The sequence below is a fragment of the Paenibacillus sp. FSL R7-0026 genome (assembly GCF_038004485.1).
Classification (GTDB): Bacteria; Bacillota; Bacilli; order Paenibacillales; family Paenibacillaceae; genus Paenibacillus; species Paenibacillus xylanexedens_A.
In genome coordinates, this window is record NZ_JBBORG010000001.1 from 1786132 (window position 1) to 1901474 (window position 115343).

Genomic DNA, 115343 nt, shown 5'->3' on the forward strand with positions numbered 1-115343 from the left:
GTATATTTGGATTATGGATATTCAATCATTGACACAACGATGATTGAGCATGAAGGAAAAGTGTATCGCTTTACGAAGGATGAGCAAAACAACGGAGATTCTGCTCCATTTGGCAAGATGATCTTCCAAGAGGTGGGTGACTCGATCTTAGATCCAACCTTCAAGATGATTAATCAAAGCGTTGGTAACATCAAATGGGTTGAGGGTCCAACGATCTTCAAATCGAATACAGATGAAAAATGGTATTTATTCGTAGATGAGTTTGGTGGAAGAGGGTATGTTCCATTCGAGACAACAAATCTTGCATCAGGTGTCTGGACATTAGCTTCTAACTACAACTTACCCGCTAGTCCGCGGCACGGAACGGTAATTCCAATTACACAAAGTGAGTATGATGCACTCAATGGGAAGAACGTACCCGTTAGCGGAATTAGCTTGGACAAAACAACGTTGTCAATCGTAGAAGGTAAATCAGGGCAATTGACAGCTACGGTAACACCAGCTAATGCAACGAAAAAAGCAGTAACATGGAGCTCAAGCAATACAGCTGTTGCCACTGTAAGTGCGACAGGTCAAGTAACAGCGGTGGCACCAGGAACAGCAAGGATTACAGTAACTACAGTGGATGGTGGTTTATCATCTAGCGCTACGGTAACGGTAACACCATTGGTTGATGGAACACCACAAGCACCAGGCAGTGGTAATGGAAATGGTGGCGGTGACGGTAACATCCCTGCACCTACAGCACCACCAGCTCCAGGTGGAAGTGATCAAGTGGTCATGGACAACGGCCAAATACACATTAAGCCGGTCGTAAATGAGAGCGGTGCTTCTAAAGTGAAGTTAAGTGCGGATACGGTGAAGCGTGCGCTTGATCAAACGACAGGCGGTAAGCTACACATGCAAGTTGAAGCTGATGCAAGCTTGAACGGGCTAACGATTGAGCTCGCAGTAGATGCGCGCTTAACAAATGGAGCTTCTATGGTAGATCGCATCGAGATCAACACAGGCTCTGCAGTCGTAACCGTGGCAACCGAACTGCTTGGAACAGGAACAAGTGCAGGGAAAACGTTAGGATTGTCGATTAAGAAAATCGCAGCTAATCAACTGCCAGCTGGCGCACAAGCACAGCTGAACGGTGAGGTCGTATACGATATCGAGCTAACGATTGATGGTAAGAAACTTACAGAGTTTGATGGCAGAGATGATCTCGTAATTGAATTGCCATACACACTAAAGGCTAACGAAAATCCAAACAACGTCGTTGTATACGATGTGAAGGACAACGGAGAGCTAAGAGTGGTGACGAATGGTAAATACAATGCAGCGACAGGAAAAGTAGAGTTCAAGCCAACGTATCTAAGCAAGTATACGGTAGCGTATGTTTCAACGAGCTTTAAGGATGTGACCCAAGATTGGGCGAAGGATGCGATCTCAGTATTGGGAGCAAGAGGCATTGTGAAGGGTGTAGGCGACGGCGAGTTTAATCCGAATGGTCAAGTGACAAGAGCAGAATTCATCACCATGCTGATGAAGTTGTTTGAGCTATCGGATGAGAGGGCAACGACAAGTTTTAGTGATGTGAAGCAAGGAGAATGGTACCATGGAAATATCGCAACCGCGCAGAAGCTGGGGATTGTGAATGGGAAACCAGATGGACGATTCGGAGTTCATGAGAACATTACGCGAGAAGATATGGCGGTTATGGTATACAAGGCGATCCAGATTAAGCAACTAGCGTTAGCAAGTGGTGAAGCTGCAGCCTTCAAGGATGAAGCAAACATCGCAAGTTATGCGAAGCAAGCGGTAAAGGCAATACAGGGAGCAGGCATAATAAACGGTGTTGGTAACGATGAGTTTGCACCGAAGAAGAATGCTAGCCGTGCAGAAGCAGCAGTGATGATCTATAATTTGTTGGGTTTGATGTAGACACGTTAAGTATAGGGCACCTACATGAGTGATGAGGAGGCAATATAGCTCCTGGGTTCCATTACGAAGGACAATGCTGACCCGAAAGGGTTGGCTTTTTTTTGCCTTAGCCAATTGGGTTTGTGAAACGCGCAAACAAAAAACTATTTGCTATGCAGGTAGAGGGATTGAGGGTTTGAGCACCAAGACTATTCCAATAAAATTCAGAAGATCAGGCTTAACGAAAGAAATTTTCTTAGATGGCAAACAAGAGCTTTAGCTAGATCACACAAATACCACATGCTATTCATCCCGAAATATAGAAGGAAAGAAATTTATAATCAAGTGAGAAGAAATCTGATCGAAATTAAATGCTGAAGTTCATCGCTGTTAATTTAAAAGTGTTAGAATAAGATAAAAAAATATTAATAAAAGGAGGACAGAGTATGATTTTGTTCAATACGAATCATGTGAAGGTTTATAATTATATTATTAATCATTTTCTGAAAATCGAGATATATAATGATGATAGTGACGGAGATATTGGGGATAAACTTGAGATTATTTTACCTAAGTATTTGTTCAGAGAACAATATCAAAAATGCAAAGTCATCTTTGAGGAATTGTTAATATGGACAGAAGATAATTTTTATCATAATATGAGTGCTTTTCACGAGTTAGCATTGTATGCATTTCTTGAATATCTATCAGATATGAGGGGGGGAAATGAACAATTTTGATAATATATTTTTTGATGATAAATCCCACTCATTAATTAACGATGCTAGTTTGTTAGATTTTAATGAAATCAAGGAATATGATGATTTTAAAGATATAACATTAGAAGTTTGTAGGGATGTTTACTATGATATTTTTAGATATTCTGATCATTTATTTGAAGATACAGATTTTTTGTTGATTGATAAATTATATAATAATCGTAAGCTTGGTAACATTAATCTTGAAGAAAATTTAGGTATTAATATTGACTATTATTTTGATATATTACCGTTAGATATTCAAAAGCAATATACAACAAGCCATATTACGCTGTCAGGTGAAGTTTATGAAATGCTAAATTATATTGCACATAGATTGAATTACGGAAATTTATATAAGTTATTTTGGGAAGATGATACTCCCGTAAAAGAAGAGCGCATACAATTAATTCTAGAAAATATCATGGATGCTTATTTTTATAATCAAGAAATTGATATTACTAGAGAAGCCTTATTAGGAAATGGCAAAGTAGATTTTAAATTGTATAAAAATAAAAAAGAAGATGAGAAAGTATTAATCGAGATAAAAAGAGCTAGTAGTTCATATTTAAAAAAAGGATATGAAAGGCAATTAACAGATTATATGTTGTCTACTAGTTATAAAAATGCATTTTATCTAGTTGCATGTTTTACTGATAGTGAAATGGAGAAAGCTGAGCAATTTATAAGGAATCATGTCTATACCGATACAATACAACTGTATATTAATATTTCCATATTAGATTTACGTAAGCGCAGGACTGCTTCTGTTTCATAAACTGCTGGTTTAAATGAAGTTCTAATGATGTTACGAATCTACGATCTAATTTAAAGTGTCATAGTTGACAAGTGAAGCAGAGTAATCAATAAAGAATCGGGGGAGTTCAGCTGAACTAAAAAAAATATGTTTGTTATTACAAAGAGGAGGGTTAACGATGAGAAGTGCTAAAGAAACTGAAAATTTCCCGTATAGTATGAAGACAGTTTGTTATTTTGAGGTGGATGAACAGGGGAACTTATCAAAAGTTTATCACAAAAATAAATCAGACTTACAGAAACTTTTGGAGGTCTATCATAGGGTTAACAATAACAAAACCAAATTGTATGCGGTGTGGCCAGGTAGTTGGAGTAGTGACTTGTTTATTATTGATGACCTTGATGCTTTTGCACAGGCATTTAACTTGGTTAATCTATAAGACATTTGTCCACACCCTCCCATTAGACTCAACAACTAGTAACTTGTAGACAAAAGGAAGTTCGGATGCTTGAAGGGTTTCTAGTTGTGAAATAGCTTGGTTTTGTGGATATGTTCACAACATATGGTGTCAGTTAAGAGAATGAAAAAATTTCAATTATACATACGGAGGTCATACAGTTTGAGTACTCACTACTATTTCAGTTGGTTTAATGATTTTTTTCCAGAGAAGCTGGTCGAACGGTTGCAAGGGATATTACAGATAGAAAATCGCTTGTTATGATTAGCGCTCAGCCGTCTGATTACGAAGGAGAGCAAGTGAACTTTGAGGATATTTCAGAATGGACTTGGTTAACTCAGGCCAACCTTATTTTTGATAAATATCATTTTATTGATTATCGCGTGCAGAAGGAAAAGGCTCGGCAATTGATTCGGAACGCTTCTGTCATTTTTTTATGTGGTGGAGATCCTGTTCAGCAACACGAGTTTCTGGAGGAATATGAAATATCCGTAGTTATCAAGAGCAGCAATGCCGTTATCATCGGTGCAAGTGCGGGTGCATTAAATATGTCTGCAAAATGGTTATCTTCGAATAACAAGATCCCTGAGGTTGAATCAAGCACGATTTATGAGGGGTTAAGCTTTAATCCTTTTTCCTATGAATCTCATGCTAGACGCGACTACGATACGTTTGTTGAAGGATACCTGTTCTCCTTATCTGAAGAAATTGAAGTTTATGCAGCAGAACAGGAGAGCGCAATACGTGTAAAGGACGGCAAAATAGATATCATGGGTCCTGTGTATTTAATCTCCGAATCCAAGATTCAGAAACTAATTGAGACACTCTGATTACAATATGTTTTGTGAACAGCTGCAGAGAATGAACATTTTTAGACCGCTCTCAATGGCGGTTTTTCTATGCTTGGCTGATTTCGGCTACTCGAATTTTATAAGTTGAATTATTGATCGAGACACACTTGTAAAAGTAATTGCCGAAGGCACTTACTCAGCAGACTACAAATTGATTAAAGAACATGAAATGCCGTCGAAATAAGCGCTAAAAAAGACACTGATGATGCTCTGTGCATCATTAAATAACAAAGCCCAAACGTTACCATTTATTGTGATAGCTTTTTTGACCTTAATGTAACCATCAACGTATTCAAAACTATTCCTATATATAGATAGCGTCAACAATCTCATTACTTTAGCTTGAGATCGAATGGATTCTTCCCCTAAGATTATCGGTATAGGCCAGATTTCCATCCGTCGTAATTACGGCAGCTTCGATATCCTTCATATTATTTACTTTATGAATAATGGAGACAGCGTCGCACCCAAACAATTCTGTAGTATATATATCACAGTCGAGCGATCGCTCCGCAATAATCGTTAACGAAGCGATATTACTTTCGATTGGGTAACCTGTTCTGCTGTTAAATATATGATGGTACTGACTCCCTTCCTTTTCTAAAACTCTCTCGTATATTCCTGATGTAACAACGGATTGCTCGCGTATACTAACGAGTGCTGCTGCATTTCCTCTAGGTAAAAAGGGATTTTGGATTCCAACTTTCCAATGACTGGACCCAGTGGGAGAATCGCCATGAACCAGAACATTGCCGCCCATATCGACCATAGCTGATGCAGCTCCGTTTTTCTTGAAGAATGACATAACTTGATCAGCAAAATAACCTTTAGCAATCGCTCCAAGGTCGATCTCCATGCCTTTTTTGAATAAATGAACCGTATGCTGCTCATCGTCAAGCTGTATATGCTCCGGATTCAAGAGCTCCAGCACCGCTTTAATCTCTGTATCCTCCGGCACATGTGCCTCGCGGAAACCAATTTTCCACAATTTGATCAAAGGCCCTATTGCAATATTTAAAAATGAATCTTTATTCAGGCTGTGTTCTTTGCCTATCTTAATAAGATCATACAGTTCCTTGTCTACTTTAAGCGGATGTGATGCGGCTTCTTTTTTTAGCATGGCAAGCTGCGAGTACTCACTGTTGGCACTAAACACTTGTTCATAACGGACGAGCATATTCACGGCTTCATCGGCAAGCTCTTCAGCATCTCCCCCCTCGATATAGAGGGATATGTTTGTTCCCATGAGCGGTATCGTTCTCGTAAAAGATTTCATGATAGCCTCCTATATTGCACATTGTTGTCCGTGATTGAGAAAAGTATGGATGAGGTCATGATCCACGCTATTCAGCTTTTTTTCTCCATGATGGGCTATAAAATAATCCAGACTCATCTTCTCTATAGGGATAGGATAGATGTTGTATTCCGAAGGGCACTCCTTGATATGAATACTTTCAGGCACAAAGGTCAGACCTAAATTATGCTTTGCCAGCTTCAGTACCGTATAGATTTCTTTGCTCTCCATCACGATATTAGGCTGTATCTTGTAAACACTGAGCAATTGATCAATCTGTTTTCGGATTGCCGAACCCTTGGACGTTAGAATAAGCTTTTGATTCAAAATGGTGCTGATCTCAATCGTGCCCTCCGGAATGATTGCAACATTCTCTTGATATAATTCGCAGCAACGCGGAATAATGGCCTGGTAACTGTGCTTGCCCCAGTTAAACGAGTTCAAGTTAGGGGAGATACTGCTTGAATTTTGCCCAATCCAGAAGTCCAGTTCATTATTTTGGAGACGTTTCTCATTTTTTTCAGGTAAATCCTCGACAAGATTAATTTTATAAGCAGGATGAAGTTCCAGAAAATCTGGTAAAAAAAGGGGCGTTAAGTACGCACCAAGGCTCGGAAGAATGCCGATCCGTAACACTTTATTGCCCATATCCGATACATAAGAGATTTCCCTTATAAGCTTGGCGTAGCTATGTTCGAGTGACGTTAGGTATTGATAGTATATTTTCCCCTGCTCGGTTAATCGGTACGGAAGTTTGTTGCGAGTGATTAGCTCACAGCCCAACTCACTTTCGATTTTCTTGATAACCTTTGTGAGGTAGGGCTGAGATATGTAAAGGGACTGGGCAGCCCTGCTATAGTTACTGTATTTCAATAGGCTGTCAATGTAACACAAGATATCTTGAGATTCTAACTTAGACATGTCCCTCACCCTTTGTGAAAAAAGTAACAAACTTTGAATTTGAGGTGATTATAACAAATTAGTTATCAAACTGCAATGAATAACTATTAGATCATTTGAGCTTTGAATGTTAGAGTTATGCCGAAAGAACGAGTCTGACATTTACGAACATCATCTCGAATGACAGAAGGGGGATTACGATGAATTATTTAGCTATCGTGGGCACGAATTCGGATGTATCTACAAACCGGACGCTACTTCAATTTATGCAAAAGTATTTTGCTAGTGAAGCCCAGATTGACTTGTTTGAAATTAAGGATTTGCCTGCTTTTATTGAAAAAGATGAATTAGAGGATGCTGAAGTTGATATTCCTGTGAAGGTACAAGACTTATTGGATCAAATCTCTAAAGCGGAAGGTGTCATTATGGCTACTCCTGAGTATGACCATGCGATTCCTGCCGTTCTGAAAAGTGCACTGGAATGGATCAGTTATACCACTCAAACCTTGAAAGACAAGCCGGTTCTGATTGTGGGTGCTTCACATGGTGCACTCGGTTCTTCCAGGGCACAAGCGCACCTTAGACAAATCCTGGATTCGCCTGAGCTTGGTGCGAGAATGATGCCTAGCAGCGAGTTTCTTTTGGGAAAATCACAGAGTGCATTTGATAGTAGTGGTAATCTCATTGACGCTGACAAAGTAGCGGAGCTTGACGAAATCTTCAGGGAGTTTGTTTTGTTTACGGAGATCACTACGGAACTGCTGTCAAAACGAACGTTGAAGAAAAAAACGAAAAAATTTTCCTGGCAAGAGTAGGGGGCTAATCACAATGAAAATCATAGCGATCGTAGGCACAAATGCAAAGAAATCGTATAATCGCAAGCTGCTTCAATTCATACAAAAGCATTTTGAGTCCAGAGCAGCCATTGAAATCCTCGATATTACAGATGTTCCGATGTTTAATCAGTCCGATAACCAAACAAACAGTGCAATTTTACAATCGTTTAATGAAAAAATTATGGCAAGTGATGGTGTCATTATTGCGACTCCAGAATATAACCATTCCATCCCTTCATCCCTTAAAAGCCTGCTTGAATGGTTGAGCTTTGAAATCCATCCGCTGGCTGGTAAACCCGTGATGATCATTGGTGCGTCACAGGGAACACAAGGTTCCTCGCGTGCACAGCTACATCTTCGTCAAATCCTGGATGCACCGGGTGTCGAAGCTAATGTGATGCCAGGGTATGAGTTTTTGCTTGGAAGTGCACATAAAGCATTTGACGAATCAGGTAACCTGAACAATGAAGGAACGATCGATTTCCTGGAAACATGTTTCCTGCGGTTCCTTCGGTTTGCCAAAATTTCAAATCAGCTCAACGAAGAAGAGGAGTTTACCTATAGACCCGGTGTGTATGAGATCAATGCCATAGGTCACAGTGGCAATCTGCCGATGAAGGTATCCTTTAGTGAAAATAGAATTGAAAGCATCGATATCGATTCGAAGGGTGAAACGGAAGGGATCGCCGATGTTGTTTTTGTAAGAATTCCGAATAAAATCATTGAGGGACAGACGCTGAATGTAGATGCTCTCTCCGGTGCTTCTGAAACCAGTAATGCTGTCATCAATGGTGTAGCCAAAGCGGTTAAGCTTGCCGGAGTTAACCCGGATATTCTGAAAAGACGTCCAAAACCTGCTAGCAGCCAGATGAAAGATGACGAAGAATACACTTGCGATGTGGTCGTTGTAGGTGGAGGTGGCGCAGGACTCAGTGCTGCTGCTACAGCTTTACAACAAGGAGCAAGTGCGATTGTACTTGAGAAATATCCTGCTGTTGGGGGAAATACGATCCGCTCAGGTGGTCCTGTCAATGCTGCAGATCCTGTATGGCAACAACAGTTTAGCGAGAATCCAGGGGAAAGACAGACGATTGAGAATTTATTAAATACCGATGAGAGCTTGATCCATCCAGAATATGTAGATGATTTCCATGCACTCAAAGAAGAGTTTACTGCGTATCAGGAACAGTTCGGCACAGAAAAGGCTTATTTATTCGACTCCCCACTTCTTCACAGAATGCAAACGTATTTTGGGGGCAAACGTACAGACCTGAATGGGAGCATGATCTATGGACAGTACGATCTGGTTAAAGTACTTACAGACCATGCCTTGGAAAGTGTGCAATGGCTTGAGGATATCGGGGTTGAATACGATAAAAGTATCGTATTTGCTCCAGTGGGTGCCCTTTGGCGTCGTGGCCATAAACCTGTCAAAAGTTATGGCTCTGCATTTATCATTGCACTTAGCAAATATGTAGAAGAGCATGCAGGAAAAATTATTACAGATAGCCCGGTCAAACAATTGATCATCGAAGATGGAAAAATAACAGGTGTTATCGCAACAGGTGTCAATGGTCAGAAAATCACCATTCATGCCAAAGCAGTTGTGCTTGCCAGTGGCGGTTTTGGTGCAAATACACAGATGCTCAAGGAATATAACACGTACTGGAGCCATATTGACGATGATATCAAAACAACAAATTCCTATGCGATGACGGGTGATGGAATATCGCTTGGTAAGAGTGCAGGAGCAGCGCTGACAGGCATGGGCTTCACTCAAATGATGCCGGTAGCCGATCCGGATACGGGCGAACTCTTCAGTGGACTGCAAGTACCGCCTGAAAACTTTGTCATTGTTAATAAAAAGGGAGAACGATTTGTTAATGAATTCTCTGGACGAGATGTCTTAACGAAAGCAGCTATCGAGCAGGGAAGTTTATTTTACCTGATTGCGGATGACGAGATCAAAAAAACGGCAGCAAACACAAGCCAGGAAAAGATAGACCGTCAAGTCGAAGCAGGTACCTTGTTCAGAGCCGATACCATAGAAGAACTGGCAGTGAAAATCAATATGGAACCTGAAGTTCTTAGAAATACGATTGATAAGTATAACTCATATGTGGATGCGGGCTTTGATCCCGAGTTCCATAAGGATACGTTTAGCTTAAAAGTCGAGAAGTCTCCATTCTATGCCACACCTAGAAAACCGGCAGTTCACCATACCATGGGCGGAATTAAGATCGACACCCAAACCCGCGTATTGGATGAAAACGGTCAGCCGATTGCACATCTGTATGCGGCTGGAGAAGTTGCAGGAGGTATACATGCAGGCAACCGTTTAGGCGGTAATGCCTTGACGGACATCTTTACTTTTGGACGAATCGCAGGTAAGACGGCTGTGGAAGAAATGAACAAATGAAAAAAAATGTATTTAATATAGCTTCCTCCAAGTATAATATGCTCTCATATTTTAGTAAAACCCGCTTAACACAAGGATTTTCGAGTGTACAGCGGGTTTTTTCGATGTGAAAATGGTTTGGTTTTGTGGTCGTGGTCACACGAATGTTCTCAGACCCCAAACCAAGCCCGGTGAAGGGCGGATACGCCTTCTGTAATATCCTCAATACTCAATCCACCAAAACCAATCTGAACCATGGATTGCTCCGCTTGAGCTGGTTGCGCCCAAAAGGGGGATACCGGGTAGACCTGGACACCTTCCTTCTCAGCAGTAGCAATCAGCTTGTGTTCATCCATACCGTTATGTACACGCAATAAAATATGAAGTCCTGCATCCTCACCAATGATGGTAACTTGAGCACCCATCATCTTCTGAATCATTGAAATGAGTGTGAATTGCTTCTGTCGATATACCTTCCTCATCTTACGAATATGGGATTCCCAATGTCCATTACTCATAAACAGTTCTAAGGTGTTCTGCTGAAAATGAGAGACTGTTTGATCATATAATCGGTAGTCTTGTTTACGGTGTAGCTCTAACATGGTCTGTGGTAAAACCATATACGCAATTCGTAATGAAGGAAGAAGGCACTTTGAAAATGTCCCTAGGTAAACGGTTCGCTGTTGAGTATCTAGGCTTTGCAGGGAAGGTATCGGTTTGCCGACATATCTGAACTCACTATCATAATCGTCCTCAATAATGATCCCATTCTGATCTGTTGCCCATTTCAGTAATTGCATTCTCTTGGCCAGCGGCATGACCATTCCATAGGGGAACTGATGTGACGGTGTAATGTAGACGATGCGGGATTTGCTTTCATATAACTTATGGATATGAAGTCCATCTGCTTCCAGCGGAATCGGGTGAATGTTTAGACCTTTATGTTGAAAAACCGTCCGAACACCGTCATATCCAGGGTCTTCCATCGCGATACCATGACTAACATCACTTAGTAATCCAGATAACACACCGAGCAGGTATTGAACACCAGCTCCAATTATAATTTGATCAGGTGAACAATTTACTCCCCTAGAGCTGTGCAGGTAATTTGCAATTTCAGATCGAAGTCCCGGTTCTCCAAGAGGATCGCCATAAGAGAACAACTTCATTTGGTTCTGGAGCAAGCTCTGATTGGATAACTTGCGCCAAGTGGCAAATGGAAAATGCTCAGCATCTACGTCACCATAACGAAAATTGTATCGAATCTCTGGGCTATCCTGAATACTATTTTCCAACCACTCCTTACTCACTACATGGGACAAGGGCAATGTTTCCAGCTTCAAATCCATTATGTATAAGCCACTTCTAGGTCTGCTCTGGACATAACCTTCGGCTAATAACTGTTGATACGCCATATCCACTGTATTACGGCTAATGTGGAGGTGGCTGGATAGTGAGCGAATAGAGGGAAGTCGAGAATCGGCTGGTAACTTTCCGTTCAAAATATCTTTTTTAATATAGTTATAAAGCTGAGCGTATAACGGATCTCCAGACTCTCTGTTCAACAATAATGTCAAATCAATCATGTTAATCCTCCTCGTTGCCAAAACTGACCCTGTTATTTTGTTGAGAGTTGTCACTACTTATGGGGTCAATCGATGGTTACAATTATATCAGTTCCGGTCGAATTGAAAAGATATCAGTACACTGGATTACCATTGTTTTAGGAGGAGAAGGAATGAACAAACCTATAGATGTTATGGAACGAATAGAAAATCCGTCAACACAAGCGGTGGAAAACTTCAATCAACACCCTGGTTTCCGCCGTATGTTTGCGCCAGACCAATTAACAATAGGGCTGTTTTTACCACTTAAATTTTATAAAGGACACATGGATGTTCTAAAAGGTCAAGCTGACCTCGTGGAAAGCATTGATCAACGCAATTTTGCAGCCGTATGGGTGCGAGATGTCCCTTTATTTGATCCCGGCTTTGGAGATGCTGGACAAGTATTTGACCCATTTGTCTATCTAGCCTATCTTGCTGCAAGAACCAAAAACGTCTCCCTAGTAACAGGAAGCGCGATCTTCACGCTTCGCCATCCGATTGATTTAGCCAAGGCAGCTGCATCCATTGATGTACTCTCGGGCGGACGACTTGTGTTAGGGATTGCTTCTGGCGACCGACCTGCTGAGTTTCCGGCATATGGGATAGATGGGGAGCATCGTGATGTGCGATTCCGGGAGACGGTGGAGTTTTTTCGTGAGCTTATACAGGATAGAACTGGCGCAATTCAATCTTCTCTTGGTCAATTGAAAGGGCTTGAATTGCTCCCGAAACCAGCAGCTGGTGGTATTCCGCTCGTTGTGACAGGCTCAAGCAGGCAGTCTTTAGATTGGATTGCGAAGAACAGTGACGGCTGGCTCACGTATCCCGAAGCAACGGCAAACGAATCCGGTCCTCAGATGCTTGGCCATAAGATTAGTGCTTGGCGTGAAAAAATACCTAATGGCATGTTTAAGCCACATATGACCAACGAATGGATTGATCTGGTGGAAGATGTCAATTATCCTCGAACACCGCTTCGTGGCGGGTACATATTACGTACAGGTCGGGCAGGTTTGATTCAGCTTTTGGAGGAATGGCGATCAGTCGGCGTTAATCATGCTGCACTAGGCATTCATTTTTCGAGTCGGCCTCCTGCTGAGGTGATTCAGGAGTTGGCAGAGGAAGTATTGCCGCTCTTTCCCACCCATGTGGGTCCGAAGCCGTTGTTTACAGGGTGGTAGAGCATAAAATTATTGCCTGATGACACAGATGGCTTTTCTCCGCATTTCTGTTAACGATCAGAAGAGGATCGATCCGCTGACAGCGGTAAGGTCAGGGGTTTGATCCCCTAGGTACCATAACGAAAAAGACGTCATTACGAAATATATTATGGCGTTTTTTTCGTTATGGATTGTTCAGGTAGCGAATGCGTAGCTTAGTCCGCGTGCGTGCATGAAGCTGTAAATCGACTCGATACAGCAGATCAGGGATGATGCCAAAGGTATGACATACTTTTATGTAAACGCTTTAATTAAATATAGACAACGGATGCCGACGGTGATAATATTGTTTCTATAAGAAACTATATTGTTCTTATCAAATATAATTATAAGGACTTTATTCTTAAGTACACGAATAACGCCATGTACTAAAGAATTTTAATTGTTTGGTGCTTGAGCGTAACGAGAGGGATGGGAAATATTATGAGTATAATTGAAACAACAATCGAATCTTTTGACGGTACTCGGCTATATTCTAGTAAAAATTTAGTTAGTGATGCGAAGGCAGCCGTAGTCATTGTTCATGGACTATGTGAGCATGCAGGTCGCTACGATTATGTGACGGAACAACTAAATAAACGTGGTTTTAATGTATATCGCTTTGACCATCGTGGTCATGCCAGATCCGAGGGACAGCGTACGTTTTATAAAGAGTTTGATCATCTTATTGAAGATGTTCATGTCATTGTCGAGGCGGCACTGCAAGAGAGCGGTGATCTTCCGCTGTTTGTCATCGGACATAGTATGGGCGGTTTTGCAACCTCGTCCTTTGGAACGAAATATCCAGGCAAGGTCAAAGGCATCGTACTATCCGGAGCGCTCACTCGTTACAATACAAAAGTTGCTGGAGAACTGCCGATGGAACTTCCTACAGGCACGTATTTCCCTAATGAGCTGGGCAGCGGCGTATGTAGTGATCCCGCAGTTGTATCCGCTTACGCGAATGACCCACTGGTTGAAAAACAGATCTCTGTAGATTTATTTAACAGCTTGGGAAATGGCATAACATGGCTGAAGGAGAACGCCAAGCAGTTTACAGATCCCGTACTTGTTCTGCATGGAGCTAACGATGGACTGGTCAGCGAAAAGGATTCCCGTGACTTTTACGGCGATATCGCTTCAACGGATAAAACACTCAAAATTTATGCTCATCTGATGCATGAGATCTTTAATGAACCGACTCGTGATGATGTGATTGAAGAAGCAATTACATGGATTGAAAAACGGATTTGATTTCAGTAGAGTAAGAGAGAGAATCTGAATATGAAAGGGATTACGCATGAAATTAGATTGGATGGGCAACCATCGGGAACTGATTGAGAAAATTATCAAATACGGTAATGCGTACTCAAACACTTACAAGTTGCAGCGAAGCTATGGTACAGACATGATGTTCTCGGCTTCACAGATTCAGACGCTGGAATACATTCTGGAAGCCGAGGACAAGGAAGAGAAGATGTCGGAGATGGCCGCACGCCTGGGCGTAAGCCGCAGTACATTTTCCAAGAACGTGAAGAATCTGACGGAAAAAGGGCTGCTCGAAAAATTTCATTTAAGCGGTAACCGCAAAGACATATACGTCAAACCTTCGGAGAAAGGTCGCGAGGTATATGTGAAGTATACCGAATTTGTAAGGGAACTTTGTTTTGATGAGATTTTCAAGTATGCAGATCAGATTTCAGAAGCGGATAAGCAGAACTTTGTTCGCATCATGGATCTGTTTGCCGACGTGCTTGTCTGGTATGGTGAAAAAGAACAGGAAGCGCGCAAGTTGATCAGAATTGATTCCTCTGAAACGTGAACCTTGAAATTAAGGGCACCAGCCCATTCCCTCCGCGAATGTCCGTCATACAGTATAAAGTGCTTGATGTAGCAGAGGCTGTAGGACAATTATTCAGCAGGGAGTGGGACGTGTGAAATCATCAACAAAGCTTACCGGACGGGTTATTTACAAAGGTGATCCAGGATATGAAGCGGCGCGTAAGAACTGGGACCCGCATACGGACAGATTTCCCAAAGTTTTTGTTTTTGCCCAACGGACGAAGGATGTATCCAACGCTATCCGATGGGCTCGTGAGAATAATGTTCCGATTCGTCCGCGGAGTGGCAGACACGCGCTGGAAGTGAATCTTTCCCAAGTGAATGGCGGTATCGTGATTGATGTGAGTGATCTGAATTCCATCAAACTTGATAAAAAAAATGGAACGGTTGTTGTTGGAACAGGAAACCGAGTGGGAAGAATTGCGAATACCCTTGCCAAGCAAGGTTTCATAGCTCCTTTTGGTGACAGCCCTACTGTAGGGATCGGTGGAATTACATTAGGTGGGGGAATTGGGCCTCTCCAGCGTACGATCGGTCTCATCAGTGATAACCTGCTTGAGGTAGAGATGGTGGACGCCAAAGGAAAAGTGATTCGGGCCAATAAAAATCGTAATTCAGATCTCTTTTGGGCCTCGCGGGGAGGAGGCGGTGGTAACTTCGGAGTATACACCCGCTACAAATTCAAAGTGCGCCGTGCTCCAGCGAAGGCTACTGTATTTAAAATCACCTGGCCATGGTCTCAATTCGAAGAGGTACTTAAAGTATGGCAGAGGTGGGCTCCCTCAGTTGATACGAGACTGGGCAGCGAGTTGTCCATCGGACCGAAAAAGGGTGGCAACGTCCTTATGGAAGGGCTGTTCTTAGGCTCTAAAACAGAAGCTCTCCGTTTATTACAGCCAATTACGAGTGTTGGCAAACCGACGAGCTCCGTTGTTCGTTTGTTACCTTACACGGAAGTTGTAAAGTTTTTATTGCTTCCTGATCCGATCGAAACTCAAAGGTACAGTAACCAGTTCTCGTCCGGTTTTGGACGAAAACCATTCCCCGACAAAGCCATCAAATCGATGCGATCATTTTTGGAGAACTTGGAAGAGGGACCAGGCGGATTCTATTTCCTCAACTGGGGCGGAGCAGTAAGTCGCAAATCACCTAGATCAACCGCCTTCTTCTGGCGTAAAGAGAAGTTCTATGTGGAATGGACCAGTACGTGGCTCAAACCATCCCATGCCGCCAAAAATATCGCACTCGCTCGTAATACTCGCAAGAAATTGCAACCATACATTGTGGGTTCCTATATCAACGTTCCAGACCAAGGGATCAAGAATTCCGGTCCAGTGTACTATGGAGCCAACTATGCCAGACTGCGGAGAGTCAAAGCTAAGTATGACCCGAAAAATGTGTTTAACAATCCGCAAAGTATCACTCCGGCTCGGATAGTGTAGTCCATGTTCACTTGTTCAATGCCTCTTCAATGAAGTGAAGAAAACACGCCTTAATTGGCGTGTTTTTTTGTTGAAGTTAACTTATTTTCAAAAGGAAACTAAAAAGCTGCCCTCGGTCATATGACCAAGAGCAGCTTTTTCACATGCAAAATACGCATGGCAGTTAATGAGCTATTAAGCTTTAACTTGTTCTCCAGCAAATACTTCAACGTTCATTGGAGCGGCCATGAATGCTGCTGCTTGTTGAACAAAAGCTTGGAAATGTGCGCTTGTGTTGTGGGATGCTGTAGCAGCTTCATCTTTCCACAGTTCGATCATCGTGTATTGTTGTTCGCGTTCTGTGCTTTTTGCCAAATCGTAGCTGATGTTACCTTCTTCTTGACGTGTAGCAGCAATCAGTTCTTTAGCTGCAGCCAGAAAAGCTTGTTCTTGAGCCGCTTGAATTTGCAGATGTGCGTGAATGATAATCATAATAGTTAACCTCCATAGTGTGTTTGAAATTTGTTAGTAATATAAACCTATTGGAACAATATAATCATGACTTACAGGGATACACTCACTGTTATTACGCCCAAGTTGTGATGGTTTCTACTGGCAAGCGATAGGAAGGATGACCTTCTTTGGCCGATTTACCGATCGAGATCAACATAACTGGTTGATAACGCTCTTTGTCCATGCCGAACGCTTCTGCGATTTGATCTTTCTCATAACCACCAATTGGGTTGGTGTCATAACCATGAGCACGTGCAGCAAGCATCAATTGCATGGAAGCAAGACCAGCATCGATCAGGTTAACGTCGCGAAGATCGGAAGCAGCCATCTTTTCGTAATAAGGCATTACGGTTTTGAGCTGCATATCCTTAATGTCTTGTGGCATGTAACCAAGTTCTACAGCTTTACCAAAAATCTCATCCATGTATTCAACGTTGTTCATGTCAATGAATACGCCAATAACTGCGGAGGAAGTCAACACTTGATTTTGATTAAATCTTGCAAGTGGTGCAAGCTTTTCTTTACCTTCAGCCGTATCAACAACCAGAAAACGCCAAGGCTGCAAATTGATTGAAGATGGTGCACGGGAAGCTTCTGACAGAATTTCAGTCATTTCTTCACGGCTGATTTTCACTTCAGGATCGTAAAGTTTAACAGAACGGCGACCGTAGGTAATTTCGTTAAAATCATTGGTTTTTTGGAATTTGCTTTGAATTGTACTCATGAATGGATCTCTCCTCTATATATGGGTTTAGAAATTGTTTTGCATACGTTCCAGGAAATCGGCGAGTGACTGAACTTCGTCTTCACTGAAATCCTGTAAAATCTGGTTGATAAAATTGGTCTTCTCTGCTTTGTAACCTTCAATCTGCTTCCGACCGTGGTCCGTCAGACGAACAAAAGTGACCCGATTATCATCGGGATTCTTACGTCTTGTAACCATCAGGTCCGCCTCAAGCTGTTTCAAGTGGCGTGTAATCGCAGCACTATCAATGTTAATGATTTTCTGCAGCATGGATTGGTTAATCTCATCGACCTGATCCAGCTCATGCAGAATTTCAAAGCGAGAGGAACTGATACCTGTACAGCGTTCGAACTTGGGACTGAGTTTGTTACCCAACACGTTCAACAGATTGATGATTTGTTCTTCTTTGGAAACAATACGTGTCATGACTAGACCTCCCGGGTGAATCTGAATCATGAACAACGGCGTATGTTAACCAATGATTAATGTTGCAGTATACAATGCCATTGCCTAATGATTATTTGGATGCTCTCGAATCATTGATGTATCAATATTTGATGCGTCAATCATTGATGGCTCAATTAATATATCATGCCTTTTATGATTTTGCAACAGGTTAGAAAATGTTGCTGATGCTGGCGTTATTATCCCGCTACGTATACATTGCAGTCCGTATATGTTGTCCAAATGGATAAGTTAATATAGATTGTGCATGTTATTGAGAATTGTTATCAATTAATTTATAATAAAATGAAATGTACATAATGAGCGAAAATTACAGGCTCTTCATAAAGAGCAGCAAGAAGGTATGTCGATGTAATATGGCGGGAGGGAAAGTGCAGCGGATATGAATTTGAATGATCACATCAGGTTGTGGAATCATGTTTTTGTCAAAATACTGGATGTACGCCAAAACGCTTTGCATCCTGGGGAGAAGTTGAAGAATTATCAACTACCAGCAAGTACCTATCTATATATCACCGACGGAAGTGCACGGATACGAATGGATCAACACAGATACATCGTGGAGGGATTCCACATCATTCATGGAGGCAAGCAGGCGTATTTAAACATGGAGACGGATTCGGGCGTGGCGTATTATATGATTTTGTACAAAGCCATTCTAGCCTTGCCCTGTGGGATGGAAATTCAGTATCTGATGGACCATGAACGTCCGTTTCAGGACCAATATGCACTTGTACCAACCCGTCCGCTACACATGTATCAGTGTATGGAGGAATTGAAGCAGGAGTGGGAGCAGTCTACTAAGCTTGCAAAGTTACATGCCAAAACCTTATTTCATCAATGGGTATATCTTTTATTGACAGACTTACACGAACAATCCATTCAGCCACATAAACCGGATACGGTCACACAGGCTATTGAATATATGAATACTCATCTCCATGAGCCCATAGCTCTTGACGTAATGGCAGAAGCAATGGAATGCAGTGTGGGGCACTTGTCGAGGCTGTTCAAACAAAAGTTAAACATCAGTCCCATCCAGTATCTTGGACAGATTCGAATGGAGAGGGCCGCACATCTTCTGGTGCATACCAGTGCTACGCTGCAACAGATTGCAGAACAGATCGGCTATCCGGATGCGCATTCGCTGAGTCGTACTTTCAAAAAGATCAAAGGACTCTCTCCAATTCGCTACAAAAAAGGAGTAAGCCAACGGTTAAACAAGTCGAAACACCCATTGGTATTGAACAACAAGCAAGATTTGCCCAGTGTAATGCAAGAAAATGCCCTTCATTCGTTACATTCCCATCTATATAATGATATTGATTATCAATATCAAAAGAATGTTGGAGGGGAATTAATAATGCAAGGAAAATTCAAAATGACAGCACTAAGCATGATGTTGTGTTTCACGTTATTGCTCACGGCCTGTTCCAGTTCAGCACCGTCTGCAAGTGGTACGCAAACTGAGACCAATACGGCTACTACACAATCGGGTAACCAGGCAACGGAGGCAGGGAAATCGACTGCACAGCCGGAGACGCGGACCGTCTCTACAATGAGGGGAGATGTGGTAATCCCGGCCAATCCGCAGCGTGTTGCTTCAGATCAATATATGGGGTACCTGCTGAAACTGGGCATTGTACCGGTTGGTGTAAGAACATTTATGCTGAACGAAGGATGGATTGAAAAGTCTGGCATTGCTGCTGATGTTATAGCGGGTATTGAGGATTTGGGAGGAGAGTTCCCAATGAATCTGGAGAAGTTAGTGTCACTTGAGCCGGATCTCATCATCGGTTCCATTGATAAAAATATTGAGGATTACGAAAAAATTGCAACGACCGTCTTTTTACCTTATTGGGAAGGCGATAAAACTTCTGGTCCACTGGAAAAGCTGCGCCGGATTGCTGGTGTTTTTGGAAAAGAGAAGGAAGCAGAGCAATGGATCACGACATATGAAGAGAATATCGAAGAGACTAAGAAGCAGATTGATGGTGTAATTAAAGAAGGCGAGACCGTATCCATCATACAAATAGGGTACAAAGCGTTGTATGTACTTGGTGCAGAAGGCGGGAACTATGGTAGTTCCACGATCTATGAGATGCTGAAACTGCCTCCAACTCAGCAAGCACTCGAAATGAAGGATGGATTCGAGACGATCTCCCTTGAAGTACTGCCTGAGTATATGGGAGATCATATCTTCTTATATGGTTCGGGTAGTGAGGACGCCAAAGAGATCCTGAACAGCGAGGTTTGGAAACGTCTGCCTGCTGTGCAGAAAGGACAAGTCTACGCCTATGGTTCCTTGGATGGTACAGAGGATGAGTTCGTCATGGAAGATCCCTATTCACTGGAGTTGCAGTTGGATAGTATAAAGAATCTACTATTGGGAGCTGAAAAATAGAGTGTAATCAGTTCACATAGAATCGGATCAGAACAGGGAGGGAACGTGAGCATGGAGGAAAATGATTGGATCAAACAACTGGAGCGACTACATTTCTCTGCTGTCCACGTCTGCCATTACTCTAGCAATCCGGGGGCTGTTCATCATCGGATCTGGAAAAGGTTCGCCATTTGCAGGGTCATCGCTGGCAAGGGATCTTTGTCTATGGATAACATTGTACATACGATATCTCAAGACGAGTGGTTTTTGTTGAAGCCAGGAATGCATGTGGAGTTTCAGACGGATATGGAAGCACCTGTCCGATATCAGATCATTTTATTTTCCTGTGTTATACTTACCCGGCGTAAGAATGCTTGGGATACCGAGGCATTGGATCTCCCTGTGACGGGCAAACTTAATGTTCCTTCCAATACACGTGATATTCAGGAGATGATGGATACCCTGATGAGTGGAAAACACTCGTTTACGAGTCTGGAAAAGACGCGTATGAAACATCTTTTGCATCAGTTGTTGATTAAGTTAATGATGCACGTGAATGAAGCAACACCCCCTGTAGCGGGGATGGATTTGGCACTTGATTATATGACGCATCAGTATATGGAAGACATTCGAATTGATCAGATGGCCCGCATGGCAGGGCTTAGTGTGAATCATTTTATAAGAACATTCAAACGACAATTAAATATGACCCCGATTGAATATATCCTGAAACTACGTATGGCAAAGGCCAAGCAGCTGTTATTTTCTTCAGATAAAATCAAGGAAATTGCGGAGCAAGTGGGTTATAAGGACGAGCACTATTTCAGCAGAGTCTTCAAGAAGAACGAAGGAATCGCCCCAACATTATATATGAAAAATAAAGTGAATCGCATTGCCACCTTATATTACGGGTTGGACGATTATGTGATAACGCTCGGTTTGAGGCCAGTATCCGCTTTATCCTATGGTCAGAGGGTAGCTCGTCATGTTGCCATACCTGCGCTTCAAGCACACAGTCATCAGGGACTTATTCTAGATAGCTTCAATCAGAACTATGATGATTTGAGGCGAGTCCAACCGGACCTGATCATTACAAGTGATCGTTTGGAGCCAAATGACTCCCTGCATCGTATCGCGCCTACCACCACGCTGGAGTACACCAACCATTTTGGCGAGAGGCTTCTGTACATGGCGGACATTATGGGCCGCACCGAACAGGCTGTACAGTGGATAGAACAACATGCTGAACTGAGCCGGGTTCTTCGAGGGCGCATTCAATCGAGGTGGGGGAAACAGAGTGCCATGTTCATCCGGGTGACTTCTCATTTCTACCGAATGTATGGATTGAATAACCAGACAGGGGCCCTGTTGTATGATGATCTGGGATTTTATTTGCCTCGTGATTTTCCGGAACAACAGTGGGCTGTAGAGAGCAAAGTTTGCGATTTGCAGTTATACGACGCGGATCATGTGTTTGTAATGGTCGATCCCACAGAAGAGGCACGTGCTCAACTGAGGCAATTGCAGCAATCCAGTGCATGGTTGGCATTAAAGGCTGTTCAAGTAGGCCATGTATATAATGCAGGAGATATTTTCTTCAAAACGCTGGGTCCCACCGGACGCATGTGGGCCATGCGATATGTGGCAGAGCAACTTGGGGTTACCTTACGGTGATATTGTGCAAGAGAAGAGAGTGGAATAATCCATGGTAAGCCTGTATGCTTTTCCCTACTATAGTGATAATGATTATTATTATTAAATAGTAGAGGGGATTTACTACAAATGGTAAGACAGAGAGCAACAACGATGATACTGTTGGCCCTGCTTGTGCTCGTTCTGACGGCATGTAGCAAGGCATCAGAAGTAACAGAAGCAACGCCTCCGCAACAGGATACACCTGTGGAAGAGAGTGGTACACAAAAGATTGAGCATCTTAAAGGAACAGCGGTTGTACCGCAAAAAATAGAGCGTATGGTGGTATTATCTGCTGCTTACATCGATCACATGTTGACGATTGGTGAGAAACCAGCAGGCGTTAATGTAGAAGTTCGTTACGGAGGAGATTATTTGCCTTACTTTGCAGATCAGCTTGCCGGCATTCCAACGGTAGGGTCCGCAGACAGTCCTAACCTGGAGGCTATCCTTCAGATTGATCCGGATGTCATCGTTATTGAGAGTCGAACTGCGGAGAGTACGTATGATCAGTTGGAGAAAATCGCTCCGACGATTGTACTTGGTACTGAATGGCTGGATTATGTTGATGATACAACATATTGGACACAGGATCTGTTGACCATTGCCGGGATGTACAACAAAGTGGATCTGGCAAAAGAAAAGATAGCCGAGGTAGAGCAGCAGGCGAAGCAATTAAAAGCGAAGATCGAAAAACTGGATCAAAAAAAGTTGGCTTATCTGCGTGTAAGAGAGAAGACCTTGCAAATATACGCGGCAAAAGGACATCCAACCAACACACTTTTGTATCATGATCTTGGATTTGTGCCAACGACTTTAACACCTGCCGAACAACGTGAGGACCTGTCCATGGAGAAAATTGCAGATGTGGATGCTGATTTCGTAGTTCTGGAGATTGACCCGAATGCCGATGAGTATGTAAACAACATCAACGCAAGCTCACTCTGGAAGGCAGTACCGGCTGTTGGTGCAGACCAGGTCTATACGACAGATTCGTTCTGGTTGTTTAAGGGCTGGGGAGCAATTGGGCGAAGCGAGATTATCAACGAAGTTGAAGAGATGATTCAATAGATGAGACATTATCCAAGACATGATTATTCAGAGATGTCGGAAGTGTTACAGCAATTTTTTGTGACGACGATCCAAGTGGACTGCGATGATTCCAAGTATCCTTTCCGTGTGAAGGATCTGCTGAATGAAGAGAAACGAAACTTGATATTGCGTGAACAGGCTATGCAGCAAGGGCTTCAATTGGGCGGAAGAGGAAGTGCGGCCGTCGGTACACTTTTTGCCAAACGTTACTCCGTATTCGTGATGTCCGTAATTTCAGCATTCAGTCTATACGATACTATACTTAGCATTGCAGACGATGATGTGCGGTTTGAATTGAATGGTGCAGGTGGCATGCGATATGAGACTCTGCTGGAGAGAACCTTTCTGGAGGGTGGAGATCCTGTTCAGCGCAGGTCAGAGAGTGGCTTGCTCAAGAAGAGAATGCTGTTACATCTGGAACCTGTCCTGCGAGCAGTGGCCGTCGCTACAGGAGCGAGCGATAAGGTCATGTGGTCTCTGGTTGCGCATAATGTTCAACAACTATATGCACGTATAATCAATGATCAGAGCATATGGAAGACAGATGAACGGCTTGCAAAGATTCAAGCAGATCAAAGCCTCTGGCTGGATCGGCAAAACGATAATGCATGTACATTTGCCAATGAGCTACAGCGCTTCGAACATTCCGGGTGGCAGGGACCTCCGTTCCTGATACGCCGATATTGTTGTTTGGCTTATCAGGTTGGAAACGGAAGTCATACACATGGGTATTGTAATAGTTGTCCGAAGCTGGATTCGGAATCCCGATTGCGCAAACTTCTCCAGCAGTGAACGGACACTCTTGTACCGCATGGTGCGAATCTGTTTCAGACAATCCATGTTCTCTTCGGTTTCCAGTGGATAGAATCTATGATTGACAAGCTACACAACCTGCAGCGGCTTGAGCCAGCGTCTGCGGGTTTGTTGGCTTTGTACAAGTTCACGATACCTTTGCATTGAGGGATAGTATTCGTTATACTTCAAGCTATTGATCAATTAATTACTAACTATTGGAGGGCGGATTATCATGGCAAAGGATAAAGCAGCGTCGGTTAACCGGCGAAATGATATTATCTCTGCAGCAATTGACGTCTTCGCGGAAATTGGCTATTATCGTGCGACTACAGCCCAGGTGGCTGAACGGGCACAGATCTCACAGCCGTATATATTTCGTTTTTTCAAAACAAAAGAAGCTTTATTATTAACTGCAATTGAGGTCTCATGGACACGGGTGATTGATTCGTTTCGAATTGTGGTGGAGACGGCGACACCAGATCAGTTAGAGAATGATCTCATTGAAGCCTATGATAAGATTCTGGAATCGCACAAGAGTGAAATCTTGCTTCAGATGCAGGCGCAAACGATCCGGGAGGAAGCCATTCGTCAGGCCATGCAAAAAGGCATTAGTGATGTACGAAGCATGGTACTGGAAGCTTTCACCGTTGCAGGAATTGGTGAACCGTTAAAAAGAACCATGATTTTTCTGGCAATCGGGATGTTGTGTAATGTATCTAATGCACTGGATATGCCGGAGCTGAAGGAACGATAGAGAGGGAGGTAAAGTCCCTTTTTATATTTTAGTTATTGATCAATCACTAATTCTGGTTTATATTGTTTTCAGGTAAGTAATTGATCAATAACTAAATGGATGAAAGAGGTCGATCTACGATGAATAGAGCTATTGTTATTGGAGCGACAGGTGGAACAGGTGCAGCGATTACGGAGGAATTGATTAAACGAGGAATTTCTACGATTGCATTTGGGCGTTCCCGTCAAAAACTGGAGCAACTTGCGGTAAAGTTGGGATCTCCAGATCACCTGCAAATCGCAGTGGGAGATGCATTTCGGTCGGATGATATTATCGTTGCTTCCCAGGAAGCGGATGTCATGTTTCATTGTGCGAACGTCCCGTATAACGAGATGGGGAGTAGGCTTATTCCGCTTGGCGAATCCGTGATGGCGGCGGCAGAACACTTGGGGCTGAACGTGATTGTAATAGATGGAATCTATCCCTATGGCAGAAGACAAATGAACGAGGTAACGGAAGAACATCCGAAGCAGCCACATACCCGCAAAGGCAAGACACGAGTTGCCTATGAACAGATGTTATTCAGCACGAGATGGAGCAGAGCTCAGGTGATGATCGTTCGTTTGCCAGATTATTATGGCCCATCGGCTAATCAGGCTTCTTATCTGGGTTCAACACTTGAAGCGATAGCAAAAGGAAAGATGGCTTTTTTTATCGGGAATATGAAGGTGCCGAGAGAGTATATTTATTTGCCGGATGCTGCGGTCATGGTAGTGGAGCTGGCAAGCAGAGATACGACGTATGGACAGAACTGGAACATTCCTGGATCGGGGATCATCTCGGGTCATGAGATTGTGCGTATGGCACAGAAGGCTGCGGGGAGAAGAAAACCTGTGATGGCATTAGGAAAAGTGGGATTGTCGGTGATTGGACTAGGTGTACCCGTTATGAAAGAAATTGTAGAAATGTTATATCTGACCGAGGAACCCCTGATCTTGAGTAGACAGAAGTATGAGGAACGGATTGGCCCGATTGTGGCAACATCTTTTGAAGAAGGAATTGCGTTGACGATTAAGGAGTTGGAGTTGCAGGGGGAGTAGAGGGGAATATATTTTTCGGAGAAAAGTAATTGATTGATCACTAACCGTGAAGGTTTTATAGGTATATTGAACAGGGGGCGCACAAAGCTAGTCCAGGGCATAGAGTGTACTATTGTAAAATGCGGGGATTTGACGTGGTGTACAAGGAGGGGGGATTCTCTTGTGAGCGGTATATCCAAAAGGAAACGCAAAATTTCCTCAATCAGTACAGGTAAACGGAAAGCAAAAAAATCAAAAAAGCACTCTATCCCAAAGAAGAAGAGTAAGTCTTGTAAGAAAAGCAGACGTAAATGCAAAAAAAAGAAAAGTCACAGGATTCCTTTCCTTCGCGGCCCACGGGGTTATCAAGGAATGAGAGGATTCACAGGAGCAACAGGTGCTACTGGGTTAACCGGAGACCCTGGGTATCCCAGCATATGGGGAGCAACCATTTTAACAGGACGGACCGGAGTAACTGGAACCACGGGAAGTACCGGAATAACTGGAGTCACAGGAGCAACAGGAGCTACCGGACTGACGGGCACCACAGGTGTGACTGGAACTACAGGATTTACAGGTCCGACCGGTCCAACGGGTGAGGAGGGAGCAACTGGATCTACAGGAAGCACAGGAGTGACAGGTGCGACTGGCACTGGATCAACTGGAGTCACAGGAACAACCGGCGCAACTGGAATTACCGGATTTGGTGTTACAGGCGTGACCGGTGCTACAGGAGATACCGGTATAACCGGCTTTACAGGTCCAACTGGAGTTGCAGGATTAGCTGGGGCTACCGGGTTCACTGGAGCAACTGGTCCAACTGGGATGGGTGTGATGGGACTAACGGGATCTACTGGTGAAACAGGATTCACGGGAGTGACTGGAGCGACTGGACCAACCGGAGCGATGGGTCTAATAGGTATTACAGGTGCGACTGGATTAACGGGAAGTACTGGCGAAATTGGAATCACAGGCCCGTCCGGAGCAACTGGTATTACTGGAACCACAGGCGTCAGTGGCGTAACTGGAACGACAGGTACTACGGGCGCGACCGGCCCAACCGGTGAGACAGGTATCACCGGAGTTACAGGCGCTACAGGATTTACTGGAGCAATAGGAACAACGGGAAGTACGGGTCCAACTGGAAATACTGGCATAACCGGCACGACAGGGATAACAGGTGCGATCGGCGCAACTGGTGCCACTGGGGGGATCGGGTCTACGGGAGTTACTGGTGTTACGGGTGTAACCGGATCTACTGGAAGTACTGGTGAGACGGGGCTAACAGGAGTCACAGGTCCAACTGGTGTCACTGGCACGACTGGCTTAACTGGCGTTACGGGTACAGCAGGTACGACTGGACTAACTGGTGCGACCGGAGCGACTGGCGTCACTGGAGAGACGGGTCTAACAGGTATTACGGGTGAGACTGGAGTTACAGGAAGCACTGGTACTTCTGGAACAACAGGTACTACGGGGGCAACTGGATTAACGGGTGTGACGGGAGCAACCGGCGAAACAGGCACGACAGGCATCACTGGCGTTACTGGAAATACTGGTGCTTCAGGGATTACTGGATTTACGGGTAGTACAGGTGCGACCGGCACGACTGGTTTGACAGGATTCACCGGAGCGACAGGAAGTACTGGTGAGGCGGGGCTGACAGGAGTTACAGGTACGACCGGATTAACTGGCGTTACGGGTACCACGGGTGTAACCGGTTCTACTGGAATTACAGGCCTCACGGGAATTACTGGAGCAACTGGTGCTATTGGCACTACCGGTATCACAGGTACGACTGGTGTGACAGGACTCACTGGGGCCACTGGTATAAGTGGTGTCACTGGTGAAACAGGACCAACAGGCACAACCGGATTAACTGGCGTTACTGGAATTGCGGGCACAACAGGAACGACTGGAGTGACCGGTGCAACAGGTATTACTGGATTTACAGGTAGCACAGGTGCGATCGGAGCAACTGGTGCCACTGGCACAACCGGAGTCACAGGTACGACTGGTGTGTCAGGACCCACTGGGGATACAGGAGAAACGGGTACCAACGGAGCTACAGGTGCTACAGGACCTACTGGGGCGATAGGGGCAACGGGAAGTACAGGTACAACCGGCGTTACTGGCATAACAGGTACGACCGGTACTACGGGAGTTACAGGTATAACCGGCAATACTGGTGTAACAGGAGCCACAGGAATTACTGGAGCAACTGGAACTACTGGAGATACAGGTCAAACAGGGGTCACAGGAACGACAGGTGTGACGGGATCAACTGGCGCAACGGGAGAAACGGGGATTTCAGGTGCAACCGGAGTTAGTGGCACAACAGGAATTACCGGAGCGACCGGACTGACTGGTGTCACTGGGGAGACGGGTCTAACAGGAGGTACAGGTGCAACTGGTATTACAGGTCCTACGGGTGCGACTGGACCAACTGGTATTACCGGAAACACGGGTACAGCTGGTGTAACTGGCCCAACAGGAGAGACAGGACTAACAGGTATAACTGGAGCTACTGGAAGTACGGGTGCGACAGGAACAACTGGTGTTACAGGTGCAACCGGAGTTAGTGGCACAACAGGAATTGCTGGTGTAACTGGCGTGACAGGACTCACCGGGGTTACTGGTTCAACTGGTAATACCGGAGCTACTGGCATAACCGGGGTCACCGGCGAAACAGGGCCAACCGGCACAACTGGCTTAACTGGCGTTACGGGTACAATTGGTGTGACCGGAGCAACAGGCGTCACTGGAGAGACCGGAGCTACAGGCCTGACGGGAAATACAGGACCAACGGGTGACACCGGATTTACGGGTCCAACAGGTGAAACAGGAATCACTGGAGTTACAGGCCCTACTGGAGCAACCGGCTCAATCGGAACTACTGGAGATACAGGTTCAACAGGGGTCACAGGTACGACTGGTGTGACGGGACCGACCGGTGCAACTGGGGCAACGGGAATTACAGGTGCGGCTGGACTAACTGGTATTACCGGAACCACGGGTGTCACAGGAGGTACCGGAGCTACAGGGATTGCGGGAACGACCGGGGCCACTGGTGTTACTGGGGAGACCGGTCTAACAGGAGTCACTGGTGTCACCGGGGAAACGGGTATAACTGGGGCCACAGGTGTAACGGGCCCTACCGGTTCGACTGGCCCTACAGGAGAGACGGGGTTAACCGGGGTCACAGGTCCGACTGGTGTGACGGGACTGAACGGTGCAACTGGAGAAACTGGAATTACAGGTACAACTGGCATTACTGGAACCACGGGTATCACAGGCGTGACCGGAGCTACCGGACTGACTGGTGTCACTGGGGAAACGGGTCTAACAGGATTCACAGGCGTGACGGGACCTACGGGATCGACTGGGGCGACAGGAGCAACCGGAATTACAGGTATCTCGGGAGTGACTGGCGTAACCGGAACGACAGGTGTTACTGGAGAAACAGGGTTCACAGGACTGACGGGAGCGACCGGGGCCCCTGGTGTTACTGGGGAGACCGGTCTAACAGGAAACACAGGTGTAACGGGCCCTACCGGTTCGATTGGCCCAACTGGTGAAACAGGACCAACAGGCACGACTGGTTTAACTGGCGTAACGGGAACAACTGGTATTACGGGGGTAACCGGAGCAACTGGTGTAACTGGAGCTACAGGTCCAACAGGGGTCACAGGTACGACTGGTGTGACGGGACCGACCGGTGCAACTGGAGAAACGGGAATTACAGGTTCGACTGGCCCAACTGGTGAAACAGGACCGACGGGCACAACTGGTGCAATTGGTATTACAGGTCCTACTGGTGCGACTGGAGAAACAGGAAGTACAGGTGCCACGGGAGTAACCGGCGCAACCGGAACAACTGGTGCAACTGGGCTAACAGGAGTCACTGGTGTCACCGGATTTACGGGTCCAACAGGTGAAACAGGAATAACTGGAGTTACTGGTCCTACTGGAGCAACCGCAGCTACTGGAGATACAGGTCCAACCGGGGTCACAGGTACGACTGGTGTAACGGGAACAACTGGTATTACGGGAGTAACGGGAGTAACCGGAGCAACAGGTGTTACTGGAGAGACGGGTTTAACAGGAGGTACAGGTGCAACTGGTATTACAGGTGCTACGGGTGCGACTGGACTAACTGGTATTACCGGAACCACGGGTACAGCTGGTGTAACGGGCCCAACAGGTGCCACGGGAGTAACCGGAACAACTGGTGTCACTGGAGAGTCGGGTCTAACAGGAGTCACTGGTGTCACCGGGGAAACGGGTATAACTGGGGCCACAGGTGTAACGGGCCCTACCGGTTCGACTGGCCCTACAGGAGAGACGGGGTTAACCGGGGTCACAGGTCCGACCGGTGTGACGGGACTGAACGGTGCAACTGGAGAAACTGGAATTACTGGAACCACGGGTATCACAGGCGTGACCGGAGCTACTGGACTGACTGGTGTCACCGGGGTAACGGGTCTATCCGGGGCCACAGGTGTAACGGGCTTAACTGGTTCGACTGGTCCAACAGGAGAGACAGGACTAACAGGTACGACTGGAGTTACTGGTATAACCGGTCCGACAGGCACTACAGGACTAACAGGGAATACTGGGGTCACAGGGGAAACGGGTACGACTGGAGCAACGGGAAGTACGGGTACTACGGGAGCTACTGGTGTAACGGGCACAACTGGCATCACAGGGGAAACAGGTCTAACAGGAATTACTGGTCCAACTGGTGTTACGGGATTAACTGGAGCCACGGGCATTACAGGAGATACGGGGGTAACAGGTGTTACCGGCACGACAGGACCAACAGGACCAACCGGAGCCAATGGTGCGACTGGCATAACCGGAGTCACAGGTACGACTGGTGTGACGGGACCCACCGGGGCTACTGGAGCAACAGGAACCACGGGCATTACAGGAGAGACGGGTGTAACAGGCGCTACCGGTACGACAGGTGTAACGGGACCAACCGGTGCCACTGGAATAACCGGCACTGCAGGACCAACTGGTGCGACCGGATCTACGGGAGTTACTGGCGTAACCGGCTCGACTGGAGAGACGGGTGCAACAGGCGTTACCGGCACGACAGGACCAAACGGAGCCACTGGTGCGACTGGCATAACCGGAGTCACAGGTACGACTGGTGCTACAGGGGCAACCGGTCCAACGGGTATTACTGGTGAAACAGGAACAACCGGCACGACCGGAACGACCGGCACGACCGGAACGACCGGCACGACCGGCGTAACTGGCATTACGGGTGTGACTGGAGCTACTGGAATTACAGGAGCCACCGGCATAACTGGCCAAACTGGAGAGACGGGTCTAACAGGGGTCACAGGTACGACTGGTGTGACGGGCCCCACCGGGGCTACTGGAGCAACGGGAACTACGGGAGTTACTGGTGTAACCGGCGCGACTGGTGCCACTGGCATAACTGGCACAACTGGCGTAACTGGTGTTACGGGTACAACAGGACCAACCGGAGCCACTGGTGCGACTGGCATAACCGGAGTTACAGGTACGACTGGTGCTACAGGGGCAACCGGTCCAACGGGTATTACTGGTGAAACAGGAACAACCGGCACGACCGGCGTAACTGGCATTACGGGTGTGACTGGAGCTACTGGAATTACAGGTGCCACTGGCACAACTGGCCAAACTGGTGAGACGGGTCTAACAGGGGTCACAGGTACGACTGGTGTGACGGGGCCCACCGGGGCTACTGGAGTAACGGGAACTACGGGAGTTACTGGTTTAACCGGCGCGACTGGTGCCACTGGCATAACTGGCACAACTGGCGTAACTGGTGTTACGGGTACAACAGGACCAACCGGTCCAACGGGTATTACTGGCGAAACAGGAATAACCGGCACGACCGGCGTGACTGGCATTACGGGTGTGACTGGAGCTACCGGAATTACAGGTGCCACCGGCACAACTGGCCAAACTGGAGAAACGGGTCTAACAGGGGTCACAGGTACGACTGGTGTGACGGGACCCACCGGGGCTACTGGAACGACGGGAGCAACTGGTGCCACAGGAGAGACTGGTCTAACAGGGGTCACAGGTACGACTGGTGTGACGGGGCCCACCGGGGCCACTGGAGCAACAGGAACCACGGGCATTACAGGAGAGACGGGTGTAACAGGCGCTACCGGTACGACAGGTGTAACGGGACCAACCGGTGCCACTGGTTCGACTGGCATAACCGGAGTTACAGGTACGACTGGTGCTACAGGGCCAACCGGTCCAACGGGTATTACTGGTGAAACAGGAATAACCGGCACAACTGGCCAAACTGGTGAGACGGGAGTAACTGGACTTACTGGGGTTACAGGTAATACAGGATTTACTGGAACGACGGGAGCAACTGGTGCCACAGGAGAGACGGGTCTAACAGGGGTCACAGGTACGACTGGTGTGACGGGGCCCACCGGGGCTACCGGAGCAACAGGAACCACTGGCATTACAGGAGAGACGGGTGCAACAGGCGTTACCGGCACGACAGGACCAACCGGAGCCACTGGTGCGACTGGCATAACCGGAGTCACAGGTACGACTGGTGCTACAGGGGCAACCGGTCCAACGGGTATTACTGGTGAAACAGGAATAACCGGCACGACCGGGATAACAGGCATTACGGGTGTGACTGGAGCTACTGGAATTACAGGTGCCACCGGCACAACTGGTGCCACTGGAGAGACGGGTGTAACAGGGGTCACAGGTCCGACTGGTGTGACGGGACCCACCGGGGCTACTGGAGCAACGGGAACTACGGGAGTTACTGGCGTAACCGGCGCGACTGGTGCCACTGGCATAACCGGCACAACTGGCGTAACTGGTGTTACGGGTACAACAGGTACGACTGGAGCCACTGGGATCACAGGTACGACTGGAGCAACAGGAACCACGGGTATTACAGGAGAGACGGGTGTAACAGGCGTTACCGGCCCGACAGGTGTAACGGGACCAACCGGCGCGACTGGAACAGCAGGAACCACGGGTATTACTGGCGCGACCGGAGCAGCTGGGGCTACAGGGCTCACAGGTGTATCAGGAGCCACCGGCACAACAGGAATTACGGGTATCACGGGTGTGACCGGTGCTACAGGAACTACAGGTACAACGGGTGTAACAGGAGCGACCGGAGCAACAGGAGAAACAGGAATAACGGGAGCTACAGGAGTTACAGGAATAACCGGAACAGCAGGCATTACGGGAGTTACTGGTTCTACAGGTGCAACTGGGGTCACTGGGGTTACAGGCATCACAGGACCAACCGGCCCGACTGGACCAACTGGGGCTAACGGAATTACGGGGGCAACCGGTGTAACGAGTGCAACAGGAGCTACGGGAGCGACAGGAATCACAGGAACAACAGGTGCAACCGGGGCCACGGGCTTAACAGGAGCCACTGGACCAACCGGCCCCAATTTTGCAACACAAGGGTTCTCGGCATTCCTGGCTACACTTTCGACAGCAACCAGCACTCAGTTAACTAACTGGACGACCACGGCCCCTTATTACGGTAATGCCAACTTCAATGCAACCACAGGAAACTATACCGTCCCGGTAACCGGAAGATACTCCATTGTGGCCACGATCAATTATGCAACGACCGCAGCGATCGCCTTATCACTGGGTGCTGGAGTGAACCCTGCTTTTCTTGTCCAGAGAACATCCCCTACGGTAACGACACTTGTCAGTGGTTTGTTGCCCGTCCTAAATGTCGCGATTACGCTACTCACACTGCGGGCAGTGCTGGGAAGTGGTTCAGTGACTTTGGCGGTAGAAGTGGCATTGAATGCGGGAGATGTGATTGGACTGTTCTATGCTGCAAACGGGTTGACGATTACATTGAACCTGGGCAGTGGTGCTACAAATGGCATTGTGTGGTCTGTGCATGAGATCACCTAAACACCTCTCAACGGATTGCGCCTATGGACAAATTCGTAAAGTTGTAATAAGTTAGTTTGAAGATATTCGAAATATCTTTTGGAAAGTGGACTAACAAGTGAGGTGGATTTCATGATTCCTATTTTGGGACGCATTAACGAATTAAGTCGAAAACAACGCAGCAGCGTCGGTTTGACAAAAGCAGAAAAAAGCGAGCAGCAGGAGCTTAGAAAACAATATTTGCAGGCTATTCGAGGTCAGGTGCTGACTACCATGCTGGCAGTATCCGTTGTGGACCCACTGGGTCATGATGTGACCCCTGAGAAATTAACTAATGAAAAATTGCAGCGCCGTGAACAAACCGGCCAATAGCATTCCCTTTTTGAAGACAGACCAAGGTTACATCTTGGTCTGTCTTTTTTTATTTTCTGCAAATCATCCGTTCAGCAGGAACTGTATCAATAATCCAGTTAGGGTTTCGTGCGAATTAACAAGCATGTTAGATATTTTTAGTATTGATGACAATAAACCTACCGCGAACTTCAATTCATCCCCGATAACTCATATAATAACGCTAATATATTTCAGAAATACAAAGAAAAAGCACAATTCTCCTCAATATAACTGACAACAAACTTACATCAAATAATCAAAGAAAGACTAGTTCATATATGTATCTCGAAAGGGTTGATGAATCATGAGCCTGGAAGCTTTGAATGAACGTGTGAAGAATGATCTGGATTATTTATCATTTGGTGGCGCGAACTGGGTACGTCCAAGAGAACATGCGGATGGTCATGTCTATGATGTCGTTATTGTGGGTGGAGGCCAGAGTGGTTTAGGGGCGGCATTTGGACTTCTTCGTGAACGGATCTCCAATATTGTTGTCATTGACGAGAATGCATCGGGGCTTGAAGGACCTTGGGAGACTTATGCGCGTATGGTAACTTTGCGCACACCCAAGCATCTGACCTCCATTGATCTGGGGATCCCCTCGTTAACCTTTCGCTCATGGTGGGAAGCACAGGTTGGGCCCGAAGGTTGGGAAGAGGTAGATAAGATCCCGCGTGGGGACTGGATGAATTATTTACGCTGGTATCGGAAAGTATTGAATCTGCCTGTGCTTAATGAGGTAGAATTGACGCTGGTTGAGCCTATGGAGAACGGAATACATCGACTTCATGTGAACAAGGCTGGATCTCAGATGGATGTTATACTTGCTCGCAAAGTAGTGTTTGCTACGGGAATACAAGGTGGTGGAGAGTGGCATGTGCCATCCATGATTGCGGATAGATTACCTCGGGATCGGTATGCCCATACGTCGGAAGCGATTGATTTTGATCAATTAAAAGGTAAAAAGGTTGCTGTACTTGGCGGCGGCGCTTCTGCATTCGATAATGCCAGTTATGCTCTTGCCACCGGTGTGGCGGAAGCTCATGTATTTGTACGGCGGGAACAACTGCCAAGTATTAATCCCATTCGTCAGATGGAACAATCCGGTATGATTGAGCGATACCACGCTCTTCCGGTTGCTGATAAATATGAAGTGATCTCTCATTTCTTCAAATTCAATCAACCCCCAACCAATGATACGTTTAATCGTGCGGCAGCCTGGCCTGGATTCGAACTGCATTTGAATTCGCCTTGGCTGAGTGTAGAAGCGACGGACCAAGGTGCGATTGTGCACACGGCAAAGGGAGCGTTTACGTTTGATTTTCTAATTATTAGCACAGGTCTGCTTAGTGATCCGGCACTCCGCCCTGAACTGAAGCTTGTAGAGCCATACATCGCACGCTGGGAGGACTGTTACCAGGCTCCGCCAGAGCTTCGCAATGCGTTGCTGGACGCACATCCATACCTGAGTTCCGGGTTTGCAATGACAAGCAGGAGTGAACAGGGTGAGAGACCGTTGCACGGACTGTTTGTATTCAACTACTCTGCACTTGCCAGCTGTGGTCTGTCGGCATCGGCAATATCGGGAACGAAGAGTGCAGTACCGAAACTGGTCTCTGCCATAGCGGATCAATTGTTTCTCGATGATCGAGAGGTTATTTTGCAACAATTTTATGCGTATGAAGAACAGGAATTTACGGCTACGTGGGTGAAAACTGGTGCCCTCGCTGAGTAATCGCACTCTATAATATTGTGAACGTGTGGCATCTGATGCTGCACGTTTTTTTGTTTTTCATATGATGAAGGTTACACTTGCCTTTAATTTGTTGTAAAATGTCGGTTGGAACATGTTAAAGGCAGGGATAATAGATGAATGAAATGAACTATGAACAATTTAGAGCCCATTTGAAGAAAGCGTCGCGTAAACGAAATGTACCTATGATTAAGATCGTTGCATTTCAAGAGAAATACATGAAGATTGAAGAAGTTCAATTTTACGATGTGGAACAAAATCATATGAGTGTTCGGGCCTGCAATACGTTGTGGATGCATCTGGAGAATAAATCTTTCCGTAATATGGTGTCCCAACATTTGCAGTTTTATAGAGACATGGAGAACCTGGGTCGTCATTCCTTTGAGAATCTGATCAAAGAACTATATGATACGTCTGTTCCTGTGCTGCTCGATTACAATCCCGCTCATTATTACACCTCGGGGCAACTCGCTGAGATTCTGGTCATGGATGAGGAGAGGCTGATTGAACAATTGGAGATGGGCCGATTCAAGGGGGCTTTTATTAATGAAGATGGAAAATGGCTTAAACCCAAACCGGATGCAATGGTTGTAGAGTCATAAACGCCATAAAGGTTTCATGATAAGCAAAATCCTGCAACGCCGCGCATCAAGCGCTGGAGGCTGCAGGATTTTTAATGGAGATTTGAAGGGCAGGGCATTCCAACTTTAAGAACATGAAGAGAGAAAGGGACAATTGGACAAGAAAATAAGTCGAAAGATGCGGGTTTTTGAATGTTTTTAAATTATTTTGAATGAAAGTGGTTGTTTTTTGAGGAGTTTATGATACTATAGAAGCAGTTGGAGGAATGAAGATGCTGACTGAAGAACGATATGCTGCAATTATAGAGCGCTTACATTTACAGGGAATTGTGAAATTGCAAGAGCTTGTTGATGTGTTAGGTGCTTCTGAATCAACGATTAGGCGTGACTTGATCGATCTGGAGAGTCGTCAGATGCTCAAACGCATCCACGGCGGTGCCGCACTGGTGAATGAAAAAACGCTGGAACCGGGCATGGAAGAAAAAACGTTCAAAAACATTCAACAAAAAACGACGATTGCCCGTTTGGCTGCACAGGAGATCGAAAATGGCGAATGCATTTATCTGGATGCAGGAACGACAACGTTAGCCATGATTCCTTTTATTGAAGCTAAAGACGTAACGGTTGTTACCAATGGACTTTCACATGTTGAAGCTTTGGTAAGCAAGCGTATTCGCAGTTATTTGCTCGGAGGTATGATGAAAATTCATACAAAAGCAGTCATTGGCAGTATCGCATTACAGAACATGGATAATTTCCGTTTTGATAAATGTTTTCTTGGAAGCAACGGAGTTGATCCCGAAATGGGGTATACAACACCGGATCCGGAGGAAGCCTTGATTAAAAGGCGTGCACATCAATTGTCGGGAAAATCTTATGTGCTGGCTGATTCCAGCAAAATAGGGGAAATTACTTTTGCCAAATTGTTTGATTTGGAGGAGGCCGATTTGATTACCGAGCAGATGCCAGAACATTGGCGGCCTGGAATCGCCCAGAAAACTAAAATAATTGAGGGATAACGATGATATATACGATAACACTTAACCCGTCCATTGATTACATCGTGGAAGTGGATGAGCTGAAGCTTGGCGGATTGAATCGAATGAATCGGGATTTGAAGCTCCCTGGCGGCAAAGGCATTAATGTCTCTCGCATACTGAATCAACTTGGAGCAGATAACACGGCTATTGGTTTCCTTGGTGGATTCACAGGACGTTTCATTAATGACAAGTTGCAAGAAGATAACATTCGGACAGATTTTGTTACGATTGCAGACGATACTCGCATTAACATCAAGCTGAAGCATGGAGAAGAGACAGAGATTAATGGTCTTGGACCTGCAATCAGTGCCGAAGAGGCGGAGCAGTTGCTTCATAAATTGTCTTCGTTGGAAAAAGGAGATATTGTCATTCTCTCCGGAAGTGTACCGCCTTCACTTGGAACGGATTTTTATGATCGTCTCATTAAAGTATGCAAGCAAACGGGTGCCGAATTTGTGATTGATACAACTGGCCCTGCGTTAATGGAAGCTCTTGAACATGCACCATTGCTGGTGAAGCCTAATCATCATGAACTGGCTGAACTGTTTGGTGTAACGATTAATACTCGCGAGGAACTGGTGTTATACGGGCGTAAGTTGCTGGAAGCCGGTGCTAAACATGTGTTGATCTCCATGGCAGGTGAGGGTGCACTATTCATTACCAAAGCGGAAGTTCATCATGCGAATGTGCCAAAAGGCACTGTGAAAAACTCGGTTGGTGCCGGTGACTCCATGATTGGCGGATTCGTAGGTACCTATGTACAGAGCGGAGATTTGCTGGAAGCTTTCCGCACAGGGGTTGCATCTGGAAGCGCAACTGCGTTCTCGGATGATCTGGCAACACGAGAATTGATTGATGAATTGCGTAATCAAGTAACCATTACGACAATCTAGCCTAACGGCCATATAAAAGATTTTTACTGTAATTGTAATGTAGTGAGGCCTGTCTAGGCAGGCCGACTGAACTTAAGGGAGTGTACCAAGATGAGAATAACAGACTTGATGATCCAGGAAACGATGATCATGGACCTGCAAGCCACAACCAAAGATGAGGCTATTGATGAACTAATTGCAAGCCTGAACCGAAGCGGACGAATTAATGATCCTGTTCTGTTCAAGGAAATGATCTATAAAAGAGAAGCTGAATCCAGCACAGGGATCGGTGGCGGAATTGCAATGCCACATGCCAAAACAACAGCGGTGAACGAACCAACAGTTGTATTTGCCAAGAGTAGAAAAGGGCTTGATTTTGAAGCGTTGGATGATCAGCCAGCTCATGTGTTCTTCATGATTGCGGCTCCAGAAGGCGCAGGTAATACCCATCTGCGTACGCTTGCAGCTCTTTCCAGGTTGTTGATTGATAGCGATTTCATCTCACAATTGATGAGTACAGATACACCTGCTGAAGTTAGTGCATTGTTTGATGCCAAACAGGCTGAAGCAGCTGAGAAGGAAGCAGCCAAAGAAAAAGCAAAAGCTGAAAAAGCAGCAAATGCCGCATCCACTTCTACTACTGGTCAGCAACAGAATACTTCTGGTGTGATTGTTGGTAATGCCAATTCGGAAGATTTTGTTGTTGCGGTTACAGCCTGTCCAACCGGTATAGCGCATACGTTTATGGCTGAAGATGCACTTAAAAAGAAAGCTCAGGAAATGGGCATTAATATTCGCGTAGAGACAAACGGCTCTGAAGGAGCGCAGAATGTTCTCACTGCTGATGAGATCGCTCGTGCTAAAGGGGTTATCGTTGCCGCAGACAAAAATGTGGAGATGGCACGTTTCGATGGCAAACCGGTATTGCAAAGACCAGTGAGTGATGGAATCCGTAAATCCGAAGAGCTGATTCGCAAAGCCGTTAACGGTGATGCACCGATCTATCGCAGCCAAGGCGGAAATGCCAAGGAAGAGGGCGCAAGCACTGGTAAGATTAGTGTAGGTAGCAAAATCTATAAAGATCTGATGAATGGTATCTCGCATATGCTACCGTTTGTTGTAGGTGGCGGTATCCTGCTAGCAATCTCCTTCTTGTTCGAGCAACTCGCTAGCCCTGAGAATCCGATTGTACAATTGCTTCAAACGATCGGTGGCGGAACAGGTGCGTTCCACTTCCTGATTCCGGTACTTGCCGGATTTATCGCGATGAGTATTGGTGATCGCCCGGCCCTGATGCCTGGTATGGTCGGTGGATTGATGGCGGTTAACTCAAACGCCGGTTTCCTTGGTGGTTTGGCTGCCGGTTTCCTGGCGGGTTATGTAGTTATTGGTCTCCGTAAGTTGTTCAAAGGATTGCCTAAAGCGATTGATGGCTTGAAACCAATCTTGCTGTATCCGGTATTTGGTTTGCTGATCGTAGGTGCCATCAGTTTCTATGTCTTTGATCCAATCTTTGGTTCCCTGAACACATGGCTTGTAGATGCATTGGGTAATCTGGGTACAGGTAATGCGGTATTGTTGGGCTTGCTGCTTGGCGGTATGATGTCCATCGATATGGGTGGACCGTTCAACAAAGCGGCTTACACATTCGCTATTGGGGTATTCACATCCAGTGGTAACACAGACGGTGCATGGATGGCAGCGGTTATGGCAGGCGGTATGGTGCCTCCTCTGGCGATTGCACTTGCAACAACATTCTTCAAATCCAAATTTACAGAGCAAGAACGCAAATCAGGCCTGACTAACTATGTACTTGGATTCTCTTTCATTACAGAAGGTGCAATTCCATTTGCTGCGGCTGATCCATTACGTGTATTGACTTCCTGTATTCTGGGTTCCGCTGTTGCTGGCGGATTGACACAACTGTGGAGCATTAATGTACCAGCTCCGCACGGCGGGATCTTTGTTGCAGCACTGGCGAACCACGCACTGTTGTTCTTGCTTGCTGTTGCGATTGGTTCTGTGATCTCCGGTCTGATTCTGGGATTGTGGAAGAAATCACCAACGCTTGTGAAGTAACAAATATAAGAAACATCTCCTGGGTGAAATTCACTTGGGGGATGTTTTTTATTTCAGCTTTTTTGTTAAGTAGTGAAAAGTTGCCTCCGGATTTGTGTAAAATGCTTATTTAGCTTTTACATTCATGTGTGGTAAAATAAATATAATTATATTTTGAAACTATGTTTCGTCTAATGAAACTTATGCAGGAGGAATTGGAATGTCTGATGTAATCAAAAGTCAGGTGCAGAAGCAGTTTGCGAAAAATGCAGGTAAATATGTGACGAGCTCGGGGCATGCCAAAGGTGAGGATCTCGCGTTGCTCGTGGCTTCATCTCAAGCCACTCCGGATATGAACGTGCTGGATATCGCCACTGGAGGAGGGCATGTCGCTAATGCATTGGCTCCACTTGTTCAGCGGGTGACAGCTCTCGATCTAACGGAGGAAATGCTGCAGGTGGCTGAACAATTTATACAGGGCAATGGATACCGTAATGTAGATTTTGTTGCCGGGGATGCAGAGAAGCTGCCATTCGATGATGATGTCTTTGACCTTGTGACCTGTCGAATTGCTGCTCACCATTTTCCGGACGTTTCTTCGTTTGTTCATGAGGCATTACGAGTTATGAAGCCCGGTGGAAGGTTGTTATTCATTGACAACGTGGCACCTGAACGTGATGAGAATGACCAGTTTTACAATGAAGTGGAGAAGTGCCGGGATGCAAGTCATGTTCGAGCATGGCGCAAGACGGAATGGATTCATATGCTGGAGTATGCCGGCTTCCGAATGGAAACGATGGTTTCCTTCCAGAAGCGCTTTAAGTTTGAAGAGTGGTGTAACCGTGCGGCACTGCCGGAACGGGAGAGAAGGGAACTTGAAGCAAGTATGTTGAGTGCACCGTCCATCATCAGAAAGTTTTTCAATTTTGAAGTGACAACAAACGGGAAGCTCGACAGCTTCCAAGGAGAAAGTGTGTATATCCAAGCGATTAAACCGACTCATGTCTGATTAGGTGTCGATAAAATAAAACAAGCAGAGTACCTTGAACAGGTAGTTCTGCTTGTTTTATTTTGTATATTTATAATCAAAGCGACGGTTCAGGGTTTTAGTATAACTTTGGTACATTCGTCTTCATGATCGTTGAAAATGCGGTATGCATCGCTTGCATTCTCCAGTGAAATCCGATGGGAGATGATCTCGGTTGGATCAAATTCACCAGCAGTGATTTTGCGGAACAATTCAGGCATGTAATGTATAACAGGAGCTTGTCCCATTTTAAGATTGATATTGCGTTCAAACAAATTACCTAACGGAAACATGTTGTAGGAAGAGCCATATACACCCGTAAGTTGGAGTGTACCGAATTTCCGGATTGCTTTCATGCCGATTTCGATCGCACTCAGTGAACCGCCATGAAGTTTCAGCTTCTGTCCGATCTCCTCCAGTGTGGTTTTTTTACCATCCATACCTACACAGTCGATAACAACGTCGGTTCCGCCTTGTGTAATCTCACGAATGTGCTCACCCATATCATCGTAATCTTCGAAATTAAAGATCTCTGCATCGTTTAAACGTTTGGCTTTCTCCAGTCGATAGGGCAGGCGATCCACAGCAATAACACGTTTGGCGCCTTTCATCCAGGCGAACTTCTGCGTCATCAGCCCAATGGGTCCACTACCGAGTACAGTGACCGTATCTCCCGGTTTAACTCCGGCATTCTCCACGCTCCAATATGCGGTTGGAAGAACATCGGACAGGAATAATAAAGCTTCATCTTCAAGTTCACAGGATTCCGGAATCACAAACGGAGTAAAGTTCCCGTAGGGAACACGCAATAATTCTGCCTGACCTCCGGGGTGATTTCCGTAGCGTTCGGTGAATCCGAAATATCCACCTGTATGAATATCCGGATTACCATTGGAATTATCACACTGGCTCTCCATGTCATGATTGCAATAGAAGCATTCACCACAAGCGATGTTAAAAGGCAGGACCACACGGTCCCCCTTCTTCACACGTGTCACTTCTGGACCTACTTCTTCTACAATGCCCATCGGTTCATGACCGATAACATAATCTTTGGCAGCAGGCAAGGCTCCCTGATAAATATGCAAATCGGATCCACATATAGCTGTGGAAGTAATACGAACGATAATGTCATCCTTCTGTTGCAATTTGGGATCTTCAACCTCTTTGACTTGAATGTCCTTGATTCCCTGAAACGTAACGGCTCTCATCTTCATATTCCTCCTTATATAGTGGGATTATCTGACAATTACCCCATTTCAGCACAGATGATAGATATACATACTAAATTAAACGACAGGCCATTTTACTTTACGCAAGGCATCGAGCAACTCAGGCGGCGCATTCAGATTGTCACGGACCAGATCCCGAGGAGTTAATGCCATCCACTGATTCAGCGAGACATCCTCAAAGCGATCACTTCGGAATATCTCCAAAAACCATAAAGTGTCTGTACCGGTATTCTGTATATAGTGTCCCATTGCGACAGGAACATATCCGACATCTCCAGCCCGATAGTCAAATGTGCGAGCAATGCCATTGCCTCCAAAGACAGTCATTCTTCCTTGTCCTGTCAGATAGTATTGCCATTCATCTGCATTAGGATGCCAGTGCAGTTCACGCATGGCGCCAGGCCGGATCTCAACGAGTGCGGCAGCAACGGTAGTTGAGATGGGGAAGTTGGTGGAGTCTACGATCCGGACACTTCCGCCGGGGGTAATGAGTGGTTCCTGGGCCAGCAATCGGTGTTTGAATGTGAGAGGAACGGTACCATATGGCGACTGAACTTCCTGGCTCTCGATGGAACCCGGGACGGTATCTTGGAAAATGTAGACCTGTTCCTTCGGCATTGACTGAAAAGCGGATTCGGGCACGCCGAAATTGACAGACAATACCTCTGGTGGGGTATGGGCAAACCAATCCGATATGGATAACGTATTCAGATCGGAGAAGGACCCGTCATCAAACACAAGCAGAAATTCACAACCATCCTCCAGCCCTTGAATGGAATGGGGTAGACCCTTGGGGAAAAACCAGAGATCGCCAGGCCCGACATCCGCAATAAAATTACGTCCGTTCTGATCTACCGAAGTGATTCTTGCCGTTCCCCAGATCATATAGGCCCACTCGGATTGTTGATGCCAGTGTAATTCCCGTACACCTCCGGGTGTCAGGCTCATGTTCACACCAGCCAGTGTAGTGGCAATAGGGAGATCCCGTACGGTGATTTCACGTGACCAACCGCCATGGTTCAATTGCATATGTGTATCGGAAAAAGACATTCTCAGATTGGGCAATAACCCGTTATCTGTTGCTGGAGGTACCAGCATATCGGGGTTTTGTATATCTCTCATAACATCTCTGGGTCCCAGATCAGGTCCTCCAGCGCCATCACTACGAATGGGTTGCGGGATAATAAGTGGTTTTTCGTTTGGTTGTTGCCCTTTGGTCATTGAGTGATCCCTCCAGATTCAATAACATGTCACACGCGACACTGTATCGTTATGTTTACACCTATGAATCAGGGCCTGGATAATATGAAGGACAAACGACAAAAAAAGACGTGACCACAATGTGGTCACGTCTTTATACGTATGTGAGAAGGTCGAACAATTCATGAATCCGGTTATCGAATCAGATGAAGGCAGAATTCCAGATCGGATTGCAGATGTTCTTTCATCAGTCGTTCGGCAGTCGTCCCGTCATGTGCCTTGATCGCTTCGCAAATCTGATAATGCTCTTCAATGAGGAAGGGGCGCTGATAATACACAACCGTCTGACGGAATAGATAAATGACGGATTGCATTTTGTCGAACAGATCAATCATCAATGCATTATTACTCGCACGCATGATGATTTCGTGAAACTCTTTATTGGCTTCCATAATCTCTTCTTTGCTTCCGGTATGTCCCACTTGAACGCAATGCTCAAGAGCCGCCACTTCCTGAGCGGATAAGAAGGCAGCAGCAGATTGAGCCGCATGTCCCTCCAGTAACTTCCGTAATTCAAACGTATTTCTCAGATCGGTCTCCGTTAGCTTGACGACCCGTTTGTTCACGACTAATCCTTCCTGTTCCAGACGGCGGATGGACTCTCGGATCGGGGTCCGGCTGACATTCAGATCGGTCGCCAGCTTCTCTTCCACAAGTTTGGTTCCCGGAGAAAGGGTGCCTTGCAAAATCATGTCCCGCAGAACTTCATAGGCCTGCTGATAAGCTGGACGGGACTTGTCCGTACTTGGTTGCATTGTATTTCACCTCTCCCTTTACTTTAGCGAAAAAGAAGGCAATAAACAACAAGATTAAAAACCGAATTTTAATTTTCGGATACATAAATAATAAAATTGTATACAAAAATTAAAATGTTGTGTACAATAACGAATGTGAATAGGAATGATAGCGATTACAAGAGTGAAAAGCAAAGAATTTAGGCTGGAGGGATTGCAAGATGAAGAAACGAATTGGATTTATTGGACTCGGTATTATGGGACGTCCTATGTCATTGAACCTGATCCGGGCGGGATATGATGTAAGCGTATACGATATTAATCAAACGGCTGTGATGTCATTGGCTGATGCAGGAGCGCGAGGCGCAGCATCTCCGAAAGAGGTAGCTGAGCATAGTGATGTCATCTTCACAATGCTGCCCAATTCAGAGCATGTCCGCACCGTTATAACGGGCGAACAAGGTGTGCTGGCAGGAGCCAATACGGGAAGTATCATTATCGACATGAGCTCGATCTCGCCGGTCGTTTCCAAAGAGCTGGCTCAGCTTGTATCCAAATCAGGTTTGTATATGCTGGATGCCCCCGTAAGTGGTGGTGAACCCAAAGCTATAGATGGCACACTCGCCATCATGGTGGGTGGCAATGAAATGATTTTTGAATCTGTGAAAGAGGTTCTGCAAGTGGTAGGACAGGATGTAACGCGAGTCGGGGATAATGGTTCAGGTGCAACAGCCAAGCTGGCGAATCAGATTATCGTGAACCTGAATATTGCCGCCATGTCCGAAGCGCTTGTATTTGCAGCCAAGGCTGGCATTGATGTAGAGAAGATGTATCAGGCAATCCGCAGCGGGCTCGCTGGAAGTGCGGTACTGGATGCAAAAGTGCCACTCATTCTGGATCGTAACTTTGTCGCTGGGGGACGCATCGATATTAACCTCAAAGACATGACCAATGTGATGGAAACGGCGCATGATATCGGAGTTCCTTTACCGCTCAGCAGTCAGTTGCTGGAGATTTTCCATGCACTGAAGATTGATGGGAAAGCCGCAGATGACCATGGCGGAATCGTTCAATATTTTGAGAAACTAGCAGGTGTAGAAGTGAATCGGGTCTAATAAAAAATTAAAAAAAGAAAAAAGAATGTTAATAGATATAGATATAGATATAGATATAGATATGAGGTGGAGAGACATGACCTATCAGACGTTATCGGATATCCCCGCAGCTCTTCGGACGGACAACTCTTCTGAAGGATTGCGAGGACAGATTAAACAATTGCAGGATGCGAGGGCACGCAAAATTATCGTGCTGGATGATGACCCAACTGGTGTACAGACGGTTCATGATATTGATGTGTTGACGCAGTGGGACAAGCCACTGTTGCAGGAGGCATTTCGATCCTCTGAATCGTTATTCTATATTTTGACCAATACACGAGGGCTGGATGCAGATTCAGCGGAACGTATTAATCGGGAGATTGCCCGCAATGTGCAAGAGGTTGCAGCAGAGGAAGGAACGAGTTTCACCTTTGTGAGTCGTAGTGACTCCATGCTACGTGGGTATTATCCGCTGGAGACGGATGTGCTAGCCGAAGAAGTGGCGCGTGTCAGCGGACGTGCATATGACGGACAACTGATCATTCCGGCCTTTTTCGAGGCAGGACGGGTTACGATAGGCAATACGCATTATATGGTTGAGGGCGAACAGTTGATTCCAGTTCATGAGACGGAATTTGCCAAGGATAAAGTATTTGGGTATGAGCATGGAGATCTGCCATCGTGGGTAGAGGAGAAGACTTCAGGCCGTATTAAGGCTAGTCGCTGCCTTACCATTTCACTGGAGGAAATCCGTCAAGGAGTCGATGTAGTCAAAGCGATTTTGCTAAAAGCCGAAGACAATGTACCGATTATCGTGAATGCGCTCTCTTATGCAGACATGGATGTACTTTCTCTGGCTTTGCTGCAAGCAGAGGATAAGGGGAAAGCTTTTATTTTTCGGACGGCGGCCTCCTTTGTCAAATCGTATGCGGGCATCTCGGATCAGGCATTTCTGCCGAAAGAACAGCTGATCGCAAGCGGACAGGAACAACATGGCGGCATCGTTGTTGTTGGTTCCTATGTGCAGAAGACGACTCGTCAACTGGAACACCTGCTTACGTTTCCGGGCATCATAAGTCTGGAGATCGATGTGGAGCGTGTATTAACGCCGGATGGATATACGGAGGAAATTCAACGTGTGATTGGTGAAGCGAACAGGCAGCTTGCGGAGGGCAACAATGTTGTTGTATATAGCAGCCGTAAGCTCATCACCGTCGAAGGACATGAGGGTAATTTCAAGATCAGCCAGACGGTATCGTCAGCTTTGGTCGAGATTGTGCAATCCCTTGAAGTTGTACCAAAATTCATTATTGCCAAAGGTGGCATTACATCCAGTGATGTGGCAACAAAAGGTCTGGCCATACGCAAAGCAAGGGTGCTCGGTCAAGTGGCAGCGGGCATTCCGGTATGGTTGACAGGGGAAGAAGCCAAATTCAGTGGTATCCCATATATCGTGTTTCCAGGGAATGTTGGCGGGGAACGTGCGCTACTGGAGACGGTAGAGAAGATCGAAGCTTAAGCTTAATACGAAAGCGCGCAGTGTCCAGGTCGTTTGGGCCAGAGTAATACCGCGTGCTGACACAACATAACAACTTGGGGGAGGCTATTCGGATGTATTCCGTATTCGGTCTTAGTCATGATGCAAGTCTGCTGCTCTACGCACTGATATCCATTCTTGGATTGATTCTGTTGATTGCCAAATTTAAAATGAACCCGTTTGTTGCCCTAATCGTGGGTGCTGTCTTTATGGGATTGATCTCGGGGATGCCGTTCACGGGTATCGTGAAATCCTATCAGGAAGGTGTTGCAAGCGTTCTCGGATTCATCGCGATTGTTTTGGGGCTCGGAACGATGCTCGGGAAACTTATGGCCGAGTCTGGTGGGGCCGAACGAATAGCCCAGACACTCGTTCGTGTCTTCGGGGAGAAGAACGTACACTGGGCGATGATGGTTGTTGCGCTGATCTGTGGTATTCCGGTATTTATCCAGGTTGGGATCGTGCTACTCTTCCCGCTGGTATTTGTTATTGCGAAGCATACAGGGACGTCGCTGATCAAAATCGGACTTTCACTTGTCGCGGGTCTTGCCGTGGTACACAGTCTGATTCCGCCTCATCCGGCGGCGATGCTCGCTGTAGGAATCTTCAATGCGGATGTTGGTAAAACGATATTCCTGGCTCTGATTGTATCCCTTCCAGCCGCAGCGATTGCAGGTCCGCTCTATGGAACATGGATTTCCAAGCGAATCAAAGTCGAGACTTCAAGTGAGCTAATGGAACAGTTCACCGAGACGAAAGATCGGGAACTGCCTGGTTTCGGTATCACGCTCTTTACGATCTTGCTTCCGGTGATTCTGATGTTGCTCGCTACGATTGTGGATCTGATTCTACCAGAGACAAACGGATTCCGTCAGGTCGTTGATTTCATTGGTAGTCCGATTATTGCACTGCTGCTTGCTCTGCTCTTTTCCTTTTATTCTTTTGGATATGCACGTGGTTTCAGCAAACAGCAGATATTGAAATATACAAATGATTGCCTGGGCCCAGTTGCTTCCATCATCTTGCTGATCGGTGCAGGCGGCGGATTCAACCGTATCCTGACAGACAGCGGTGTAGGTGACGCGATAGCGGGTTTTGCCCAAAGTGCGCATCTGTCGCCACTCGTGCTGGCCTTTGTTATTGCCGGATTGATTCGTGCGGCGGTAGGTTCAGCTACGGTGGCGATGACAACAGCGGCGGGCATTGTGGCTCCAATCGCCATGACGATGCCCGGTGTAAGCCCTGAATTGCTGGTGCTCGCAACGGGAGCAGGTTCGATTATTTTGTCCCATGTGAATGATTCGGGATTCTGGATTGTCAAAGAGTATTTGAATCTGTCTGTGCCGCAGACACTTAAGACATGGACGGTCATGGAGACCATTCTCGGATTTGCCGCCTTTGGCATGGTGTTATTGTTGAGTGTCTTTATCTAACTGAAAAGAAACGTTAGGTGGACTTTGTGACAATGAAGAAATGCCCATAATACCAATAAAGCTCATAATGCCCATAAACCTAAAAACACGCCGCTTTGGCGTGTTTTTGTTATCTTTACTACTCACGATCCGTCATGATTAAGATAGATTGGTTGCAGGCTTTCCCGACTGCGTTGTACGGAAACGCTGCTCGTAAATCTCGTTTACCCGCTTTAAAACAGCAGGACCTTGCTCTGTGAAGCGAAGCGCTGTCGCTTTATTTTTAACCAGAAATGTACCTGATTCGTGTCTGGTTGGGGATAAGGCCGCATTGTAGAGCAGCGAAGCGCCATGGCTTGGATGAGGAAAGAACCATTTCATGATAGGTTTGATATAGAAGGGCAGGCCGGATGTTTTGTTGCCCCTTAGTGTATTATTTCCACCGGGATCTACGCTTAGTAATTGTATACCATCCGCTTTGTCAGACTTGGCAACCTCGCGTGTCCATAGGGATAAGCCGAGCTTCGAGGTGGCATAAGGACCAAACAGTTTTTTGAATTCGGCTGGACGTTCCAGGATGTTCAGATTAAATTGTCTGACCATATTGAACGAGGTGGTGGAAGTATTAATAACTGTTTTCATCTGTCCTTTGAGTAATAGCTCAACTAATTCCATGTAGATGATGTAAGGGACTACCGTCTGAAGTTCAAAGTGCAGTTCATGCCCCTGATCAGAGAAACGAAGCTCTGAAGCGCTGCCTCCGGCATTGTTAAACAAGACATCGATTGAATCGGTATCGGATTTAATCTGATCTAGTGCAGTTCTCAGACTGTCGTAGTTGGTCAGGTTAGCCTGAACCCAACGGAGCTGGCCTGAACGTAAGGCGTTCTGAATATCGGTATCCTCGGATGGGAAAGCAGAACGGTTGAGACCGATTACCTGCCATCCTTCAGCCAGTAACTTGCGTGTCAGTTCAAGACCAATTCCTGACGTTGACCCTGTGATGAGAGCGGTGCGAAGCTGATTTTGTATGTTCATATATACCTCCAGATAGAATGGGATTACAGAACGAATCTGTATGCTGCGCTCATTCTATAACTTGGAGTCGACTCCAAGTCAAGGGGTGTTGGGATTGAATGGATTATGCTTGACTTGGAGTCAGCTCCAAGTTGTAATATGGAGAGAAATGAATGTGGAGGAGGCCCATATGATGAGTGAGAATGAAGTATTCTCCATTAAAGAAACGTCAGAACAGGCCGGATTATCGGAAGATACAATTCGTTATTATGAGAAGATTGGGCTGCTTCCCCGTGCTGAACGCAAAGCCAATCGCCATCGGGTATATCGCTCGGAGGATATTCATACGATGAAGTTGATCACTTGCCTGAAAAAAACAGGAATGTCTCTGGAGGAAATGAAGCCTTATTTACAAATGTCCATGGATTCCGATCTCGCCGATTTCCCTGATGAACGGGAGATGCTGGTGAGTCACCGGAAGAAAGTTGAAGCACAGATTGCTTCGCTACAGCAGGTGGTTGATTTTATCGACGAGAAGTTGGAGAAACGAAGTATGTATCCTGATGAATGTCCTATTACCGGGGAGGACCAGATGTCTGTTTTTGAAAAACAGAACCTATTCTCTTGATGGCACTGCTGCCTATTTGAATTCGAAAACCCACGTCATGATGACGCGGGTCTTTTTGCTGTTTCTAGTATTTAATATCGAGTGTATGACGAAGTCGTTTGATATCGCTTTTGGGAGGGAGACCATACATGCGGGCATACTCCCGGCTGAATTGAGACGGACTTTCATAGCCAACCTGGAACGCAGCATTGGCGGCATCGGTTGAACCTGCAAGCAGCATTCGCCGGGCTTCATGCAATCGAATTTGTTTCTGGAATTGCAAAGGGCTCATGGCGGTAATCGCTTTGAAATGATGATGTAATGAGGAAGAACTCATGTTGATCATGGCAGCAAGTTGCTCAATCCGAAGTGGCTTGGCGTAATCGGATTGGATGACTTCGATCACCTGGGCGATGTGCTGTGCATGGCTGTCCTGAATCGCAAACTGCTTGATGGAATGTCCATGTTCATCCTGAATAATACGATATAGAATCTCGCGGATAAACAGAGGGGCAAGGACGGGAATGTCTTCAGGTGTATCCAGCAGCCGAACCAATCGGATCACAGCTTCAAGAAGGGAAGGTTTGGTTGAGCTAACAAACAATCCTCTTTGTGTTGAATGGTCAGGTTTGGGTTGTGCAGAAGGGGTATCCTGAATCAGATCGAAAATCTGCCCTGAATCAAAATCCAGTCGAATACATAGATAGGGATGTTCGGTTGTAGCCTGTACAACCTGCCCTGAAATAGGCAAGTTTACGGAAGCTACCAAATATTGTGACAGGTCGTAGGTGTAGCTCTCGCGGCCGAGTATAACTAATTTGGAACCTTGGGCGACAATGCAGAGGGAAGGCTGATAAACGGAATATATGGGTTGTGAGATCTCGGAGGCACGGATTAAGGCAAGGGATGGAATTGCTGTTGGATGTATCCCGTCACTTGGGGTGAAATGCTCAATAAGTTGAGCCAATTGTTGCTGCTGCTCCGTGATGCCCGTATCCGTTTCATTTGTTTTGATAAGCATGAATTACAACCCCCTTGTAAACCACTATTACTATTATTTTAAAACGCGCTGGAGGAATAGGCAAGAATACTGCGGAATTTTTCTATCGTACAACGACTGATCCTCTACATAATGGAGATAAGCAACGGAATCTTATGAAGCAGAGAGGAGTGAGAAACAATGGAGCGCAATTCAATGGGCGACCAACAAGAACCAAAACACCCGTATGTGGGGATGTGGGTCACGAAGGATGGATATATCAGACACGAACTTCTTCCTTGTGGTAGATATGATGAAGCGAGAGGAGATCGGCAAAGTGCCTATCAGGGTCGCTATGTTGTTCATGGGAAACATATAGAATACGTGGATGATACGGGATTTACAGCGGATGGAGACTTCAGGGACGGCGTTTTGTATCATGCAGGCATGGTTTTGTATAGAGAAAATGTACAATAAAAACCAAATAAGGAGCGATATAATATGTCCAATGTAAAAGGGAAAGTTGTTGTCATTACCGGTGCGAGTAGTGGAATTGGCGAGTCAACAGCTCGATTGCTTGCACAGCATGGAGCACATGTAGTTATTGGAGCTAGACGTATGGAACGTTTGGAGGCATTGGCCTCCTCCATTCGTTTGGAAGGTGGATCTGTGGAGTATCATTCGCTGGATGTTACCAGATTGGAAGAGATGCAAACCATCGTTGACCTCGCTCAAACTCGCTATGGACGTGTCGATGTTATTTTAAATAACGCTGGAGTTATGCCGCTATCTCCCCTTGAATCGTTAAAAGTAGATGAGTGGAATCGTATGATAGATGTTAACATTCGTGGGGTTCTGCATGGCATTGCAGCTGGACTGCCTGTCATGAAAAAGCAGGGTTTTGGCCAGTTTATTAATATCGCCTCTATTGGAGCCTATGCCGTGTCACCAACGGCTGCGGTGTATTGTGCAACCAAATACGCGGTCCGCGCCATCTCGGAAGGATTGCGACAGGAGGTAGGCGGAGATATCCGTGTAACCCTTGTATCGCCGGGCGTGACGGAATCGGAACTCGCGGATACGATTTCTGATGAAGAAGCACGTGATCTCATGAAAGAGTATCGGCGCATATCCATTCCTGCCTCGGCGATTGCGCAAAGTATCTTGTTCGCCATTAGCCAGCCGGCAGAGGTGGATGTAAATGAGATTGTAGTGAGACCGACAGCAAGCATGGCTTAAGTTCGGATCCTCTTTTGGTATATAATAGATTCAATTGATACGAAAAGAGGAATAGTGCAGTGACATTACAACAACTAAAATATGTGATCGAAGTTGCCACGCGCGGTTCCATGAATGAAGCAGCCAAAAGGTTGTTTATCTCGCAACCCAGCCTTTCGAATGCCATTCGGGATCTGGAGCAGGAGTTGCGAATTACTATTTTTGAACGTACCAATAAGGGAATATCTCTGTCTAAAGAAGGCGTTGAGTTTCTGAGTTATGCGCGTCAGGTGGTAGAACAAGCTGAATTGCTGGAGAATCGTTATCTGAACGCCAAGCCATCCCCGCAGCACTTTTCTGTATCGACGCAGCATTATGCGTTTGCAGTGAATGCTTTTGTTCGTCTGGTACAGCAGTATGGTCAGGATGAATACGAGTTGGCGCTTCGGGAGACAAAGACCTACGAGATTATTCAGGACGTGAAAAGCCTGCGTAGTGAAATTGGCATCCTGTATCTGAATGAGTTCAATGCGAAGGTGATTAACAAATTGTTAAAAGATGCGGGGTTGGTTTTCACGAGTTTGTTCATAGCCAAGCCCCATATCTTTATCAGTGTGAAGAACCCGCTGGCGAAGCAAGAGTCGGTTGCAATCGAGCAACTGCAGGATTATCCGTACTTGTCATTTGATCAGGGAGAGTACAATTCCTTTCATTTTTCCGAAGAAATCCTGAGTACGTTATCTCACCCCAAAAGCATACAGGTCAATGACCGCGCAACATTGTTTAACCTGTTGATTGGTCTGAATGGTTATACGATCTCTACGGGTGTACTTAGCGCTGATCTGAATGGAGACGAGATCATTCCTGTACCGCTGGAATGTGAGGAATCCATTAATGTAGGGTGGATAAGCCACAAGAGCACTTCTCTCTCTAATCTGGGTGTAGCATATGTCCAGGCTCTGCATGAGGCCATAGGGTCTTAGTGGTGTTGAATGGTTCATCAAAAGGCCGTTTCCGTATGAGTCGGAACGGTTTTTTTGTTGTACTATGATCTTTAAAGTATAGGGTGGTATGTTGTCATCCCGTGTAATAGAATGAAGGTATATGTCGAATGTGTGCAAGAGATCGAAGGGAGAACGGTTAGTGAGAGTTCTGTATCGGAATAAAAGTGAACAGCATGAGCTGACGGTATATGATACCAAAAAGCTTTATGGAGAAAAGGGCCAGTTTCGTGTATTAGAATTCTCCAACGCAGCTGTGCAGGGCGCCATGGATCTGGATGAGCCTGCCCGGATGGTGTTGGAGTATCCAAGAGCGATGGTGCATCTTATGGAAACTAATGATCCTGAGTTTGATACCGTATTTATGGTGGGACATGGTATTGGCACATTGCCAACCTACTTGTCTGATCGTCAGGTAAAGGTGGCTGAGCTTGACGCAGAGGTCGTGGAGTTGAGCCGGACCTTTTTTGGATATGAGGGAAGTCCTGTGCTCATTGGGGATGGTCGTGAATTATTAGGCCAGGAACCCGCTGCGACATATGATTATATTGTTATTGATGCCTTTACGGCAACGGGTACACCCGAGCAGTTTATATCCAGTGATTTTTTTGCCATGGTCAAGGACAAGCTGGACTCGGACGGAGCTGTCATCCTTAATGTGTTCGGGCGTGCGGGCAACGATCGACTTGTCAATGCGATCTATACGACACTTCAGGCACAGTTTGCTTATACACGTGCGTTCGCATTACCTACAGAAACAGCGGATGAAGTTCAAAATCGCATTTTAATGGGTAGTCATCACCCGATCGAATTTCAGGTTCGTCAGATGGCAGGGTTTGTTGAACAAGAGCCAGAAGAAGGATATATCATTGTCGATTAGGGCGATTCTGAACAGTGATTCTTCCAGGGAAAGTAAAATGTCATTAAATCGTCAATCTTACGATGTAATTGTTAAGATTTCTCAGTCTCTTTATTTGATCTTAACAACTTTCGTATAAGATAGAAGGAATATGCTTTTTCATGAAAATCCGGGGGAAGTAAAACGATGATTGCACAGATCAAGAGATCTAGATTACGAAGAAAAATAAAAAACATCAAGAAGATTAGCCTCACGGCTTTACTCGGCGGGTTGGTCACTATTTCAGTTTTAATGACATTGACCCTCATGGTTATCTCATCTTATACATCTCAGAAACAGTCACTCATTGATAACACCCTGTCCCTAAACTATGCAAGCGCTGTGCAAATGAGCCAAACGCTGGATTCGCTTTTTTATTCCATGCAGGAGAGCTTGAAATATGCAGCCACATATTTCCCGGATATGGATCACTCCAATACAAAAGAGTTGAATTCCACATTGGATTTGGTTCGCAATAGCAGTAATTTCTTCAATTCCGTTTCTTTGGTAAATAAAGAGGGAGTAATCAGGTCTACCTCACCGTACTCACAGGCTAGTGTAGGTCACCATGTTAGTTCCAATGCAGCAAAAGAAGCGGTTAAATTGAGGGCTTCGTATATCTCCGAAGCGTACCAGACACCCAGAACCAAACGCAGAATTGTATTTGTCAGTGAACCGATCTTTGATTCGGCAGGGGAGTACCAAGGAACAATCGGTGGAAATATCTTTTTGCAGGAAAATAATATATTGAGTCTGTCTTTTGGCAGTCAGCTCAAGACAAGTAATGGTTCCTACTTTTTTATTGTGGATAAGAAGGGCACTTTGTTATTTCACCCAAACACCAATCGAATTGGTGAAAATGTCAGTAAAAATGAAGTGGTGCAAAAGCTGCTAGTAAACAAGCACGGTAAAGAACAATACAAAAATCTGGCAGGTGTGGATTCGCTTGCAGGTTATTACAAAGTTCCATCAACAGATTGGGGCGTCGTAATCGTGTCTCCAACCCAAACGGTGTACGATCAGTTGAATCATCATATCCGTATGTTGTTGCTGTACACCTCAGTGCCTTTCCTGATCCTGACCCTTATTGTGGTTCGGGTTGCACGCAAGCTGGCCAGTCCTTTTGCTATGCTGGCTGATTTGGTGAATCAGGTCGATAAGGGACAAGTGGATCTGCCTGTGATGAAACCTCACTGGAATAGAGAGGCAGACCTTCTCACAAGAGCGGTTGTTGGCGCATTGGCGAACTTTAGGAAACAGACTAACCAGCTTGTCTATGATGCCAGAACAGATGTGTTAACAGGCATGAACAATCGTAGAACCTTCGAAGAAGTCATCCAGGAATGGATTCAGGATGACGTGCCGTTCTCCATTATTGTTCTGGATATTGACCGCTTCAAGTCCATTAATGATACATTCGGGCATCATGCTGGGGATGAAGTATTGAAACATATTGCCAATATCATTCAATTGTCTGTTCGAACAGAAGATGTCTGCGCCAGGTTTGGTGGAGAGGAATTTGTAGTCTTGTTAAGAAATTCCGAGTCTAACGTGGCTTTTGAGATTGCTGAACGTATCCGAATAACGGTCGAAGAAAGCATATTGCCTATAGATCGTTCCGTCACCATCTCGGCTGGAATTGCTGAATATCCGAAGCACTCCACAACATCCACAGAACTGTTTCACTTGGCGGATAATGCATTGTATCAAGCGAAGGAAGAGGGACGTAACCGTACGGTTACGATCCAGACGGTTATCAAATAAGCAAGCAAAGAAGCTGTTCCCTAAAAACCAGGGCCAGCTTCTTTTGTGTTTTATACCTCTTGTGAGGATCTGGCCAGAACCTCATTTGTATACGTTTCTCCCCAATCTCGCATGCTGAAGATGATCGGCCGTAACGTTTCACCAAATGGTGTGAGGGAATACTCCACTTTAGGTGGGATCTGGGGGTATATTTCACGATGGACAATTCCGCTTCCTTCCAACTCTCGAAGTTGCAGGGTGAGCATACGCTGGGTGATGTCAGGAAACAATTTTCGGAGCTCGTTAAATCTCAAAGGACCGGAGAATAAATGATACAAAATGGCACCTTTCCATTTGCCTCCGATCACACTGAGGGTAACTTCCACGGAACAGCCGTATGGCGCGGGACATAGCTTGGTTGCGTCCTTTTTCATTATAAGTACACCTCCACTTTCCGGTGATTTTCTATGGTATCTATTTGGGTGGTTATATTACATAAAGTACGTATAGTTCATGAAAGAGCATATCACTTATGATGCAGATTATAAACCCTAATTCTAGGCTCAGGCAGATGCGATGATGTCTATAAGAAAAAAAAGAGCCCCGGTTTCGTCTTGCGAAACATTGAGGCTCCATGTGATGAATTTTGTACATTATATCAGGGCATCGAGGGAGTATGCACCGGCTCCTGCGAGAGCAACACCAAGTAATGATCCGATCATCACAAGGTTATATTCGAATCCTCCGTTCAGATTCCATAGACCTTTATCGGCATGCACCTTGGCTATGGCTACAATCATCGGAAGAATGAGCAGAACGGCACCAACGATAATCCATAGACCGACTCCAAAAAGGAATCCACCGATCAGTTCAGCAAGTCCGGCACACACTGCCAAGGCTCTAGCCGGTTTCAGGCCAATCGCTCCGAAGAATTCAGCCGTCCCTGATATACCCTCGCCTCCAAACCAGCCAAACAGTTTCTTACATGCATGTCCAATCATAATGAAACCAATCACGAGACGAATGATAAGTAGACCTGTGTCCAACATGAGATTAGTTCCTCTTCTCTGGATGTATAAAATATGATCATGAGCGTATATACGCTACTTCAGTGACGATAGAATGGAGTCACATAGAGCCATCGTTGCAATATTATCCTTGGCGCTGGAATGTGGGACAGTCTGATTCTGGCAACACGCGATGAAGTGCGCCATTTCACCAACAAACCCGCGTAGATAAAGGTCGCGATAAGCTCCTGACATGGGAGACCCGGAAGGTGTATATACGGTATCTTGCTCCTCGAGAGATTTCCAGGGAGGGCTGGTCGAGCTTCGGGATTGATGAACAGTAAGTGTGTTGATCTCTTCAGCTGACGCAAATCCGTTGTCAAAGGTGACGAGTACATTTTCACTCTCCCGTGACCAAGCACTCATGCCGGTAAAATAAGCGCTGCCTACTACGTTATTCTCAAATACAAGGGAAATGCTTTGATTAATGTGTCCCCCATCCTTCACGGTTGTGCCTGTAACTCGTATTACTTCCCCGAATAAGTAACGCATCAGATCGACCATATGAATGGCAGCGAGCTTCATGAACTGTTCCTCATCCTTGCAAAATGGGGTACTGTCTACAGCGAATTTCATCTGGAATGAACGTACCTTACCTAGCGAACCACTATCAATTAGCTCCTTCAGCTTCATGTATACGGGGGCATAACGTTTCATAAAACCGACCATGACAACGACGCCAGCCTGCTCGGCAGCTTCTGCTACAGTGGCGGCTTCCGCTGTGTTCCATCCGAGCGGCTTATCCACGTATACATTCTTGCCAGCCCGAATGCATTCGAGAACAAGAGCGGTCTGATCTACAGGCTGGGCGACCACAACGACTCCGTCACAGATTTCCTGCTGCAACATAAGCTGAGCATTGTCATACGCTTGTCCGTTGCTGCCAAATCGTAGCAGAGCTGCTTCAGAGCGTTCCATACTGCGTGTGGCAATGGCCTGGATCTGCGCTCCGGCTTCAACAACAGAAGGGTAAATATTCGTGGATGCATGAAACCCGGCACCGATAAAGCACAGATGGGTTGTTTTCAAGGTGGATCTCTCCTTCATTTTTGCATTCTTATGGATGGTATATTTGTTGTTTAATGCTACGATAGGGTGTTTGAAGTTGAGAAAAAAGGACATATGTCCTTTTTTTGAATGAATAAAAAAGAAGTTGCATTTTTATTTTGGAGCATGTATACTCTGAATTACGGTAAAACAAGGAATTGTTTCACCGGAACGCTTTTCATCGATGGATGAGGAGATACATATTATGCGGTCGTGGCGGAATTGGCAGACGCGCACGGTTCAGGTCCGTGTGGGCTAACCCCCGTGGAGGTTCGAGTCCTCTCGACCGCATCTAACAAAAAAAGGTTCGTGAGTTGCTCTAGGGCAACTCACGAACCTTTTTTTATTTTGTGGATCATTCGTGTGAAGCCTACATTTTGCTACCAGCATGCTAATGCTAATGTTGCCGCTGGCGCAGAATGACTGCCGTGATGATCCCGGCAATGGCTCCTGCAATACCAAATAGCGTTACACTGGCAACCACTTCAACCGACTGGAGACGAAACAAAAAAGCGATACCGCTGCCAAAAGTGGTTCCGGCGAGAAAACCGAGCGAAATTCCTAATTCTTTTGTTAATTTCATTGCTTCACCTACTTGGAAATGTGAGATATGGATTTGCAAATATTGGGTACAGGCAGTAAAGTGTGATCAGGAAAATCATCACATTTTATTTCCTTTTTTATCTTGTGGTTTTAACCCGTTAATTATGCATGATATCTCATATGGGAGGGTAAGAGCGAATGAATATGAACGAACGAATTGCAGCATGGAATAAGGAAGCACAGCAGTGTGCTTGCGGTCATCAACACCGGGTGGTGGATATGCTGATACATCTGGAAGCTGGGGCCATTCAGAGGTTACCGGGTTATTTGTCTGAGCAAGGATACCATCAGGTGACGATTATTTATGATCAACATACGTTTCGGGCCGCCGGATCTGATGTGCTGAGTAGTATTCGCGAAGCGGGAATGCATGTGGATGAGATCGCTCTGCCGGAGAATCGGACGGGGGATATCATTGCGGATGAAGCGGCTATTGTACAGGTCATGTTGGGTGTGAATCTGGAAAGTCAGGCTGTTATTGCGGTGGGTTCAGGTACCATTCATGATCTGGTGAGATTTGTTTGTTCCAAAATGAACAAGCCCTTTTTGTCGATACCGACAGCGGCTTCAGTGGATGGGTTTACCTCTGCGGGTGCACCCTTAATTGTAAGCGGAATCAAACAGACATTTCAGGCTGTTCCGCCTGAAGCCATCTTTGCCGATCTGGATATTCTGGAGCAAGCCCCACAAGTGATGACGGCTGCCGGATTCGGAGATATGCTTGGTAAATATACTTCGCTTGCAGACTGGATTGTTTCCCGTGAACTGGGCGGAGAACCGTTCTGTCCAGTTGCTTATCGGATGACAGAAGAAGCGCTGAATACCTGCATAGATCATGTACAAGCGATTGCGGAGGGGCGAGCAGAGGGAGTAGCTGTATTAATGGACGCATTAATTGTTTCCGGTATCTCCATGCTGATCATTGACCATTCCCGTCCGGCATCCGGAGGTGAGCATCATCTATCCCACATCTTGGAGATGGATCTGATGCAAGCGGGAGAAAGACCGGTTCTGCATGGTGCCAAAGTTGGCGTAGCTTGTGCATTGCTTACGGTGAAATATAAAGAACTTGCACAGACATCGGGTGAACCGGTGTTTGGGATATATGACCAATTGCCAGAGGCTTCTCAGCTCATCGCATGGTTGGAACAAGTAGGTGGCCCTGTGACTACTGAGCAACTCGGTGTAACACCGGAGATGGTGGAACATGCATTCAACACAGCGCATACGCTTCGTCCTCGATATACCGGATTGAGATATATTAATGAAGTGTTAAACACGAGGTTAGGATGACCTTTTAGAGAGAATGGTCTCGATGAAATGCATAAACTTAGCTTGTAGCGGGCTGTGATGGCTCTCCTTGGGAGCAAAAGGCGAAAAAGGGTAGGTTATCTGACATTTCTGATGGAATAGCCAGAACAGTGCTTCAAGTCCGAGAGAGAAGGCATGCATTTTATTTTAAAAAAGGCTCTGGCCTCCCTATGGGGAGATCAGAGCCTTTTGACTGTTCGCTTATTAGTTGTTGCGACGATCTTTCAAGATGACATCTGCGAACAAAATAGTTTTCGGGATACGGAAAAATTGCTCCGCTTGTTCCTGAAATGCAGCAGAAGGCAGTGTTCCCTGATGCAGCCATTTGCGGAAAGTGCCGGGATGAACCCCGATCCAGTGGCTGACATCTGTCACCGACAGATCATGGACCATACACAAGCCTGTCAAAATACGGTTACTAACCGGAGAACGGGTCACCGTACGCTTCATGAAGCGAGATGACTCGGGTTGACATATGACAGGGCTATTACGCACAACTTCTTCATTGAAGAGAATATGACGCGGGTAGCCGAGTAGTTGGCAAGTCTTGTCCAAATTGGTACTGCCGGGTATCCGTCCTTCATATACCCACGCACTGACACTGCGTGAAGAGATGGAGAGGTCTTCAGCAAGCTGGGACAACTTGATATCATTGGCCATCAGCACGGCAAGAAGAACACGATTGCGGATTTGACAGCGTGTCGGTTTTCGGAATCGTTTAACACGGACGCCTTTTCCCAAGTATTTACGGTTGATCAGAGACCACGCCTGGATGGAATGTTGTTCTGGTTGATTAGGCATATTTCCTCCGATTTTTTTTAACCAAATACTACAATAAACAACGGGGTACTTTCAAGTGCCGGGATTACCGGTTACAAATGCGTCAATGCGTGAATTCACGATAAAGAGGGAACTACGAACTAGACCATGCGCAATTCACATCCTAGTATATTCCTAGATTACAATGTTTCACTAAAAATGAGGGGAGAAATTGAACAGGAATAAAAATAATATAGTTCTAATTACTTATTATTAGGTCTAAAGAACTTTTATCTGTTTTTTGTTGATATGATGCGGTTTATTTCCCTGAATTCCCCAAAAGCATGTGATTTTCGCTCCCTTGTTGCGAAGAGGATGTGCACAAATCTGAAATGATAAATCCGCATGTTCAGCATGACATGTGACCTGTCAAATCTCTTACTTTTACATATATTGTATGATACTCAAGTGTAAAGGAGAGGTGAGGAACGTGCATCTATCTGTGAATACCTTTGCTGTCATCTCGGGAGCATTTGTTACGTTTGCTTTTGGCGGATGGGATCAATTGCTGAGCCTGCTCGCGGTCGCGATGGCTGTGGATTATATAACAGGTTTGGCAGCGGCGGTAAGAACAGGTACCGGGTTGAATAGCAACATTGGATTCTGGGGGATTGCTCGCAAAGGGCTCATGCTGACCGTTGTTTTGCTTGCTCATCGAATTGATCTGATCATGGGAACCGATTTTATCAAAGGCGGAGCTATTTATTTCTATCTGGTGAATGAACTCATTTCGATTACCGAGAATTATGCCAAAATCGGTCTTCCATTGCCTGCAAAGCTCAGACAGGCCATTGCAGTGTTGAAGAAACAGGAAGATCAGGAGGATCTGATGAATCGTGAATGGGCCAAACCACAGCAAACTCCAGACAACATCAAACAGCAAGCTGAAACAGGACAAACTCTGCAGGATGAATCCGCGAAACAGACGGAGGATGGAACGCAAAAGAAATCCGAATCGAAAGGAAACGGTTCGGATTAGTTTTTCTTATCAAGAGAACGTTTCCAAGTATCCTTTCGTAATAGAGAACGTTATGATATATTTTGGATACATGAAAATTCATTCATTTCTACTATTATATTAAACGAGGTGTTTGCCCAGATGATAAAACATATTGTCCTGTTCAAAATGAAAGATCGCTCAGCAGAAAGTATTGAAGCTGCAGCTCAGGTGCTTCGCAATCTGGAAGGTAAAATTGATGTCTTGGTTTCACTTGAAATCGGGATTGATGTGCTTCGCTCGGAGAGATCGTTCGACATTTCACTCACAGCGGAGTTTGCGTCACTGGAGGATCTCCAGGCGTATCAGGTACACCCGCTTCATCAGGAAGTTATCAAGTACATGAACGAAGTCAGAGAACAGTCAATTGCAGTGGACTACGAAATCTGATCTGTCATTCAAACTACGTTGAGATAAAGGGGACTCTGCATGAGCGATTTAAGAGACGTTATGGAATTTCTATATATTTTTGTTGTGTTTCTAATCGCTTGTCCTGTGATGATATTCTGGCTTAAGCGAAGAGGGAAACGGAACCGATAACTCACTGAACGGGAAGTGAACGAATGTATTATGTGAACAGAGAACAGATTGCCCGCCGGCTTGCTGCTGTACCGGAAGTAGCTGAAGGGCTTCGCGGGGCAGCAGAAGCTTGGGATGGCAGTCTCATGCTGGGGATGGTACAGGAACGTTGTCTTCACCTGGCGATCGAAATTGTTACCGATGTGGGAAGTTATCTGATAGACGGCTTCATCATGAGAGATGCGAGCAGTTATGATGATATTATTCAGATTAATTATGAAGAAAAGGTTTTTGATAATCCGACCTATGAGATATTGCGTCAGCTTGTCACGTTACGCAAGCCACTGGTGCAGGATTATTTCACTTGGGAGCGGTCTGAGCTCCATCCACTTAGCGTAGAGTTGCCGAGTATACTTGAACATTTTACTACTCAGGTTAGCGCCTACGTGGAAAAAGAACTTGGTCCTTTCAATACGGCACAGGCCGAGGGACAGCGTAAGGAATGAGGGAAATCGCATGACAAATGAATCAAAAGAATTCAATGAAGTAAATACTGAAAGTAACGAAACAAATGAAACACCTTCCGGATTCCATCCGGTGTATATGGTTGAACTTTTGTTCCGGGAACGTCCAGAGGTGGATCGCCTGCGTTTGCAGGAAGCGATGATTCGTCATACAGGACAAGTCCGACTGGATGTGAAACAAGAAAGCGGAGGGCAAAAGCATGAGATGCTTGTCTTCTATCATCTGGACCATAAGGTATCCTTCCAGGAAGGGGATATCCCTGCTCAGACTTGCATGCTTCCTGTGAATGAAATCGCAGATCGTGCTCGCTTTGGCGGTGCTCTGCAACAAGCATGGCATTGGCCGGATGCAGGACAAGCTGTGGAAGCTGCGCGTTACTCCATTCGGATACATGATATGTTCACCGCTGCCATGCCTCGCAAACAGCGCTTGGAGCTGTTTCAGAAGACTGTACTGGCAATCATGGAAAGTTTGACCTGTGATGCGCTGTATTGGTATGGCAGTGACAAGCTGGTTGAACCGGAAGCATATACGCAAGCTCAGGAACGTGAGGAACATCTGTATGCAGCCATGAACGTTCGAATGTATCAAGCCGGAGGTACAGAGGAACAGCGCGGGTTGGTCATGGATACCGTGGGATTATCTGCGCTGGGTGTACCTGATGTCCAGTGTCACTTCGTCGGTCTTGATCCCGATACGGTTGCTCAGACCTTACTGGGTGCAGCGTATTACATATTTGATCAGGGGGATGTTCTGCAAGATGGACAGACGCTGGGTTCTTCAGGTGGACGTCGCTGGCGTTGTGAACATCAGGCGGCATTGATTGCACCTGGACGATATGTGATTGATTTGGACCCGGGGGATGAGCATGCCGCGGCTGATCTCGAGCCGGCTCGTCAGAACTGAGTTAGCCGAGTCATTTGCATCCATTCAAAAAGGGCGTTCAGATTATTTTTAACATCTGGAGTGTCAAGTCAAGCCTGTGCTGCTTATAATGCATCAACAGAGTAGGCATTCGCCCGGATGGCTGAGCGACAGACCGTTGCTTCTGATCCGGTACTTAAACAATAGTAAAGGGAGAGATGTGACGTGAAGGATTCTAACAAAAGTTTGTTGTGGGGAGCTCTTATTGGCTCCGTGGTTGGTTCAGTAACGGCATTATTGCTGGCGCCGAAATCGGGACGTGAACTTCGTCAGGATATTACAGAAGGTGCTCGTCAGGTATCGGAGAAAGGTCAGGAACTGGCTGGTATCGTGGGAGAACAAAGTTCGCAGATCGTATCCAAAGTTAAAGAGACCGCAGATGTCGTGATTCAGGATATTCAATCCTGGCGCAATTGCGCTGAAGGGAAAGAAATTCGCATATCGGCAGCCATTGTTGATAATGATATCGATAAAACAGTGGATGAACCCGGAATTGACATCGTAGCGAAGCTTCCTGCGGATGAGTCCAAGGACGACAACTAAGCAAAGCTTGATAAGCAGGCTTTCCTCTGATTAGAGGAGAGCCTGCTTTGTTGCGTGTCCACACATAGATGACGTAGCGCGTGGATTTAATTTGAACCCTGCGATGAAATCGGGTAAGATGTAGGTACCTTTTTGCCGGAATGTTCATACGGTAGGAAGAAAGCTCTGAGAAACAATCGTTTTGAGAACCAATTCAATGAAGAAGGAAGCGGTGTGTTCGTGCAGCAAGCAATCGCTATATTAGACTCCGGTGTGGGGGGATTGACCGTCGCCAAGGAAGTGATGCGTCAGCTCCCGCGGGAAAAGATCATTTATTTTGGGGATACTGCCCGGACACCGTACGGACCCCGTTCGTCCGAACAAGTAAAACAATTTACGGAACAAATCGTTGATTTCTTGATCCAATTCGATCCGAAGGTTATCGTTATCGCCTGTAACACAGCAACAGCAGCCGCGTTGGAGTATATCCGTGCCAAGGTGAATATGCCTGTCATTGGTGTTATACATCCGGGTGCGCGGGCCGCAATCACAGCGACACGTACAGGACGTATTGGTGTGATTGGTACCACGGGTACCATAGGTAGTGGGGCTTATACATCGGCACTCAAGCAGTTGTCCCCCTATATTGATGTGGTCAGTCAGGCTTGTCCGGCGCTGGTGCCGTTGGTGGAACAAGGTGAATTTCGTTCCGAGCACACGACACATACGGTGGAACAATCATTGGGCGAGATCAAACAACAGCCAATCGATTGTCTTATTCTGGGTTGTACGCATTATCCCTTTCTCATGGACACGATTCAGGAAGTTATGGGACAGGAAGTGAAGTTAATCAGTTCAGCAGATGAAACGGCACGTGAAATCAGTACGATTTTATATGACAAACGAAAGCTGGCCAGTGGGGATGAGACTCCGGTGCATCAATTTTTCTGCACGGGTGACCCGAGAATGTTCCAGAATATCACCCGTCGATGGTTGGGGGAGCAGATTTCCAAGACCCCTGTTGTCTGGCAGGTAACGCAATTATCATAGTTATATTCAAAATATGCATGAATAAGACTTTTAATTAATGTAATTTGGTTGTGGACTATCCCGGAACTGTGAGGTTCCGGGATTTTTTGTCGTCATTATGCATTAACAGGAGATAAACATGATTCTTGTCACATGACGGACAACCTGACCTGCATACATATGTTACAGACACGAAATCGGTCAGAACTGGACAGGAGACCTGTCTTTTCCTGTGGAAAGGAGAACAACATGGATCTACAGTGGATTATTGTTCAACGGGGAGATACGTTGCCGCGAATTGCGTCAGCACACCATATGACCAAAGAGTTCCTTGCTGCACTAAACCCGGAAGTGGCTTCCCAGCCATACTTGCTGGCAGGTCAGATGCTACGTATTGTCCCCGGGACGGGTCGCAGATACGCTGTACCGCCTGGAGAACGTGTAGGGGAGATTGCAGGGAGATTTGGTCTGGACGAAGAGGTGTTGCGCCAGGCCAATCCCGAAATTACCAATATAACCGACTGGGTTGGTCGCTGTATTCATATTCCGGCTTCGAATGGAAAAACTATTGTAAAGATTCAGGGAGAGTATGGTTATCGAGAATTAATCAGGGATATAGACAAGCTGGAGAATCAATACCCGTTTATTGAAACGGGGTCCATTGGAACAAGTGTCATGGGGAAGGCGCTGCCTTATTTGCGTATTGGGCAAGGGTCGAGACATATCCATGTTAACGCTTCCATTCATGCGAACGAGTGGTTGACAACAGCGGTTCTGATGAAGTTTATCGAAGAGTACGCCGAGGCGTATAGTGCACATAGGACATGGCATCAATACCAGACAGAACGCTGGATGCAAGAGACGACACTTTGGGCCGTGCCGATGGTTAATCCAGACGGGGTCGAACTGGTTCAGGAAGGTGTGGTCAATCAGCACCCCCATGCACAGCAGTTGTTAGCCTGGAATGCCGACAGATCACATTTCACCCATTGGAAGGCCAACATCAGAGGGGTGGATCTGAATGATCAATTTCCAGCCCATTGGGATGAAGAGGCAGCGAGAAGAGGTATGACCTCACCTGGCCCCAGGGATTATGCGGGGACAGCGCCATTGACAGAACCGGAGGCACAGGCCCTTGCGCAGTGGACGCAGCAACATACATTTGATGCGGTTGTATCCCTGCATAGTCAGGGCCAGGAGATCTATTGGAACTACCGTGATCTGGAACCCAGGGAGAGTGGACCGCTGTCGCGTAGACTCGCCAAAGCTTCCGGGTACAAGGCGGTGAAGCTCGGTGGCAGTGATGCCGGATACAAGGACTGGTTTATTCAAGATTTCGGTAGACCGGGCTTCACGGTAGAAGTTGGATTGGGTGTTAATCCGCTTCCCGTAGAACAGTTTGATGATATTTGTATCGAAGTGGGAATGTTGCTGGCTGAACTGTTATCCAATGGACAATGAAGCAAGACCCCGAATTATGATGGTGTGAAACTTAACAGTAGATCATTCGTATAACAGGAACGGACGCTATGAGCGACGTTCCGTTTTTATTATTTTTTGATAATGGCATGTCACGTCATTCGTTCTGAATGGTTTTCGAACGGGTAATGATGAACGTGCCGTTTAGGCGACATATATTTATTATACGGAGGGATTCAAATGAAGTGGAGAAGACTGCTGTCGTTCAAACGATGGACACAAGTTTTCAAAAGGCTCCCCCGGCTGCTCCGGGCTCCGCAGATTCCTTTGGGAGAAAAGCTGTTGTTTATTATTCCAGCGCTGTTGTACTGGGTACTTCCTGACGTAATGCCCTTTATGCCCATCGATGATATCGGGGTCACTTTGATTCTGATGAACTGGTTTGTAAGCCGGGCAGAACGCAAATATCCTGTGCTTCAGGAAGGGGCTCCTTCTTAATTTGCGGCCCGATGGATCATTTTAACATTGAATTCGCATCAATGTTATTGCGAAGAGCGGTAACTTTCTTTACAATAGATGCTGTAGTTTAAGAATGCTGAAATTGTTGAAACCTGCAATTACAATATAGGAGATGAAGAGAATGAACTGCAAAATTACGCGTAATGCTGCTAAAGTATTGAAGCTTGAATTGGACAAGCCGGAGAACGAAGGAAAAAAACTGCGCGTTGTCATCACCCATGCACATGGTGACCATGCTCACTACGGGCTTGATCTCGACACACCAAAAGAAAATGATACGGTTGTATCTACCGATAAAGAGATTGATGTCATTCTTGCAAATGACCAGCCTTTGTTGAACGGTGTTAAAATTGACTACCTCTACTTCCCGGAAGAGGGATTTGTTATTACGAATCCATCCCAAGGTAATCACGGCGACCACTAAGGGCGCGAAGAAGGGGAACTCATGGCTAACGATATCCGTGTATGCGAAAAGTGTAATCATGTCCGACTGAAATCGATTGTGCCCAAGTTGCAAAAAATGGCTCCAGACACGGAGATCAAGATTGGGTGCAAATCCTATTGCGGTCCTTGCGCGAAACGTGCGTTTGTCTTTATCAACGGTCGGTACATCAGTGCGCCGACAGAAGAAGAAGTGCTCGTCAAAGTCGCAAAGTTCGTGAAGTAACAGGATATAACAAGGTGAGTGGAGAAAACTGTCCACACATCAGAAAGGAGGGGCTACGTGCCTCTCCTTTTTTTGCGTTTGGGTAGCAGTGAAAGGATGTGTTACTCCATAGCACCTTTGACCATTTCAGTAATTTGGAAGGTATCTTCTCGAATTTCAATGGCAATGACGGTAGTATCCTTTTTCAGAAAATGTACATGTCCCAGCCGTTTTTCCTCTAATTCCACCCATCCTGTATCCGCTAGCTTCTGAAAATAATCCATTGGCGGGTATAGTCCTTGCTCACCCCCAATATGTTTGAGTTCATACTTAGCACCTTTTTTAAGGTTGGGATCATCCGAATAAGCTATGTTTTCAACAAGCTTTGCATTGGTTGGAACCGGGATGTCTGGATTAATGGATGATTCTGTATATCCTTCTATCTCGTATGTTGCAGGAGCGCAGCCTTGTAACCAAATGAAGAAGGGCAGCATACAGAGTGTCAGTAATATTTTCTTCAAATGAATTCCTCCTGATTCGGCATGATTATCTAATTAACGTAGCGTAATCAACTAAAGTTACGATGAAAACACAAAAGAAGAATAAGGAAGGCTTGTGTTATCCATCCTAAAGGGGTAACAGGAACATGATAATCCCAAGGAGGAATACTCATGCCGAAGCGTTATGATTCCAGTTTGCAAGCCGATACCACCGTATCTCAGGCGCAAAATGCGGTGAACAAGCTTCATTATGCTGTATCTCAGGCCATGTCTCATCCGACGGCACAGACCATTGTACAGGCGGAACGACGTCTGGCACACACGGAGCAGGCGATGCGACAAGCAGAGCTTTCACTCGGAGGGCAAGGTGTTGAGTTGGCAGAGGAAATGTTCATCGAGGAGAAGAGAAGATTGAATTCAATCCAGAGTCAGCACGGTCAAGGGGATTTATAACGTTCCTGTCACATCAGAACCCGCAGGGCAGTAATGCTTTGCGGGTTTTTCATATCTTTTGCAAAGACTCTCGATTATGGGTTTACTCCGACAGTATGTCGAATGGTCGCTTAAAATTCTGTGAGAAGGTTAATAGAACAAGAGCAGGCAAAATTCCATACGGGAGGTACAGAATGACAAAACATATTACAGATTGTACGATTCTGAACAACGGAGTAACGATGCCATGGCTAGGATTTGGAACATATAAAGCAAAAGGTAAGGAAGTACAACAGGCGGTTGAGACCGCTTTGGAGGTTGGATATCGCAGTATTGATACCGCGTCCATCTATGGCAATGAGGAAGAAGTGGGACAAGCTATTGCAAGCAGTGGTGTTTCCCGTAACGAACTGTTTGTGACGACCAAGCTCTGGAATGAGGATCAGGGATTTGATTCAACGTTGAGAGCATTTGAAGCCAGTCAGAAGGCACTTGGATTGAATGTGATTGATCTTTATTTAATTCACTGGCCTGGCAGAGACCAGTATAAGGAGACGTGGAGAGCATTCGAACGTCTATATAGCGAAGGAAGTATTCGTGCGATTGGTGTGAGTAATTTTCAAGTTCACCATTTGCAAGATATCATAGATGAGTGCGGAACGGTGCCTGCGGTAAATCAGGTAGAGCTGCATCCGGGTCTGATCCAGCAGGAACTTCAGGATTTCTGCGGGGCGCAGGGAATTCAGCTGGAGGCATGGAGTCCTATTATGAAGGGCAAGCTGAACCAAGAGTCTACCCTCAAAGCGTTGGCCCAGAAATATGGGAAAACACCAGCACAGATTATTCTGCGCTGGGACATTCAGAATCAGATTGTGACGATTCCGAAGTCGGTTACCCCGGAGCGTATTCGTGAGAATGCGGACATCTTTGACTTTGAATTGACTCCGGATGAGTTGAGACAGATTGATGCACTGGATTCGGATAAGCGGACTGGACCACATCCGGATCAACTGTTCTGGGATTAAGTGGGTAGTCGCTAATTGAATATAATTGTTTGATGAACTACTGGTGGTTGTTCCGGTTACGGAATCGTTCTTTTGATCGCTGTTGTCTCCAAATTTTTTTGATTCCTCTTTTTAGAGGATAAAATTTGAAGACAAAGGCGAACGCTTCGCTTCTTCAGAATCGATTCCGTCCCCTCCACAGTAACTGTTCATCAAACACAAATTATACAATGAGCTAGAGTCGTGTGTAGTATATAAAAAAGCAGCAGGCTCGGGAAATATCCCCTGATCCTGCTGCTTTTGTGTTATTTATTCGAATCGGATGGTGGTACTGCGCATCCGTCATCTGTGCAGATACCACTGCCGTCTGTTTCTGTTGTGTTGGATTCAACCATGGTGAATGGGGAACGCTCGTCCCATGCTTTTTGAATGGCATCCAGGAACACCTCGTCAGGCTGAGCACCTGATACGGCGAACTTGCGGTCGAATACAAAGAACGGTACACCGCGGATGCCGAGTTGCTCGCCTTCTGCTTGGTCAGCGCGGACATTGTCGGTGAATTGATCACTGGACAGCACTGCCGTAGCTGCCTCTCGATCCAAGCCGACTTCCTCTGCTAACTGAGCCAACACTTCAGGGTCGCCGGAGTGTTTACCTTCAATAAACACAGCTTGGAATATCCGTTCACTCAGTTCAAGCGCTTTGCCTTGTGTATCTGCCCAGTGTGTCAAGCGGTGAGCTGAGAAGGAGTTCGTAGGAATCATGGCATCAATATTGTATTCCAGTCCTGCCGTACGAGCATTGGCATTCATCTGGGCATTCATACCTTTGGCCTGTTCCACGCTCATATTATATTTGGCAGCCAGATATTCCGAATTGGTTTTGCCTGGGTTCAATGCAGCGTTTGGATCAAGCTCGAAGCTTTTAAATTGCAGCTTCACTTCATCACGGTGTGGGAACTGTTCCAGTACATTCTCCAGGCGGCGTTTGCCGATATAACAGAAAGGGCACAGAAAATCAGACCATATCTCAATATTCATTTTATTATAACCTCCATCATCCTTTTAGTTGAAACTAATATGGTTACAATTATAAAGCCACTTTCTATAATTCGCAAGGAGATTACTTTTTATCCCGATATGCCTTGGACCAATGGTAAGGTTGAATCTCATCCAGTCTCTTGAAGACCAGTTGGCCAGAAGGATCATATACGGCAGCTTTGACTTCTTCGCCCCAGTAAAATAATCGTTCCTGGCACACACCGCAAGGTGTAAGGACCTTGAATTCTGAATGCTCGTCATCACGAGCGATACAGAGGGAGTGGGTGACGCGTTCGTTCAATTTGTGGGCTTCCAGATAAGCTCCTGTTTCCATACACAGATGCGTGGCATCGTTGATGACCTCTGGAGCTACACTAATCAGCAGGGAGCCAGCTTCGGTATAGACGGCACCCGCGCCGCCCCATCCCTGAGGATAACGTTGCTTCACAAATTTTGCGGCTGCGTCGAACAATTGTTGTTCAATATTAAATGGTCCTGTATGTGATGTCATGTAATGAGAGTTCCCCTTTTTTAAATCCAGTTCAATTCATTTCGTGTATTTGTTTAGCTTGTCATTACGATATTGCTCATTGCGATGTTGCTGTTGAACTGTCTTCCTCTCGAAAGCGCTGAATCAAATCATAGGTAATTACGGTGTCCGAGACATGTAATCGCTTGGCTGCTTCATCATGACCTGGACGGCAAGCATTGATATCTGTTTTGTCACGTGTTGACAAGTCATAACAAGCGCCATTCTCGTAGATATAATCATCCGATGGAATATAGAATACAGAACCATCCGAGAATGCGCCATTACGCAGCACAACCGTACGCCCAGACCCGTCATATACGTCGTTACCCATGTGATAATAGGACAGGTCGGATAAGCCTAGCAAATGCAATACGGAAGGCGTGATGTCCAGTTGTCCCGAAGGTTCGTCGATGGTTCCGGCAGCTGCTCCGTCCGGTAAATGCACGAGCAGGGGGACCTCGTTCATGATCTGTGCCATATCCAGTTCGTTCAGCGAACGTCCCAGGAACTGTTCGTATTGTGATCGTTCTTTAATCGAGTTGTCGTGGTCTCCGTAGAACATAAAGATGGTATTTTCCCATAATCCCCGATTTTTCAGATCCTCGACCATCTTGCCGAGCGCCGAATCCACGTAATGAACGGATTGCAGATAGTTACCAAACATGGTCCCTTGGAACTCGCCTACATCCAGTTGCTGTTTCTCTTTAGGCAGGGCGTATGGATGGTGACTGCTAAGTGTAATGAGGAAGGAATAGAACGGCTCGGTCACCTCACTACTCATTTTCTCAACGGATTGGCGGAAAAAGGATTCGTCAGATAGGGACCAGCCAAGTGGGTCATCCTGTGCAAAATCATTTTTACTATAAAACTTGTCGTACTTCATGTTCTGATACATCGTATACCGATTCCAGAATCCACTCTCATAAGCGTGAAATACGTTGGTGCTATACCCGTTATCCTTCAGAATGGAAGGTAGGGAATCATACGTATGGTCTGCATATCGTACAAAGGCTGATCCAACTGGAAGTGGATGTAGGGAAATGTTTGCGCCAAAATCGGCATCAGACGTTCTGCCCTGACCTGTCTGGTGGTAAAAGTGACTATAATACTGACTTTCCTTCATCAGTTCATTAAAATACGGTGTGATCTCCTGACCGCCAATGCTCTGGCCAATCATGAAGTTCATAAAAGCCTCACCCTGGACAATGATGACGTTGCTGTCTTTATATTTGCCAAACAAGGCATCATTCTGCAGGGCAGTCCCTTGCCTTTCGGCGAAGAATGCCTTTGCTTGTTCAACATCAGCGGGTTCAGCCTGCGGCCCGGAGCCGATGTGGTCTTTGGCAAAGTTGTACAGATCATAACCGTGAAAAGCGAGCAGTCCGGTCACATTGTACATGGATACATTCCACCAGTTGTTATCGAACAGGCCTTTGGCCCATGTTTTGCTGTAGAAATAAATGGGGCCGACAGCGAGGCCAAGTCCCAGCACAAGGGCGATGCTGCCAGCCGTGAGACGGCGGCGCAACCGTGCCTTGCCATCCTTATACCAATAACTCCCGTAACCAGAAACAGACGTACTGGAGTGCTTCGAACGGTAACGTCTGCTGAACAGTACGATAGCTGCGAACGGAATGACGACAAGCCAGTCGGCAAAGAACCAGAGATCACTTGTGTAGATCAATGTAGCGATACTGTCACCCAATGCGTCAACTTGTCTCGCCTGCAACAATACCGGGATGGTCAAGAAATCCTGGAAATAGCGATAATACACCATATCGGCGTAGATTAGTGCGGTAAGCAGCAGGTTAAGCGCGGCGAGAGACACGATCATGCCTCTACGTGGCAGCAACCAGGTCCAGAAGGACAGGAGTAGTAATGATCCAATGGCAATGACTTTATCCAGCAGTCCCATCGTAATGTTATAAGCGTGAAGATTGTGATGGAGCCACATGAGTTTGAGCAGCATGAGCACAAGAAAAATAAGATATAACGTTAGTGGATGGTTTAGAAGCCCGCGTGGCATAGAGCTGCGCGAAGGCCGAGTGACAACCATATGTATGTCCTCCTTGCTTTTGTTGTTTTGTTATCGGAATGTAAAATAGGGCTCCATCCATTATAGCGTGGCCTCATGTGTTTTCAACTATGCCTCAGAAGAATTGATTTCTGCGGAATCGAAGAGCGAAGTCAGTGAATTCATATGACCAGATTAGCGCACAAAAAAGTGCCCGAGCCATGGATGGCAGGAGCACTTTGTATTTGCATTGATTATGAAGATTGTGGTGCTTTATTTCGTGGAGGCAATGGGCCCAAATACTGATAGTACTGGGTTTCAATTCGTCCGTTGAACAACTTGCGACGTTTGTCTGCCTTATGACCGAAATACTCCTCGAAAGCTTTGGTCGACGTGATTGCGAAAAAGGACCATGTTGGCATGTCGAGGTAACTGCGCCCTAATGAGCGGAGCAACTTCTGAACTTCTTTTTCTTCACTCAAACGTTCACCATATGGGGGATTGGTAATGATAACACCATATTCACCCTGTGGTCTTGCGCGATGAGCGGGCAGGACGCTGACTTCAATATCTTTGGCGAACCCAGCACTTTTGATCGCTGCCATAGCAACTTCAATCGCTTCCGGATCAATATCGCTACCTGAAATTTGTAACGGGACATCGTCACGTACAGCATCGAATGCTTCTTCGCGCGCCTGTTCCCACAATTCTTCAGGAATGACAGCCCAGTCCTCAGAGTTGAAGGTCCGACGAAGTCCGGGTGCAATGTTCCAGCCGATCATAGCGGCTTCGATCAGCATTGTGCCTGATCCACAGCATGGGTCATAGAATGGACGGGATACATTCCAACGGCTGAGCTGAATAAGAGCTGCAGCAAGTGTTTCTTTGAGTGGCGCTTCGGTAACGAGTTTACGATAACCCCGTTTATGCAGACCTGGTCCCGTTGTATCTAAAGTAAGCAGGGCGCGATCGTTCAGCAGAATGACCTCAATCACATAACGAGACCCATCCTCTGGGAACCACTCTGTGTCATAAGTCAGCTTCAGTTTCTCTACGATTGCTTTCTTCACGATCCCTTGTGATGCAGGCACACTGCTTAACTGGGATTTTTGAGAACGACCCTCTACAGGAAATTCACCGTCGGCTGGAATCCACTCTTCCCAAGGCAACGCTTTGGTGCCTTCAAACAACTCGTCGAAAGTCGTGGCAGGGAATTCACCCATTTTCACCAATACACGATCCGAACTTCTCAGCCACAGATTACAACGGCAAATATCAATATAATCTCCTGTGAAGAAAACCCGTCCATTGTCGATCGTAACATCTTCATACCCCAGTTGTTTCAGTTCCCGGGCAACAACAGCCTCGAGTCCCATCGCCGAGGTTGCAATCAATTGCAATTGAGCCATGTGATTCATTTCAACTCCATTTCAAGCTGGAGAAGGGAAATCCTTCTCTCTGCTGTATAGTGACGGTGCGGCCTTGCCGCTTTCCGTGAAAAAACTTACAATGAGAAATGCGGTGAACGTATGCACTCCTCTTTCGAAGTGATGCATCAGTCAACCGCCTGTGTTGATAACAAACATTTATTATAGAACATTGGCATCCATATGGAAAGCAGTCCAAGTGTCCAAGGAGGATTTTAGTGGTGAATCTGACCCCTGATGAATATGTAAATCAATTATTTCAAGAGGATGAGCTTTTGCTGAAAGTGAAAGAGGCCATCCGTTCGAACGGCATGCCGGAAGTTTCGGTTGCGGCGGCGTATGGACGTTTGCTCACGTTTCTAGCCAAGACATCCAAAGCAGAAGCTGCGCTCGAAATCGGCGTGCTGGGCGGTTACAGTGGGATCTGCATTGCGCGTGGTTTGCGTGAGAATGGAACCCTGACTTCGCTGGAACTGAAAGAGGAATATGCGGCAATGGCGCGTGGTCATCTGGAAGAAGGCGGTTTTGGCGAAAAGGTGGAGTACCGCATTGGCCCGGCGGCAGACAGCCTGGAGCAATTGGAGCAGGAAGGTCGCACATTCGATTTTTTCTTTATTGATGCAGATAAGGAGAATTATCCGGTATATCTTGACTATGCCATTAAGCTGGCCCGGCCAGGTGCTGTCATTGTAGGTGATAATTGTTTCCTGCGTGGTCGTACACTAAATCCGGACAAGCAAGGTCCGGCTGTGCTGGCTGTTCGTCGTTTCAATGAACAGATGGCGAGTGACCCGCGTCTGGTGACGACGATGTTACCGGACTACGATGGGCTGGTACTTGCCTGGGTGAAATAAAAGTGGTTATTTCCTAAAGATAAAACTCCGATGAAACACGATCTCACGCTCTTATATTTGTGAGGTGGATCGTGATTCTGTACGGAGTTTTCTAAAAACACACAAAGAAAGAGATGACAACATTTTAAATGATCAAAAATGTGTCGTCTCTTTCTTTGTATTTGCAGATATCGTTGTAGTAGTTCGATTTATACTTCAGGTGTTCCGTACGTTTCAAACCATTTTTTGATGGTGTCAAAATCATCACTGAAGGACAAGCCCAGCATCAATAATACACGAGCTTGTTGAGGACTCAAATTGTCACCTGCAATGATACCTTTGCCGCCGCCATACACACTTCCTGAACCCGTCCGAGTGGTGGTCACAAAGATGACACCTTCTTCAATGGCTTTGGTACGAGCTTGTCCCATAGCTCTGGAGATACCTCCAGCTCCGGTACCGGAAGTCACGATTCCTTTGGCACCGCTACTCACGAATCCTTCAATGGCTCCGCCGCCAGCTTCTTGATATGAGATCGCAATTTCAACTTTGGCCAGATCTGCCTTTGTTATTTTACTTAGATCAAATACGGGCTTTGCTGTGCCTTCAGGTTTCAAGGCACGTGCAGGAGCACGGTAGATTCGAATGTTTTCTTCATCAATATATCCTACAGCGCCGAGCATCGGCGTTTCAAACGTATCTGTCCGATAATCATTTGTCTTGGTTACACCACGAGCAAGCTGGATTGTGTCATTCAACATGAGTACTGTGCCGAATGAAGTGGTACGACCACTGCCTGCAAGTTTGATGGCGTTGTACAGATTGGCTTGAGCGTCAGAACCGATGACGGTCCATGGACGCATGGAGCCTGTGATCACGACAGGTTTGTCACTCTGAACCGTCATATCGAGGAAATAAGCGATTTCTTCCATTGTATCTGTACCCGTGGTAACGACAACACTGTCATACATTGTCAGAGCTTTGTCTACCGTCTGCGACAAGTCATAGAGGTCGGTCATGCTATAGGAACCTGAACCTGAGTTTCCGAATTGGAGTGTGCTAACATCAGCAATCTTCTGTTTATCCGGTAAGGCGTCTACCATCTCTCCAATGGGAAGCGTACCTGCCTTGTAATTCTGGAAGCTGGTGGCATCCTCGGATTGACCGGCAATCGTTCCGCCAGTTCCGATCACCAATACATTAGGGAGTGCAGATTGCTTGGAAGAGTCTGGTATTGCAGGGATGGAAGTATTGCGAGCCGGAGTAGTGGTTGCTGTCTGAACAGCACCTGTTGTGCCTTTCACCTCTACCGTAGCTGCGTGCGCAGCGTAGGTTCCAATGGGGGACAACGAGATGGTCAATGCTGTTAAAGCTGCGGTACTCCATACGGCCCAGGGACGAAGATTGGATGTTTTACTCATGAATAGCACTCTCCTTCAAGTAAGTGTGATGTTAAGTTTGTTAAGAAGAATATGTATACCATTTCAAATTTATTGTATTTCATGTTAAGTAATATGACAAATATAGATAACGGTAGAGTAATCGGTTACATTCATAGATAATGAGAGTAAAATGGTTATTTATGAGGAATTACGAAAGAATATTCATTATAATAGAGATAGATGAGAGTTGGTTTTAGTAGTTTTGAAGAAAAATAAGTCTTTTTAATGTTAGTTAATATTACATATTGAGTCTTTTGTCCTGATAAAACGATGTATTTTAATAAAAGAATGTCGAATTGGGACTCATATCAGAAGTGGGTTACAGAATGAGAGGGTAATAGTAACGCATATTAGGTAATGGGGCTCAATTACGGTCTAAAGAGTGGTTTCGTAATAGAGTTATGTTTATAATAGGGGTGATCAACATATGTAAATAAATATATAATATTGATTGGAGGAGAAACGATGAAACAGGCACCGAGAAAGTATGCAAATTACATTCCGATTCGGGAACTGGAGACTTTGGAAGAGAGGTTATCTCCCTTCAAGGTGTATGCAGAACTTCGTGATAACACTCCAGTCCGATATGATGAGCATCGAGAATGTTGGGATGTTTTTGGTTATGAAGATGTGAAGTACGTTCTGAAAAATCCGAAACTGTTCTCTTCTGCACGTGATCGTGCGAATACGAGCATGTTGACGACAGACCCTCCCAAACACAAACAGCTGCGTGATCTGGTGAACCAGGCGTTTACACCCAAGGCAATTGAAGCATTGGCTCCGCGTATTCAGGAAATCACAGATGAGTTAATTGCTCCACACCTGTCAGAAGGACATATGGAACTTATTGATGACCTTGCAACACCATTGCCCGTCATTGTCATTGCGGAATTGATCGGAGTCCCTGCGGCGGATCGTCAAAAGTTCAAAGACTGGTCTGATGTGTTGGTGAAAGGTGCACGTGATGATAGTGAGCAGGCCTTCCAGGAGTTATTGGAGGAGAAAAAAAGAAATATGCAGGAGTTGCATATCTATTTCACTGGCATTATGGAAGAACGTCGGTTGCAGCCCAAGGATGATCTGATCTCATTACTGCTTGCTGCGGAGATTGATGGTCAGCAATTGACTTCAGATGAAGTTGTAGGCTTCTGTATTCTCTTACTTGCTGCCGGTAATGAAACAACAACCAACCTGATTACCAATGCGGTTCGTATTCTGTCTGAACAACCCGAGCTACAACAGGAGTTGCGCGAACATCCTGAACGGATTACTTCTGCGATTGAAGAGACGCTGAGATATTATCCGCCAATTGTCGCGATCGGGCGGGTCGCCAAGGAAACTGTAGAGTTGAATGGTCAGTCGATTCAAGCTGGAGAGCAGGTGATTTCCTGGGTTGGAGCAGCCAATCGGGACAGTGCCCAATTTGAAAAACCGGAAGATTTCATCTCTGATCGCAAGCCGAACAGGCATATGGGCTTTGGTTTTGGCATTCATTTTTGTCTGGGTGCACCACTCGCTCGTTTGGAGGCAAGGGTAGTTCTTCATACATTGCTTCAGCACATGGGAAACATTCAACTTGTGCCGGGAACGGCTCTGCAACCGATACAAAGTGCCTTTGTGTTTGGTGTGAAACATTATCCGATAGAATTCAATCTAATAAATAAATGATGAATGGCGCATGAATGACAAAAGCCGCTCTCAGGCCAATTAGGCGCTGGAAGCGGCTTTTTCAAATGAAACAGTAAGATGTACTCATTAAGAAATGGATAGGGAATCAGGATTCCCGAATAGAAGCAGGTTTGTTATACAATTTAAATCGGACCCAAACCATATTAAGCAGCAGCAGTCCGCCAGATACGATAAACAGACCTTCGATCCCGATGAATCCTGCCATAAATCCTCCAATGATCGCTCCAAGCATGTTGCCCAGCGCCAGAGTACTCGTATTAAAACTGAATGCACGGCTGATCATGCTATCGGATGTATAGGAACGGATCAGGGCATTAACGCTCGGAAGCAAGCCACCCATGAACACACCCATCATGAAACGAACAAGAATGAGCTGCCACACGGTCTGAACAAATGCCTGCGGAATAAGCATGAGTCCTGTACCTATGAGGGAGAACGTCAGCACCTTGTGAGGACCAATCCGGTCACTCAGCTTCCCGAGAATCGGAGACATCGCCATATTGGATAGTCCCGTAACTGCACCGACAAGTCCTGCCCAGAAGGCCACGTTTACATCCGAAGCATGCAATTTTTGTACATACAGCGGCAAGAGTGACATGGGGCTGATCATTGCAAACTGCAACAGAAACGTCACAGCAAACAGTGCGGGCAGTTGAGGTGACTTGTTCAACTCCTTCAGACCAGACAATACGGATTGTGCCGGTAGCTTGGCTGCTTCTTGACGGTCAAACTTCTCTCTCACCAGGAACATGGCGAGCATGGAAGCAACAAAGATCAATCCACCTGTAATGTAGAAAATGGGGCGGAAGCCTACCGCATCCGCTAACAAGCCACCAATAAGGGGACCCAGGATTGTGCCGGCAACCTGCCCGGACTGACTGATTCCCATGGCAAAACCCATGCGGTCTTTCGGAGTGGTACCCGATATCAGCGCAACAGCCGCAGGATTGAAACCGGAGATGGTACCGTTAAGCAAACGCAATAAGAGAAGCTGCCAAGGATTCTGTGCCAGACCCATAAGGGCAATTACGATGGCCATCCCGAATCCCGAACGCAGCAGCATTACTTTTCGGCCATACTTGTCTGATAACTTGCCCCAGAGAGGTTGGAACAAAAATGAGGTGAGGAAATTGGCTGCAAAAATAAATCCCGCCCATATGCCAATTTCATGTTCGCCAACAACGCCCAGATCTCTTGCGAGATAAAGAGACAAAAATGGGGTAATCATGGTCATGCCCGAATTGACCAAAAATTGTCCGAACCAAAGCACAATGAGGTTTACTTTCCACGTTTTCAAAGTGCTTTCACTTCCTTTCAAAGATATTTCTGTAATTCTCAAAAAAACACTATTCTTTCATTATAACATAATTGGCATATGAGGGATGGGTGTAAGGAATGTCATAGTATTGTCACGTAGAACGCATCTGCATGTGGTTGTTACGGCTGTTTAAAAAGGGCATAATGGTAATTATGAGTCCAAAAACTATTGGAGGCTTCTTACATGAGCTATAATGATCGACTGATTCGGGCAAGTTTCAAACAACAGGTAGACCGTGTCCCGGTATGGTACATGCGTCAAGCTGGACGTTACGATCCTGAATATCGCAAAATTAAAGAAAAGTACTCCTTGCTAGAGATCTGCAAACAACCCGAGCTGGCGGCTGAAGTTACACTCATGCCGGTACGCAAACTTGGTGTAGATGCGGCTATTTTGTATTCCGATATTATGAATCCGGTTGCCTCTCTGGGCATTGATTTTGACATTGTAAAAAATATTGGTCCAGTTATCGATAATCCTATTCGGTCTGCTGCAGATGTGGATCGGCTGCGTCCCATCGACGTAGAAGGAGATCTGTCACATATTCTGGAAACCATTCGAATTCTGGATAAGGAGCTTGATGTGCCTCTTATTACGTTTGCGGGCGCACCATTCACGATTGCGAGTTATCTGATTGAAGGCCGACCTTCGAAAGGTTATATCCGCACCAAAACGATGATGTACAGCGAGCCTGAGGTGTGGCACAAGCTGATGCAGAAGCTTGGTGATATGGTTATTACATATGTCCGTGCGCATATTGCGAATGGCGGTAAGGCATTCCAGTTGTTTGACAGCTGGGTTGGAGCACTTTCTCCCAGAGACTTCAGAACATATGTGTTGCCTACGATTACCCGTATCTTTACCGAATTATCGGATTTGAATGTACCGAAGATTTATTTCCCTGGTGTTGCATCCGGTGAGTTGTTGCCAGCACTGCATAATCTGCAAGCCGATGTGATTGGACTGGACTGGAGAGTATCCATTTCGGAAGGGCGTCAACGTCTTGGTGGCAAGTTTGCAGTACAGGGTAACCTGGACCCATATTTGCTGACTGCCCCGATGGAACTGATTAAAGAGCAAGCCAAAGTGATTATTGACGAAGGAATCAAGGAGCCGGGTTATATTTTCAACCTCGGACACGGATTATTTCCTGAAGCATCGCTAGAGAAGCTCAGAGAATTAACGGCGTATATTCATGAATATTCGGCCGAAGCAATGAAGACTGGGGTGACGGTAACCAATGACTAATACTCTAGGTGTACTGGTGATGTCGTATGGCACACCAGAAAATATGGAGAGTGTTGAAGCGTATTACACACATATCCGCAGAGGACGTCCGCCTGAACCAGAGCAATTGAAAGAGCTGACGGATCGTTATGAAGCGATTGTTGGAGGTGTTTTCCCACTTCGGGAGAACACAGACAATCAGGTCAAGGCCCTTCAAGAGACATTAAACCGCGATGAGCGTGGCACTGATGTGGAATTCCGTTGTTATCAAGGACTGAAGCATGCCTATCCGTTTATTGAGGATGGCGTGGAGCAGATGGTGAAGGATGGAATTCAGACAGCGATTGGTATTGTACTGGCTCCTCATTTTTCCACGATGAGTGTAGGCAGTTATATCAAACGTGCGCGTGAAAAAGCAGAAGAGCTGGGCGTTCATATGTCCTTTATTGAGAGTTATCATCTGCATCCGAAGTTAATTCAGGCGTTGTCCACACGTGTCAGTGACAAGTTGGATGCGTTTGAGGAAGCTGGAGCAAAACGCGGAGATGTGAAGGTGTTGTTTAGTGCGCACAGTCTGCCGGCACGTATTGTGGAGATGGGTGATCCATACCCGCAACAATTGCTGGAGACTTCGGAAGTGATTGCATCACGTGTAGGCATAACGAATTGGCAATTTACGTGGCAGAGTGCCGGACGAACAGCTGAGCCTTGGCTTGGACCGGATATTCTGGATACGTTACAGGAGCTTTCTCGTGAACAGGTAGAGGATGTGCTTGTGGCACCAATCGGGTTTGTCTCGGATCATCTCGAAGTGCTCTATGATCTCGATATTGAGGCCAAATCGATTGCCAAAGAGATCGACATGCGCCTGATGCGTATTGATTCTCTCAATAGCGATCCTCTATACATGGAGACCTTAAGCGACGTTATTATAAGCCAATGGCAGCAAGGGTCGGATGAGTAATGGGTGATAAGAAACGCCGTGTTGTTGTTGTCGGCGGTGGCCTTACCGGCCTCAGCGCGGCATTTTATATCCGCAAGCATTACCGGGAAGCAGGAGTTGAACCTGTGATTACTTTGGTCGAGAAAAGCTCGTCCATGGGAGGCATGATTGAGACACTGCACCGGGATGGATTTGTGATTGAAAAAGGGCCAGATTCTTTCCTGGCTCGCAAAACAGCAATGATTGATCTTGCTAAAGAATTGGAGATCGATCATGAATTGGTCAGTCAGAATCCGGAGTCGAAGAAAACGTATATCATGCAGCGTGGCAAGCTTCATCCTATGCCAGCAGGACTTGTTCTCGGTATCCCGACAGAACTAAGACCATTCTTGAGAAGTGGTCTGGTCTCTCCGGCAGGCAAACTGCGGGCGTTGATGGATTTTGTCATTCCGCCGCGTCGTACAACAGAGGATGAATCGCTCGGTTATATGATTGAACGTCGTCTTGGAGCAGAAGTGCTGGAGAACTTGACGGAACCACTGCTCGCAGGAATCTATGCAGGTGATATGCGGCGATTGAGCCTCCAGGCTACCTTCCCGCAGTTCGGAGAAGTAGAACGCGATTACGGCAGCTTGATCCGGGGCATGATGACAGGCCGCAAACCGGCTGAGACGCATACCGGAACAAAACGAAGTGCTTTTTTGAACTTTCGTCAGGGACTCCAGAGTCTTGTTCATGCACTCGTCCATGAGTTGCAGGATGTGGATCAACGTCTGAACACCGCGGTGAAGTCACTGCAACGTCTTGATGCAGCACCAACCAGATACCGTGTTGAACTGGATAATGGCGAAATGCTTGAAGCCGATGATGTAGTGGTTACTGTGCCAACGTATGTTGCGTCTGAGCTGTTGAAGCCTCACGTGGACACAGCGGCACTGGATGCGATTAACTATGTGTCTGTAGCCAATGTAGTGCTCGCTTTTGAGAAAAAAGAGGTGGAGCATGTATTCGACGGGTCGGGTTTCCTCGTTCCGCGGAAAGAGGGTCGCAATATTACGGCTTGCACGTGGACATCGACGAAATGGCTGCATACCAGCCCGGATGATAAAGTACTGCTCCGCTGTTATGTTGGTCGCTCCGGTGACGAACAGAACGTAGAGCTTCCGGATGAAGCGCTGACGAATCTGGTTCTCAAGGATCTGAGAGAGACGATGGGTATTGAAGCAGTGCCGATCTTCTCCGAGATTACAAGGCTACGTAAATCCATGCCACAGTATCCGGTGGGACACCTCGAACATATTGCCGCCCTCCGTGAGGAGCTTGGTAGCAAATTACCGGGTGTGTACATTGCAGGTGCAGGTTATGAGGGCGTAGGCTTGCCTGATTGCATCAGACAAGCGAAGGAAATGTCTGTTCAGGCTACACAAGAGCTTGCAGCAGATTAAGTACAGCAAGAGAGCTGTCTCAAACGTAGAATTATCTACTGGAGAGATGGCTTTTTTTATGTGAAGATCTGGAAGCTAACTGAGTTCATACCCTTTCAATCGATACAGTTCCAAGGAATGATGGAAATCCAGAATATGCCTGATATAATGGTATGTATGGCTGTGAAGAAGAGGAGTTGCTTATGTATCCCCCAAGATCAGATCGAAGTGTAGAGAGAAAAAAAAGAAAGCGCACCCGCGATAGAATCATCTGGACAGTTAATCTTGTATTGATCATGGCAATTGGTCTGGTGGGCATTTTTTATGTCATTAATACACGTCAGCAACAGGCAGACCTGCCGGTGAAGCAAGAAATGGTTGATCAGGATCAGCCTTCCATTGGAGACGATGCCAAAGGCGGGGATCAGGTAAGCTCTCCAGACCCGGAATCCGATGAGACTTCGGAAGAAGAGACCGAAGCTACGGATGAAGAGACAACAGCGGATGCAGATAAGACATCTGGAGTAGCGACACCTGACACTTCAGGCAATACCAATAGTGAGAAAGTAGAATCCGGAACGAAAAAACCTGTGGCAAATTCGACACCGTCCGGTACCAAGGGAAATGCAGGTGTGGATCAGGAATCAGGGACGTCGAAACCTTCCAATTCAGCGAAGGATGTTACGATTAACTTTGTTGGTGATATTCAATTCTCGGGCAAAGTTGCTGAACTGCTGGATAAAAACGGTTATGATTATCCCTTTGCCAAACTCGGCAGATTATTCAAGGATGATGATCTTACCATCGGCAACTTGGAGACACCGATAACCCTGGGTGGTACTGGTGCGGCTAACAAAACATATGTATACAAATCTTCGCCCAAAGCATTGGCGGCAATGGCCTCTGCGGGTTTTGATGCTGTCAATTTGGCTAACAATCATATTCTGGATCAGGGCGTAGAGGGCTTGGTGGATACGTTAACCTATCTCAAGGAGTATGGCATAGCTCACACTGGAGCAGGGATGAACAGAGATGAAGCTTATGCACCAGCTTACCTGGAACGCAAAGGCATGAAGATCGCACTGCTTGGCTTCTCCCGAGTGGTACCGGAAACGAGTTGGAAGGCGGAAGGCAATCGGGCTGGTGTGGCTGAAGCTTATGATTCCACAGGAGCAGTCAAAGCGATCCAGGAGGCCCGTAAGAAGGCTGATCTGGTGATCGTGGTTGCACATTGGGGAGAGGAACGTGTAAGTACTCCGAATAGTGACCAGACCCGATTGGCTCATGAGTTTGTAGATGCTGGCGCTGATCTGGTCATAGGTGGTCATCCTCATGTGTTGCAAGGGCTGGAGTACTATAAGGGGAAGTGGATTGCATACAGTACGGGAAATTTCATTTTCTCCAGATCAACAACCGAAGAGACATGGAAAACGGCGGTATTTCAGGCTCGCTGTAGTCGCGATGCAGATTGCAGCATGAAAGTTATCCCTTATGAGGCCGGGCTTGGTCAGGCCATTCCGATGATTGATGAGGCGAACAAACTGCTGTTGGAACAGATGGCAAAGCTCTCCCCGGGCATTCGATATGATGGGAATGGAGTCGCTTCGCCTAATTAAAAACCTTTTTGAGGAGGGAATCGAATGAACAACCTTTGTGTAGCACACCGTGGATTTTCTTCTATTGCACCAGAGAATACGATGGCTGCATTCCTGATGGCCATGGAGCGGCCTGAAGTTCAGTGGATGGAGCTGGATGTGCAGTTGTCGCGTGATGGTGTACCAGTGGTTATTCATGATTTTACTGTGGATCGTACGACGAATGGCAAGGGCTTGGTTCGGGAAACCGATTGGGCTGATCTGCAACGTCTGGATGCCGGAGCATGGAAAAACAAGTCTTACAAAGGCGAACGGATTCCGGCGCTAAGTGAATTGTTAGATCGCTCGTGCGGCAGAGTACGTTTGAACATTGAACTGAAAACGCAGGGAGACATGTACCCGGGTCTGCCTGCGGCTGTTATACATGAAGTGAGAAAAAGACATATGCAAAATGATGTTGTGATCACCTCATTTGAACCAGCCGCTCTGATCGAAGTGAAGAAACTTGCACCGGAGATCCAGACGGGGCTGATTATTGATGCACGACCAGGTGACCTGTTAACCGCGCTGCGGCAGATGAATAGTACATTCCTCTCGATTGGATACACCAATGTAGACAAATCCTTAATGAACGAGATGCGGAGTGCAGGCATTCGGGTGATGGCTTGGACAGTGGATGACAAGACCATTATGAAGAAACTGGCGGCAGTTGATCCAGAACTCATGTTATGTACGAACCGTCCTGACGTATGGGAGCTGGCATTTCAGGAGACGAGCAGCCGATTTTTCAGACCTTAACTTTACTATATGCACTAATGAATCCGATAAAGGTGGTTATATACCCATGTTGACTAACATTCGCAATGTATACTGTGTAGGACGCAATTATAAACTTCACGCGGAAGAATTGGGTAACGCGGTTCCGGATGAACCAATGATCTTTATGAAACCTTCCCATGCAGTCGTGCCCCTGAATGGTGAAACGCTTGAATTGCCTGCTACCAAGGGTGAAGTTCACTATGAAGCTGAACTGGTCGTGCAAATCGGCCGGGGTTATAAGCCAGGTATGGCGGTGGATGAGCTGGTGGATGCGTATGCGTTTGGTATTGATTTTACGTTACGTGACGTACAGACCGTAATTAAGAAAAAAGGCCACCCGTGGACAGCGGCCAAAGGGTTCAGAAATTCCGCTCCGGTTACTGTATTTCAGGCATTCCCGGGTGCGGCAGCATTACTGGAGAAAGACTTTACATTGACCAAAAATGGTGAGGAAGTCCAGCGTGGTAATATTCGTAACATGATCTTCAGTTTACAGGATATTGTGGATTATGTAGGTCATCATTACGGCCTGGGGCCGGGCGATGTCATTTTTACAGGGACACCGGAAGGTGTTGGACCAACACAAGCAGGAGATGTGCTCGAACTGGCATGGGACGGCGAATCCTTGGGTGCCTGCACGATTGGGGCAGCGCAATAAGGATTACACATCATACCTGCTTGAGATGAATAGGGTACAAGAAAGGGGCGTGAATACGCTCCTTTTTGCTGTGTTATCGTGGATATATATTTATATCTTCATCGTACGGATACGCTACTAACTTAGGCCAAGCTGTACGCTGTATTTGCGCTCTGTGTGACCAACTCTTCCAGTTCAGCTTGTTGTGCAACATGTTGCTCCGAACTGATACTTCCATTTGCGAGCCGTTCATCCAACTGCTCTCTGAGCTGCCTTACTTGTATAGCAATGACCTCATCCAAATTCCCGTTGTTTTCTTCCGTAATCGTCCTCAGTGATTTGCCGTTGTACAGTTCCTGATACAAGTCCACTTCTGAAGCCTGATTCAGAGCGCTGAGCAGCTCATCACTGCTTCCCTCACGAGTGTCCAACTCAACGATGGACCATTTAGCAGTAGGTATGGGAGAGATGGCGGATTGGCCCCATGCTGTTCCGGCAAAGGACATGGTGACAATCATGGTGCCTATAATAATGACTCTTTTCATATTCATATGGATAATCCTCATTTCTGTAGTTGAGTACGAACTGAATCGTAACTTGTCGTTGATGTAGTTGTAGATGTTTCGATCTGAGAATAGTGTAAACGGGAAACCTGAAGTGAAACTTAAAACAGGATAAGTAATTTCAAACCGGCGGGTAATGACTGTAAAAGTAGATCTATATTTTAATTCTCACTTGACAGGTTGGGTTAGTTGGTTATATGATAATCTCAATTATTTTAATATTCATTAAATGAACAGTGAACTAATTTGAACTGAAAACTGCATTGAGCTGATTGGACCACCAAAGGCTCCCGGGACTACTCCTCTAAGGAATGTCCTCGGGGGCCTTTTTTTGTTCGCTATTGAAGCTTCAAAACGATCAAGGAGGTTATGAAATGAGTGATAGAGACTGGGAAGCGTTGGAGCGGACGGATTGGTTATTTCGCAAAATGGTCAGACGATTTGTCAAAGAGCGGGATCGCATCTCTGTAGAGGGAATCAGCCTGCCGGGTATGCTTATCCTGCACAAAATCATTCGTGAGGGAGAACAACGGCTTGGAGATCTGGCAGAACAATTGGACTTCACATCGGGTGCCATTACAGCTCTGACCGATAAGTTGGAGAAAAAGGGACTCACCATCCGCAGACGAAAGGAAGACGACCGCCGGACGGTTTTACTGGACATCACATCCAGCGGGCGGGAGATGTATGCGAGAAACAGCAACATCGGTGCCCGATGTATCACGCTTCTGTTTGAGGGTTTTACGAGTGAGGAACTGGAGCAGCAAAGTCGATTCTACGAGCGGGTAGTAGCGAATCTGGAGGGATTCTCGGACACGGTGCTGGAATTGGCGGAGAGCAACGGGATACAAGAACATGATCGGTCCTCCGCAAGTGACCTTGAGCAGAAGCAACGGGAAAATACCGGGAAGAGGAACTATCTCAGTTATTGAGGTTGGGTCAAAGTAACGATATTTGATATACCACAAACATTCTAGGGAGAGATGATCAATGGGACACTCAACAATATATCCAACTGGAGCGACGTTATACAATCCGGATAAGGCTTGGGGCGGTTATACCGTCTATCAGGCAGGTGAGGAAGGCGTAGTATTGATCGATATGAATGGCAAGGAGGTTCACCTGTGGAAAGGATTGTTAGGTTTTCCGGCCAAAATATTACCTGGCGGCTACGTGCTGGGCAGCACGGGTCGGAGAGATCCGAAGTTTGGTATTCAGGATAATGTCGATCTGGTCCAAGTGGATTGGGACGGCAACATTGTATGGAAATACAATAGCTACGAATACATCGAAGATCCGGGGTATGAGCCACTATGGTATGCCCGCCAGCATCATGATTATCAGCGTGAGGGGAATCCAGTAGGTTATTATGCACCTGGCCTTGCGCCAAAGACGAAGAGTGGTAAAACACTTATTCTGGCTCACAAAAATGTGAGTAACCCGCAAATTTCAGATAAGCCATTGCTTGATGATGCCATTATCGAAGTGGATTGGGAAGGGAAGGTACTCTGGGAGTGGCTGCCTAACGAACATTTTGAAGAATTAGGTTTTGATGAAGCTGCTCGAAATGTCCTGTTCCGTGATCCAAATACACGTTCTTTCGGTCATTTGGGTGGTGGCGTTGGTGACTGGTTACATATTAATTCTGCCTCTTATGTCGGACCCAACCGCTTCTATGAAGGCGGAGACGAACGGTTCCACCCCGACAATATTATCTGGGATGCCAGAGAGGCCAATATTATTGCCATTACAGACAGACAGAGCGGAAAGATCGTGTGGAGACTAGGACCAGACTATACTTCAACTGAAGCGAAACACATTGGCACAATTATCGGACAGCATCATGCACATATCATTCCCCAAGGTCTACCGGGTGAAGGGAACTTGCTCGTATTCGACAATGGCGGCTGGGCAGGTTACGGCCTTCCAAATCCGGCTTCTCCATTTGGATTGAAACATGCGATTCGGGATCACTCCCGTGTACTGGAGATTAACCCGGTCACCCTGGAGATTGTCTGGCAGTATACCTCGGCAGAAGCAGGTTTCTCGGTTCCGACGGATTCTTATAAATTTTATAGCCCATACATCAGTTCCGCCCAGCGTTTACCTAACGGCAACACCCTGATAACCGAGGGTTCCAATGGCAGATTGTTCGAAGTGACAGTGGAGCATGAGCTGGTCTGGGAGTATGTCTCCCCGTACACGGATGGGCGGAATACCAATATGGTCTATCGCTCATATCGAGTTCCTTATCAGTGGGTTCCACAGTTGGAGAAACCGCAGGAAGTTGCCATCGAAGCCATTGATGTCTCCACCTACAGGGTCCCGGGAGCAGCACCCAAAGGTTCTGCATCCATCGTGAGCGTAGAGACAACTCTTCCATTTGTGGAGGGTGCAGCCTGTGTGGCAACGTCGGATGAAGGCAAGTCAGGCGGTTAAGCGTCAAGATTCATGACTAGATCGAATGGGGTGTATATTGTGAGAAAACCATCCATAGTAACCGGCATATTGATATTATTTCTGGCTACGGCACTCATATTATCCGGATGCAGTTCAAACGCAGCAGGATCTGGAGCAAAAGACGCTACCGGCAACAATACCGATAATGTAAAAATTCGAATCGCAGATACAAGTACGAACCCAACGTTCAGGGTAGCCATTGCCAAAGGTTTTTTTGAAAACAGGGGCATTGATGCAGAGAGTATTACGTTTGGCTCACCGGCTGAAGGTGTAAATGCACTATTTATCAAACAGGTTGATATTGCTTACGGTGCGGACTTCCCTGTATTAAATGCGCTGGCTAAAGGGGAATATTCAGTCATCGCTTCTGCAGGCCAGACTACGGATGAAGCGGCAGCCGCCTGGAAGCTGTATGCAAGGGAGGATATTCAGAGTGGAGCGGATTTGAAGGGAAAGAAAGTGAGTTTCATTCGAGGCACATTTATTCCGTATCTATGGGATGAATATTTGAAAGATCAGGGGGTGGCGCTGAGTGATGTGACGCAAATTGGTCAGGGGGCTTTTGATGAAGCCTACATCGCACTGAAACAGGGAGACCTTGATGCCGCTTGGGTTATAGGTTCCGCGTTAACCGATAAATTCGATGCACTCGAAGGAGTACATCAGCTGACGGATATGTCTCAGACCCCTATACGCCTTGGTATGGGACTGGTATCAAGTAATGAATTCATCCAGGCAAACCCTGAAAAGATAAGTGACTTCCTTGCAGCGCTGGATGAAGCATCCACGTATGCCCAAGCGCATCCTGAAGAGGTTGCCGATCTGATGTATCAAGAGACCAAACAGCCTAAAGATGCCACGTTGAAAGACCTTCCGATCAATCCATGGGAAGTTGGATTTACGCAGGCTGCTTATGATAGTTTGGCAGGTCAGAAGCAATATATGGTGGACACTGGAATCATCGAACAGGATTTTGATCTCGACACCAAACTCGATCTGACTTCTCTCCAGCAGGCTTTGCCGGAGAAAGTAACATATAGTAAATAATTCTTATTGAAATGGGAGGTGTCCGTTATGTCCTTACCTGCAACTCAGCATACCATTCATATTGAACAGCTTCGGAAAACGTATCATGCCCCGACCAATGGGGATGTGCATTATATCATTAAGGATGTCGATCTGGTTATCAAGGGAGGAGAGTTCTTTGTCCTGCTTGGTCCCAGTGGGTGCGGGAAGTCAACGCTGCTGAATATGATCGCGGGTTTTATCTCCAAGTCGGGTGGACAGCTCAAGGTAGACAACAAGGAGATCGACAGACCGGGCAGGGATCGGGCAATGGTATTCCAGCAGGCGGATTCTTCTCTCTTTCCATGGCTAACTGTGAGGGAAAATGTTGAATTCGGACTTCGAATGTCCAAGGTGCCTAAGACACAACGACGTGAGATCTCTGATCGATACATCCAGCTTGTTGGACTGAGTGCTCATGAGGGGAAATTTCCGAAAGAACTCTCGGGTGGCATGAAGCAGCGGGTTCAATTGGCCCGGGTACTTGCGAATGACTCGGCGATCTTGCTGATGGATGAGCCATTCGGTGCGCTGGACGCGATGACGAGACGGACCATGCAGAAGGAACTGGTGAATATTTGGAAAGAAACACATAAAACCGTTATCTTTGTGACACACGATATTCAGGAGGCGTTATTGCTTGGTGAGCGCATAGGCATTATGTCCGTAGGTCCATCTTCGAATATAACGGATATTTACCACAACAACTTACCTTACCCGAGGAACATCGCCTCGTCTGAGTTCAACACCCTGTATGACCGAATTCAAGGCCACTTTGAAGAATAACTGAGGTGATATACAAGATGAAATGGTTGGAGAAAAAATGGGTGTCTATCCCGCTTCTATGGGTAACGGTCATCTTAATCTGGCAGCTCGGTGCCCTCATCTATGGGCCTGACGTAATCCCTGGTCCGTGGCACACGATTCTGGGAGCACGCGAACTGATTGCTGACGGTACACTGATGGAGTATATCGGAATCAGCTTCACTCGTGTACTGGCGGGATGGGTACTCGGAAGCATCATTGCTATTCCGGTAGGGTTGATTATTGGCAAAGTTCATCTCATCCGGCTGTTCGCCGAACCGTTCCTTAACTTTATACGTTTTATCCCGCCGATCGCCTTTATTACCTTATTCCTGGTGTGGTTTGGAATTGGAGAGCAATCCAAGATCGCGCTTATTATGTACGCAACCTTCTTCATTGTTGTATTAAATACACTGACAGGTGTACTCTCCGTCGAAGAGGACAAAATCCGGTCGGCCCGCAGTATGGGAGCCAATGAACGGCAGATTCTGCTGCATGTGATTGTTCCGGCGACAACCCCGTATATCTTCACAGGTGTGCGACTGGCGATGGGAACCTCGTATATGGCCATAATCGGTGCTGAGATGATTGCTTCGAATGAGGGGGTGGGTTACTTAATCTGGAATTCCAGACTCTTTTTCCGAACAGATTGGATCTTTGTCGGGCTGATTTCCCTGGGTTTTATGGGATTCCTGACGGATCGATTATTCAACTGGTTTGGTCGCAGAGTACTCTACCGATATGGGGTCATTGGCGGAGCGAAGCGGGTCTAAATTAGGACATAGGAACATTGAATTACAGACGTTACTTGAAGAGGGAAGTTATCTTGTTTTAACGTTTGATCCATAACCTGTTTTGGTACTTCTACACGAGGCCAAAACAGGTTTTTCGTGTGCTGGCGTAAGGAGTTTCGGCATTGGGATCAAACCGTGGTATAATTGAATTTCAAAAATACAATTAACGTCATGCGGGCTGTACATATGCTGCATGCAGGAGACATTATGGATTGGATTATTGGCGCCGTATGCGCTTCTATGGTGGCAGGTGCTGCCTATGCGAAAAAGTCGCTAACCCTGTCTGGCTGCCTGGCAGCCATCATGATGGGAACGATATATTACGGAGCGGGTAACCTGTTCTGGTTTGGCACGTTATTGTTGTTTTTCATTACTTCAACGTTGCTCTCCAGGTTTCGTAAAGATCGGAAGCAGGAGCTGGAGAAATCCTATGCCAAGTCAGGAAATCGGGACGCCGGGCAAGTGATGGCTAATGGTGGGATGGGCATGTTCCTGTGTCTGGGATACTGGATATTTCCACATCCGGCATGGGTGTATGCTTTCATTGGTGTAATGGCTACCGTTACATCGGATACATGGGCAACCGAAATTGGGAGTCTCAGTCGCAAGTCGCCGCGCTCTGTTCTCACGTGGAAGGTACTTACGCCTGGTGCTTCAGGAGGTGTCTCACTTCTCGGAACCGTGGCTGCAGCCGTAGGTGGGGCTCTGATTGGCGCGGGAGCATTCTTGTTTTCCTGGATCGCCGGGATAGAAGGGCTTGGTCTGTTTAGTTGGACTTTTGTGGGCCTTGTAGGTGGATTGGCAGGGGCTTTTGCTGATTCTTATCTTGGCGCAACGGTGCAGATGATGTATCGTTGTACCGTGTGTGGCCGTGAAGTTGAGGTACATGAACATTGCGGGCATCCAACGGTTCGGGCTCGTGGCTGGGCATGGATGAGTAACGACCTGGTGAACGTGCTTAGCTCGGTGATCGGCGGATGTGTGGCGATTGGTTTAGGTAACATTTTGGCGTTGTAGGGGGGAGTGCATTTTGAGCACTGTACAGGGAGACAAATCGGAGGCTATTTTGGATGCGGCCTATGGTATTTTTGGCTCGAAAGGTTTTTATGAGACCAAAATGTCTGATATTGCAGACGAAGCTGGCATCGCAAAAGGCACCATTTATTTATATTTCAAAAGCAAGGAACAATTATTTATCGCAGTATCCAAGCGGGATTGTAACAGTTTTATCAGTCGTCTTGAATATGCTTTGAACTCGCATGAGAACACAGGTGATAAACTTGGAGCAATAGCCAAGACACACCTTACGTATTATTATGAGCGTCGCAATCATACCAAGCTCTTTTTTATGGCACCCAATAATGATCCGGATCTGATGAAATTCATGAAGGCATTCATGAATCAGTACATGAGTATGGTGTGTGAGGTACTAGAGAGTGCAAGTGTACCTGAGCCTGTATTGCTCGCTGAAGCCTACATTGGAATTCTGGACCGGCTGAAGATGGATATTATGTTAAATCCAGAGTTTAATGAGGAACATCTGAACAAACGAATTGCTTTTGCAGCAGCATTGTTTCTGGATGGATGCCGTTCTTTTTTACAAGTGTAAAGTGAGTTCACGGATGTACGTGATATTGAATTTTAATTTACAGAGAAGTGGGTACGAGCAATGAACATAATGACGGTAGAGCAAATTGCAAAAAGTTATGGCGAAAAAATATTGTTCAAGGACGCTTCATTTGGCATGGCTGATCAGGACAAGATTGGTGTCGTTGGGGTAAATGGAACTGGTAAATCCACGTTTTTGCGTGTGATATCCGGTATGGAACCTGCAGACGCGGGACAGATCTCCATCGGTAATGATGTACGTATTCAGTTCCTGGCACAAAATCCGGACTTCAATCCGGATAATACGGTACTGCAACAAGTATTCGAAGGTGACAGCATGGAAATGAAAACCGTGCGTGAATATACGGAAACGATGGAATTATTGGAGCTGAATTCGTCCGATCCAGCGTTGCAAGAGCGGTTATTACGTTTGAATCAGCAAATGGAGCAGCTTCAGCTCTGGCAGATGGAGAGCGAAGCGAAGAGCATTTTGTCCAAACTGGGTATTCGTCAATTCGATGCACTTATGGGCACATTGTCTGGTGGACAACGCAAAAGGGTAGCACTTGCTGCTGCACTGATTCATCCTTGTGAACTGCTCATTCTGGATGAGCCGACGAACCATATTGATAACGATTCGGTCGTATGGCTCGAGCAGTACTTGCAGAAGCGCCGCGGCGCACTGCTTATGATTACGCATGATCGGTATTTCCTGGATCGTGTAGCGAATGTCATGCTCGAATTGGATCATGGACGTTTGTTCCGCTATGAAGCCAACTATACACGCTTTCTAGAACTAAAGGCGGAGCGGGAAGAACGGGAAGCCTCTTCCGAACAGAAACGTAAGAACTTGCTTCGGACAGAGCTTGCGTGGATTCGTCGCGGTGCCAAGGCACGGACAACGAAACAAAAAGCGAGAATTGATCGCTTCGAACAACTTAAAGATCAACAAGGAATCCAGCGCTCGGGTTCATTGGAAGTATCGGTTGGCTCCACTCGTTTGGGTAAAAAGATTCTGGAGATCGAGCATCTTTCCAAATCCGTCGGGGGTCGCAAACTGATCGAAGATCTGAGTTATATTGCCGTACCTGGAGATCGGGTAGGGATTGTCGGACCGAACGGTAGTGGTAAGTCCACGTTGCTTCAGATGATATCTGGCAAGCTGGAACCTGATGCAGGTGTGGTTGACGTTGGTCCTACGGTCAATCTGGGCTATTTCACACAGGAACATCAGGAGATGGATGAATCACTTCGTGTGATTGAGTACATCAAGGAAGTGGCCGAGAATGTGAAAACAGCCGATGGCTCTCTGATTACAGCATCCCAGATGCTGGAGCGGTTCCTGTTTACCCCGGCATCCCAGTGGACGCCAATCTCGCGTCTGTCTGGTGGAGAGAAGCGTCGCCTGTATCTGCTGCGTGTGCTGATGGCTGCGCCGAATGTATTGCTGCTGGATGAGCCGACGAATGATCTGGACATCCAGACACTCGCTGTACTGGAAGACTACCTGGATGATTTCCCTGGTGTTGTCTTTGTGGTATCCCATGATCGCTATTTCCTTGATCGTACTGTGGATAAAGTGCTGTCTTTTGAGGGCAACGGTGCTGTACGTGTACACGTCGGCGACTACAGTGAATATGCAGAATGGATGCTGAAAAATGCGCCTGGAGCTAATCAAGAGAGTGACACAGGAACAGCGAAGGTGAAGCAGTCATCGGAGAAAACGACACCTGCTGTGTCAGCGGCTAAACCGAAGTTGAAATTCAGCTTCAAAGAGCAACGTGAATACGATCAGATTGATGAAAATATTGAGAAGGCTGAAGCCAATCTTGTCCGGATTAACAAAGAGATGGAAGAGTCGTTTAGTGATTCTGCCCGTCTGCAGGAGTTAATGGCGGAGCAGGTTGAGGCTGAACGTCATCTGGATGAATTGATGGAACGCTGGACCATACTAAATGAACTTGCAGAGCAGATTGAACAGAGCAAGTCTTGATTTATAACTAAACATCGCCCTTTCTTCTATAGTGACTTTATGTCGCATTGGAGAAAAGGGCGATTTTTTTGTCTGCGAATTTGCGATTTTATGTGAAACGTTCTGTATGTTCATTACGTTGTATAAGTAAAGAATTCCATAGAAGGGAGAGAACACCACACTTATGTATAAGGAAATTAATCAACAGTTGGCAGCGCTCAAGGAAAAGGGGAGAATTTACGAGAAATGGACCAAGCGTCTGGAGAAGCTTCAAACGGAGGAAAGCGAATGGGAAGCAAAGGTAAAACGTCGTCTGGAGCATCTCCAGAAGGAGCAGAAGGATGTCGATCGACTGAACAGTATGACATTGTCGGCATTTTTCTATCAACTGATTGGCAAGAAGACAGAACGGCTGGAGAAGGAAGAGCTGGAACTGATGGAGAGCAAGGCTGCATATGACACCGCTTGTCGCATGTTACAAGACGTACAGGAGCAACGAATTCATGTGGAGCAGGAGTTGGAGGGCGGGCGGCAGTATCAGTACTGGCAGAGCGATTACAACGCGCTGTGGGGGAAGAAGGAAGGTCGTCTGCTGGACCAGGATGCGGAATTGCAACAGATGGCTGAGAATCGGGAACATCTTGCGAGCGAGCTACAGGAACTGGATGAAGCTTTCCGGGAGGGAGAATATCTGCTCTATGCTCTTGAACGTGCCGAGAAGGCTTTGTCTTCGGCAGGTAATTGGGGTATATATGACATGATGGGTGGTGGAGTCATCTCCACGCATATCAAGCGAGGAAGAATGGATGACGCTCAGGTTGCCATCATGGATGCAGGTAAGCGTCTACGACGTTTTCAGAAGGAATTGGAGGACGTAGAAATGGCAGTACATGCGGATCTGCATCTGGGAGGTCTGCTTTCATTCGCAGACTATTTCTTCGATAACCTCTTCGTAGATTGGATGGTTCAGGACAAAATTCGCAAAGCCGAACGTCAGGTGAAGGATGGACTGAGTGCGGTTCGGAAAACCATGCATGTGTTAAGAAATGAAATGCGTGACCATAAGGCAGAGTTAGAGATATTGGATCGTAAGTATCATGCATATGTCGAACAGGCAGATTAAAAGATATGACAACAAAGGCCCCTTCCAAGCACATCGAATTGTGTGCTTGGAAGGGGCCTTCTGCTTAGACGAACATGTGGATGTTATCCATGATAATTTCGTCGATCAATGATTCTGTTTTACTTGGTTGTAATGTAGGCTGCGAGCAATCGTGCCGTATTCAGGACAGCATCCTTATGTGTACGCTCCATGGAATGAGATGCGTGAACCCCCGGACCAATCAGTGCTGCTCGGATATTGTTTCCTCCGCGTAATGCTGCACTGCCATCTGAGCCATAGTGGGGATAAATGTCGACGACGTAATCCATTCCATCTTGTTTGGCCAGTTCAATGAGACGGCTGGTCATATCGTAATCATACGGGCCAGAAGAATCTTTGGCACATATGGAAACGTCGGTTTCTTTACAGCTCAGGTCATCACCCATAGCTCCCATGTCTACAGCGATCATTTCACTGATTTCCGCAGGGATATATGATGCGCCATGTCCAACTTCTTCATAGTTCGAGATAAGCAGAGAAACGTTATGTAATGGTTTCCAGCCTTCACGATGTGCAGACTCAAGGATGCCGAAGAGGGCAGCCACGCTGGCTTTGTCGTCCAGATGACGTGATTTGATATAACCACTCGGCGTGATGACTGCGCGAGCATCGAAGGAGATAAAGTCGCCGACAGAGATCCCGAGTTTCAACACATCTTCCTTGGAGGAGACGACCTCATCGATTCGAACTTCCATATGGCTCTCGGACCGTTCAAAGGTACGTGCATCCGGATAGACGTGGACAGACGGATGAAGGGAGAGAATGGTGCCTGTGTATGTTTTTCCATCCCGAGTATGGATGCTGCAATATTCGTTTTCGATACTTTGCATCGAAAATCCACCGACAGAGGTAAGTTTCAATGTGCCGTAGGATGTAATTGAGCGTACCATGGCCCCTAGCGTATCCACGTGGGCGCTTAAAGCGATTGTCTTGGAAGAGTCCTGTCCAGGCAATGTGAGCACCGCACCGCCCTTGTTATTCAGCTCACAGGCGATGCCCAGTGCTGCTGCTTCCTTCCGGATCATCTCGATAATATGATGTGTGTAACCACTTGGGCTTGGTGTATCCAGCAATTTTTTCAGAAAAGACAGAACGTAAGATTCATCAATTGTAAAACTCATTGTGTAATTTCCTCCTCGGATCATGGGTATGGTGTGAAACAAAATACAGCCTGTCTGGGGGAGAGGATGTGATACTACCATTCCTGACTCGCCAGCAGGCTGTCTCTGATTGGTTACAGTGTTCCCGTAGGGTTTCCTTTGCGCTGACTCTGGATCGAATCATTCTCCAATAGGCTGTCGGATTCATTGGAGTCAAGCGAATCCATCGATTTAAAAGAATCCAACGTAGATTTGCTTGTCGCGGAACTTTCCAATTCAGATACACGCAATTTCAATTGTTTGTTCTCGCGTTGCAGTCTGTATTGGCGATAGATGCCATATGACCCTACAATAATTCCACCGATCAGGGTACAGCCGAGAATCAGCAAGATCAGCGGGATTTGTACCGTGTTAAATAACAGGTTGACTTGTACGGAATCCACATTAATGACCGCAAAGATTCCCGTAAGCAGTGCAAAAACAAGACCTGCTATGAGTGCCCATTGCATTTTCATGGTGTTGCCTCCTTGTTGAACAATTGAGAACTAGATATGCATTACCCATATTCGGGTATGTTGCATCTTGCAATGATGATAAAATCCCCTGCCCAAACGGGCAAGGGATGCAGGTCACATGAAAAGACAACCTTATTTGGTTAGCTGCTCCATCTGTTCAATCAGTTCCTTGAAGACACTCATGGCTTCACGAATTGGCTGTGGTGTAGACATATCCACACCTGCTTTTTTCAGAATGTTGATGGAGTAATCACTGCCACCACTCTTCAGGAAGCCAAGATAACGGTCAACAGCCGGTTGGCCTTCTTCCAGGATTTGCTTGGAAAAGCTTGTCGCTGCGGAGAAGCCTGTAGCATATTTGTAAACGTAGAAGCTGTTATAGAAGTGGGGAATGCGAGCCCATTCCATTTCAATTTCTTTGTCGACAGCCATGCCTTCTCCGTGATATTTAACGTTCAGATCATAATAGATCTCGGATAACAATTGTGGTGTTAATGCGTCACCTTGTTCCGCACGTTCATGAATGATTTTCTCGAATTCAGCAAACATGGTCTGACGGAATACCGTTGTACGGAATTGGTCGGCATAATAGGTTAACAGATACAATTTTTCCTTTGGATCTGTTGATTTGTTAAGCAGATAATCCATGAGCAACGCTTCGTTGGTTGTAGATGCAACCTCTGCCAGGAAGATGGTGTACTGTGCATCACGATACGGAAGTGTTGTATCCGAGTAATGTGAATGCAGAGCGTGACCCATTTCATGTGCAAGTGTGAACATGCTGTTCAGGTTATCCTTGTGATTTAACAAGACATACGGGTGAGTGCCGTAAGCGCCCCAGGCATATGCGCCTGAACGTTTATTTTCATTCTCATATATATCGATCCAGCGGTTATCATATCCAGTCTGCAATGCGTCAGCATAGTCCTTGCCGAGTGGTTTCAGACCGTCTTTAACCGTTTGTTTCGCTTCCTCATAGGTAATATCCATTTTGTATTCGTCTACGAGTGGAGCGAACAGATCGTACATGTGCAATTGATCCACACCCAGCAACTTTTTGCGCAGGTCCATATAACGATGCAATAACGGAAGGCTCTCGTGAATGGTGTCTACCAGATTGGTATACACATCCGTTGGGATGTTATCTCCATATAGGGACATTTCCATCACGGAAGGGTACTTCCGAACATTAGCATAGAACATATTTTTGGTTACATTTGCATTCAGGGCAGCCGCAATTGTGTTCTTCTGTTTGGCATAGGTTTCGTATACTGCTTTGAAGGCACGTTCGCGAACTTCACGATTAGGGTTCTCCAGGAACTGAATGTAGCTGCCGTGAGTCAGTTCAACTTCGTTACCGTGTTCATCCTTGATTCGGGGGAACTTGAGGTCAGCGTTATTCAGCATGCTGAAGATTGTCTGTGGTGCTTGTGAAAGGTTGCCTACTTGTGCAAGCAAAGCCTCTTCTGCTTGGCTAAGAACGTGGGCTTTTTCGCGTTTCATCTCTTCCAGCGTAAATGTATAAGCAGAAAGTTTTTCGTTCGCAATAAATGCGTCTAACTGATCATCCGGCAGGGAAAGAATCTCCGGTGTGACAAAAGAAAGTGCTTCACCAACCCGTACGCCTAATTTCTGGGCTTTTTGGGACAGGTTTTGATATGTAGGATTCGCTGTGTCTTCATCTTGATGCATACGTGCGTACACAAAGAGGCGTTCTATTTTGAGGCTGATCTCATCTTCGAATTCGAAGCAAGATTTGAGTACATCGGGTTGATTCAGTTTGCCTTGGAATTCGGAGGCCTTCTTGGTCAAAGACGATACTTCTTCATATTCTTGATCCCAGGCTTTCTGATCGGCAAATAAATCTTCCAGTTTCCAGCTATGTTCAGCCGGCACCTCGGAACGTTTCAATAATTGACTCATGGAAATCCTCCTTTGATGATCTGATGAATGTATGGACGAAGCTGCCTTCGTCTCGCTTGCCTGTGCGGAGAGAGACGAAGGAATCAGACTAAGTACCAGGATAACAGATAGCGATTTCTGGTATTTCAACGGCCTTCCTCCTTACGATACGAATAATCTCGTATAGTATGACCTTAGGCACGTTGAAATATTTGAATATCTGGGTCCCCGTGATTAGGTTCCCATGTTATACAGAAAATAAACGATCAGGAAAAAGGCGAAACAAATGAGCAGGGTAGCAATAAGCGCCATTCCCCGTCTTAATCGATCCGGGATGGAATTGCGTCCCAGAATAAGCACAATACCAAGGGAGAAGGCAAGGATAATAAAGATGACGACATTGCTTGAGTCAAGCTGCATGGGTTAGACCCCTTTGAAGGCAGCCATCAATTGACGCCATTCATCCTCACGGTTCTCAAAATCTGCTTTTGGAAAACGGCGTTCAGCCCAGTGCATTAATGCAGGACGGCTAAGGAATGTATGGCATTCTTCGCCCCATTCTTCCGAAATTTCTCGCAGTACGAGATATTTGCCTTGAACTTCTACGGTCATCATATTCCACTTGTCTGTTTTGTATATTTCATGTTTTTTTATCATAGGTAGTCTCCAAACTAACGGTTTTGGTAAAATGATACCGTACCCTACGATTCAAAGCAAATTTTTTCGACATTTATGGAAAGATAAATTGCAAAATGGAAGCCCATACAGTATAATAAGGGTATTCGCCATAGATGGCGATATTTTTAGGAGGTTTTTCATTTGAAAGGTACAGTTAAATGGTTTAACGCAGAAAAAGGCTATGGCTTTATTTCAGTTGAAGGCGGCGAGGACGTATTCGTACATTTCTCCGCAATCCAAGGAGATGGCTTCAAAACATTGGAAGAAGGTCAAGCGGTAGAATTCGAAATCACTGATGGAAACCGTGGTCCTCAAGCAGCTAACGTAAACAAACTGTAAGAATTTATCCGGCTAACGGACTTCTTATATATTATAAATTTATAGCTGAATATTAAGAACCTAAGCACAGTCCCCCATGGGAGGCTGTGCTTTTTTTGATTCTAAAATTTTCAGTGTAAATAACGGTTGAATACGGTGTAAGTAACCCTGTGTGTTCAGGAGACACGATTGGTCATGCTGGACCATAACTTTAATCCGAAACCGATCAGTGCAGCCAGGGAGAAAGCCATAGCGGTGAGATAGAAGGTTTGTCTGCCTGCATGTTCCAGCAGCAGTCCGCCCAACGTTCCACTAAGAAGTCCCGAAGCACTGGACCAGACAATGGTGAACAAAGCCATACCTGTAGCTCTGTAACCGTCCGGAACTAGGCGAATGATGTAGCGGACCGCCGTAACGTAGAAAATACCAAAGGTTACACTGTGCATCGTCTGAATTGCAACGACGGCTGCAGGTGTATCGGATATGGACATGAGAAGCAAACGAACCGTATACATCAGTGCAGCAAAAGCAATTAGCGGCAGTTCTTTATAACGGTTTCCATACTTGCTGAGCAGTAGAAAGATGGGGATTTCACTTACGGAAGAAATCAGCAAAGACCAGCCGATCAGCCCCTCGCTGGCACCCAGATCTTTTAGCGTGATGGTAAGAAATGCTTCGTTCATACGATGTCCCATGGCAAGCAAAAATACACAGCCAAAAAAGGTGAGCACATCTCTGCGTTTCAAAATAGCCCATAACCCCGATAGATCCATTTTGCTACTGCTTCCCGAAGGTTGATCCTTCAATTGAAAACTGATCAATAGTGTAGTTGCAGCAAGACCAACACAGACCCAAATCGTCCATGCTGGACCAAAAGATCCAAGGGAATACCCGATACTTAATGCAAAGAAGGCATAACCGATCGATCCGAAGACTCGAATGGAAGTGAAATTTCGGCCGTACTTGCTGGCTGTTGTAATAGCCATCGTATCGGAGAGTGGATAGACCGGATAATAGAAAAAGTAAAACAGGGTTACGAGTACAAATACCTGACCGAAAGTTGTTGCGTTGGCAAGCATGATACCTGTGATCAATTGGCCTCCAAGCAGAATGATCATCACTTTGCGTACCGTTTGGTAGCGGTCGCTGGCCATGCTCCAGAACATATTGGAGAACACGGAGATGAGGGGGCCAATTCCGTAAAGATATCCAATCTCAGCCCGACTGAAGCCCAGATGACTGAAGTAAAGCTGGAAGTAGGATACCACCAGAACGGTGGAACCAAAGATGGTGAACATGAGAGCCCGCAGCCAGTTCTGATCCGGGCGGGCGTTGTGACTTAATTTCATGATGAGAGACTCCAATCCTGATAACAATTCAATGATTTTATTACCCTTTCAGGGATGTTGATTTACGGGCTTTCGGCACGGACATCGTAGGTTCTTTCTGTGTGCGCCGGATGACAAGCCAGACAATGATAAGTTCGGCAAGCAGGCCAAGGGATTGGGCTACAGCGCCAATCATACCGTTCCACGCAGGGAAAATACTAACCAGTATAAGCAGCACAATTACCGTGCAGATTGCATTCGCCGTTTGCGAACGAAACATCGTTTTCGTCTGGCCGCGAAGCAGAATGAGGCCATTGCTGAAATCCAGAAAAGGGAAGATCAGCGGAAATAAGACAAACGCACGCAGTGTCCACAGACTTTGTTGCAAAAGTTCGCCCTGAACGCTCATGACATTTTCGAGTACCCATGGTCCCAAGGGGGTATAGGCAATCGACACCATCATCGCAAACGGAATAAATCCGGTCACAAGTGCGAATTTTCGTACCAGTTTGGCGTCCACAAGGTAGAAATTCAGCACGATCTGATGGATGTATGTAAAGAAGCTTAGCATCAACTGCATCAGACTGCTTGCTATGGCAAAGGACGAAATGGCTAGTGCGATACCGGTCGTTTTGCCAAGTACGATGTTAATAACCGGTCCTATGAACAGCGCTACAAAGCTGGATAACAGCAGTGGCTTATAAAAGCGAAATACGTCTCCCTTGCTCTCGACGGGATGATCCTCAAGCTTGGCTGGCATCTTGCGCTTGATGCTGTTACCCTCCAGAAAGCTGACGAGCGCTTCAATCATCATGCCAGCAGCAAAAATGATAGCGCCTACACGTCCACTGTCAATGCTGTCTGTGTATATGAAATAGAGGGATAGGCCGTACATGCCGGCTAAACGGAATACCATCCCGATGGTTAACCACTTGGTGCGGTTATTCGTAATGATGATCCCCTGATAGATGTTGCGGATCACTGAAAAGATACTCACATACATGAGAATTTCATATACGTCTATGACTTTGTTAAGCAGATCCGGACTTACACCAAACAAGTATTTGAACACCCCGGTACCAACGGGAGAGTATACGATGAGAAACCCAATGAGAAGTACACAGGCAAGAAATATTTTGGTCACAAACGTGAGGGCCTGAAAGGAAAGGCGATCGCGAACCAGTGCGGAACAGGTTTGCCGCAACAGAGTGGAGGGGCGTTCCGTGAGGGTTAACAAGCTACCGGCGATGGCATAGCTGGCAATAACCGTCTCGGGATGAGCGGAACGTGCTAATGTGCTGTTTATAATGACGTGAGAAATGGTGACGAGAGAGGCGGAAATGCCAAGTGGCACAAAAAAAGAAAATAACCGTCTCCACGAAAGTGATTCACTTGACGACATGTCAACGACTCCTTTGATGGATGAAATATGGATAGTATATCACAAAGCTTTGAATGCCGATGCGATTTTTTATGCGGAATATGCGGCAGATCATTTGTACAATTAAGGGGATCATATTATAATAGGAATGGTTAAAAATCGCTCTAATACGTATTCAACCAAGTGGAGGCACATTTATTTTGAGCCAATCAAATCGAAAACGTCATCAATATCCGCGTGGACCGCTGGCATTGATGAGAGGGGTGTACAAATACACCATTCCGGAAACACGGAAGGCACTGAATGGATGGCGTGCTCAAGCTGAGGCGATTCCGAATGAGGAGTTGCGTACACAGGCACTTGCCAGTCTGAAGGATAAACAGTTTCACTGTGAAGGCGGAACCGTCTACGCATTAGCTGATTTGCCAAACAGACACATTCTGATTCCGCTGATCGTTTCATATCAAACTATTAGTGATTATTTGGACAATCTGTGCGACCGCAGCACGTCGATGGACCCGGATGACTTTCGTCTTCTCCATCAATCTATGCTTGATGCGGTAGATCCCGAAGCAATTCCCGTCAATTATTATGCCCTCCGTGAGGAGCAGGATGACGGTGGATATCTGCGGAATCTGGTGACCACATGTCAGGAACTGACCCGTCAGTTACCAGGCTATACGTCCGCCAAGCCCCAAATTCAGGATCTGGCAGGCCTATACACGGACCTGCAGGTATATAAGCATATCAAGCCGGAACTGAGAGAAACGGCACTGCTCGAATGGTGGTCGGAGCATCGTCATCGCACACCTCAGTTTCGTTGGAACGAATTTGCTGCTGCAACTGGCTCTACACTGGGCGTTTTCATGCTGTTTCTGGCTGCGAGTGACGATCAGTTGACTGAAGAGCAAGCGGCTTCGATCCACACGGCCTATTTCCCACATGTATGCGCATTGCACATTATGCTCGATTATTTAATTGATCAGGATGAGGACCGCATCGGGGGAGATCTCAACTTCTGCAACTATTATGAGAATGTAGAGACAATGCTGGACCGAATTGCTTTTATTGTGGAGATGGCACGCAGTGATGTGCAGAAGATTCCGGGAAGCTCCTTTCACCGGATGATCATCGAAGGACTGATTGCCATTTACCTGTCTGATCCCAAAGTCAGCGAACAACAGGAAGTTCGCGTTGTATCCAAACGTCTGCTGAAAAATAGTCCGATCACAAGAATATTTTTCTTCATTTTCAGTCGCTGGATACGGAAAAATATGTAAGTCAGGTGTGATATTGCGGAGCCTGAAGTGAAACTAGAGGAGGAAGAAACATCATGACAGCAGTAAAGAAAATCGCAGTATTAACGAGCGGTGGTGATTCACAGGGGATGAACGCGGCTGTTCGTGCGGTTGTTCGCAGCGGACTGTTTCACGGTCTCGAAGTATTTGGAGTTCAACGTGGATACCAGGGTCTTTTGAATAATGACATTTTCCCAATGGATTTGCGGAGTGTAGGGGATATCATCCAACGTGGGGGAACGGTTCTTCAATCGGCACGTTGCAAGGAGTTCTATACCGCTGAAGGTCAGCAAAAAGGTGCGGACATTCTGCGTGCGCGTGGCATTGACGGTCTGGTTGTTATCGGTGGGGACGGTTCCTACAACGGAGCAAACAAACTGAGCAAGCTGGGCATTAACACCATGGGTCTGCCAGGAACGATTGATAACGATGTTTCATTCACCGACTATACTATCGGATTTGATACAGCTGTAAGCATAGTGGTTGATGCAGTAAACAAATTGCGTGATACGATGTCTTCACACGAACGTTCTTCCATCGTTGAAGTTATGGGTCGTCACTGTGGAGATATCGCTCTGCATGCCGGACTTGCTTCGGGTGCTGAAACGATTCTTGTCCCAGAAGTTCCGTTTGACATGGACGAAGTAGCAGATCGGATGAAAGCTAACTTTGCACATGGCAAACGCCACAGTATTATCATCGTTGCAGAAGGCGTAGGCAAAGGTGAGGATGTAGCAAAAGAACTGATGGAACGTTGCCCAACGTATGAGCCACGTGTAACCGTTCTGGGTCACATTCAGCGTGGGGGTACGCCAACACCTTTCGACCGTAACCTGGCAAGCCGTCTTGGCGACTTCGCTGTTCGCAGTCTGATCGCAGGCGAGACAGACAAAGGTTGTGGCATTATCAAGGGTGAACTTACCCTGACAGATATTGATAAAGTGGTTAACACAAAAAAAGATTTCGATATGGTGACTTACGAGCTTGCACAACGTTTGTCCCAATAATTCGATTCATACAAAAAGAGCACAATCCCGCTTTAACGTGGATTGTGCTCTTTTTGTTGTTTTCCAAAGTAAGTGAGTGTTCCTATGCTACGCCTTGCGGAGTGCTGCTTGTTTTTGTACCAGGAAGAGTCTCCAGAGAAGCGCTGTTGCTCCTACAGCAAGGCCGGCAATGAGTCCAATCCAGTATCCGAAGGCACCGAGTGAAGTATACGTAGCTGTTAGGTAACCTACAGGCAGGCCAATGATCCAATACGCTACAAACGTAATGATTAGTGCAGGATTAACATCTTTGTAGCCACGCAATGCTCCTTGGGTCGGTGTAGCAATCGCATCCGAGATCTGAAAGAAAATGGCGTAGATAAGGAAATGCTGCGTAAGTGCAATGACCTCTCGATCGTTTGAATACACGCCTGCAATCTGTTCGCCGAACACAATCAACACGATCGCTGTCAGCAGTGAGAGTCCGATGGCTCCACCAATTCCAAGCAGACTGTATTGTCTGGCATCTCTCAGACGCCCCGCACCTGCCTCAAAGCCCACAAGGATCGTAAGAGCCATACATATGCTCACAGGCAGCATGTAGAGCGTAGAAGCAAAGTTCAGCGCCGCTTGGTGGGCAGCAATTGTTGTGGTATCGAAACGGCTCATCATTAAAGTCACAGCAGCGAAGATGGACGTTTCGAAAAAAGTCGCGAATCCGATGGGCACTCCAATCTTGAGTAACTCTTTCCATTTGGACAATGATACACGGGTCCATTGACGGAAAATGCCATACTGGGCGAAAGGTTCGACCCGGTGGACAAAAAAGAGACTAATAAGAAAGATCAGCCAGTATGTACATGCTGTAGCAACACCAGCACCAACACCGCCCAATTGTGGAAAGCCCCAGCGACCGAATATCAGCAGATAATTTAGAAAGATGTTAACGGGCAGGGAAACCAACGTAATAAACATCGTAGTCCGTGTCTGGCCAAGTGCATCCATGAAGCTGCGCAGCACTGTATATCCGAAGAGCGGAATAATGCCAAAAGCAAGTGCACACAAAAAATAGAAGGCAACTTGGGCAACCCGGGGCTCCAGAGGCATTCCGTTCAGTATAGGGCCAAGTAACAACGCCCCGGCTCCGATAACGACGAGACTGACTGCAATCCCGAGATACAATGCCTGGATGACGTTATACCCGATCTGATCCTTACGTTTGGAACCCAGCAGATGGGAAACGACAGGTGTAATACCGATCAGAATCCCGCTTAGTCCAGTTTGAACTGGCATCCACAGACTTGTGCCGATTGCGACGCCTGCAAGGTCGGCCGGGGAAAACTTGCCTGACATATTCGTGTCGAAGAACGACATGGCAGAGAGGGCGATTTGAGTGGTGAAGATGGGCAAAAATATAATCAGGAATTGCTTCACTTTTTGGGAAAAACTTGTTGTGTTCATGTTCACTGGCAGTGCCTCGCTATTCTAAAGAGATGTCATCCAAGTGTCATATCTGGACAGCTATTTATTGTAGTGGATTTTGTTCAATTTGAATAGGGACAGAAGCAGAGTATGGGGTACAGAGAAAAATGAACACCAAAAAACCTCGCTCCGCTTCAAGCAGAACGAGGTTGGGTGAAATGAGAAGTATGAAAGAGTGCGGATTACTTATATTGTACACCTGATGTATAACGGTTGGACGCATTCCAGAGCAGGTATTCATGTACATCCATGTCTTTCATTGCTCTAATCTGGTCTTCCACTTGTTTCTTGCCATACTTGACATAATGCCCACTGCCCAGCCAGCTTGCTGTGAAGTCCTGAATCCACGGACGAATGACGGGTTTGAGTTCTTTGGTAGGGTCTAGTTTCTTGTGTGTATCTTCCATTGAACCCTTGATGGTTGTATAAGGATCTTTGTCAGGGTCCTTGACCCCATACCAGCCAGTTGAATAGTGACTCGGGTATACCATCGGTGAGATGACATCCACATTTTCGGATATTTTAACAAAATCTTGTCCAATGCCTTCAGCCGCAGGTACAGAAGCGGCATAACCGAAAATATCAACCGAGACCCGAACACCTAGTGGTGCCAACTCCTTGCGTGCATATTGCACGAATTCAGCCACAACATCCACGCGTGACTTGTCGGATTTGGTATATTTCAGTACATCGGCTCGAGTTTCGAAACCTTCCGGGAAACGAACGTAGTCAAATTGAATCTCTTTGAACCCAAGCTTGGCTGCTTCCTTGGCTATCTCAATGTTATAGTCCCATACTTCCTTGCTGTACGGATTCACAAAGCTGTCACCTTTGCCATTCGCCCAAACAGAACCATCCTTATTGCGGAAGGAGAGCTCCGGATTTTTCTTGGCAAGAATCGTATCTTTGAATACAACGACACGTGCAATCGGGTAGACCTCATGTTTTTGCAATCGTTTCATCAAGGCATCGATATCCCGAATAAAAGGTTGGGATTTACCCATTTTCTGAAGCGCTTTGTTTTCTGTGGGGTAAGTTATGTATCCGAGATCGTCTTTGATATCAATGACCATGGCATTCAGTTCTGTACTGTCTGTCAGTTCCAGCAATTCTTTCATACGTGCGCCGCCGGCGCTGTAGGCTGTTACATAAATACCTTTGACCACAGGTGCATCAGGTTGAGGATCAATTTTGGCAGGTGGATTATCGGCATCAATAACAACCTGATCTTTTTGAGATTGGATAATTGCGGTGTTAAAACTGTTGGTTAACGATTGGAATTGAGGGTTTCCCTGGTCCGCCACTGTGGGGGCACCACCAAAGCTTCCAAAGGCCATAGCCAGTAAAGCCCAAAACATGTTCATTCATTTCCACTCCCTTATGTGTGCATTCCATGTATGAATTATACATTAAAGCCTCTGGGCTTTTAACCATATTAATCAAGTAATGAAACACATGGAAAAAATGAAAACCGCTTCCTGCTGAGGAAATCCCCTGCAAGAAGCGGCGTGATCAATCTGAAAAAAATTATTGAATGTAAATCTCATTTTGATGCTCACAAATACTGTACTGAATGATTTCCATTGCGTCTCCCTGTTCCAGGATGCCCAGCCCATCCCGGAGGACAATCAGTGAGTCGAGTTCATTCGGTTTCAAGAAAGGGAGCATTTCCGGGCACCATCTGTTGACAATTTCAAACAGTTTTACCGTTTCCATATCCACAATAATCACCCTTTCCTACTCGAATTCCAAAATGGTAAGTCATTCGGTGCAATTCGGGAAAGCATATGGCCTGTGAAATTGAAGGGTTGAACCTGCTATACAACATATTTAGGAGCCGTACACCGTTATTATACCACAATGTTGTGAATTGTTAACCGTACAGGTGTCTCAACTTCTGCGAAATGAACCCATAACACCAACCGTTTCCACAATGTTAACAAAAGCGTTTGGATCTGTATCCTTGATAATACGTTTAATTTCAACCAACTCGTAGCGGGTGGTAACGGTCATGAGCATGTCCTTCTCAATATCCGTGTAGGCTCCCTGAGTCTTGATTTTGGTAACTCCACGAGGCCGAACAAGTAATTTTTTTAACATGGCTTCGGTTTCGTTTGTAATAATGTACAGTGTTACTTTGACGTGACTGATATGGATCAGATCAAGCACTTTGCCTGTAATGTAGATGGATACCATCGAGGCCAAGGCTGTATTCCAATTGTCACTCAGGTATCCTGCAAGCATAATGATCGTACCGTTCATACCGGCCATCACTGTACCAATCGGAAAGTCACGTTTACGCGTGAAAATGGACCCAACAATGTCGAGTCCTCCTGTGGAGCCGCCGACTCGGAAGGAAACGCCAGTACCCATTCCAATAAGCACACCGCCAAATACAGAACTAAGTAAAGGGTCTGTAGCCACAGCAAAAACAGGCAGAAGCGCAATGAACCAGGAAGTGGCTGCTACCGAAAGAATACTTAATGTAATGAAGCGTCGTCCAAGAATAAACCAACCTGCAATGAGCAGGGGAATGTTGAGAACAAAATACATTATACTAAGATTCAACGTTGTAAAATAACCCAGAAGCATTGAAATACCGGACACCCCGCCGCTTAAAAGCTGATGGGGGACCAAAAACCAGTTGAAGCCGCAGGCAATAGCTGCAGCACCCAAAATGATCACTAAAGAGTGCCAAATTATTTTGGGCAATTTAATCACCTCATTTATATTTAAAACCAGATTGCTGGTAATCTTGAATTGTTTTGTGATATAATAATTTGTGGATATTCTTGAGTAGGAAACTTTTCCTAAATGGAGCAATAAAATTTTGAAATGTTTCAAACACATGTATGTAGTTTTAGTCTTATGTTGGGGACCCATTCATGGAATTATATTCGTTAGTGAAAATAATTCGTCCCGTTGGGATACCCTATAAATATTAACGCTACTTAAGAATACAGACAACAAAGTGGATTGTCCACCATGTCCACCATATAAAAGGAGCATGAATAATTTTGACAAATTTAAACTTTACAGATTTCAATCTTGAACCACTGGTGCTGCAAGCCATCACTGAGCTCGGGTTTGAAGAAGCAACACCGATCCAATCCAAAGCGATTCCTTTGGCACTCGAAGGCAGAGATTTGATTGGTCAAGCTCAAACAGGTACGGGTAAAACAGCTGCATTCGGTATTCCGTTGATCAGCAAAATCTCAAAAAGTGACGAGAAAATCCGCGCCCTTATTATGGCACCTACACGTGAACTTGCAATTCAAGTTGCTGAAGAGATCGAAAAACTCACTCGCTTCAAAGGTCTTCGCTCCCTGCCAATCTACGGCGGACAAGATATCGTGCGTCAAATCCGTGCACTGAAAAGAAAACCACAGATCATCATTGGTACACCTGGACGTCTCCTTGACCACATCAACCGCAAAACAATCAAACTAGATGATGTACAAACTGTTGTACTGGATGAAGCAGATGAAATGCTCGACATGGGTTTCATGGAGGATATTCAATCCATCCTGAAACAAGTTCCAGACGAGCGCCAAACTATGCTGTTCTCAGCAACAATGCCTCCTAACATTCAAAAATTGGCACAACAATTCTTGAACAATCCTGAACACATTTCTGTGATTCCGAAACATGTTAGTGCACCATTGATTGACCAATCCTATATCGAAGTACCTGAGCGTCAAAAATTCGAAGCATTGAGCCGTTTGTTGGATATGGAATCTCCTGAACTGGCGATCGTATTCGGACGTACAAAACGTCGTGTTGACGAATTGGCTGAAGCTTTGCAAAAACGTGGATATTCTGCAGACGGTCTTCATGGTGACTTGTCCCAGAATCAACGTGATGCGGTAATGCGTAAGTTCCGTGACGGCAGCATTGACGTACTCGTTGCAACAGACGTGGCTGCACGTGGTCTCGACGTATCTGGCGTAACTCACGTTGTTAACTTTGACCTTCCACAAGATCCGGAGAGCTATGTTCACCGTATCGGTCGTACAGGTCGTGCGGGTAAAGAGGGTGCTGCTTGGTCCTTCGTTACACCGCGTGAGATTGATCACTTGCACTTCATCGAGCGTGTAACACGTCACCGTATTCCACGTAAACCACTGCCAACAATGGCAGAAGCGGTTGAAGGTAAACAACGTTTGACAGCAGAGCGCTTGCTGGAAATCGTACAATCAGGCGAACTGAACGAATACAAAGGTATTGCGATTCAAATGCTTGAGCAATATGATTCTGTTCAACTGTTGTCGGCTGCACTGAAGCTCCTGACAGGTGACAAGAAAGATGCTCAAGTTGATCTGACTCCTGAAGATCCAATCCGTGCAAAACGTCGTAAACCGGATGTTCGCTCTGGCGGACGTAAACCATCGGGTTACAGCGGTAACCGCACAAGTGGTAGCGGCGGCAGTGGTGGTGGTTACAACCGCGATCGCAACAGCAGTGGCGGCGGACGTGGCGGTTACAACCGTGATCGTAACAGCGGCAGCAGCACTGGCGGTGGAAGCAGAGAAGGTGGTTACAACCGTGACCGCAAACCGCGTCCAAGCAGTAACGAAGGACGTCGTCCAGCGAAAGATTCTTCTTTCGAGTAATATAAACGTATGATCTGAAGAATGGAGCGGGCAACTGCTCCATTTTTTTTATTTTCAAAGTGACTGCATCATTTTATTTCACTGCCAGAAGCGGCTAGAAGCGCTAGCTGAGGATAATGACGATCTCTTTTCGGGAAGTACTGGCTTTTCCTATCTATAATAAGGTATATTAATATTAGACTTCAGGTAATTCGCAAGGCTGCAGAGGAGGAGAAATGTTTGGAATTTAAAGGAGCTATGGGTGGGATCTACCGGCTTACAGAGTGGATTACGAGACTGGCCGCAACCAATCTGTTGTGGGCTATTTGTTCGTCTCCGTTCTTGTTTTTCTTGATTATGAAACTGCTCGTGATGCAGCAGAACCTCGCAAACGAATCATTGCAAATGAACTGGGCTATAGCTATTGTGGCACCGCTTACACTGTTCCCGGCGACTTCGGCGCTGTTTACGGTTGTTCGTAAATGGAATATGGGTGATACGGATGTACCGATCTTCCGTACTTTCTTTGTAGGTTACAAGGAAAACTACAAGCAAAGTTTAATTGGGGGTATTTTTTACACACTGTTATTCGCGATTATGTATCTGGATTACACAGTGTACATGACGCAGTTCCGCAATATGCAGCTCGTGGGAATCATCATGTTAGTACTGCTTCTCTTGTTATTTGTATCACTCTTTAACTTTTTCTCGATGGTTGTACATTATCATATGTCCATCGGACTCATTATCAAAAACGCGGTATTGCTTACGCTGATCAGACCATTCCGTGTATTTTCCACATTGCTGGGAAGTGGATTGCTGTTCTACATCGGTTTCCGTTATCCGGTCTTGTTTGTTTTCTTCATTATCAGCATCATTGCTTGGTTTGCTTTCTTTAACTTCTACGCAACCTTCAACAAGATGCAGGAGCAGATGGAGAAGATGCAACTCAAGAAGGAAGAAGAGGAAGCTGCTGCGCTGGCTGAACAATCAGCAGAGAATGGTGAAACACCTGAGCCATCAGACGACAAAAACATTACATTGCAAAAATAAAACATGATGAATCGCCATTTACTTTTTACACAGTTAGGGATATAATAATTGTACATCCTGCGATGTACGTTTCGGTTATTCGTTGTTTTGAACCAATGATGATGTCTTCGGGAGATCAACACAGAATGTTGCTGAAAAGCCCTGTCTATACGACATGGGGACTTCAAAAAGCATTTTTGCGGTCACCCACCTGCCAAGCAGGTTCATAAGACAATGTAGCCGGACGGCATAGGCGGGTTCCTAAATCTTCATGTACAGCACCCTGACTTTTCCTCTACAAAAGGAATTTCAGGGTGTTTTTAAGTTGTGATGAATGTTTTTGATTGGTTTTATGATAAATATGATGCTTGCCCTTTTGTTACTACTTGAACAATGTTACACTAAGATACATAAATGGAACGGTTACAATCAAAGGAGGAAGGGTCTTGACCTTAAAGAGAACGCTCGTCGGTATCATCCGCAGCATGGAGGGGACCAGCGATCGAGCCAAGGATCCCAAATTAAAAACACGGTATTATAACTTATCCAAAGACAGAGCCTGGGAAGAGGTCTCTTCGACACTCAAAAAGATTCCGGGTTATAAAGTGCTGCATGAAGTGCCTTCTGTTGGAGAAGTTATTCTGGAGAAGCGGACTACCTTTGGACGGACGATGGATATTACAGTTTCCATTATCTCAGTAAGTCCTGTTCGCAGTGCGGTGGATATGTATTCAGCTTCACGTGGTTCACTTGGAGACTTGGGTTCCAATTATCGCACGATTATGAACTTATTCTCTGTTCTGGATAAGAAGCTAAGCAAGTATAAAGCAAATGATTGAAATAGATGATAAATAACAAAAAGCGAGTGAAGGTTAACCTTCCTCGCTTTTGTTCTGAACGTATGGTAACCTCTACAGCAAAGCTTTTACAGCAGCAATCGCTTGTTCGAAGTTAGGGGAGTCTGTCATTTCAGGCAAATACTCCACATATGTAATCCGGTCTTCGGCATCCAAAACAAAAATGGAGCGCATGTCGAGTTGGAATTCTTTGATCAGAACGCCGTAGTCTTCACCGAAAGAACGTGTTTTGTAGTCTGACAATGTAACTACGCGGTCAACACCAGCTGCTCCACACCAACGAGCCTGAGCAAACGGAAGGTCAACGCTTACTGTCAAGACAACAACATTGTCTCCGAGTTCTCCAGCTTCCACGTTGAAACGACGAGTTTGCGCATCGCATACGCCAGTATCCAGGGAAGGAACAACGCTGATTAATTTGATTTTGCCTGCGAAGTCTTTCAGGGAAGCGTCCTCAACCAGGTTCTTGCTCAGTGTAAAATCAGGTGCTTGATCGCCGACTTTCAGTTCGGGTCCGATCAATGT

The 115343-nt window shown here is 46.1% G+C and carries 104 protein-coding genes, 1 tRNA gene, 1 other RNA gene and 3 pseudogenes (2 of these 109 only partly in view); 73 read left to right on the forward strand and 36 right to left on the reverse strand.

What is annotated here, in order from left to right:
• The 6 genes and pseudogenes from MKY44_RS08265 to MKY44_RS08285 all read left to right on the forward strand — a co-directional run.
• Positions 1-1929, forward strand: the 3' portion of a protein-coding gene (locus MKY44_RS08265) for an immunoglobulin-like domain-containing protein (RefSeq protein ID WP_341006729.1). Its footprint begins 6120 nt before the window's first position; the window shows 1929 of its 8049 coding nt (coding positions 6121-8049); its start codon lies off the left edge, out of view; the stop codon is at positions 1927-1929.
• 239 nt (positions 1930-2168) lie between these two features.
• Positions 2169-2277, forward strand: a pseudogene (locus MKY44_RS31510) (IS200/IS605 family transposase); the annotation flags it as partial.
• Between the two features lie 77 nt (positions 2278-2354).
• The gene (locus MKY44_RS08270; protein WP_341006730.1) at positions 2355-2648 is read left to right on the forward strand and encodes a hypothetical protein; all 294 of its coding nucleotides are present in this window, start codon (positions 2355-2357) and stop codon (positions 2646-2648) included.
• Positions 2635-3444 carry a hypothetical protein gene (locus MKY44_RS08275; protein ID WP_341006731.1) on the forward strand — a complete coding sequence of 270 codons (810 nt, stop codon included), beginning with the start codon at positions 2635-2637 and terminating at the stop codon, positions 3442-3444. Before MKY44_RS08270 ends, MKY44_RS08275 begins: the two co-directional genes overlap by 14 nt.
• Positions 3445-3601: 157 nt before the next feature.
• Complete coding sequence (locus MKY44_RS08280) at positions 3602-3862, forward strand: hypothetical protein (RefSeq protein ID WP_341006732.1); 261 nt, start codon at positions 3602-3604, stop codon at positions 3860-3862.
• Positions 3863-4042: 180 nt separating this feature from the next.
• Positions 4043-4710, forward strand: a pseudogene (locus MKY44_RS08285) (Type 1 glutamine amidotransferase-like domain-containing protein).
• Positions 4711-5068: 358 nt separating this feature from the next.
• Here MKY44_RS08285 and MKY44_RS08290 read toward each other — a convergent pair.
• Together MKY44_RS08290 and MKY44_RS08295 are read right to left on the reverse strand one after the other, a co-directional pair.
• Positions 5069-6007, reverse strand: a complete 939-nt coding sequence (locus tag MKY44_RS08290) for an FAD:protein FMN transferase (protein WP_341006733.1) — start codon at positions 6005-6007, stop codon at positions 5069-5071.
• A gap of 9 nt (positions 6008-6016) precedes the next feature.
• Positions 6017-6946: a LysR family transcriptional regulator gene (locus MKY44_RS08295; RefSeq protein WP_341006734.1), complete on the reverse strand. Its 930-nt coding sequence runs from the start codon at positions 6944-6946 to the stop codon at positions 6017-6019.
• Between the two features lie 179 nt (positions 6947-7125).
• Here MKY44_RS08295 and MKY44_RS08300 point away from each other — a divergent pair, with 179 nt between their 5' ends.
• On the forward strand, positions 7126-7740 hold the full coding sequence (locus MKY44_RS08300) for an NADPH-dependent FMN reductase (protein ID WP_341006735.1): 615 nt from the start codon (positions 7126-7128) through the stop codon (positions 7738-7740).
• A gap of 13 nt (positions 7741-7753) precedes the next feature.
• Positions 7754-10180 (forward strand): flavocytochrome c, encoded by a 2427-nt coding sequence (locus MKY44_RS08305; protein WP_341006736.1) that lies wholly within the window; start codon positions 7754-7756, stop codon positions 10178-10180.
• Positions 10181-10329: 149 nt separating this feature from the next.
• Here the strand turns inward: MKY44_RS08305 and pdxR are convergent, their stop codons facing one another.
• A complete protein-coding gene (gene pdxR / locus MKY44_RS08310; RefSeq protein WP_341006737.1) occupies positions 10330-11745 on the reverse strand; it encodes a MocR-like pyridoxine biosynthesis transcription factor PdxR in 1416 nt (471 codons plus the stop codon).
• 152 nt (positions 11746-11897) lie between these two features.
• On the opposite strand from pdxR, the gene MKY44_RS08315 reads away from it, so the two are divergent.
• The 4 genes from MKY44_RS08315 (at position 11898) to MKY44_RS08330 (ending at position 16249) form a co-directional block, all read left to right on the forward strand.
• The gene (locus MKY44_RS08315) at positions 11898-12947 is read left to right on the forward strand and encodes an LLM class oxidoreductase (RefSeq protein ID WP_341006738.1); all 1050 of its coding nucleotides are present in this window, start codon (positions 11898-11900) and stop codon (positions 12945-12947) included.
• A gap of 462 nt (positions 12948-13409) precedes the next feature.
• Positions 13410-14219, forward strand: coding sequence for an alpha/beta hydrolase (locus tag MKY44_RS08320; RefSeq protein WP_341006739.1), 810 nt, complete (start codon positions 13410-13412; stop codon positions 14217-14219).
• A gap of 46 nt (positions 14220-14265) precedes the next feature.
• Positions 14266-14787: a MarR family winged helix-turn-helix transcriptional regulator gene (locus MKY44_RS08325; RefSeq protein WP_341006740.1), complete on the forward strand. Its 522-nt coding sequence runs from the start codon at positions 14266-14268 to the stop codon at positions 14785-14787.
• 112 nt (positions 14788-14899) lie between these two features.
• Positions 14900-16249, forward strand: a complete 1350-nt coding sequence (locus MKY44_RS08330) for an FAD-binding oxidoreductase (RefSeq protein WP_341006741.1) — start codon at positions 14900-14902, stop codon at positions 16247-16249.
• Positions 16250-16423: 174 nt separating this feature from the next.
• On the opposite strand, the gene MKY44_RS08335 is transcribed toward MKY44_RS08330, so the two are convergent.
• The 3 genes from MKY44_RS08335 to MKY44_RS08345 form a co-directional block, all read right to left on the reverse strand.
• Entirely contained in the window at positions 16424-16720 is a 297-nt protein-coding gene (locus MKY44_RS08335) for a putative quinol monooxygenase (RefSeq protein ID WP_341006742.1), read from the reverse strand.
• A gap of 94 nt (positions 16721-16814) precedes the next feature.
• On the reverse strand, positions 16815-17465 hold the full coding sequence (locus MKY44_RS08340) for a nitroreductase family protein (RefSeq protein WP_341006743.1): 651 nt from the start codon (positions 17463-17465) through the stop codon (positions 16815-16817).
• 27 nt (positions 17466-17492) lie between these two features.
• Positions 17493-17912 (reverse strand): MarR family winged helix-turn-helix transcriptional regulator, encoded by a 420-nt coding sequence (locus tag MKY44_RS08345; protein ID WP_036609779.1) that lies wholly within the window; start codon positions 17910-17912, stop codon positions 17493-17495.
• Positions 17913-18333: 421 nt separating this feature from the next.
• On the opposite strand from MKY44_RS08345, the gene MKY44_RS08350 reads away from it, so the two are divergent.
• From MKY44_RS08350 to MKY44_RS08415, 14 genes are all read left to right on the forward strand, one after another.
• The gene (locus tag MKY44_RS08350; RefSeq protein ID WP_341006744.1) at positions 18334-20355 is read left to right on the forward strand and encodes an AraC family transcriptional regulator; all 2022 of its coding nucleotides are present in this window, start codon (positions 18334-18336) and stop codon (positions 20353-20355) included.
• Positions 20356-20406: 51 nt separating this feature from the next.
• Positions 20407-22008 (forward strand): helix-turn-helix domain-containing protein, encoded by a 1602-nt coding sequence (locus tag MKY44_RS08355; protein WP_341006745.1) that lies wholly within the window; start codon positions 20407-20409, stop codon positions 22006-22008.
• Between the two features lie 108 nt (positions 22009-22116).
• On the forward strand, positions 22117-23097 hold the full coding sequence (locus MKY44_RS08360) for an ABC transporter substrate-binding protein (protein WP_341006746.1): 981 nt from the start codon (positions 22117-22119) through the stop codon (positions 23095-23097).
• Positions 23098-23910 carry a hypothetical protein gene (locus MKY44_RS08365; RefSeq protein ID WP_341006747.1) on the forward strand — a complete coding sequence of 271 codons (813 nt, stop codon included), beginning with the start codon at positions 23098-23100 and terminating at the stop codon, positions 23908-23910.
• A gap of 235 nt (positions 23911-24145) precedes the next feature.
• Positions 24146-24667, forward strand: a complete 522-nt coding sequence (locus MKY44_RS08370; protein ID WP_341006748.1) for a TetR/AcrR family transcriptional regulator — start codon at positions 24146-24148, stop codon at positions 24665-24667.
• A 119-nt stretch (positions 24668-24786) separates the two neighbouring features.
• Positions 24787-25746 carry an NAD-dependent epimerase/dehydratase family protein gene (locus MKY44_RS08375; protein ID WP_341006749.1) on the forward strand — a complete coding sequence of 320 codons (960 nt, stop codon included), beginning with the start codon at positions 24787-24789 and terminating at the stop codon, positions 25744-25746.
• Between the two features lie 351 nt (positions 25747-26097).
• A complete protein-coding gene (locus MKY44_RS08380) occupies positions 26098-33660 on the forward strand; it encodes a beta strand repeat-containing protein (protein WP_341006750.1) in 7563 nt (2520 codons plus the stop codon).
• 111 nt (positions 33661-33771) lie between these two features.
• Positions 33772-34011: a DUF896 domain-containing protein gene (locus MKY44_RS08385; protein ID WP_338593434.1), complete on the forward strand. Its 240-nt coding sequence runs from the start codon at positions 33772-33774 to the stop codon at positions 34009-34011.
• 325 nt (positions 34012-34336) lie between these two features.
• Positions 34337-35767, forward strand: a complete 1431-nt coding sequence (locus MKY44_RS08390) for an NAD(P)-binding domain-containing protein (RefSeq protein ID WP_341006751.1) — start codon at positions 34337-34339, stop codon at positions 35765-35767.
• Positions 35768-35901: 134 nt separating this feature from the next.
• Positions 35902-36387 (forward strand): hypothetical protein, encoded by a 486-nt coding sequence (locus tag MKY44_RS08395; protein ID WP_341006752.1) that lies wholly within the window; start codon positions 35902-35904, stop codon positions 36385-36387.
• Between the two features lie 251 nt (positions 36388-36638).
• The gene (locus tag MKY44_RS08400; RefSeq protein ID WP_017689448.1) at positions 36639-37385 is read left to right on the forward strand and encodes a DeoR/GlpR family DNA-binding transcription regulator; all 747 of its coding nucleotides are present in this window, start codon (positions 36639-36641) and stop codon (positions 37383-37385) included.
• Positions 37386-37387: 2 nt separating this feature from the next.
• Positions 37388-38299: a 1-phosphofructokinase gene (gene pfkB / locus MKY44_RS08405; RefSeq protein ID WP_341006753.1), complete on the forward strand. Its 912-nt coding sequence runs from the start codon at positions 37388-37390 to the stop codon at positions 38297-38299.
• 90 nt (positions 38300-38389) lie between these two features.
• Positions 38390-40357 (forward strand): PTS fructose transporter subunit IIABC, encoded by a 1968-nt coding sequence (locus MKY44_RS08410; RefSeq protein WP_341006754.1) that lies wholly within the window; start codon positions 38390-38392, stop codon positions 40355-40357.
• Positions 40358-40556: 199 nt separating this feature from the next.
• Positions 40557-41345, forward strand: a complete 789-nt coding sequence (locus MKY44_RS08415; RefSeq protein WP_341006755.1) for a class I SAM-dependent methyltransferase — start codon at positions 40557-40559, stop codon at positions 41343-41345.
• A gap of 89 nt (positions 41346-41434) precedes the next feature.
• On the opposite strand, the gene MKY44_RS08420 is transcribed toward MKY44_RS08415, so the two are convergent.
• The 3 genes from MKY44_RS08420 to MKY44_RS08430 form a co-directional block, all read right to left on the reverse strand.
• A complete protein-coding gene (locus MKY44_RS08420) occupies positions 41435-42574 on the reverse strand; it encodes a zinc-dependent alcohol dehydrogenase (RefSeq protein WP_036609757.1) in 1140 nt (379 codons plus the stop codon).
• 78 nt (positions 42575-42652) lie between these two features.
• Complete coding sequence (locus MKY44_RS08425; protein WP_341006756.1) at positions 42653-43816, reverse strand: oxalate decarboxylase family bicupin; 1164 nt, start codon at positions 43814-43816, stop codon at positions 42653-42655.
• A 173-nt stretch (positions 43817-43989) separates the two neighbouring features.
• Positions 43990-44610 carry a GntR family transcriptional regulator gene (locus tag MKY44_RS08430; RefSeq protein WP_341006757.1) on the reverse strand — a complete coding sequence of 207 codons (621 nt, stop codon included), beginning with the start codon at positions 44608-44610 and terminating at the stop codon, positions 43990-43992.
• Positions 44611-44810: 200 nt separating this feature from the next.
• Here MKY44_RS08430 and garR point away from each other — a divergent pair, with 200 nt between their 5' ends.
• The 3 genes from garR to MKY44_RS08445 all read left to right on the forward strand — a co-directional run bounded on the left by garR (position 44811) and on the right by MKY44_RS08445 (position 48656).
• Positions 44811-45704, forward strand: coding sequence for a 2-hydroxy-3-oxopropionate reductase (gene garR, locus MKY44_RS08435; protein ID WP_036609751.1), 894 nt, complete (start codon positions 44811-44813; stop codon positions 45702-45704).
• A 76-nt stretch (positions 45705-45780) separates the two neighbouring features.
• Positions 45781-47205, forward strand: a complete 1425-nt coding sequence (locus MKY44_RS08440) for a four-carbon acid sugar kinase family protein (RefSeq protein WP_341006759.1) — start codon at positions 45781-45783, stop codon at positions 47203-47205.
• A 92-nt stretch (positions 47206-47297) separates the two neighbouring features.
• Positions 47298-48656, forward strand: coding sequence for a GntP family permease (locus MKY44_RS08445; protein WP_341006760.1), 1359 nt, complete (start codon positions 47298-47300; stop codon positions 48654-48656).
• A 138-nt stretch (positions 48657-48794) separates the two neighbouring features.
• Here the strand turns inward: MKY44_RS08445 and MKY44_RS08450 are convergent, their stop codons facing one another.
• Entirely contained in the window at positions 48795-49673 is an 879-nt protein-coding gene (locus MKY44_RS08450) for an SDR family NAD(P)-dependent oxidoreductase (RefSeq protein WP_341006761.1), read from the reverse strand.
• Positions 49674-49842: 169 nt separating this feature from the next.
• Here MKY44_RS08450 and MKY44_RS08455 point away from each other — a divergent pair, with 169 nt between their 5' ends.
• On the forward strand, positions 49843-50280 hold the full coding sequence (locus MKY44_RS08455) for a MerR family transcriptional regulator (protein ID WP_445670642.1): 438 nt from the start codon (positions 49843-49845) through the stop codon (positions 50278-50280).
• A 64-nt stretch (positions 50281-50344) separates the two neighbouring features.
• On the opposite strand, the gene MKY44_RS08460 is transcribed toward MKY44_RS08455, so the two are convergent.
• Positions 50345-51280, reverse strand: a complete 936-nt coding sequence (locus MKY44_RS08460; RefSeq protein ID WP_341006762.1) for an AraC family transcriptional regulator — start codon at positions 51278-51280, stop codon at positions 50345-50347.
• A 159-nt stretch (positions 51281-51439) separates the two neighbouring features.
• On the opposite strand from MKY44_RS08460, the gene MKY44_RS08465 reads away from it, so the two are divergent.
• From MKY44_RS08465 to MKY44_RS08485, 5 genes are all read left to right on the forward strand, one after another.
• The gene (locus MKY44_RS08465) at positions 51440-51715 is read left to right on the forward strand and encodes an Atu4866 domain-containing protein (protein WP_218034846.1); all 276 of its coding nucleotides are present in this window, start codon (positions 51440-51442) and stop codon (positions 51713-51715) included.
• Positions 51716-51739: 24 nt separating this feature from the next.
• Positions 51740-52477: an SDR family oxidoreductase gene (locus MKY44_RS08470; protein WP_100529278.1), complete on the forward strand. Its 738-nt coding sequence runs from the start codon at positions 51740-51742 to the stop codon at positions 52475-52477.
• A gap of 59 nt (positions 52478-52536) precedes the next feature.
• A complete protein-coding gene (locus MKY44_RS08475; RefSeq protein WP_341006763.1) occupies positions 52537-53439 on the forward strand; it encodes a LysR family transcriptional regulator in 903 nt (300 codons plus the stop codon).
• Between the two features lie 160 nt (positions 53440-53599).
• Entirely contained in the window at positions 53600-54337 is a 738-nt protein-coding gene (locus tag MKY44_RS08480) for a spermidine synthase (RefSeq protein ID WP_341006764.1), read from the forward strand.
• 366 nt (positions 54338-54703) lie between these two features.
• Complete coding sequence (locus MKY44_RS08485; protein ID WP_445670643.1) at positions 54704-56119, forward strand: sensor domain-containing diguanylate cyclase; 1416 nt, start codon at positions 54704-54706, stop codon at positions 56117-56119.
• Positions 56120-56169: 50 nt separating this feature from the next.
• Here the strand turns inward: MKY44_RS08485 and MKY44_RS08490 are convergent, their stop codons facing one another.
• The 3 genes from MKY44_RS08490 to MKY44_RS08500 all read right to left on the reverse strand — a co-directional run bounded on the left by MKY44_RS08490 (position 56170) and on the right by MKY44_RS08500 (position 58194).
• A complete protein-coding gene (locus tag MKY44_RS08490) occupies positions 56170-56532 on the reverse strand; it encodes a winged helix-turn-helix transcriptional regulator (protein WP_074094421.1) in 363 nt (120 codons plus the stop codon).
• Between the two features lie 219 nt (positions 56533-56751).
• Positions 56752-57147 carry a DoxX family protein gene (locus MKY44_RS08495; RefSeq protein ID WP_341006766.1) on the reverse strand — a complete coding sequence of 132 codons (396 nt, stop codon included), beginning with the start codon at positions 57145-57147 and terminating at the stop codon, positions 56752-56754.
• Positions 57148-57201: 54 nt separating this feature from the next.
• A complete protein-coding gene (locus MKY44_RS08500) occupies positions 57202-58194 on the reverse strand; it encodes a Gfo/Idh/MocA family protein (RefSeq protein WP_341006767.1) in 993 nt (330 codons plus the stop codon).
• Between the two features lie 225 nt (positions 58195-58419).
• Between MKY44_RS08500 and MKY44_RS08505 the strand changes: the two genes are divergently transcribed.
• A tRNA-Leu gene (locus tag MKY44_RS08505) sits at positions 58420-58503 on the forward strand.
• Positions 58504-58609: 106 nt separating this feature from the next.
• Here MKY44_RS08505 and MKY44_RS08510 read toward each other — a convergent pair.
• On the reverse strand, positions 58610-58795 hold the full coding sequence (locus MKY44_RS08510; RefSeq protein WP_036609735.1) for a hypothetical protein: 186 nt from the start codon (positions 58793-58795) through the stop codon (positions 58610-58612).
• 158 nt (positions 58796-58953) lie between these two features.
• On the opposite strand from MKY44_RS08510, the gene MKY44_RS08515 reads away from it, so the two are divergent.
• The gene (locus MKY44_RS08515) at positions 58954-60108 is read left to right on the forward strand and encodes a sn-glycerol-1-phosphate dehydrogenase (RefSeq protein WP_341006768.1); all 1155 of its coding nucleotides are present in this window, start codon (positions 58954-58956) and stop codon (positions 60106-60108) included.
• 222 nt (positions 60109-60330) lie between these two features.
• Here MKY44_RS08515 and MKY44_RS08520 read toward each other — a convergent pair whose 3' ends face one another.
• Complete coding sequence (locus tag MKY44_RS08520; RefSeq protein ID WP_017689431.1) at positions 60331-60927, reverse strand: helix-turn-helix domain-containing protein; 597 nt, start codon at positions 60925-60927, stop codon at positions 60331-60333.
• Positions 60928-61375: 448 nt separating this feature from the next.
• Here MKY44_RS08520 and MKY44_RS08525 point away from each other — a divergent pair.
• The 10 genes and pseudogenes from MKY44_RS08525 to MKY44_RS08570 all read left to right on the forward strand — a co-directional run.
• Positions 61376-61759, forward strand: a pseudogene (locus MKY44_RS08525) (phage holin family protein); the annotation flags it as partial.
• A gap of 285 nt (positions 61760-62044) precedes the next feature.
• Positions 62045-62332, forward strand: a complete 288-nt coding sequence (locus tag MKY44_RS08530; RefSeq protein WP_017689429.1) for a Dabb family protein — start codon at positions 62045-62047, stop codon at positions 62330-62332.
• A gap of 173 nt (positions 62333-62505) precedes the next feature.
• Entirely contained in the window at positions 62506-62967 is a 462-nt protein-coding gene (locus MKY44_RS08535) for a DUF86 domain-containing protein (protein WP_341006769.1), read from the forward strand.
• A gap of 10 nt (positions 62968-62977) precedes the next feature.
• Positions 62978-63892: a DUF4261 domain-containing protein gene (locus tag MKY44_RS08540; protein ID WP_341006770.1), complete on the forward strand. Its 915-nt coding sequence runs from the start codon at positions 62978-62980 to the stop codon at positions 63890-63892.
• Positions 63893-64075: 183 nt separating this feature from the next.
• Entirely contained in the window at positions 64076-64453 is a 378-nt protein-coding gene (locus tag MKY44_RS08545; protein WP_017689426.1) for a YtxH domain-containing protein, read from the forward strand.
• A 219-nt stretch (positions 64454-64672) separates the two neighbouring features.
• On the forward strand, positions 64673-65482 hold the full coding sequence (gene racE / locus MKY44_RS08550) for a glutamate racemase (protein ID WP_036610949.1): 810 nt from the start codon (positions 64673-64675) through the stop codon (positions 65480-65482).
• Positions 65483-65710: 228 nt separating this feature from the next.
• On the forward strand, positions 65711-66922 hold the full coding sequence (locus MKY44_RS08555) for a M14 family metallopeptidase (protein ID WP_341006771.1): 1212 nt from the start codon (positions 65711-65713) through the stop codon (positions 66920-66922).
• Between the two features lie 198 nt (positions 66923-67120).
• The gene (locus tag MKY44_RS08560; RefSeq protein WP_017689423.1) at positions 67121-67378 is read left to right on the forward strand and encodes a hypothetical protein; all 258 of its coding nucleotides are present in this window, start codon (positions 67121-67123) and stop codon (positions 67376-67378) included.
• A 142-nt stretch (positions 67379-67520) separates the two neighbouring features.
• Entirely contained in the window at positions 67521-67823 is a 303-nt protein-coding gene (locus MKY44_RS08565; RefSeq protein WP_036670085.1) for a heme biosynthesis protein HemY, read from the forward strand.
• Between the two features lie 21 nt (positions 67824-67844).
• Positions 67845-68066, forward strand: a complete 222-nt coding sequence (locus tag MKY44_RS08570) for a DUF1450 domain-containing protein (RefSeq protein ID WP_091032287.1) — start codon at positions 67845-67847, stop codon at positions 68064-68066.
• Between the two features lie 101 nt (positions 68067-68167).
• On the opposite strand, the gene MKY44_RS08575 is transcribed toward MKY44_RS08570, so the two are convergent.
• Entirely contained in the window at positions 68168-68566 is a 399-nt protein-coding gene (locus MKY44_RS08575; protein ID WP_341006772.1) for a hypothetical protein, read from the reverse strand.
• A gap of 150 nt (positions 68567-68716) precedes the next feature.
• Between MKY44_RS08575 and MKY44_RS08580 the strand changes: the two genes are divergently transcribed.
• Entirely contained in the window at positions 68717-68998 is a 282-nt protein-coding gene (locus MKY44_RS08580; protein WP_036609724.1) for a hypothetical protein, read from the forward strand.
• Positions 68999-69171: 173 nt separating this feature from the next.
• The gene (locus tag MKY44_RS08585) at positions 69172-70002 is read left to right on the forward strand and encodes an aldo/keto reductase (RefSeq protein ID WP_341006773.1); all 831 of its coding nucleotides are present in this window, start codon (positions 69172-69174) and stop codon (positions 70000-70002) included.
• 284 nt (positions 70003-70286) lie between these two features.
• Here MKY44_RS08585 and MKY44_RS08590 read toward each other — a convergent pair whose 3' ends face one another.
• The 4 genes from MKY44_RS08590 to MKY44_RS08605 form a co-directional block, all read right to left on the reverse strand.
• Complete coding sequence (locus MKY44_RS08590; protein ID WP_341006774.1) at positions 70287-71021, reverse strand: DsbA family oxidoreductase; 735 nt, start codon at positions 71019-71021, stop codon at positions 70287-70289.
• An 82-nt stretch (positions 71022-71103) separates the two neighbouring features.
• Positions 71104-71532, reverse strand: a complete 429-nt coding sequence (locus MKY44_RS08595; RefSeq protein WP_341006775.1) for a cytidine deaminase — start codon at positions 71530-71532, stop codon at positions 71104-71106.
• A gap of 76 nt (positions 71533-71608) precedes the next feature.
• Positions 71609-73609 carry an LTA synthase family protein gene (locus tag MKY44_RS08600; protein WP_341006776.1) on the reverse strand — a complete coding sequence of 667 codons (2001 nt, stop codon included), beginning with the start codon at positions 73607-73609 and terminating at the stop codon, positions 71609-71611.
• 212 nt (positions 73610-73821) lie between these two features.
• The gene (locus tag MKY44_RS08605) at positions 73822-74976 is read right to left on the reverse strand and encodes a THUMP domain-containing class I SAM-dependent RNA methyltransferase (RefSeq protein ID WP_074094429.1); all 1155 of its coding nucleotides are present in this window, start codon (positions 74974-74976) and stop codon (positions 73822-73824) included.
• A 239-nt stretch (positions 74977-75215) separates the two neighbouring features.
• Between MKY44_RS08605 and MKY44_RS08610 the strand changes: the two genes are divergently transcribed.
• The gene (locus MKY44_RS08610) at positions 75216-75848 is read left to right on the forward strand and encodes an O-methyltransferase (protein WP_036670998.1); all 633 of its coding nucleotides are present in this window, start codon (positions 75216-75218) and stop codon (positions 75846-75848) included.
• A 188-nt stretch (positions 75849-76036) separates the two neighbouring features.
• Here MKY44_RS08610 and MKY44_RS08615 read toward each other — a convergent pair whose 3' ends face one another.
• Positions 76037-77248, reverse strand: coding sequence for an asparaginase (locus MKY44_RS08615; protein WP_341006777.1), 1212 nt, complete (start codon positions 77246-77248; stop codon positions 76037-76039).
• A gap of 486 nt (positions 77249-77734) precedes the next feature.
• Between MKY44_RS08615 and MKY44_RS08620 the strand changes: the two genes are divergently transcribed.
• A complete protein-coding gene (locus MKY44_RS08620; RefSeq protein ID WP_341006778.1) occupies positions 77735-78937 on the forward strand; it encodes a cytochrome P450 in 1203 nt (400 codons plus the stop codon).
• A gap of 106 nt (positions 78938-79043) precedes the next feature.
• On the opposite strand, the gene MKY44_RS08625 is transcribed toward MKY44_RS08620, so the two are convergent.
• Positions 79044-80255, reverse strand: a complete 1212-nt coding sequence (locus MKY44_RS08625) for an MFS transporter (protein WP_036670103.1) — start codon at positions 80253-80255, stop codon at positions 79044-79046.
• 204 nt (positions 80256-80459) lie between these two features.
• Here MKY44_RS08625 and hemE point away from each other — a divergent pair, with 204 nt between their 5' ends.
• From hemE to MKY44_RS08655, 6 genes are all read left to right on the forward strand, one after another.
• Positions 80460-81524: a uroporphyrinogen decarboxylase gene (gene hemE, locus MKY44_RS08630; RefSeq protein WP_341006779.1), complete on the forward strand. Its 1065-nt coding sequence runs from the start codon at positions 80460-80462 to the stop codon at positions 81522-81524.
• Positions 81517-82467 carry a ferrochelatase gene (gene hemH / locus MKY44_RS08635; protein ID WP_341006780.1) on the forward strand — a complete coding sequence of 317 codons (951 nt, stop codon included), beginning with the start codon at positions 81517-81519 and terminating at the stop codon, positions 82465-82467. The genes hemE and hemH overlap by 8 nt, the downstream gene beginning before the upstream one ends.
• A complete protein-coding gene (gene hemY, locus MKY44_RS08640) occupies positions 82467-83891 on the forward strand; it encodes a protoporphyrinogen oxidase (RefSeq protein WP_341006781.1) in 1425 nt (474 codons plus the stop codon). Before hemH ends, hemY begins: the two co-directional genes overlap by 1 nt.
• Positions 83892-84073: 182 nt before the next feature.
• Positions 84074-85486: a CapA family protein gene (locus MKY44_RS08645; protein WP_341006782.1), complete on the forward strand. Its 1413-nt coding sequence runs from the start codon at positions 84074-84076 to the stop codon at positions 85484-85486.
• A gap of 24 nt (positions 85487-85510) precedes the next feature.
• Positions 85511-86263, forward strand: a complete 753-nt coding sequence (locus tag MKY44_RS08650; protein WP_341006783.1) for a glycerophosphodiester phosphodiesterase — start codon at positions 85511-85513, stop codon at positions 86261-86263.
• Positions 86264-86309: 46 nt separating this feature from the next.
• Positions 86310-86942: a fumarylacetoacetate hydrolase family protein gene (locus MKY44_RS08655; protein WP_341006784.1), complete on the forward strand. Its 633-nt coding sequence runs from the start codon at positions 86310-86312 to the stop codon at positions 86940-86942.
• Positions 86943-87064: 122 nt separating this feature from the next.
• Here MKY44_RS08655 and MKY44_RS08660 read toward each other — a convergent pair whose 3' ends face one another.
• Positions 87065-87472, reverse strand: coding sequence for a hypothetical protein (locus MKY44_RS08660; RefSeq protein ID WP_341006785.1), 408 nt, complete (start codon positions 87470-87472; stop codon positions 87065-87067).
• Between the two features lie 386 nt (positions 87473-87858).
• On the opposite strand from MKY44_RS08660, the gene MKY44_RS08665 reads away from it, so the two are divergent.
• The 9 genes from MKY44_RS08665 (at position 87859) to MKY44_RS08705 (ending at position 97310) form a co-directional block, all read left to right on the forward strand.
• Complete coding sequence (locus tag MKY44_RS08665; protein ID WP_341006786.1) at positions 87859-88416, forward strand: MarR family winged helix-turn-helix transcriptional regulator; 558 nt, start codon at positions 87859-87861, stop codon at positions 88414-88416.
• 58 nt (positions 88417-88474) lie between these two features.
• Positions 88475-89923 (forward strand): aryl-sulfate sulfotransferase, encoded by a 1449-nt coding sequence (locus MKY44_RS08670; protein WP_341006787.1) that lies wholly within the window; start codon positions 88475-88477, stop codon positions 89921-89923.
• A 39-nt stretch (positions 89924-89962) separates the two neighbouring features.
• Positions 89963-90991 carry an ABC transporter substrate-binding protein gene (locus MKY44_RS08675; protein ID WP_341006788.1) on the forward strand — a complete coding sequence of 343 codons (1029 nt, stop codon included), beginning with the start codon at positions 89963-89965 and terminating at the stop codon, positions 90989-90991.
• Between the two features lie 27 nt (positions 90992-91018).
• Complete coding sequence (locus MKY44_RS08680) at positions 91019-91795, forward strand: ABC transporter ATP-binding protein (protein WP_340016530.1); 777 nt, start codon at positions 91019-91021, stop codon at positions 91793-91795.
• Positions 91796-91812: 17 nt separating this feature from the next.
• Positions 91813-92586, forward strand: coding sequence for an ABC transporter permease (locus tag MKY44_RS08685; RefSeq protein ID WP_074094444.1), 774 nt, complete (start codon positions 91813-91815; stop codon positions 92584-92586).
• 228 nt (positions 92587-92814) lie between these two features.
• Positions 92815-93624: a DUF92 domain-containing protein gene (locus tag MKY44_RS08690; RefSeq protein ID WP_341006789.1), complete on the forward strand. Its 810-nt coding sequence runs from the start codon at positions 92815-92817 to the stop codon at positions 93622-93624.
• Positions 93625-93637: 13 nt separating this feature from the next.
• Positions 93638-94216, forward strand: coding sequence for a TetR/AcrR family transcriptional regulator (locus MKY44_RS08695; protein WP_017689402.1), 579 nt, complete (start codon positions 93638-93640; stop codon positions 94214-94216).
• A 60-nt stretch (positions 94217-94276) separates the two neighbouring features.
• Entirely contained in the window at positions 94277-96208 is a 1932-nt protein-coding gene (locus MKY44_RS08700; protein WP_341006791.1) for an ABC-F family ATP-binding cassette domain-containing protein, read from the forward strand.
• A gap of 163 nt (positions 96209-96371) precedes the next feature.
• Positions 96372-97310 (forward strand): hypothetical protein, encoded by a 939-nt coding sequence (locus tag MKY44_RS08705; RefSeq protein ID WP_341006792.1) that lies wholly within the window; start codon positions 96372-96374, stop codon positions 97308-97310.
• A 119-nt stretch (positions 97311-97429) separates the two neighbouring features.
• Here MKY44_RS08705 and MKY44_RS08710 read toward each other — a convergent pair whose 3' ends face one another.
• From MKY44_RS08710 to MKY44_RS08730, 5 genes are all read right to left on the reverse strand, one after another.
• The gene (locus tag MKY44_RS08710; RefSeq protein ID WP_076318418.1) at positions 97430-98470 is read right to left on the reverse strand and encodes a M42 family metallopeptidase; all 1041 of its coding nucleotides are present in this window, start codon (positions 98468-98470) and stop codon (positions 97430-97432) included.
• Between the two features lie 113 nt (positions 98471-98583).
• Complete coding sequence (locus MKY44_RS08715) at positions 98584-98964, reverse strand: LapA family protein (RefSeq protein ID WP_047842377.1); 381 nt, start codon at positions 98962-98964, stop codon at positions 98584-98586.
• A 132-nt stretch (positions 98965-99096) separates the two neighbouring features.
• Positions 99097-100887 (reverse strand): oligoendopeptidase F, encoded by a 1791-nt coding sequence (gene pepF, locus MKY44_RS08720; protein WP_036609671.1) that lies wholly within the window; start codon positions 100885-100887, stop codon positions 99097-99099.
• A 213-nt stretch (positions 100888-101100) separates the two neighbouring features.
• The gene (locus MKY44_RS08725; RefSeq protein WP_047842378.1) at positions 101101-101286 is read right to left on the reverse strand and encodes a hypothetical protein; all 186 of its coding nucleotides are present in this window, start codon (positions 101284-101286) and stop codon (positions 101101-101103) included.
• A 3-nt stretch (positions 101287-101289) separates the two neighbouring features.
• The gene (locus MKY44_RS08730) at positions 101290-101523 is read right to left on the reverse strand and encodes a hypothetical protein (protein WP_017689395.1); all 234 of its coding nucleotides are present in this window, start codon (positions 101521-101523) and stop codon (positions 101290-101292) included.
• 162 nt (positions 101524-101685) lie between these two features.
• On the opposite strand from MKY44_RS08730, the gene MKY44_RS08735 reads away from it, so the two are divergent.
• On the forward strand, positions 101686-101883 hold the full coding sequence (locus MKY44_RS08735; protein ID WP_017689394.1) for a cold shock domain-containing protein: 198 nt from the start codon (positions 101686-101688) through the stop codon (positions 101881-101883).
• A 155-nt stretch (positions 101884-102038) separates the two neighbouring features.
• Here the strand turns inward: MKY44_RS08735 and MKY44_RS08740 are convergent, their stop codons facing one another.
• Together MKY44_RS08740 and MKY44_RS08745 are read right to left on the reverse strand one after the other, a co-directional pair.
• Positions 102039-103211 (reverse strand): MFS transporter, encoded by a 1173-nt coding sequence (locus MKY44_RS08740; RefSeq protein WP_341006793.1) that lies wholly within the window; start codon positions 103209-103211, stop codon positions 102039-102041.
• Between the two features lie 40 nt (positions 103212-103251).
• Positions 103252-104592 (reverse strand): multi antimicrobial extrusion protein MatE, encoded by a 1341-nt coding sequence (locus MKY44_RS08745; RefSeq protein ID WP_341006794.1) that lies wholly within the window; start codon positions 104590-104592, stop codon positions 103252-103254.
• Positions 104593-104771: 179 nt separating this feature from the next.
• Here MKY44_RS08745 and MKY44_RS08750 point away from each other — a divergent pair, with 179 nt between their 5' ends.
• Complete coding sequence (locus MKY44_RS08750) at positions 104772-105851, forward strand: tetraprenyl-beta-curcumene synthase family protein (RefSeq protein ID WP_017689390.1); 1080 nt, start codon at positions 104772-104774, stop codon at positions 105849-105851.
• Positions 105852-105904: 53 nt separating this feature from the next.
• A complete protein-coding gene (gene pfkA / locus MKY44_RS08755; protein ID WP_036609663.1) occupies positions 105905-106876 on the forward strand; it encodes a 6-phosphofructokinase in 972 nt (323 codons plus the stop codon).
• A gap of 87 nt (positions 106877-106963) precedes the next feature.
• Here the strand turns inward: pfkA and MKY44_RS08760 are convergent, their stop codons facing one another.
• The 4 genes from MKY44_RS08760 to MKY44_RS08775 all read right to left on the reverse strand — a co-directional run bounded on the left by MKY44_RS08760 (position 106964) and on the right by MKY44_RS08775 (position 111049).
• Entirely contained in the window at positions 106964-108316 is a 1353-nt protein-coding gene (locus MKY44_RS08760; protein WP_341009809.1) for an MATE family efflux transporter, read from the reverse strand.
• A 203-nt stretch (positions 108317-108519) separates the two neighbouring features.
• Positions 108520-109701: a putative glycoside hydrolase gene (locus MKY44_RS08765; RefSeq protein WP_341006795.1), complete on the reverse strand. Its 1182-nt coding sequence runs from the start codon at positions 109699-109701 to the stop codon at positions 108520-108522.
• A 163-nt stretch (positions 109702-109864) separates the two neighbouring features.
• Complete coding sequence (locus tag MKY44_RS08770) at positions 109865-110053, reverse strand: hypothetical protein (protein WP_029880762.1); 189 nt, start codon at positions 110051-110053, stop codon at positions 109865-109867.
• A gap of 174 nt (positions 110054-110227) precedes the next feature.
• Positions 110228-111049, reverse strand: coding sequence for a YitT family protein (locus tag MKY44_RS08775; protein WP_036609659.1), 822 nt, complete (start codon positions 111047-111049; stop codon positions 110228-110230).
• 305 nt (positions 111050-111354) lie between these two features.
• Between MKY44_RS08775 and MKY44_RS08780 the strand changes: the two genes are divergently transcribed.
• The 4 genes from MKY44_RS08780 to MKY44_RS08795 all read left to right on the forward strand — a co-directional run bounded on the left by MKY44_RS08780 (position 111355) and on the right by MKY44_RS08795 (position 114800).
• Entirely contained in the window at positions 111355-112950 is a 1596-nt protein-coding gene (locus tag MKY44_RS08780; RefSeq protein ID WP_076209022.1) for a DEAD/DEAH box helicase, read from the forward strand.
• Positions 112951-113169: 219 nt separating this feature from the next.
• On the forward strand, positions 113170-113982 hold the full coding sequence (locus tag MKY44_RS08785; protein ID WP_036609655.1) for a YesL family protein: 813 nt from the start codon (positions 113170-113172) through the stop codon (positions 113980-113982).
• Positions 113983-114033: 51 nt separating this feature from the next.
• A non-coding RNA gene (gene ssrS / locus MKY44_RS08790) (6S RNA) lies at positions 114034-114225 on the forward strand.
• A 182-nt stretch (positions 114226-114407) separates the two neighbouring features.
• Positions 114408-114800 carry a DUF1499 domain-containing protein gene (locus tag MKY44_RS08795; protein ID WP_017689382.1) on the forward strand — a complete coding sequence of 131 codons (393 nt, stop codon included), beginning with the start codon at positions 114408-114410 and terminating at the stop codon, positions 114798-114800.
• A 72-nt stretch (positions 114801-114872) separates the two neighbouring features.
• Here the strand turns inward: MKY44_RS08795 and tpx are convergent, their stop codons facing one another.
• A protein-coding gene (tpx, locus tag MKY44_RS08800) for a thiol peroxidase (RefSeq protein WP_036609653.1) crosses the window boundary here: on the reverse strand, positions 114873-115343 show its 3' portion. Its footprint extends 48 nt past the window's final position; the window shows 471 of its 519 coding nt (coding positions 49-519); the start codon falls outside the window, past its right edge — the gene reads right to left on this strand; it ends in the stop codon at positions 114873-114875.

What these genes read in the sequence shown, in the direction of transcription:
- MKY44_RS08540 (WP_341006770.1), top strand. Translation starts at nt 62,978, where the DNA reads ATGACAAATGAATCAAAAGAATTCAATGAAGTAAATACTGAAAGTAAC.
- MKY44_RS08520 (WP_017689431.1), bottom strand. Translation starts at nt 60,927, where the DNA reads ATGCCTAATCAACCAGAACAACATTCCATCCAGGCGTGGTCTCTGATC.
- MKY44_RS08710 (WP_076318418.1), bottom strand. Translation starts at nt 98,470, where the DNA reads ATGAGTTTTACAATTGATGAATCTTACGTTCTGTCTTTTCTGAAAAAA.
- MKY44_RS08740 (WP_341006793.1), bottom strand. Translation starts at nt 103,211, where the DNA reads ATGAAATTAAGTCACAACGCCCGCCCGGATCAGAACTGGCTGCGGGCT.
- hemE (WP_341006779.1), top strand. Translation starts at nt 80,460, where the DNA reads ATGAGCTATAATGATCGACTGATTCGGGCAAGTTTCAAACAACAGGTA.
- MKY44_RS08335 (WP_341006742.1), bottom strand. Translation starts at nt 16,720, where the DNA reads ATGATTATCATTCACGCACATCTGCAAATTCAAGCGGCTCAAGAACAA.
- pfkB (WP_341006753.1), top strand. Translation starts at nt 37,388, where the DNA reads ATGATATATACGATAACACTTAACCCGTCCATTGATTACATCGTGGAA.
- MKY44_RS08465 (WP_218034846.1), top strand. Translation starts at nt 51,440, where the DNA reads ATGGAGCGCAATTCAATGGGCGACCAACAAGAACCAAAACACCCGTAT.
- MKY44_RS08495 (WP_341006766.1), bottom strand. Translation starts at nt 57,147, where the DNA reads ATGTTGGACACAGGTCTACTTATCATTCGTCTCGTGATTGGTTTCATT.
- MKY44_RS08565 (WP_036670085.1), top strand. Translation starts at nt 67,521, where the DNA reads ATGAACTGCAAAATTACGCGTAATGCTGCTAAAGTATTGAAGCTTGAA.
- MKY44_RS08690 (WP_341006789.1), top strand. Translation starts at nt 92,815, where the DNA reads ATGGATTGGATTATTGGCGCCGTATGCGCTTCTATGGTGGCAGGTGCT.
- MKY44_RS08320 (WP_341006739.1), top strand. Translation starts at nt 13,410, where the DNA reads ATGAGTATAATTGAAACAACAATCGAATCTTTTGACGGTACTCGGCTA.
- MKY44_RS08590 (WP_341006774.1), bottom strand. Translation starts at nt 71,021, where the DNA reads ATGAATATTGAGATATGGTCTGATTTTCTGTGCCCTTTCTGTTATATC.
- MKY44_RS08345 (WP_036609779.1), bottom strand. Translation starts at nt 17,912, where the DNA reads ATGACACGTATTGTTTCCAAAGAAGAACAAATCATCAATCTGTTGAAC.
- MKY44_RS08445 (WP_341006760.1), top strand. Translation starts at nt 47,298, where the DNA reads ATGTATTCCGTATTCGGTCTTAGTCATGATGCAAGTCTGCTGCTCTAC.
- MKY44_RS08765 (WP_341006795.1), bottom strand. Translation starts at nt 109,701, where the DNA reads ATGAACATGTTTTGGGCTTTACTGGCTATGGCCTTTGGAAGCTTTGGT.
- pfkA (WP_036609663.1), top strand. Translation starts at nt 105,905, where the DNA reads ATGACAGCAGTAAAGAAAATCGCAGTATTAACGAGCGGTGGTGATTCA.
- MKY44_RS08515 (WP_341006768.1), top strand. Translation starts at nt 58,954, where the DNA reads ATGAATATGAACGAACGAATTGCAGCATGGAATAAGGAAGCACAGCAG.
- MKY44_RS08400 (WP_017689448.1), top strand. Translation starts at nt 36,639, where the DNA reads ATGCTGACTGAAGAACGATATGCTGCAATTATAGAGCGCTTACATTTA.
- MKY44_RS08760 (WP_341009809.1), bottom strand. Translation starts at nt 108,316, where the DNA reads ATGAACACAACAAGTTTTTCCCAAAAAGTGAAGCAATTCCTGATTATA.
- MKY44_RS08615 (WP_341006777.1), bottom strand. Translation starts at nt 77,248, where the DNA reads ATGAGTAAAACATCCAATCTTCGTCCCTGGGCCGTATGGAGTACCGCA.
- MKY44_RS08370 (WP_341006748.1), top strand. Translation starts at nt 24,146, where the DNA reads ATGGCAAAGGATAAAGCAGCGTCGGTTAACCGGCGAAATGATATTATC.
- MKY44_RS08440 (WP_341006759.1), top strand. Translation starts at nt 45,781, where the DNA reads ATGACCTATCAGACGTTATCGGATATCCCCGCAGCTCTTCGGACGGAC.
- MKY44_RS08510 (WP_036609735.1), bottom strand. Translation starts at nt 58,795, where the DNA reads ATGAAATTAACAAAAGAATTAGGAATTTCGCTCGGTTTTCTCGCCGGA.
- MKY44_RS08305 (WP_341006736.1), top strand. Translation starts at nt 7,754, where the DNA reads ATGAAAATCATAGCGATCGTAGGCACAAATGCAAAGAAATCGTATAAT.
- MKY44_RS08705 (WP_341006792.1), top strand. Translation starts at nt 96,372, where the DNA reads ATGTATAAGGAAATTAATCAACAGTTGGCAGCGCTCAAGGAAAAGGGG.
- MKY44_RS08380 (WP_341006750.1), top strand. Translation starts at nt 26,098, where the DNA reads ATGAGAGGATTCACAGGAGCAACAGGTGCTACTGGGTTAACCGGAGAC.
- MKY44_RS08365 (WP_341006747.1), top strand. Translation starts at nt 23,098, where the DNA reads ATGAGACATTATCCAAGACATGATTATTCAGAGATGTCGGAAGTGTTA.
- garR (WP_036609751.1), top strand. Translation starts at nt 44,811, where the DNA reads ATGAAGAAACGAATTGGATTTATTGGACTCGGTATTATGGGACGTCCT.
- MKY44_RS08470 (WP_100529278.1), top strand. Translation starts at nt 51,740, where the DNA reads ATGTCCAATGTAAAAGGGAAAGTTGTTGTCATTACCGGTGCGAGTAGT.
- MKY44_RS08390 (WP_341006751.1), top strand. Translation starts at nt 34,337, where the DNA reads ATGAGCCTGGAAGCTTTGAATGAACGTGTGAAGAATGATCTGGATTAT.
- MKY44_RS08725 (WP_047842378.1), bottom strand. Translation starts at nt 101,286, where the DNA reads ATGCAGCTTGACTCAAGCAATGTCGTCATCTTTATTATCCTTGCCTTC.
- hemY (WP_341006781.1), top strand. Translation starts at nt 82,467, where the DNA reads ATGGGTGATAAGAAACGCCGTGTTGTTGTTGTCGGCGGTGGCCTTACC.
- MKY44_RS08410 (WP_341006754.1), top strand. Translation starts at nt 38,390, where the DNA reads ATGAGAATAACAGACTTGATGATCCAGGAAACGATGATCATGGACCTG.
- MKY44_RS08700 (WP_341006791.1), top strand. Translation starts at nt 94,277, where the DNA reads ATGAACATAATGACGGTAGAGCAAATTGCAAAAAGTTATGGCGAAAAA.
- MKY44_RS08580 (WP_036609724.1), top strand. Translation starts at nt 68,717, where the DNA reads ATGCCGAAGCGTTATGATTCCAGTTTGCAAGCCGATACCACCGTATCT.
- MKY44_RS08685 (WP_074094444.1), top strand. Translation starts at nt 91,813, where the DNA reads ATGAAATGGTTGGAGAAAAAATGGGTGTCTATCCCGCTTCTATGGGTA.
- MKY44_RS08660 (WP_341006785.1), bottom strand. Translation starts at nt 87,472, where the DNA reads ATGAATATGAAAAGAGTCATTATTATAGGCACCATGATTGTCACCATG.
- pdxR (WP_341006737.1), bottom strand. Translation starts at nt 11,745, where the DNA reads ATGATTGATTTGACATTATTGTTGAACAGAGAGTCTGGAGATCCGTTA.
- MKY44_RS08650 (WP_341006783.1), top strand. Translation starts at nt 85,511, where the DNA reads ATGAACAACCTTTGTGTAGCACACCGTGGATTTTCTTCTATTGCACCA.
- pepF (WP_036609671.1), bottom strand. Translation starts at nt 100,887, where the DNA reads ATGAGTCAATTATTGAAACGTTCCGAGGTGCCGGCTGAACATAGCTGG.
- MKY44_RS08270 (WP_341006730.1), top strand. Translation starts at nt 2,355, where the DNA reads ATGATTTTGTTCAATACGAATCATGTGAAGGTTTATAATTATATTATT.
- MKY44_RS08770 (WP_029880762.1), bottom strand. Translation starts at nt 110,053, where the DNA reads ATGGAAACGGTAAAACTGTTTGAAATTGTCAACAGATGGTGCCCGGAA.
- MKY44_RS08655 (WP_341006784.1), top strand. Translation starts at nt 86,310, where the DNA reads ATGTTGACTAACATTCGCAATGTATACTGTGTAGGACGCAATTATAAA.
- MKY44_RS08730 (WP_017689395.1), bottom strand. Translation starts at nt 101,523, where the DNA reads ATGATAAAAAAACATGAAATATACAAAACAGACAAGTGGAATATGATG.
- MKY44_RS08715 (WP_047842377.1), bottom strand. Translation starts at nt 98,964, where the DNA reads ATGAAAATGCAATGGGCACTCATAGCAGGTCTTGTTTTTGCACTGCTT.
- MKY44_RS08375 (WP_341006749.1), top strand. Translation starts at nt 24,787, where the DNA reads ATGAATAGAGCTATTGTTATTGGAGCGACAGGTGGAACAGGTGCAGCG.
- MKY44_RS08420 (WP_036609757.1), bottom strand. Translation starts at nt 42,574, where the DNA reads ATGAGAGCCGTTACGTTTCAGGGAATCAAGGACATTCAAGTCAAAGAG.
- MKY44_RS08325 (WP_341006740.1), top strand. Translation starts at nt 14,266, where the DNA reads ATGAAATTAGATTGGATGGGCAACCATCGGGAACTGATTGAGAAAATT.
- MKY44_RS08490 (WP_074094421.1), bottom strand. Translation starts at nt 56,532, where the DNA reads ATGAAAAAGGACGCAACCAAGCTATGTCCCGCGCCATACGGCTGTTCC.
- MKY44_RS08585 (WP_341006773.1), top strand. Translation starts at nt 69,172, where the DNA reads ATGACAAAACATATTACAGATTGTACGATTCTGAACAACGGAGTAACG.
- MKY44_RS08460 (WP_341006762.1), bottom strand. Translation starts at nt 51,280, where the DNA reads ATGCTTATCAAAACAAATGAAACGGATACGGGCATCACGGAGCAGCAG.
- MKY44_RS08300 (WP_341006735.1), top strand. Translation starts at nt 7,126, where the DNA reads ATGAATTATTTAGCTATCGTGGGCACGAATTCGGATGTATCTACAAAC.
- MKY44_RS08275 (WP_341006731.1), top strand. Translation starts at nt 2,635, where the DNA reads ATGAACAATTTTGATAATATATTTTTTGATGATAAATCCCACTCATTA.
- MKY44_RS08360 (WP_341006746.1), top strand. Translation starts at nt 22,117, where the DNA reads ATGGTAAGACAGAGAGCAACAACGATGATACTGTTGGCCCTGCTTGTG.
- MKY44_RS08430 (WP_341006757.1), bottom strand. Translation starts at nt 44,610, where the DNA reads ATGCAACCAAGTACGGACAAGTCCCGTCCAGCTTATCAGCAGGCCTAT.
- MKY44_RS08450 (WP_341006761.1), bottom strand. Translation starts at nt 49,673, where the DNA reads ATGAACATACAAAATCAGCTTCGCACCGCTCTCATCACAGGGTCAACG.
- MKY44_RS08535 (WP_341006769.1), top strand. Translation starts at nt 62,506, where the DNA reads ATGTATTATGTGAACAGAGAACAGATTGCCCGCCGGCTTGCTGCTGTA.
- MKY44_RS08315 (WP_341006738.1), top strand. Translation starts at nt 11,898, where the DNA reads ATGAACAAACCTATAGATGTTATGGAACGAATAGAAAATCCGTCAACA.
- MKY44_RS08605 (WP_074094429.1), bottom strand. Translation starts at nt 74,976, where the DNA reads ATGGCTCAATTGCAATTGATTGCAACCTCGGCGATGGGACTCGAGGCT.
- MKY44_RS08555 (WP_341006771.1), top strand. Translation starts at nt 65,711, where the DNA reads ATGGATCTACAGTGGATTATTGTTCAACGGGGAGATACGTTGCCGCGA.
- MKY44_RS08570 (WP_091032287.1), top strand. Translation starts at nt 67,845, where the DNA reads ATGGCTAACGATATCCGTGTATGCGAAAAGTGTAATCATGTCCGACTG.
- MKY44_RS08350 (WP_341006744.1), top strand. Translation starts at nt 18,334, where the DNA reads ATGAATTTGAATGATCACATCAGGTTGTGGAATCATGTTTTTGTCAAA.
- MKY44_RS08425 (WP_341006756.1), bottom strand. Translation starts at nt 43,816, where the DNA reads ATGACCAAAGGGCAACAACCAAACGAAAAACCACTTATTATCCCGCAA.
- MKY44_RS08340 (WP_341006743.1), bottom strand. Translation starts at nt 17,465, where the DNA reads ATGAGTACAATTCAAAGCAAATTCCAAAAAACCAATGATTTTAACGAA.
- MKY44_RS08665 (WP_341006786.1), top strand. Translation starts at nt 87,859, where the DNA reads ATGAGTGATAGAGACTGGGAAGCGTTGGAGCGGACGGATTGGTTATTT.
- MKY44_RS08485 (WP_445670643.1), top strand. Translation starts at nt 54,704, where the DNA reads ATGAGCCAAACGCTGGATTCGCTTTTTTATTCCATGCAGGAGAGCTTG.
- MKY44_RS08670 (WP_341006787.1), top strand. Translation starts at nt 88,475, where the DNA reads ATGGGACACTCAACAATATATCCAACTGGAGCGACGTTATACAATCCG.
- MKY44_RS08620 (WP_341006778.1), top strand. Translation starts at nt 77,735, where the DNA reads ATGAAACAGGCACCGAGAAAGTATGCAAATTACATTCCGATTCGGGAA.
- MKY44_RS08355 (WP_341006745.1), top strand. Translation starts at nt 20,407, where the DNA reads ATGGAGGAAAATGATTGGATCAAACAACTGGAGCGACTACATTTCTCT.
- MKY44_RS08415 (WP_341006755.1), top strand. Translation starts at nt 40,557, where the DNA reads ATGTCTGATGTAATCAAAAGTCAGGTGCAGAAGCAGTTTGCGAAAAAT.
- MKY44_RS08295 (WP_341006734.1), bottom strand. Translation starts at nt 6,946, where the DNA reads ATGTCTAAGTTAGAATCTCAAGATATCTTGTGTTACATTGACAGCCTA.
- MKY44_RS08645 (WP_341006782.1), top strand. Translation starts at nt 84,074, where the DNA reads ATGTATCCCCCAAGATCAGATCGAAGTGTAGAGAGAAAAAAAAGAAAG.
- MKY44_RS08290 (WP_341006733.1), bottom strand. Translation starts at nt 6,007, where the DNA reads ATGAAATCTTTTACGAGAACGATACCGCTCATGGGAACAAACATATCC.
- MKY44_RS08530 (WP_017689429.1), top strand. Translation starts at nt 62,045, where the DNA reads ATGATAAAACATATTGTCCTGTTCAAAATGAAAGATCGCTCAGCAGAA.
- MKY44_RS08680 (WP_340016530.1), top strand. Translation starts at nt 91,019, where the DNA reads ATGTCCTTACCTGCAACTCAGCATACCATTCATATTGAACAGCTTCGG.
- MKY44_RS08395 (WP_341006752.1), top strand. Translation starts at nt 35,902, where the DNA reads ATGAATGAAATGAACTATGAACAATTTAGAGCCCATTTGAAGAAAGCG.
- MKY44_RS08455 (WP_445670642.1), top strand. Translation starts at nt 49,843, where the DNA reads ATGATGAGTGAGAATGAAGTATTCTCCATTAAAGAAACGTCAGAACAG.
- MKY44_RS08595 (WP_341006775.1), bottom strand. Translation starts at nt 71,532, where the DNA reads ATGACATCACATACAGGACCATTTAATATTGAACAACAATTGTTCGAC.
- MKY44_RS08600 (WP_341006776.1), bottom strand. Translation starts at nt 73,609, where the DNA reads ATGGTTGTCACTCGGCCTTCGCGCAGCTCTATGCCACGCGGGCTTCTA.
- MKY44_RS08560 (WP_017689423.1), top strand. Translation starts at nt 67,121, where the DNA reads ATGAAGTGGAGAAGACTGCTGTCGTTCAAACGATGGACACAAGTTTTC.
- hemH (WP_341006780.1), top strand. Translation starts at nt 81,517, where the DNA reads ATGACTAATACTCTAGGTGTACTGGTGATGTCGTATGGCACACCAGAA.
- MKY44_RS08280 (WP_341006732.1), top strand. Translation starts at nt 3,602, where the DNA reads ATGAGAAGTGCTAAAGAAACTGAAAATTTCCCGTATAGTATGAAGACA.
- MKY44_RS08385 (WP_338593434.1), top strand. Translation starts at nt 33,772, where the DNA reads ATGATTCCTATTTTGGGACGCATTAACGAATTAAGTCGAAAACAACGC.
- MKY44_RS08745 (WP_341006794.1), bottom strand. Translation starts at nt 104,592, where the DNA reads ATGTCGTCAAGTGAATCACTTTCGTGGAGACGGTTATTTTCTTTTTTT.